Origin of the sequence: Vibrio harveyi NBRC 15634 = ATCC 14126 = KCTC 12724, assembly GCF_001591145.1 — a bacterium.
In the GTDB taxonomy this organism is placed as follows: domain Bacteria; phylum Pseudomonadota; class Gammaproteobacteria; order Enterobacterales; family Vibrionaceae; genus Vibrio; species Vibrio harveyi.
In genome coordinates this window covers 1-112921 of record NZ_BCUF01000012.1, presented here as the reverse complement: position 1 = coordinate 112921, position 112921 = coordinate 1, and the positions used below count along the sequence as shown (strand labels likewise).

Below are 112921 nucleotides of genomic sequence, written 5' to 3'. Positions count from 1 at the left end.
GGAATGACGGGGTGGTGCTCTCTCGATTATGTTTCTCGTCATTCTGAACAGCGAGGGACGAGCGTGATTCAGAATCTGCTCACCGAGAGCTGTGGCTTGATGTGAAATATTGAGTGAGAGCTCGCGGCAATTAGATTCCTGATCTCGCTTAGGCTCGTCGGAATGACGGGATGTTGCTCTCTCGGTTGTGTTTCTCGTCATTCCCGAAAGCGACGAAGGAGCGCAGTCGGGAATCTCTTGCAAGCACCAGACTATCCAATTGAAAACAAAGCCGAAAGTAGAACAGGCAATATGAAAGATCAGAAGATTTCTCCGATATCCGTGTTGGATCAAAGCCCAATGTTTGTGTGTGGTGTGATGCACCGAACATTCCGTAATCGTGCACAAGCAGAGTTATCGCGTCAGAACTTGATGACGTTGGAAATGGCGAGTGCCTTGGCAGCGTTGGAAGAGTTTCAACCGATGAGTCAGCAAGAATTGGCGGATGCGGTACTAACAGAGCGAAGTGTCGCAAAACGCATGGTGGACAACTTAGAAAAGCGTGGCTTTGTACAAGTCTCTAAGAGCGAAACCAATCAGAGATTAAAGATTCTAACACTCACAAAAGAAGGGGTAGAAGCGGTACGCAAAGTGCACCGCATCATGACTAACCTCAAACAAGATTTCTTCTCTTGCCTGACGGAAGAAGAATCCGATGAATTCTTCCGTTTGGTGCGTAAAATGACCTTAGCCAATCACGCTTAATTCAGCATTTCAAACGATGGCGAGCCAATTAGCTTTCTGTGAGAAAACGGTTCGCCACTTCAGCTTCTTGTTTCTTCATCAATTGATGCGCGGTCAGCATGTGTTGTTCCATCACTTGCTTGGCTTTTGATGCGTCACTTTTACGCAATGCTTCAACCAGTGCACGTTGGCTTTGCACACCCGTTTGCCACAGCTTGTGGTTGCCCGGTTCATACAGTTTGCGATAAATCGTTAGCTCGGTAAGCATTTGCGCAGTAAAGCGAACCACAAACTTCAGCAGCTCGTTACCAGAATAGCTCGCTAAGAGGCTGTGAAACTCAATCGATGCAATGTGGTGTTCGCGCTCTTGATACACATCTTCCGGTGGCGTCTGGTACTTATCGATCTGCTGATCGAGACGAGCAAGTTGCTCATCGGTCAATGTGCCCGCCAATGATGCTGCGATCTCTGGTTCCAGAGATAAGCGGATCTGGTACAGATCAGAAATTGAAACGTCTTTGAAGAACAGGTAGTTACTCAGTAGTGCCTGAGCTTTGTTCTCACTCATTTCGCTAACAAACACACCGCCTTTTGGCCCAGTCTTGGTCGAGAGAATACCTTGAGCCTCTAAGATACGCATGCTTTCACGTACTGTGCTTTTTGACGCATCAAAAGTTTCCATCACGTCGGTTTCGCTTGGGAGACGATCGCCGGGTTGTAAAGCTTGATCGACAATCCATGCTTTGATCGATTCGGCTAATTGTTGAGTTCTACGTCCTTTTGCGCTGCTTGCCACATTATCCTCGCTGGTTTTTCTCGCGGTATCTAGGGTCTGTTTATCTTTCGTGGTTAAATTTTGTGGGGGCGCCTAGCCCGAACCCTTTGGGCAGCGTTTGTTGGCCATTTCTACTTCGTTATCGACTTCTCATGTAGGCTAACTACACATCAAAGTCTCTGCCTTGTATAAACACCCAACAATTCGCTGCAAAAATCAGCACGAAAGGTTAACAGACCCTATTGAATTCTGAAGGAAATTCAAAGGATGTCACCTGTTTTCTACGTTTCTTTTTTTGGAAAAAGTACGGGTTGTTGATTATGAAACCATCCGATTATCGATCGAATCACTCTCACAAAAAAGTCTATTTATCATGATAAATGTCTTTCATTTGATATTTATCATGATAAATTAAAAATGAACATGGTTAGAAAAAGAGCGATTCAAGATGGAAAAATTTGTAGAAACTGCCAGCCTAGCGTGGGAGTGGTTGGAAGATATTGCTCAATGCAGCCAAACCCAAGACCCAGATAGCGAAGGTGTTACTCGCTTATGTGCCAGTGAAGAGCACGCAAAAGCGAATGAAAAACTACGTGAGTGGATGCTGTTGTCTGGTATGGAAGTGCGCATGGACAATGCTGCAAATCTTATTGGTCGCTATCACAGCCCAAATCCAAATGCCCAGACGCTGATTTTTGGCTCTCACCAAGACACGGTGCCAAATGGTGGTAAATACGATGGCATCTTGGGTGTGATTCTACCAGTTGCGTTGATTCACTATTTTCATCAACAGAAATTCGAATTCCCATTCAATATTGATGTGATTGCCTTTAGCGATGAAGAGGGAACTCGATTCCAATCGACACTACTTGGCTCAAAAGCGATATCTGGGACGTTTGAGCCAAGTGTGCTGGATGCGCGAGATGCCCACGGTGTGACCATGCGTGAAGCGTTAACGTCGTTTGGTTGTCATCCAGATCAGATCGAAAAAGACGCTTACGACAAAGAAAAGGTGTTGGGCTTTGTGGAACTGCATATTGAGCAAGGGCCACAGCTTGAACAAGCGAACTTGCCGGTCGGTGTGGTTACTGCCATCACTGGGATTGAGCGTCATACTTTGTCGATTGTTGGCAAAGCCGGACACGCAGGCACCGTGCCAATGGACATGCGTCAAGATGCGCTAGTTGGGGCAGCTCAGGTCATTCATATGTTTGACCAACTGTGCAAACGTGAAGACGACCTAGTGGGCGTCGTAGGTAAAATCGCCAACTTCCCAAATGGTGTGAATGTGATTCCTCAGCAGACGGACATCACTATCGAACTGCGCTCTCCAAATGATGCCTCTCGCATTGCCGCACGAAAAGAAATGCTGGAGAACATTCAAACCTTGATGGCGCAATACAACCTCGCGTATCACCACGAACAAACTTATGAGCAAGCTGCTGTCACCTGTTCTGATTCACTTTCTTCGGCACTTACTCAAGCGATCGCACTATCCAATATTGACACCAAACATCTATTCAGTGGCGCGGGTCATGATGGTCTGGCTGTGTGTGAGCTGACGGATATTGCGATGTTGTTTATGCGTTGTACGGGCGGGGTTAGCCATCATCCTGATGAAGCGATTTTACAACAAGACCTAGTAGCAGCAGTCGAGGTTCTGAACCATTTCTGCATGCTGATGAAACACCAATAAAGCGAAATAACACAAGAGAGGGTGGGGATTCATCCTCTTTTTTACTTTCAAAACCAAGACTTGGTTTTAGCTTGTGAACGTGAAGGCTCATACCAATGGGTTTTCATTCCTATACTAAGGAGAGATTTTGTTATGGATATGACAAAAAAGATGGAGACAACAGAGAAGAAGGCTTGGTACAAGAGTATGCCGGACCCAATGGTCCTGATCTTTATGATTTTGGTGGCAACGTATCTACTGACTTTTGTTGTGCCTGCCGGGGAGTTCTCACGTGTTGTGGTGGACGGTCGTACTACCGTTGTCCCAAACTCATTTGCTTATCTGAGTGATGTGCCTGCGGTGCATTTCTTTGACATTTTTGTCGCGATTCCGAAAGGTTTGATCAGCGCGGCACCTTACTTGTTCATCGTATTCATTGCTGGTGGTTTGTTCCACATCTTGCAACGCACTGGTGCGCTTGAGAACGCGATTGGTGTGGCGGTAAACAAAGCCGGCGTGAAGAACCGTAATCTTATCATCACAATCGGCACCTTTATCTACGGTTTCTTTGGCGTGGCGGTAGGCTTTGAGAACAACATCGCACTCGTTCCGGTTGCGGTTCTGATTTCTGCTGCGGTTGGTTACTCCAGCCTTGTCGGTACGGTAATGGCAGTGGGCGGTATCGGTGTAGGCTTTGCACTGTCACCAATCAACCCTTATACCGTAGGTGTGGCTCAAGGTATTGCTGAACTGCCTACTTTCTCGGGCGCTTGGTTGCGTGCAGCGATGGTAATTTCCTCTCTTGCATTGCTGTCTTATTACATCTGTACTCGTGTGGCGAAGATGGAGTTTAAAGAGCCAGATTCAGCAGAAGGCTTAAGCAAAGATTTATCGGAATACCACCTAGAGAAGAAAGACAAACTGACGCTAGGCGTATTCCTAGCTGGTCTTGGTGTGATGCTTTACGGCGTATTTGCTAACGGTTGGTACATCAACGAGATCGCAGGTCTGTTCTTATTAATGGCAATTGTGATCGGTGCGGTGAACGGTTTAAGTGCGAATGGCATTGTGAAGCAAATGATGGAAGGTGCATCGGGCGTAACCGCAGGTGCATTGGTGATTGGTGTTGCGGCGTCGATTCAAATCATTCTCGACCAAGCGCAAATCATCGATACCATCGTTAACGCGCTGAGCTCACTTATCCAAGATATGCCGATTGCTATCTCTGCGATTGTCGCAAGTGTGGTGCAAGGTGTGATCAACCTATTTGTGCCATCGGGTTCTGGTCAAGCGATGGTGACCATGCCGATCCTAATTCCTGTTGCAGATCTTACTGGCATGAGCCGTCAGCTTATGATCACTGCATTCCAAGTTGGTGATGGTCTTACCAACCTTATTGTACCGACTTCTGGTGGTACGCTAGCCATGTTGGCGCTGGGTCGCGTCTCTTACGAGCAGTGGTTAAAGGCAATTATGCCATTCATGGTATTTGTTTACGCCTTGTGTTGGTTGGCGCTGTTTATTGGACAAATGGTCGGCTACTAACGTCTTTTTATATCGAGAATCTATGACGATTTCACTTATTCATGTTAATCCTGAAACGGGATTATCGGCTTCCATCACAGCCACTGGCGGTGTTGCCGTTGGTGGTTATGTGAACCACAGTTGGCGTGGAGTTGGCGCCTGTGCAACTCAAGGTTTGTTTACCAATCCTTGGTATGCAGACAATGCCAAGCGATGGTTATCTCAAGGACTGTCTTGTCATGAGGTGATTGACCGTTTGAAAGAAGGTGATGCGGAATTCGCCAAGCGCCAATGTATGGTAATGGACAAACATGGCCATACCGCGTTTATAAACGGCGAAGAGAACATCGCGTACGTCGGCTCCCTAGCACTTCAAGATTTGGCGGTTGCCGGAAACATGCTTGAAAGTGATGCGGTTATTGAGGCGTTTGCAGATTCGTTCCTAGCTCAGACTGTGCTCAATGCTGAGCAAGTGAGAGCCGGGGGCAAACCGCAATATCGTGATAACTATGAGGCAACGCTAGCGGAAGTGCTTATTGCTGCACTAGAAGCCGCATTGGAAGCAGGAGGGGATAAGCGCGGTACCTATTCTGCCTCTCTTCGTATAGAAAGTTATACTCATGCGCCGATCGATATTCGTGTCGATTGGTCTGATGACAGCTTGATGGAAGACATGAGGAAGGTACTGAGTCGAGTACGAGCGCCGAACTTTCAAGAGTTTCTTAATGGCGTGCCGAATCAGTAAGAGGATTCATGTCGCGCAAAATAAAAAGCCGAACAGTGACTGCTGTTCGGCTTTTTTGTATTGGTTAAAACATAATTTTGTTTTCAACTTTAACGATGCCATTGAGTGAAACAGAAACGACATCGTTATCTTTCACCTCCACAGTGTGGGTTGGTAAGTCGATGTAAATTAAATCGCCCGGTTTGAGTGTGAAATACTGACTGAGTTCACTCACGATTTCTGCTGGAGAATAGGTAATTTCAGCAAAGGCGTCATTGTTAATGGCTTTACCGTTGATTTGCGAAGAAACATGAATCTGGGTGAAATCGAGTCCGCGAACGATCTCATTCGCAATTGGGGCAAAACCGTCTGCGCTTTTTGCTCTTAGCGAATGGGCATCATGCTGCAGCCAGTTTGTTTCCGTAAGATCGCCCCCAACGGTGAGTCCAAATATAGCGGCTGACGCTTGCTTAGTATCGATGTTCTTACTTTGCTTTCCTATCACGACCACGAGGGAGCTTGAATACTCGATGTTATCGGCATCAGATGGCACTTGGATTGGAGCGCCGGTAGAAATTAACGCTGAAGGCAGTTTAAAGAAAAACTGATAATCACTTTTCTTCGCCTTATCTGCTTGTTTTTTCGCTTGAACGATGAACACTTTTTCTGGCTTAGTCGGAAGCAGCAGACTGACATCATCAACGGAAACTTGACGAGGTGAGAGTGATGAATCGGAGAAAATATCCCCTTTAAGAGGATAGATTGAGTCTTCTACTAACTTGCCGTAACTGATTTTCCCGAGGTGTTGATAGCGAACATAAGTCGTTGAAGCTGCATTTGCCGTTAGGCTGACCACACTTAAACACACGCCCAAACATAATGCGATGAGTTTCATTATAGAAATCCTTATTTTTTAGCGCATTATATCGGTTAATTGCTGGGAAGCGTATGCCGAACTCTCCTACTTGGGGTTATGTCCCGATTAAATTAGGTTGTAACTCTTAAGAATGACGATACCCAATGTACAGGTAATTGTTGAGAGTACGGTCGTTAAAGCGATGATGTTTGCCGCTAAGACAGAATTACCTCCCATAGAGCGTGCCATGACATAACTTGCCGCCGCAACGGGAGAAGCGTTCATAAAGAACAAAATGCCAAGCTCAATCCCTCGAAAGCCAACTAAATATGCACCTGTGGTAATCACGATAGGGGCGACGACCAGTTTGTAGCTGCTGGCAAACCAAGACGGCCCTTTCTCTTTCTTCATCAAACTTAAATCGAGTGAGCCACCGGTACACAAGAGGGCGAGGGGAAGCGTCATCTTCGATAGGTAGTTACCAGCATCAATCGCTACATCTGGAACAGGAATCGACAGAAGGTAGAACACCATGCCAGAGACGATCGCGATGATCAGCGGATTGCGCGTTAAGGTTCTCACCATCATTTTGGCGGCTTGAGATCCAGACGTTGCGCCTTTTGGAGACAAACAAATTACCGCTTGTACGTTATAGATAAAGGTGGTTACCGCAACATAAAGTGCAGCCAGCGCCACACCTTGTGAACCGTAAGCATTCGCCACATACGCAATGCCGATGATGCCCGTATTGGCGCGAAAGCCACCTTGGATTAAAACGCCTTGATCGGGTGACGATTTGAAGAACAGCTTGACGGAAACATAGGTGAAAATGAAAAACGCGATGCTGGCAACAATACCGTAATTGACGAAGCCGCTAGCCGCGGAGAAATCGTGCTCGGAGACGACGATACTTAAGAACAACATCGCAGGCAGCGTGACCTGAAACACCAGTTTAGAGCCAATTTCGATAAAGTTGTCGTTGATAAGTCCTATGCGTTTGAAGACAACGCCCAAAACCAGCATTAAGCAGATGGGACCAGTGATCGATAACGAGAATTGCAACTGATGTAAAACAGCATCCATGAGTGTATCCGCAGCAAAAGAAAAGAGTTTTATAATTGTCATACAATTAAACCACAACTCAATCTTGGGAGACAGTAGGGTGGTGAAATTTTCTTCAGTTATTGTGGGGTTACTGGTGAAAGGAGAGGGAAACCAGTCTGGCTTGTATCACCAGACTGGAAGCAAACTCTAAAGCAGAATTACTTTTGGGTATTTGCAAGGAGGTAATCAGGACCAGCTGTTTCTGCCGTTACTACAGACAGCTTGCTCGTATCCGCACCAACGCCTTGGTATTGGGTAAAGCCTTTTGCTTGCTCGCTTTTTGGTAGTTCTACCGAGTAAGAAGCGATTTGCTCTGCGTTAGTCACCGTGCCAACGTACACTTCGTTGTTGTAGGTCGGATTCACCAGCGGTAACTCTTCTGTCGCACGTACACTGACGAATTGCTTTTGCTGATGGTTATCAACCACGTTGCTATCGAAGTGAACATCTACGCCAGCGAAAATGTTTTTCACTTCACTGTTGTTGAACAGGCTCACACGGTGCGTTTGGTTGCCGTAGACAATGCCCCATTCCGTATCTACAAGGGTGTTGTTACGAATGGTGATGTTCTTTGGTGTCCATTGCTTGTTGAGCTCTTTGCCTTTCACTGCTTGGTCGAGCTTCTCGCCGTTTGCCACATCAATGATGCCCGTATTGATTACGATGCCGCCACGTAGATCCGCATTGCCTTCAATTTTGCCATCACGGCCACGCGTGCCAGTGATGTAGTTGTTCTCGATCACGTGGTCTTCATCGTAAATACGCATACCGCCAGTAAGCAGTTTTTCGTTACCTAGAATCACGTTGTCTTTCACTACGTTCGCTTTACCGTGACGAAGAGAAATCAGAGACGCACTTTCAAAGATAGTATTGCCAGAGATTTCATTGCCACCTGACTTAATCGAAATCAGCTCGCGTTCACCATCCATATCAATCAGCAGGTTATTGGTGAACTTAGAGTTTGACGCCCATTGAGACGATTTTGAATCGCCGATTCGAATTGCTTCCCAGCTGTTACCGTTGTAACGAATCGCATCTTTGATATCGAATTCATTGAACTGATTTGGCTTTTGGTCCAAGAAAATGTTGTTAGCAATAAGGTGGTTATCTGGTGTGTCATCTTTTTGTACACCAATCAAAGTGCCGCGCTTTTGCTTACCTTCAAAACGGTTATTGAGCACCTTGCCATCTTTACCCCAAAGTGAAACCCACAAGTATTTCGGGTATTCCGAGCGACGTTCGTCCGGTTGGTATTCGTAAGCGTGGTTGAAGTAGTAGAACGTAGAGTTTTGTAAAGTGTTGTTGTTACCCATCATACGCACACCACCGAAACGTTCAGCAGGACCGCCTTTGGTAAACACCAAACCGTCGACAGTGATGTTGTTACCTTCAAGACGAAGCTGAGCCAAACCCGTTAGCCAAACGCTGCCAGGTTGCTCCGCCTTGATGGTAATGTCGTTGGCTTTTACCGTGACGATATCAAGATCCGCGTATTTACCCGCAGGAATCGTAATTGTTGTACCGTCTGCGGCATTCTCCATTTGTTGTTTCAATGCTTGCACGGTGTCTGCGGATTGCGCTTGAAGTGCGCTGCCATCCACTGTGTTTAAGCGATCCGTAGCAAGCAAGTAATCGCGAGTGATGTCATTCACTGCGGTTTCAACAACAGCGGGAGCCGCGGCTTCCTTGGTTTGAGAAGGTGAAGTGTTACAACCTACTAGGGTTAGGGCAGAAATGGACGTGGCAACCACGCCAGCAAGCATTGTTTTTTTCATAGTCATGATCTTTTTTAAGTAGAAAGCGGTCGGAAGACGACCGCTTAATTAGAGAAGGGAGGAATCTAGCTTTCTGTAACCGTTTCTGAAGCTTGCTCTACTTTGTCGTCAACCGCTTTTACAAGCAGTAGACCAACAGCAAGAACAATCACACCACAGAAGACGAAGATTAGGCGTCCCCACATTGGGTTAGGCAGAACAAACATGGTCATCACGCCAACACCTGCAACCGCAATCAGTGAGCCAAGCATGCGGCGTTGTTTGTTATCCAGTTTCTTCTGTTCTGTAGACTCAGATACAAGTGGTGTCGCTAGGTTTTCGAAGAATTTGTCTACGTTCTTTTGACGCTCTTCTGAAAGCGGCTTGTAGAACAATGTCGACATCATGAAGAAGCCAGCGGTGAAGACTAGGTGAGCGATCAGACCGATAGCAACTTTCAAGTCAGACCATTCGCGACCTGTTAACGGCTCTAGGTTAAACCAGTTTTGAACCATGTCTGCTGTGATGACGAAGCCAACAAAGTAAGAGACGACACCACCCATGACTAGCGTGCCCCAGCCAGCCCAGTCTGGCGTTTTCTTAATAAAGAAGCCGCAGAACGCAGGGATGGTCATTGGGAAGCCGATTAACGCGCCCACATACATCATGGTGTCGAACAGGCTCAGCCCCTTCAGTGAGTTGATGAACAGAGCAACCAAGATGATGGCGACACCAAAGAACGTCGAGGTCAGCTTAGATACCACCACAAGCTCTTTTTCTGTTGCTTGAGGGCGAAGGATTGGCTCGTAGAAGTTCTTAACGAAGATGCCTGAGTTGCGGTTTAGACCAGAGTCCATAGAAGACATGGTCGCTGCGAACATGGCGGCAATCAGTAGACCCACCATACCTGCTGGCATGTACTCTTGTACGAAGTAAAGGTACGCGAAGTCACCAGCTTTAGAACCTGCATCTGGGTATTGTGCTGCTAGGTCAATACCTTGACCTGCAATGAACCAAGAAGGCATGAACCAAATGAGTGGACCCATTGTCATTAATAAACAAGCCAATAGAGCTGCTTTTTTCGCGTTCTTAGAGTCTTTTGCTGCAAGGTAGCGGTAAGAGTTCAGCATGTTGTTGGTGATACTGAACTGCTTAAAGAAGATAAAGAATGCCCAAATACCGAAGATGCTTAGGTAATTCAGGTTGTTACCTGAAACAAATGATGTGCCTTCTTCTACAGGGAAATTATTGATGATCTCTGTAACGCCACCGCCTTGAACGATCGCCACAACCGCACAGGTTACCGTTACTGCCATAATGATGACCATCTGCATGAAGTCAGAAGCGATAACCGCCCAAGAGCCGCCCGTTACCGACATTACAAGTACAACAAGACCTGTCACTATGATTGTGGTGGTCATATCGAAGCCGAATATGCCCGATGCGATGATTGCCAGACCATTCAACCAGATACCTGCTGAGATTACGCTGTTTGGCATGCCAGACCAAGTAAACACTTGCTCGTTGAACTTACCGAAACGCATACGAATTGCCTCTATAACCGTCACGACGCGTAGCTGACGGAACTTAGGCGCAAAGTAGAGGTAGTTCATTAGGTAACCGAATGCGTTAGCTAAGAAGATGACGGCCACCGCAAAGCCATCAGCATAGGCTTTACCAGCTGCACCAGTAAACGTCCATGCACTGAACTGCGTCATAAATGCGGTTGCACCTACCATCCACCAAAGCATGCTGCCGCCGCCTCGGAAGTAGTCACTGGTGGTACTGGTAAACGTTCTGAACATCCAACCTATTGCAATTAAGAATAGAAAGTAGATGCCTACAATAAGGGTATTGAGTTCCATCTTTAGACCTTTTGATAGTTATTTAATGTCTTGAGGTAATACTAACTATCAGTCTGTTTATTTGTAGTACAATAACTCAAAAGCGTGACGAATGATCTGGAATGGGTTGTTTCAATAATCATACAAGTGATCGTGATCGAATATTGACATTGCGCTCAAAAAGGGAAAGGAAAACCACTACAACATCACATTAATCTATCAATAAATTGGATGTGTACGAGGTACGTTCAGTAGGATTTCTAGGTTTAGATATCAAAGGGTATAACGGTGTAAGAAGGTAGGAAGTATTATTAGATTTGTATGACTATTTCAGATAAAAAAACGCCCACGACATGCCTGTAATGCGTGGGCGAAAAACGGTATTGATACCGTCTGAGCCAATAGCTCTGTTGGATTGCAATAGAACAGTGAAACGCGGTTCTGGATGTAGCTGAAAGATACTCGAGGGGTATATCTCTCATCGCTGCTAAGCACGTTACGCTGTAAGATCTTCGACAATCATTGCAAAGTTCAACAAAGCTAGGCTCTGTAAAGTGTTGTTATGATATGGGAGCAACTATACCAATCGACACAAGTCATCATCCTCGTCTGATCGATCTCGGCGCTTTACTTATGCCGATTGGTATTAACGATCTCCGCTTAACTTTCTCCACTTAATTAATGACTACTGACGAATAAAGCGTTTTCATTGGCTTATTGTCCGTCAATAGCAAGCCTAAACTGGTCGCTGGTCGCTGGTCGCTGGTCGCTGGTCGTGATGGGGCGTGGCGACAAAAAGAACAATCTCTACACCCACTTAAGTCCGATGAGGACGACAACGGTAGGGAGCAACAACAAGCTGCTCAGGCCCATTAAAACTTGAGCAAAAGTGAGTAGGGATGACAAAACAGTATTCTTCGATGTTGAAATTTTCACCGGGTGAATCCATCCTGCTCGCTTTGCTTTGCCTCTATTGGCTATTTCTGCTGCTTGCTCACCTTTCTATCTACTTATGTCTCAGTCTTACATAAGTGATCTTCGCTTCTGTTGCGTCGAGCCCTCTTCATTTCATCTCTAAAAACCAAGGATGCTTAACCTGTAATTTGACTCTATGTAGGAAAGATCATGGCGAAAAGCACACGTCAACAGTAACTTTATGTTCTGTGTCTCAAAATCTCCAAATAATTATATTGTATGACAAATAAGGGTAAACTAAGTTGGTGTAAAAATATGCGGTAGAGCACACTTTTGCCCTAAATATTAAGACAATTAAAAACAGTGAAACAGCCTTAACATATTTAATATCAATAGTTTATTTAATTAAGTGGAAGTTGTAATAAAGCTTTATAAGGCGGATAAATCATACAATTAGATCTAATTCACAGATCGCTCAACATCGGCTAGGTACTATATTTGTAGTATTTTAACTCAAGATAAAAGGCCGATAATAATGAAATCCCTACGACCTCTACATCTAGCAACCTGCCTCAGCACCATTCTTTTCAGTGCTAACACTCTTGCTGCAGACTTTGTGTTTCTTGATGAAGCAACGCTTGAACAAAATCGCGCTGTTTTACAGTCAGATAAAGCGAGCGATTCAATGAAAGACGCGTACGATCGTCTGATTGAAGAAGCAGAACTGGCAATGAAAGATGGCCCGTTCACGGTTACCGCGAAAGGCATGACTCCACCAAGCGGTAGCAAAAACGATTACATGAGTATCAGCCCTTACTGGTGGCCAGATGAATCCAAAGAAGATGGTCTTCCTTGGGTCCGCCATGATGGCAAAACTAACCCTGCTTCGAAAACGGCGGAAACAGATTCTAAACGCATAGGTCATTTCACGCGCTCTGTCCGTGCACTTGCGTTGGCTTATTACTTCAGTCAAGACGAGAAATACGCAAACCAAGGTATTGAGTATGTTCGCACTTGGTTTATGAATGACGAAACCAAGATGAACCCGAACGTGAATTACGGGCAGGGTGTTCCTGGACGAGCAGAAGGACGTCGTGGCGGCATCATTGATACACGTACGCTGGCAGATCGCATGCTGGATTCCATTGCCATCCTATCGCTTTCTCCAGCTTGGACGGATAAAGACGAACAGCAAATCACACAATGGTACGGCGAGTACTTAGATTGGTTGATTGTTGATGACTTATCAGGTGGTCCGAAAGGCGAAGCGGCAGCGGCGAACAACCACGGCACTTGGTATGACTTCCAAGTCGCGAGTATTGCTTACTTCTTAGGTAATGAGCCTCTAGCAAAACAGATGGTTCAAAAGGGCAAGATGCGTGTAGACACTCAGTTTGAAAAAGACGGTTCTCAACCTCATGAAATCGAACGCACTCGTGCTTACCACTACCACTACTTCAGCTTAGATCCATTGGTCGGCATCGCTCAAATCGGTGACAAAGTGGGCATCGACCTCTGGCACTACCAAAACAAGAAAGGTGGCTCGTTAGCACAAGGTATTCAGCTAATGGCGACTTATCAAGATCCAGCGTCTGACTGGCCATACACCGCAAAAGACAATCCACGCCGAGTAGAACGCATGACACCAATTTACCTAAAAGCAGGTGTGGCGATGGAGAAACCTGAATGGGTGAAACTGGCAACAGAAACCGACTTTAGCCAATTCACAGTGAAGAAGAATTTGGCAGAAGTTTGGGCTCAGCGCGATATCGAATTGCTTTACCCAAAACAATAAAACCCTAGAAGGGCGGCGTGTAATGCGTCGCCACTTTGAAAAACTATTTATCTACAGTGGAACACTACTATGACATCTAAAAAACAAATTGCTTTAGCGATCGCGACCACCCTTTTTGCAGGCAGTATTTCAGCCGCATCACTAGACTTCCGTGAAGAATACAAACACGATTCAGAACAATGGGCAGGTCGTATTAAGATCAGTGGTAGCACTGGCAATCATTACTACGGCGTTGAAATGAAGCACACAGGCAACCTAAGTGAACTTCAGCGCGGTGACAGTGAGTTTGAATATGGTTACCACTTCAAATTGGATGACCACTGGCGTATTACTACTTCGATGCCAATTACGTTTGGTGATGAAGCCGTGACATACAAACCTCAGGTTCGCGTTCAATACAAATTCGATTCTGGTATCACAACGAAGCTTCGTTACCGTCACGAATTCCGCAACTACGCATCGGGTAAAACTTCAACGGGCTTAGATGGTCAGCAACATGATTCACTAAACGCAGGCAAGATCACAGGTAATATCGATTACAACTGGAACGCATGGCAATTTGGCTTTGAAGCGAACTACAAAGAAGATTTCTTCAGTAATGAGTGGAAGCTTGGCAACCGTGACGGTAAATACGAGTGGGATTACAACCTAAAAGTGGGTTACAAAGAGAAAGGTTGGGATTGGCGTCCATACGTTGAGTTCGGCAACGTTCAGTGTAACAGCTCTTGTGATGACAGCTCATCGCGCCAGCTACGTAGCCGTGTTGGTGTCACGTACAGCTTCTAATCCAAGCGAATACAAATTTAGAGTCTTTCCAATAGCCCGCCCCGAAGCGGGCTATTTTTGTATGGCTTTCGCACGATTACAGTACAAGAGCATATCAACATGAACCTAAAAACGTCTGCATGATCGATGTTTAATCCACTTAGATTGGTAACTTGTCGGATTAACTGGCGAATAAAGACGTATTGAAAAGTGGGAACTTCGCCATTGAGCATTTTGAGTGACACGTTCGAAAGAGACGCAACCAAGTACGCCGCCACCAAAAGGAAGCTGGCGCTAGATACGTCAGATTTTTTCATATTCGAATGTATAGTGAGCTAGAGACTCAATCGATAAAGGGTACCGATGGTAGTTTTTCCTTGAGGTGTAATTCGAGTTTTTTGTGCCAACAACAACTCTGCTGTCGCGACCGCGTCCGCTAACGCATTATGTCCGTTGTACTCAGGCAAGCCATAACGAGCGCGAGTGCCTGATAGGGTGACATCAATTTCGTCACGAGGATTGATTGCTTTCTGTAAGTGTTTTTCAATGCACATAGTGTCGAGCCAAACCAAGGGCGGCTCGCTGAGTTTAAACACGCGCTGAAGATACTGATTGATGAACTGAGTTTCGACGACACAAGCGTGAGCGACTAAAATCTTGCCTTTGGCTGCGCAGAAGAATGCACGCATTGCATCATGGATAGAAACGCCTTCAGACAGCATTTGCGGCGTAATATGGTTGATCACGGCAGTTTCTGGCTTGATTTGTGAATCGCTATTAATATACATGTGCCGACTGGTGGCAAGATCTACTTTGCCATGAACAATGTCGACCCAGCCGATTGATAAAATCAAATCTTCTTCGCTGTCTAATCCTGTCGTTTCCAAATCCAATACAATATAGCTGGCATCCTGAGCGAATTGCGTGGCGTCCAAATATGGCGTTTGAACCAACGCTTTGATGTGCTCTGGCATTGTTGTTTGCTTCGCGTATTGCTCACGCTTTCGATTCAGGCGTGAGCAAGGATGAAAGTGGTCTAAGATCCGCTTCATTAACGGCTCCCAAAGCGCACTTTCGCGGCTTCTTGCAAATCCGCAATAATACGGAAGGCGTCTTTCAGGTGTTGGCGTTCAAAGCTACCGAACGTGTTTGGGTCGATGTGGTTATTTGGCTCTTCACCGCGTTTAAGCGCCTCTAACTGATGACCAAAACGGAACGACAAGATGAACTGGTACGCGTTCAGGATGTTCTTGTACGCATCTTCACTCAATACACCCGCTTCATTGGCGGCTTTGAAACGCTCGTCGGTCGCGGTTAAATCACACTCAACTGCTAAACCGTAAATGCGCGCCAAATCAATGATTAGGTTGATGGCGTACTTTTTCACGTCTAGCGTCTTCTTATTCTCGCCGGATTTCTCCAAGACTAAACTGTTGAAGATGCCAAGCGGAGGGTTCGTGTTTACCGCATCATTCACCAGCATGGAAAGGAATTCACGGTTACTGCGAATGTTGGTGTGCAGTTCATCTCGCAAGATACTTTCGTAATCTTTATTGCCATAAAGGGTACGAATTTCCAAGAACACACTGATGTTCAGTAAGCGTTCGTACTCTGGGTTGGCAACCCATTTCTTGTAGTACTTCTTCCAGACACTCAAAGGTTGGCACCACTTTGGCGTTGCGGCCATAAATTTGCCAGGACACAAAGGATAATCACAACTCGCAAGGCCGTTACTGACGATCATAGCAAGATGCTTGAAGTAAATTCGGTCATTCTCCGTCGCGTGGTCAGCAAGGACGATCGCACTGTCTTGATCCGACAGCATGTGGACTTCGTTACGAGCGTGCGAACCTGCCACAATCCATGAGAACTTACATGGTGGAGGGCCAAGTTTATCAATCGCGATTTGAATCAAGCGGCGCGTGTAAGCGTCCATGATCATCGTCATCACTTTACCGATGACTTCCGGTGAAACGTGCCCATCAACCAGAGCTTCAAAGATAGCTTGGCGCTCTGGTGTGAAGCTCGACAGTGATTTTACGCTGCCCGCATATTTGATTTTTTCGATTAAGAAGATCGCTTGTACGCGGTGATTTTGTACAAGGTGCGTCGTAGTAAGAACACCTACGACCTTATTGCTCTCGACCAGCGGTAGATTGCGGATATTGTGTTGCATCATCATAGATGCAGCGTGTAAAACTAGGTCATCCGGTTTGATGGTCTGTGGATCATGCGTCATGACCTCTGAAATAGGACTGTCGGTACTTACCCCTTGCGCGATAACACGCTTGGTCATATCGCGGTCGGTAATTAAACCGACGATTTTGTCATTCTCATAAACCACGGCACAAGGCGAGCACTTAGTTAGCATTTCGTTGGCAACGGTTTGAATCGACTGGTCGGCTGTCACTACAGCAACGCGACCACTGGCAACTTCACCAACTCGGCGAATGAACAAACCTTTCTCTTTGTTGGACCAAACGACATCCAGTGCTGATTTCAAACGAACCTGTGCCTGTGAAGCAAAATGCTCCGCACATTCAGGGTGCGCTTCAAACAATTTTTTGAGAGCAGAATTAGGAATTACGTACACCAGCGAGTTCTCGATAGCGATGGCTCGATAGCCCTTATTGCTGTCTATTTGGCTACCAAGAAAAGTAAAACCGAAAATGTCTTCAGGACCCAGTTTCGCGCGTAGTACACCATCAGACTTTCTTTGTTCCATGGAGCCTGTGCGGATGATATAGAGTGATTTCTCTTGCCCAGTCACGCATTGGTCAATGACTTCACCTTTGCCAAGGTAAGTAATCTGCACGTGCGATGCGAGTTCACGCAAAGCCGGTTTTGGAATTTTGTCGAATGGGTCGATTTGCCCAATAAATTGCAAGATGTTTGGCAGCAGAGATTCAGTCATAACACGGCACATTAGATGATTTAATTTGTATTATTATATATCTAAGACCATGCGAAGTATCATTGATTAGGAAAATTTTTGTGAAGGTCGAAGGGATTCTGAGAGGATAAGAAGGAAAGAGTAGACAAAAAAGCACGCGCTAGGGCGTGCTTTTTAATGTCAGATCTAGAAAGTGCTTTAGTTGACTGCGGTCAGGCGGTGCTTTGAATCGAGTAGGTGGTTTGCCGAAGCTTGGCGGGCCTTATCCGGGTTACCTGCCATGATTGCATCGTAAATTTGGCGGTGTTCTTTGATACACGTGCTACCTTCTTCCGAAGAGTGGGCAATGAAGTTCACGAACATGGTCGTCAGAATATTGCCAAACGGGAGGTAGAAATCGTTACCTGTCGCATTGAAGATTAGGCTGTGGAAACGGGTATCGACTTCCATCCAACGTGCTTGGTCAAATTCTTCGGCTTCTGCCACTTCAACCATTTGTTGGAAAGTTTCCGATAATTCAATTCGTTGCTCTGCTGTCGCGTGGATAGCTGCGAGTGCACAGGCTTCCGGTTCGATAGCTCGGCGTAAACCTAGGAACTGACTACAGAATTGGTCAGTGTCAGCAAGTCCGTCCATCCATTCAATTAATTGAGGATCCAAAAAGTTCCAGTAAGCGCGGTTGATAACACGCGTACCAACTTTAGGACGAGACTCTAACAGACCCTTCGACGTCAGCAATTTTACTGCTTCACGTAATGCGGTGCGGCTAATGCCAAATTGCTCACAAAGAACCATTTCACCGGGTAGGATAGAACCTTGAGGGAGCTTACCAGACAAAATGCCACGAGCGATTTCACGTGCAACTTGCACATGAAGGCTTCGCTTCGAGCCTGAGATAGAATGAAATTCGCCAGACATAATCTTCACTTAATTGCTAAATATGTATTATTTAAGCCGTACTATAGCACTCCTACACCCCTGTACCAAGCGGATGTTAACGTAATATAAGAGGGGTCACAGAACCTTTCTTTGCAGCAGGCACAATCAATGTTTGCGTTGACTTCAGCCTATTCTCTCAATCGTTTTGAACGCTATCAACTTGTTAAATTATTCATACAAATAATAGCTCAAAAATCCAGCACACTGTGACCAGAAGCACAATTGCGGTTCAAAAATGACGAATTTTGCCAGTTCTCACTCAATTGATAGTAAATACGCTTGCAGGAGAAAGATCTTATTGTATGATTTATTCGTTTAGCACGAATAACTAACATAGGTAAACCGTAATGTTTAACGATTTGAAAGGTAAACGCGTACTTATCACTGGCTCTACAGCAGGTATGGGCTTAGCGGCTGCACGCGTGTTTGCAAAATACGGCGCAAAAATCGGCATCAACAGTCATCAAGCTGGTCCAGATGCCGATGCTGCGGTAACCGAGCTTACCGCACTTGGTGGTGATGTGAAGTTTTTCCAAGCGAATCTTATGGTGACCGCTGATTGCGAAAAACTGGTTAAGGAGTTCACTGATCATTTCGGTGGCATGGACGTGCTAATCAACAACGCTGGTGGTCTTGGCGGTCGTGAAAACCTAGAAAACATTGATGATGAGTTTTACAACCGTGTAATGGATCTGAACGCACGTTCAGCGTTAATGACAACCAAATACTCAATCCCACACCTACGTGCGTCGGCTGCAGAATCTGGTGAAACTGCTTGTGTGATTAGTACTGGTTCTATCGCTGCTCGTGAAGGTGGTGGTGTTGGTGCAGGTATATACGCAGCATCAAAAGCGTGGTTGCATGACATTCACCGTAACTGGGTGAAAGAGTTCACTAAAGATAATATCCGTTTCAACATCGTTTCACCGGGCACAATCGACACAGCATTCCACGATGGTAAGTCTGATGAGTTGAAAGCGGCGATCGCAAATGGCATTCCAATGGGACGCTTTGGTCGAATCGACGAAGTTGCACCAACATTTGCTTTCTTCGCTTCACATGCATGTGCGGGTTACATCACTGGTCAAGTTCTGGATGTAAATGGTGGTCAAATGGCGCCATAAGCGCTGACCCATTTCGTTTCAGACGAATACACTGACCTCAAAAAGCCAGCTTCGTCTGGCTTTTTTTGATCATTTATTGAGTGCCAAAGCACTGGAAACATAATTATAAGGAGCGTCAAATGGCAAAATTTTCTCTTGTGGAAGATTCACACCGCAAGATTCATGTGCAAGTTGCCAGACAAATCGCCCGCAAAATACTGTCAGGTGAGCTAAATCAAAATGAAAGGCTACCGAATGAAATGGAACTCTGTGACGCATTTGGGGTGAGTCGTACGGCATTGCGCGAATCAACCAAACTGCTTTCAGCAAAAGGGTTGATCGAGTCTAAGCCAAAAGTAGGGACAACAGTTCGTGCGCGTAATAATTGGCATTTTCTCGATCCACAACTCTTGGAATGGATTCAAGATTTAGAAGATACCGAGCCGTTTCTGGCTCAGTTTTTGGGGCTACGTAAAGCGATTGAGCCTGAGGCATGTGCCTTGGCTGCAAGTAACGCAACGGCAGAGCAAAGAAAGGAATTGTCGGTCATTTTTCAGCGTATGACCATGGCAGCCAGTCGCTATGACTATGACGATTGGACGGTCAACGACCACCTGTTTCACCAGACAATTTTCTTGTCCACGGGCAACCAATTCTATATTCCGTTTGGCAATATTCTCTCGACCATCTTTAAGCTGTTTATCGATCATTCAGCTGAAGGTGGTCGATTCTGCATTGAAGAGCATCGTGAAATTTATGACGCCATCATGGCGGGCAATGGCGATCAAGCTCGGTTAGCGTCGCACACTTTGCTGAATGACGAAAACCAAAAACTGTCCCAGGTTGTTAACGGTTGATGAATCAACATATGTTTGGCTTTGCTCCATGAATATGAAAAGGGGGGCAGAGCCAAGGTTTTAATGACAACCGCTTGTTGTGTTAGCGGTTCTCTGTGACAACTTTGAAAGGTCTAGCATGTCTTCCCAACCCTATATAAGAAAAAATCTGTCCCTCGCTTGGCCTTTGGCCTTGAACGCACTGTTAATGCAGTCGATGTTAATGATCGACACCTTCCTCGTATCACCGCTCGGTGAAGTTTCTCTTGCTGCCATGGGTATTGCTACCACCATCGTCTCCTTTGTTTTAGGTATACAAATGGCGTTGGCGAACGGTTCACAGTTGGTACTTAGCCGTGCGGTCGGATCTGGGCAACATTTGTCGCTCAACAAAGGCTTCTGGGCGGGCTTAATTATCAACGTTTTGGTCGCGGTTTTGTTTTGGACATTAATTACCGCCTTCGACAAAGCGCTGATCAGTACGTTAACCGATAATGTCGCCCTTTATGCAGAGACCGAACGCTACCTCGCTGTTGCTAAGTTCATCATTATTTTCAACGCAATTACTCAAGTGATGATCGCTTTGTTTAATGCACTTGGTCGAACCAAAGTGCCGTTTAAAGGTTACTTGATTGAGTTGCCAGTGAACATGGCAATGTCTTATGTGCTGATTCACGGATTAGCAGGCTTTGAGGGGATTGGTGTGCAAGGTGCAGCGGCAGGCAGCTTAATCGCGATCACCATTCGACTGTCGTATTTGACTCTCTGTATCAAGTTAGATGACTCCATTGTCTTGTCGACTAAAAATCTGGATGCTTCACTGAAGAGAAACACACTCAATCACTTTAAAGAGATTTTCCCTGTTGCAGCAAACGTGACCATGCTGCAAACCGGTGCGACCATTTACATGTTGTTGTACTCGCAGCTTACCTTGAACGCCTACGTAGCTATGACCATTGTGATGCCTTGGATTAAAGCAGGTACACAGTTCATCACAGCTTGGGCACACTCGTCGGCGATTACGATCAGTCAAGCTATCGGGTCACGACAAATGGATGAGTTACGTAAGAACGTTGATATCAGCATCGATATGGCAGTGATGATCTCATTTGTGTCCGCTGCCTTCTTTCTTGCGTTGAGTTTCGTTCTTCCAGATTTGTATCCAGATTTGGACCCGACTACATACGTTGCACTTGCTTCCATTGCCCCGCTGTACATTTTGTTGCCAATTGTGCGTGGCTATAACACGGTGCATGGGCATGTTTTACGTGCATTAGGTAAGACAACGGAAGTATTCAAGATTAACTTCACTGGTCAGTGGATCGTGTCTATCCCGTTATGTGCGTTGATCATTCTGCATTGGGACCTTTCTTTTTTCTGGGCGTTCGCCGTCATGCCATTTGAGGAGATAGTAAAAGCGCTACCGTTTAGGCATTTGGCGCGTAAATCCCTTAATGAGTTTGATTTAAAGAAAGCAGAAAAGCTTATGTATGATTAATAAGTAAGTTGTCATCCGATTAAAAGCCCTCAACGACGAGGGCTTTTTTATGCCAGTTGCTTGCTCACTATGGAAGGGAGACAACCGATGAGAGGAGCTTTTAACACCGATTTCTACGGATAAGGTACTCAGTGAAAGGGGCGTTTTAAGTGATAGGCCAGATTCTAGAGGAACAAGAAGCCCTCGCTTTGAAAAGCCCGAAACATTGGTCAAGTTGGTGGAGTTTTGTTCTCTAAGTTAAAGCTAAACCGCAAGTAACCTGATAGCTAATGATTAATTTCAAACATCCCTAATCAGCAGAGTCCTGTGGTTAGGTGCTTTTTGTGCCTTCAATAAAACACGTACAAACGATTTGTTTTGATAAAACTGAGAGAGACTTAGTGATTTGAATTGAAAGAAAAAAAGCCGAACATGACGTCCGGCTTTGAATTAGTTCCCGATTTTTTACATTAATTTTTAGTGGCTATCTAAAGATTAAATTTGTGCGAATGCGCCTTCCCAAGTGTAAGCCACACCGTCGAATTCAACGCGATGTGCAGCGTTTTGCTTGTCTTCATCTAAGTTGCAAATAGCGAACAGATAAGCGTTGCCTGTTGTGGTTTGCAGACGAATCACAGTACCCACTTCGTTGTTGCCAACGACGGTTACTGACTCAACTAGGCCACGAGCGCCAACCGATGCTTCGATAGACTCGTTGAAGTAACCGTGTGTTTCTAGCACTGAGGCAAACACGTGGTTCTGACCTGATTGACGTAGGATAAGTGCTGGTTCGCTCTTCAAGTTGAAGTCTGGATCATTTGCGCCTGTGCGGGTGAAGAACACTTTGCTGCCGTTAGTTGCGCTTGTGATTAGCGAGTAGTAGCTGTTGTCGTGCAACCAGCTTACCAGTGAACTGCCTTCGACTTGACCAGAACCGATGTTCCATAGGTGCTGGTAGCCGTTGTCTTCGCCCATTGGACGCAGCGTGCTTTCTACATCGTATTCAAAATCCGTACGGATGATTTGACCAGAGTAGTGCACTGGCAGGTCGTATTGGTGTTCTTGATCTGCTTCGATGCGGTAAACATCAATCACAAGCGGTTTTTCGAATTCTGGCAACTCAGCAAGAATGATGCTGCGCTGCATGTCTACGCCGTTGTAATAACCAGAGATGCGACCGCTCATGCCTTGCAGTTTTTCGTCATCAGCTTTGAAGAAGTGCTTAGAACCGAACTTGGTTTCTGCTAGCGCTGTGTCGAAGTTGTTTTGTGTCTTTTGGTCAACCGTTACTGTGTTGTGTGCGACCGTCTGCTTACAGTAAGACTTGTTCTCTGGGATGTAACGACCGCCAAATTTAGGCTCAACGTTTACCCAGCGACCAAAGCCGTAATCGTGCAGCACTTCATGACCGCGGTTAAACACGCTCAGGTGTAAACCATCGTAGTGACCGTGGTCTAGCGCTGAGTGGTACTGATGATCGGAGCCGTGTTGACCAAACCAGATAAGCGCCATTGTGTCGTCGTCTTGCTCGTCACGGTGACGAAGAATGCTTACGCCGCCTTTTTCGCCCTCTGGACCGTCTGTTACGAATAGGCTACCCCAGTTGAACGGTTTGATGTTATCTGCGGCTGCAACTGCGTCAGACAATGTTTTACCTGAGATATGAACCCAAACGTCTTGCTGGTGGTCTGCCATACCAAGTAGCGTTTCAGACTGCTCGTAACGGTGGAAACATACTGACGTAGCCATGATTACGCCTTCATCATTGATCGAAATCGTCTTCGATGAATCGTTCAACGCTGGCAAAGTACCATCTGGGAATGCCGTCTTAAATACGGCATAAGACGTGGTCTTGATGACCGAGTCGTTAAATTCGTAAATACCAAGCTCAGGCTGACGACGCTCAATCGCTTCTGCGAATAGGTAGATTGGACGTAGCGAGAAACGGTGGTAATAAGGACCTTCCATGTAGTAGCCGTCTGGCGAGAACAACTGGTCTAACTGAGCTAGGAAGCCGCCGCTGACCTTGTCTAGTTTCAAGCCGTAAAGCGCTTTGTCTACCGCATCTTGATCGTTAATTGCGTAACCACAAATACCCACAGCGGCTACTGCCCATAGACCGTGGTTGTGTACGATGTCGAAGTCGTGACCGTAAGTTACCACGAACAGCTCAATCATTTGCTTGAACAGGTCGTTCTCAATCAGTGATTTTTGCTCTTCTTCCAAGGTATGGTAAATGCAGCTGTACGCACAAGACGCGTATAGCATCCACATGTTCTCGTTAAGAGTTTGGTGGAAGATCTTACCCGGAGGGTTAGAGTCACGGCTGGTGTTGCTCTCTAGCGTCGGATAAACCTTCGCGTAAGCCGTTAGCATGTCCACGATGTAATCGCGGTATTTCTGTTCGCCAGTGATAAGGAATAGGCGGCCCGCTAGATCGATGTGGATGTAGTTTTGCTTGTGACGGTTATGCTCGTAACCGCCGCCTTCGCCGTGACCTGGAACTTCAATACCTACCTCTGCCATGTAAGCGTCAGTTTGTTTGATGTCACGTGCTAGTGCATTTCCTAATAGGCTATCCGTGCCAAGTGCTTTGCTTAGTTCTGCCGCTTCTTCAAAGTTCATTAATAGCGGTTGGTAAGACTGGGTTTGGTAGCTCATTATTATTTCTCCTGCCCGAATGCGTTCACTTCTAGAGAGTAGAAGCCATTCCAGCTGTAGGTTTTACCGTTCATTTCTACTTGGTGTGGGGTTTGGTCGTCAGCGCCTAGAACATTGCTGAACATCACAGTAACCAGTGATTTTTCAGTCGTGATTTCTACGATGCTGCCAACGGCGTTGTAACCCACGACGCGGATATCTTTCACCTGACCACGTGCATTCACCGATTGCTCAAACTCTTCATTGAAGTAGCCGTGTGTTTCTAGCACAGAAGCAAATAGCGTCGATTCGCCCTTGCTGCGCAGAATGAATGCCGGTTCGCTACGTAGGTTAAAGCTTGGGTCATTGGCGCCAGTGCGAGTGAAGATCACTTCATTATCGCCGTTCTGTTTCGCGCTGCTGCTTGTGCCTAACCAAGTGTAGTAGGTGCTGTTTTGTAGCCAGCTAACTAGCGCCATATCTTGCACTTTGCCGCTTGCTACTTTCCAAAGGTGTTGGTAACCGAAGTCATCGCCAAGCGTGTTCAGCTCACCAAAGCTTTGGTAATCGAAGTTAGTACGTACGATTTGACCATCGTATTGATGAGAGTAGTCGTACTGATGCTCGCCTTCACCTTCAATGCGGTAAAGGTCTAACAATAGCGGTGCTTCAAGCTCATCTAGGTTAAGCATGAACACACTGCGCTGCATGTCTGTGTTCGGGTAATGGTCGTTCGCAAACGCGCTCATACCGTTGATTTCAGTGCCTTCTACTTTGAAGAAGTGAGGCAAACCGTGCACTGAATCAGCGCGATCAACATCGAAACCATTCTGACATTGCTCATCAATCGTTACCGCGTTATGCGCGATAGTTTGACGTGCGTACGATTTGTTTTCGTCTAGGTAACGACCGCCGAATTTAGGCTCAACGTTTACCCAGCGACAGAAACCGTATTCACGCAGCACTTCTTGACCACGGTTGAAGAAGGTAATGCCAAGCGTATCGAAGTTACCATGTCCCATGCCGTGTTGACCGTAGTTCATTACAAGCTGTGACACATCACCGGTTTTATCCTGCATACGGATAAAGCCTTGTGCACCGTTGTTGCCAATTGGACCTTCGTTAAGTTCCACACTTGGCCAGAAAGGTATACCGATTTCACGGTCTGCGATTGCTTTATCGTAAGCTTGAGAAAGCTCTAGACCACAAGGGTGCATCCAAACTGCGTTTTGAATCTTCGCCATGCCTAGAATGTTGTCATCCAAGCCGTAGTGCTTGCTGTAAACGCTCACTGCAACTTGAACACCCATATCGGTAATGCTCATGGTACGAGATGCGTCGTTTAGGGCTGGGAACTCACCATTCGGGTAAGCTGTTGCCAGCATCGCCTGTACTGTGTTGCCAATCACTTTGTCTTTGTAGTTGTAGATGTCTACTTCAGGCATGTGACGGTGTACCACTTCTGCGAATACACAAGTTGGACGAATCGCATAACGATGGTAGTACGGACCTTCCATGTAGTAACCAGAAGGTGCGAACAGTTGTGAGATTTGCGCTAAGAAACCGCCAGTATCATCACGGTCTTGACCATACACAGACATCTCTAGATATTCAGGTTTGCCAATAGCTAGACCACAAATACCAACAGCCGCCACTGCCCAGATACCGTGGTTGTGAATACGGTCGAAATCGTGCGCGTATTTCACGGTGAACATGTCTAGCATTGGTTCGAAAATGCGCTCAACAACCGCAGTGCGCTCTTCTTCTGTCATCACTGATGCCACGCAAGAGTAGGCAAGACTAGTAAACATTAACCAACAGTGTTCATTAAGGATCTGGTGGAAAAGACGACCTGTAGGGTTAGTGTTTTTCTGTACGTGGAAATCAAAGGTGAGGTACTTCTCTGCGTAAATAGCGAGAAGATCTTTAACGAACTGCGCGTACTTTTCTTCTTGAGTGATCAAGAACAAACGACCCGCTAAGTTCATGTAGGTATAGTTTTGTTTGTGGCGGTTGTGCTCGTAGCCACCCGCTTCGCCGTGACCTGGGACGTCTAGAGGCAGACGCATGAAGGCTTCAAGTTCCTTGCGATTCGCTTCAATGGATTTGCCCATTAAGCTCGGCTTTCCGACTTCCTTTCTTAGTAGTTCGACTTCTGCTTCAGTCAACAAAATCGGTTGTGTAGTCATTTCTTTACCACCCTCAGATGAAGTGTGTTGTTTTCTTAAACTCTCCATAAAGTAATACAATATTAAGTTTGGGTGTAGTTTTTGTGGCAAAAAGGGAGAGTGAAATCACGTGATTTTAGTTAACTTATTGATTTTTAATGCGGTGGAAATCCTTTGTGTGGCTGATATTTCTACGTTATCAATCGCTAAGTGGAATGCTTTAGGTCTCCCCATTTGATGAATATCACATATTTTTAGATATATTGTATGACAATTGAGGTAGATCGGATATGCTCTTTACCAATTCGACAGCAGACCCTTTCGTTTCGTGTTTCACTTTTATCAACATGACGGTTTTTTAAGAGAACCTTCTTGTAAAAGCATGGCTAAGAATGAAGTGCAGTAGGGTTCGCTTTAATAGAGACTTTTTAGGAGTATGACGATGAATTCTTTCTTTGTATTAGATGAGAACCCGTGGGAAGAGTTAGGCGGCGGTATCAAGCGTAAAATTGTTGCTTACACAGATGATCTGATGGCTGTTCACCTATGTTTTGACAAAGGTGCGATTGGTGCTCCACATACGCATGAGATTCACGATCAAATCGGTTACGTAGTACGTGGCAGCTTTGAAGCAGAAATCGAAGGCGAAAAGAAAGTACTGAAAGAGGGTGATGCGTACTTTGCTCGTAAGCACATGATGCATGGTGCGGTTGCACTAGAGCAAGACAGCATTCTTCTGGATATCTTCAACCCAGCTCGTGAAGACTTCTTAAAGTAACGTATAGCGCAACCTCAGTTGCTAAGGTGACAGTATGAAATCATTAAATATCGCGATCATTGGCGAATGTATGGTTGAGCTACAGAAAAAGGAAGGTCAGTTGCGTCAGTCATTCGGTGGTGACACGTTGAATACCGCTCTTTACTTATCCCGTTTGACGAAAGCTCACGATATCAAAACTAGCTATGTAACTGCCCTGGGTAATGATCCTTTTAGCCAAGAAATGCTTTCAGCATGGCAAGAAGAGGGCATTGATACCAGCTTAGTGTTGACTGTTAATGGTAAACAGCCGGGTATTTACTACATCGAAACGGATGAGACAGGCGAGCGTTACTTCCACTATTGGCGTAATGAAGCAGCAGCAAAGTTTTTGTTTGAACAGAACGAATCTTCGGCACTAGTCGACACGCTTTATTCTTATGATGCGGTTTACCTGAGTGGCATTACATTAGCGATTCTTACTGAAGAAGGTAAGACGCAGTTGTTTGCATTCCTCGAACGCTTTAAAGCGCAAGGCGGCAAGGTTATTTTCGATAATAACTATCGTCCTAAATTGTGGGAAAGCCGAGAGAATGCCATGTCTTGGTACCTTAAGATTCTTAAGTTTACCGATATTGCTCTACTCACATTTGAAGATGAGCAAATGCTGTATGGTGACGAGCATCTAGAACAGTGCATTGAGAGAACCTCTGCACTGGGCGTGGATGAAATCATCATTAAACGTGGCAGCAAAGATTGTTTAGTTGTGGCGAATGGTGAAGCGCAATACGTGGCACCAAACAAAGTCGATAGCGTGATTGATACGACGGCAGCAGGTGACTCTTTCAGTGCAGGCTTTTTGGCGAAGCGTTTGACTGGTGGTAACGCGGCTGAATCGGCTTACTCTGGTCATTGTATGGCTGGTGAGGTTATTCAGCACAAAGGTGCCATCATTCCACGTGAAGTGATGCCCGATCTTCCTTTGTAATTCTTTTGCGGAGTGTTGAATAATCGGCGCTCCGCAGTGATTTATTTAACTCAAGTTAACGACGATGAGTACACTCTTATGACGACATTAAACGAACAATTAGCAAACCTAAAAGTAATTCCTGTTATTGCCATCAACAAAGCAGAAGATGCGATTCCTCTAGGTCGCACTTTGGTTGAAAACGGTATGCCTTGCGCTGAAATCACGTTCCGCACAGAGTGTGCTGCAGAAGCGATTCGTGCTATGCGCGCTGAGTTCCCAGAAATGTTGATTGGTGCGGGTACAATCTTAACTAATGAACAAGTTGACCAAGCGATTGAAGCCGGTGTGGACTTTATTGTTAGCCCAGGCTTTAACCCTCGTACGGTTCAATACTGCCTAGACAAGGGCGTAGCTATTGTACCTGGCGTAAACAATCCAAGCCTTGTTGAGCAAGCGATGGAAATGGGGCTGCGTACACTTAAGTTCTTCCCTGCTGAGCCATCTGGCGGTGTTGGTATGCTTAAAGCACTAACGGCAGTTTACCCAGTAAAATTCATGCCAACAGGTGGTGTGAGACTAGGTAACGTAGATGAGTACTTGTCTATTCCTTCAGTGCTGGCATGTGGCGGTACTTGGATGGTTCCAACAAAACTTATCGATGAAGGCAAGTGGGATGAACTAGGTACATTGGTTCGTGACGCCGTCGCTCACGTAGCATAAGTGCAGTAGCGCCCCGATAAAATTAGCGAAAAGAATGTAAAGCGAGCCTTAGTGCTCGCTTTTTTGTGTTTGAAAGAGGCGAGATAAAGGAACCAGAAAAGAGATTTCCTACTCAATCGTTCCTCCTTCTAGGAAATGACGGTAAGGAGTAGGGGTAAAGCCGAGAGGAGAAGCATGAGGTTTGAGATCTGGGAATCTCAATTTTTGTATTCATCTATAATCGCGCTTGCGATCCAGTTCATCTGAAACATCTCATTACGTTTCCTACAAATAAATGCCACGCATTTTTGATCTTCAGACAAAGCACAAGAAAGAAAAACATTCCATACTTTAATGGATTTCTAATATATTATTTGTATTACAATATAGCACAATGGCTTACGTGGTGATTATTCCTTCAAATCCCAAAGATCCAAGAAAATAAAGGCTTTTAGTGCGTTTTTTTCGTCGAATAACTTATGCTTTAGATCACAATTAAAGCTTATTGTAGTACAAATAAAAATATGAACGGAGTAATCTAGGCAGTAGAAAATGATCAAACTCGAAAGGCTGAAAAAATGACTATTGATACTTTTGTTGTTCTTGCCTACTTCTTCTTCCTAGTTGCCATTGGTTGGATGTTCCGTAAGTTCACGACGTCGACCAGTGACTACTTCCGAGGGGGCGGTAAGATGTTATGGTGGATGGTAGGTGCTACCGCCTTCATGACGCAATTTTCAGCATGGACGTTTACAGGTGCCGCAGGACGCGCGTTCAACGACGGTTTCGTTGTTGTAATCCTATTCTTAGCCAACGCATTTGGCTACTTCTTGAACTACCTCTACTTTGCTCCAAAGTTCCGCCAGCTACGTGTAGTAACGGCAATCGAAGCAATTCGTCAGCGTTTTGGTAAAACGTCAGAGCAGTTCTTCACTTGGGCTGGAATGCCAGACAGCTTGATCTCAGCTGGTATCTGGTTGAATGGTCTCGCAATCTTCGTGGCTGCGGTATTCAATATTCCGATGGAAGCGACCATTATCGTAACTGGTTTGGTTCTGATGTTGATGGCGGTAACGGGCGGCTCTTGGGCGGTTGTTGCTTCTGACTTCATGCAGATGCTGGTTATCATGGCGGTAACCATTACTTGTGCGGTGGCGGCTTACTTCCACGGCGGCGGTATTGGTAACATCGTGTCGAACTTCCACGGCGACTTCATGCTGGGTAATAACCTGAACTACATCAGTATCTTTGTCCTTTGGGTGGTGTTCATCTTTGTTAAGCAGTTCGGTGTAATGAACAACAGCATCAACGCTTACCGCTACCTATGTGCAAAAGACAGTGAGAATGCGCGTAAAGCTGCAGGTCTTGCATGTGTGTTGATGATTGTTGGTCCTATCATTTGGTTCCTACCTCCTTGGTACGTAGCGGCATTTATGCCTGACTTTGCAGAGCAGTACGGCTCAGTAGGTGGTGATGCAGCTTACTTAGCGTTCGTACAAAACGTAATGCCGGCGGGTATGGTGGGTCTTCTGATGTCAGCAATGTTTGCGGCGACCATGTCTTCAATGGACTCTGGTCTAAACCGTAACGCAGGTATCTTTGTGATGAACTTCTACAGCCCTATTGTACGCCCGCAAGCGTCACAGAAAGAGCTGGTTATCGTGAGTAAAGTGACGACCATTATGATGGGCTTCATCATCATCGGTATTGGTTTGTTTATTAACTCACTACGTCACCTGAGCTTGTTTGATATCGTACTAAACGTAGGTGCGTTGATTGGTTTCCCAATGTTGATTCCTGTGTTACTTGGTATGTGGATTCGTAAGACGCCAGACTGGGCTGGTTGGGCAACACTCGTTGTAGGTGGCTTTGTTTCTTACATCTTCGGTATCTCTCTACAAGCACAAGATGTTGAGCACCTATTCGGACTAGAACAAGCTCTAACAGCACGTGAGTGGGCTGACCTTAAAGTTGGCTTGAGCTTAGCGGCGCACGTTGTCTTCACTGGTGGTTTCTTCTTACTAACAACACGCTTCTACAAAGGCTTGACGCCTGAGCGTGAAAAAGAAGTGGACCAATTATTCGAGAACTGGAACACACCGCTTGTCGCTGATAGTGAAGAGCAACAAAACCTAGATACAAAACAGCGTGGCATGCTTGGTAAGCTTATTAGCGTAGCAGGCTTCGGTATCCTAGCGATGGCTCTGATTCCAAACGAGCCAACAGGTCGACTGCTGTTCATCTTGTGTGGTGCGATTGTTCTCTCGGTTGGTGTTCTGTTGGTGAACGCGGCGCGAGGACCTAAAAGCCCAAAGTTAGCTAACGCGAAAAGCTAACCGCAATTAACAAACTCTCTATGGAAAATCCCACGGTCAATACCGTGGGATTTTTTTGTTTATGGTGTCATTAATCGAGCTGCAAACGATCTTTATCATTCCAAGTAACTTGCAGTGAACGATTCTGAAAGTGTGCCATGACGGATGTTTGCGCTGCTTTGAAAACGCTGCAGTAGAGCGCGTTGCTAAACCATTCAGCCCAGAGAATGACAAAAAGCCATGAATAACACCCAGATAACGCTTGCAGTATGCTCCCACGCCTTGAGCTGTAGTCATCGATAATCATCACGCCGTGGGTCATGTTCTGCGGTGATAATGGTTGTTCTGGGTAGTTCACCGATGGTTTGTAACGAAGGGCAAAGCTTCCCATTAACTTGGAATTCTTCAACTAGTACTCAAAAACCAGTCTCAAGATAATCGGTCACTCTTTAACTGTAAAAAGAAAATATCCGCGGAATAATGTACAAACATAATGTCATGTCTATACCCAAGTAACCTTGTGATGCTTGATTTAGTGAGAATGACTTGGTTTGTAGACGTGGCGGTGATTTAAAGGTTTCGTAGAGTTCAATCAATAATCGCCAACAAAGTATACAAGCCAACCCCATTAACATTTACCAAGAATATCCGTTGGGAGCGTGTCATGAACTCGGGTTCTTACTAAACCAATGGCGGTGTCAAACCACTTGGACAAACCTTGTTATCGCACGACGTTATTCTCCTTGCTTATTTTTGGTAAACAGGGAATCGATGGCAACATTCTGAATCCTGCATCTTGAAGCTGCTTGAGTACATATACAGTTTGAACGTAGGGTGTGGATCTCAAAGAGGTTGAAGGAGTGAATTTAAGAGGAGAAAAGAAAGCACAAAAAAAGCCTTGCTACGGGGTTAGCAAGGCTTTGGAAGCGCAGTTTAGTAAAGTATTAACCTTCTAGCTCTGCGAAGTAATCAAAGATCACTGGTACGTCGTTTTGACCAAGACCTTGGTCCACTGCAGCTTGTAGACTCTTAGAAGTCCCTTCTGCGATAAGAGACTCAGTGCCTAGGTCTTTTACCATCTCTAAGAAGTAACCAAGGTCTTTGTTTGCGTTTGCAATAGAGAAACCAAGCTTCTCTTCGCCATCTACAGCGTAGAACTTACAGAACTGCATGAATGGTGAGTTTGATGGACCAGCAGACATGATGTCGAATAGTTGTTGACCATCAACGCCAGCACGTTTAGCAACCGCAAATGCCTGAGACATGGTCGCTACTGTTGTCATACCCATGAAGTTGTTTACTAGCTTAGTCACATGACCAGAACCTAGCGCACCAAGGTGGAATACGTTTTCACCTTGATCGTCCAGTACAGGCTTCACCTTGTTGAATGTTTCGATGTCACCTGCAGCCATGATGTTCAACAGACCATCTTTTGCGTGAGCAGGCGTACGACCTAGAGGCGCATCGATCATACCTGCGCCTTTAGCTGCAAGGTCTGCACCGATCTTACGAGTAGAAGCAGGGATAGACGTACCGAAGTCAATCAGTGTCGCACCTTCTTTAATACCCGCTAGGATACCTTCTTCACCATAAACGATTTTCTCAACAACTTCAGATGTTGTTAGACATAGCATCACGATGTCACTTGCTTCAGCCAGTGCTTTAGGTGAGCTTGCTTCTTTTGCGCCGCGAGCAACACATGCTGCTACTGCGTCTTTATTCAGATCCATTACGTTTAGTTCGTAACCACGGTTTTGAAGGTTCTCAACCATGTTTCCACCCATCAGACCAAGGCCGATGAAACCAATGACAGGTTTTGTCATATCAAACTCCAAATATCGTATTGTATGATTATATGTATTTATCTTAATTCCTCATTTTGAATTTGCAATCGGAAAATGAGACGAAAGGCGATTTGCCACTGGTTTTTGATAAAAATGAGAGGTTGGTTAGCCTATTGATACGATTTTTATTGGCTTTGAGTGATTTTTATGTCTTCGGAATGAGGTCACGAAAACGAGAAGGTATAAGCAAAAAATGGGTATTTGATTGAGATACGTTTGCCTTCTGAATATGGTTAATTGTATGACAATATCGGGCGGTTAATCTTCAGTAAAAGAATCTAAGCCAAAGAGAGGAGAGAACGAGGAAGTATGGATAGAGAAACCAGAAATAAAAGAAAGGTAAGAAAGAGAAGAGCCATAATGTTTGGCTCTTCTCTCAATGGTTAAAGCTTGATTAAGTTAGGCGATTAAAGGTCAAAGCGGTCGTTGTTCATTACTTTTACCCACGCAGCAACAAAATCGTGCACAAACTTCTCTTTGTTGTCGTCTTGTGCGTAAACCTCGGCATAAGAGCGGAGCACGGAGTTTGAACCGAACACCAAGTCAACACGTGATGCTGTCCATCTTGTTTGACCAGAAGCTCGCTCGCGGATTTCGTATTCGTTATCACTGGTTGGATGCCAGGTGTAGCTCATATCAGTGAGGTTTACGAAGAAGTCATTCGTTAACGCGCCGACATTATCAGTGAACACACCATGCGCAGCGCCGCCGTAGTTGGTACCAAGCACGCGCATGCCACCAACTAATACGGTCATTTCGACTGCGGTTAGTTGCATCAATTGGCTTCTTTCAAGCAATAGTTCTTCTGCCGTCACAACGTAATCTGATTTTAGCCAGTTACGGAATCCATCATGGATCGGCTCGAGTACATCGAAGGATTCGGCGTCAGTCATTGCATCGGTTGAGTCACCACGACCTTGGCTAAATGGCACAGAAATATTCATGCCCGCATTCGATGCTGCTTTCTCAATACCCACTCCGCCAGCAAGCACAATCAAATCCGCCATGCTGATAGGGGAGTTGTGGGTGGTGCGAATTGAATCGAGCGTGTTGAGCACTTTCTGCAATCGTTCCGGTTCATTACCTACCCAATCTTTTTGCGGTGCAAGGCGGATACGCGCACCGTTTGCTCCGCCTCGGCGGTCTGAACCACGGAATGTTCGCGCGCTGTCCCATGCGGTTGAGACTAATTCTGCGATACTTAGCTCGCTGTTAAGAATTGCCATCTTGAGTGCATCGATATTGTCTTCAGATAAGTGATAAGACACCGGTGGTACCGGATCTTGCCAAATCAAATCCTCGGCTGGCACATCAGGGCCGAGATAACGAGATTTAGGTCCTAAATCGCGGTGAGTCAGTTTAAACCAAGCTCGAGCGAAGCAATCCTCAAAGTACTTAGGGTCGTCGCGGAAACGCTCGGCGATTTTGCGGTACTCTGGGTCAAACTTCAGTGCCATATCCGCATCGGTCATCATCGGATTGCGGCGGATGCTTGGGTCTTCCACATCCACAGGCATGTCTTCTTCTTTGATGTTGATTGGTTCCCATTGCTCAGCGCCTGCTGGGCTCTTCGTTACCCACCAGTCGTAGGTGAACAACAAATGGAAGTAGCCGTTATCCCACTTGGTTGGGTTGGTTGTCCATGCGCCTTCGATGCCACTAGTGACGGTATCACGTCCTATGCCACGAGAAGTTTTATTTAGCCAACCGAAACCTTGGTCTTCAATTTCAGCGCCTTCAGGTTCAGGACCAAGTAACGAAGCGTCGCCGTTGCCGTGTGCTTTACCAACAGTGTGACCACCGGCTGTTAATGCAACGGTTTCTTCATCGTTCATTGCCATACGGGCAAATGTTACACGCATGTCGTGTGCGGTTTTGATGGGATCGGGTTTACCGTCGACCCCTTCTGGGTTTACGTAAATCAGGCCCATCATCACTGCTGCAAGCGGATTCTCGAGATCACGTTCGCCAGAGTATCGGTTGTTTTCACCGCCACTTGGTTGCAGCCACTCTTTTTCTGCGCCCCAATAAATGTCTTTTTCTGGATGCCAAATGTCTTCTCGACCGCCGGCAAAACCGAACGTCTTGAAGCCCATTGACTCATAAGCCATGTTGCCAGCAAGAATCATTAAATCCGCCCAGGATAGCTTGTTACCGTATTTTCTTTTGACCGGCCATAAAAGGCGACGGGCTTTGTCGAGGTTACCGTTATCTGGCCAACTGTTGAGGGGAGCAAAACGCTGATTACCTCGACTTGCACCACCACGACCATCGGCAATTCGATACGTACCTGCAGAGTGCCACGCCATCCGAATCATCAAACCACCGTAATGACCCCAATCCGCTGGCCACCAATCTTGGCTATCGGTCATCAGATCTTTCAGGTCTTTTTTGACTTCCTCTAAGTCAAGAGAGTTAAAGGCATCAGCGTAGTTGAAGTCTGCGCCCATTGGGTCAGTTTTGTGATCGTGTTGATGTAGGATATCGAGGTTGAGGGTTTTCGGCCACCAATTGAACTCTGTGGCTTGTTGGTTGGTATTCGCTCCATGCATGACAGGACATTTGGAGTGATTGTTGTTGTCGCTCATCTTTTGCTCCCTAACTGGGGTTAGTGTCCTGAAAGTTTAGTTATTGGTTAGCTATTTCGCCCTCATGGTTTGGTTATATTTTTCAAGGTTTTGGTCAAAAGATGATCGGTGTCATTCTTCTTTTGATAAACAGTATTTTATGCTAAATAACTCAAATTCTTATCCATTAAACATCTAAATAAAAGCATCCTAAAAGAAGTATCTAAACGTGATTTTTCAAAATACGTACCTTTGTAATCCATGTCGGATTTCATTGAACTTGTTCTAAGGTCATCACATTTCTAGGGCTAAGTAGTTTAAGTTTGTGCCAAAAGTCGTAACGCTGTGTGCAACAGAGTGAGCTGAGGGTTATTCGCAGTATTGGCTCACCGAAAAGGATTGATTACTGTCCCATTGATTACGAGTACTGAGCCGAGCGATAGCTCACGTAAATTGAGAGTCGAGAAACAAAGGATGAGAAGTAAACAGAACAAAGCGGTATTACTCGCGTTTGTGTCAGGGAGTGTATTTGGCGCGGCGCTCGTTATCGCTATGTATATTCAAATTTGATGCGTGTATGGCAAAGCCACCAAAATTGAAAAATCAAATTGTGCAAGGAGTAGGGTTGTTTTCAGCTCTGCTCCTTGTTAGTTTTAAAACATGAAAACGACATTTACTCCTTCATCAAACTTCTTCTGGTGGCGCTCTAATTAGAGCGGCGCGGAATCTTTACATTCTTACGCTGCTGGACGGTAGCTGAGAATGTCATGTCTTTTTTTATCTCCAGTAGCGATCTATTTTTCTTTGGAGATAAGTTATGAACACCCCACACGATACTCAAGAACGCGAAATCACTTTAACTGGTGATCGAGCTACAGGTCCTTTGCATCTGGGTCATTACGTTGGTTCACTACAACAACGTGTTGCTCTACAAACTCAACATGAGCAAACCATTTTGGTTGCTGACATGCAGGGCTTAACCGATAACGCGCATAATCCCTCTAAGGTCTCGTCTAACATTTTAAATGTGGTCGCGGATTACCTTGCCGTCGGGATTGACCCAACCCAAACTACCATTTGTTTGCAGTCTCAAGTCCCGGCTCTTGCCGAGTTGACAATGTACTACAGTAACTTGGTTTCTATCGCACGCTTGGAGCGTAACCCGACGGTGAAAAATGAAATTCAAAGCAAAGGGTTTGAGCGTTCCATTCCGGCTGGGTTTCTGACGTACCCAATTTCTCAAGCCGCGGACATCACAGGTTTTCGCGCGACTCTCGTGCCTGTCGGAGATGACCAATTACCGATGCTAGAACAGACCAATGAGATCGTTAGAAAGATAAATCACCTTGGCGGAAAAGCCATCTTGAAAGAGTGTCGTCCATTGCTCAGTGACGCACCACGCTTGCCAAGCACTGACGGTAAAAACAAGATGTCAAAAAGCATGGGCAATGCAATCAACCTTGGAGCAACAGAGAAAGAAATCTCTGCGGCAGTGAAATCGATGTACACCGACCCAAACCACCTACGCATTGAAGACCCAGGTCAGGTTGAAGGAAATATTGTATTCACATACCTTGATGCGTTTCATACCGACAAAGATTATGTAGAAGAACTCAAAATGCTTTATCGCCGTGGTGGATTAGGCGATGGAACAACCAAGAAAGTATTGGAAGAGTGTCTGCAAGAGATGCTTCGTCCTATTCGAGAAAAACGCGCCATGTTCCTTGATGACAAAGCACAGCTTATCGACATCCTAAAACAAGGCAGTCAGCTTTCCCGTGAGAAAACCGACCAAGTGTTGTTTGATGTGAAAGGGGTGTTTGGTTTGAATCTGTTCTGAGACGACCATCGAATACCTACCTCGTTAAACGAATTCAATTTGGGCTTCGGTGACAGATGATTTCGTTATAGGCACAACGTTTTTCATGGCGTTGTGCCTTTTTCTTCTCTCATTTTTTGTTGAATTTTATTGATAATAATTCTCATTACATTATTTTAATGGTCTCAAATACACATATTGTTGCGGAGACCAACATGGAACACACGGATATTACTCAACTGCTTATTCCAAAAAGTGATTGGGCGGCGCCTGATCTCTTTCTCTATGAAGGTGAAGATAAACTTCGTCTGAGTTTAGAAGGGGCGATTCAATTTAGTGGATTAAATAGCATTGGTGGTGTGGTACTGGGCTTTAGAATGATCCAGTATGCAGTGCAATTAGCGGCGGGTGATCAGTCTTTGCAACGTGATGGCATCAGTGTTTATACCGCTTTCCCGGGGCGTGGTGCACAAGATGCATTTGAGTACACGTGTCGTGCGTTACGTGATAAGCGTTATTGTTGCGATACGACGTTGCATCACCCAGCGGCGCAGACAGGGCAACGAGGTCAGTTCTTATTTACGATTCGTTTGAATGAACAGTCTATGGTGATGACACCAGCAAATGGTTTACCAAGGAAAAGCTATTTTGAAGCAGATCGTCACTCGCAAGACAGCCGAGGAGCAGCACTGAAATGGCGTGATGAGAAGATTAATTTTGCGAACACGCTTCTAAGTTTGCCACCAGAAGAGTGCTTGCGCGTGCTGTAACTCTTGAGTTGTGCCAACAGAATGAATAACAAAAGGTCGCTTTAAGTGAGCGACCTTCTTGTATCAAGCATTCGCGGGAACCAGATTCCTAGTCGCGCCTAGGCTTGCTGGAATGACCTAGTTTAAGTTTTGAGCGAGTAGGGAATTTCTTGGTTATCCTTACTTCTTAATAAACAAGTGAGCGATTAACCCGCGAAGAACTTACGGCGAAAATCGGCTACCGCTTGTTGATAATAACGTTGCCAATCCGAGTCCGACAAACCCGCGTGACTGGTGGCTCTTTGCGTTGCTAATTTAGATTCAAGCTGTTGCAACTCGCTCTGATAATCGCGCACTTGCCGCTTTTGCTGCGCGACCTGTAGTTCACGAGCGTGTATCTCCTCACTCTCTTGTTCAGAAAGGTAAGTTTGTTGAAGCTTCTCAACCAAAGCCTTGCGCTCCGCATGACCCATGTCTTTCGGTATCAGTTCAACAGCGCGTTCATATTTCGCTTGTTCGCTGACCAATCCCAATGCTTCTTGATTGCCTTGCCAATCTTGGACTAACTTCTCAAAGGTTTGCACATAGTCTTGAGGTGAAGTCGAATCCAGCTGCTCTGCCTGCAAACTGAAGTCATAGAGTGCAAACTCATCGGCAAAAATTACGTCTGCTAGTTCCCCCCATATCTTCCTCGCTTCTGCCTTGAGAAGTGCGATGCGAGAGGCAAGAGGCTGATGCTCATCAAACATTAAATTACCAACACTTTGTTGCCATAAGCTATTGAGCTGGTGGTAATTCGCCAGCAGAGCAAAACGTTCTTCTGCCATGTAGCTCTCTAACTCAGCAAGCTTGGATTCACAGTTATGGTCGGACATACATGAGTGCCAAAACGCTTCTATCTCATCCTTTAATACTCTGCCTTTGGCATCACTTAACCGTCCTGCAATTGCTTTGAGTGGAGAGGGGGTATCCTTCGCTTTTGGTACGATTGTTTTGTTTGCAGTTTGATTGGTTATGGAAGACGTAGATGCAGCGACTTGGGGATTCGTCGCACTCTCCAATACGGAAGAAAACGGCAGAAAGCTCTCGCTCTTTTCGCCTTTGCTTGAGAACCAAATCGTGCCCGCCACAACGGCGGACACAGTAACTAACGCAATACGCTTCATGGTTTGATCACAGCGCTAACAGGGAAGTGATCCGACAGATTGTAATGCTTCCACAAACTCTCCGCTGTTGAGCGTGGAATGTCGACACGGTTATCGTTAAACGACTTCACGCCATATTCATTACTCACCATTACATAATCTAGATATTCCACATTTTCACCCCCGGATAGGGCTTCTCCGGCAAAGTTGTTGATGCGAGGATCAAACGTCGAAGCGGTATAACCAGAGTATTGCGGTTCTATCGCGCTTAGGTTGGCGATCATTTGCTGGTAATCGCCAGGGAACTTCAATTTGTTCACATTGAAATCGCCGCTGTAAACCACCGTTTCATTACTCGGAATATTGAGAGATTGCGCCATTGTGCGCATTTGCTTGAACTGACGCTGTCGGTATTCGCGTGCAGTATCAGTATCGAAAGAGGCTGTATGCGTAGCGAATACGTGATATGCCTGACCACCTTTAATGATCTCTGCGTAATTCACTCCTTTGTCTGCGAAGCAATCTGTTCCGGAGCAATCTGGGAAGACGTATTGAGCCTGATTAACGATAGGGTAACGGCTCACAATGATCACGCCACCGTCGTAAATGTTGAAGCCATCTTTATCCAGCATCTTAGTTTGGTAAGGATATTCTTTGGCGAGTTCGCGTAAGAAAGCATCGCGACCACTAGCAAACACTTCTTGCAGTGCTAGCACGTCATAACCTTTGACATAATCGGGAATGAGTTCAAAACGATCACCAATATGTGAAGCAATCGCAGGCAGCGCCCAAATGTTATAAGTCATCAACTTGAGATTTTGTTCATCAGTATCGACGACTTCATCGATTTTGTTTGGAGTAATGGTGTAGTACAAATCGTCATAGCGCGCAGTGCTTGCGGATTTAAAAGCCAATTCAGAAGGGCGAGACCCAAAGGCACTAGTGCTAGAACGGTGAATATTACGATCATCTTTCAGCGTTAAATCCACATCTGCTGCAGATAAACCGTACTCAATGGTCGAGTTGTACCAATGACCTTCCATGATTTGGTTAAGCGTAACGCTTTCACCTTGCGGGTTAGACACCACAGTCTCGAAGCGATAATTCTGACCGGACTTAACACCTTCCCAGCGGTTAAAGCTGAGTACGGATTTGGTTTCCCAAGGACCAAGCACTTGCACATGTTGCTGCCATTCCTCCCCGTATTTCAGTAAATCGCTGCCTTCGTGTTTCACTTGAATGGTTAACGGTTGGTCCGAGTTATTAGTGAGGTATACGTCCGTATCTGCCAAGCTTGGTAATGCCACTAAACCGCTTAGCAAAAGACTCCACTGCGTAGATTTCATCTTGTTTATCCATAAGTTGTGTTAGAGCAATAATTCTTATTTATAAATATGACTAGCACGTTAAATATGGATGACAGATTATCTTTTGACCGAATTTGTTGATGAGTTGTGATCCAGATTCCAAGTGGAAATTGGAAAATATGAGGAGACCGAATCAGACATTTATTAAGCACTTGTTAAACAAAAATTATTCCTTGTATTTATTGTTCGACGGTACCTATCGGTTTTATTGATTCAACCGATTAGAACTTGACAGGTTAGGTTGTAATAATCCCGCAAACCATTCTGTTTCACATAATAAAGTATTGAACTTAACCTTCTGATTCCACTGCTTATTCAAATTCAAATATGTGATCGGGATAGCGTATAGAACATGCCTGTGATGAATTCTCATTTAGTTTGGAATTTTTGTCAGAACGACAAGGTCTGCTCTCTTTCGCACAAAATTAAAATGAGAGGTAACCAGCGAAGTTGCCTCACTTATCTCGTTTGCTATCAGGAGAACGAAATGCAGTCCCTTGCTCAGTTAAAAGTGAGAACCCGTTTGGCGCTTGGCTTCGGTACATTAGTGGCGCTTATGGCGATACTTACGGTTGTCGGAATTCAGAAAGTTAACTTTATTGATATGACCTTATCTGAGGTTACGGATGTCAACTCTGTGAAGCAGCGCTATGCCATTAACTATCGAGGTAGTGTTCATGATCGTGCGATTGCAATTCGAGATGTTGCAATGGCGCGAAATGTGGAAGAAATGCGCGCCTTTGAAGAGGAAATCAAACGTCTGGAAGCGTTTTATCGCGAGTCTGAACAACAGATGCAAAGCATGATGGCAAGTGATGTTCCTTTTACCGCTAAAGAACGTGAGATATTGCAACGTATCGATGACATCCAAGCGAAAACACTTCCTCTCGTTCAAGAAGTTATTGTTAAAAAAGAAAACGGCAAACCAGTCACTGATTTACTTTTGGAGCAAGTCCGCCCTAACTTTGCGATGTGGCTAAAGGTGATCAACGAGTTTATTGATTACCAAGAAACGTTGAACCAGAAATTGACGCCAGTAGCGCGAGAGCAAGCAAGTGGCTTCCAAAGCTTAATGCTTGCTCTAAGTGGGATCGCTTTGCTGATTTCAATCTTAGTTGGTTTTGTTATTGAGCGTAGCTTCCGACGCTCTCTAGGTGGCGAGCCATTTGAGGCGCAACGCGCGATTCAAACAATGGCAAAAGGTGAGTTAACCCAAGATCATAGCGACAGCGCACAAGGCAGCATTTTGCATTCTCTGTCTTTGATGTCAGAAAAGCTCAGCTCGATTGTCAGCAATATTCGTGGCGCTTCTGAGCAATTAGCAGAGCAAGTCGAAGAAGTCTCTCGTGGTTCTCGTTCGGTATTTGATACTGCTCAACAGCAAGCGTCTCTTACGGATCAAATGGCGATCAGATTAGAAACCATGCATGCGAGTATCGATGAGATAGCCAAGATCGTAAATTTATCGGAGCAAAACTCAGTTAACACATCAGAGAATGCTCGTGATGGTCGCGAACGCATTGCTGCTGTGGCAGAACAAATGTTATCCGTTACTGCAGCCGTAAATGGCACAGTAGGGCAGGTGAAGGCACTTGAGACAAAAACGCGTGAAATTGGTGGCATCGTGAATATGATCAGTGACATCTCTGAGCAAACTAACTTGTTGGCACTTAATGCTGCAATTGAAGCTGCGCGAGCGGGTGAATCTGGACGCGGTTTTGCAGTCGTTGCTGATGAGGTAAGAAACCTCGCTAAGCGTACGGGGGAAGCCACTACTCAGATTGAGAAGATGCTGAAAGAGGTTCAAGCCCAGACGGTCGCAAGTGTGAACGCGATGGAAAGCACGCAACCACAAGTGGAAAGTTGTCAAAGGAACACAGAAGAGGCGACGCATTTATTGGTTAGCATTGAGAAACAAGCGCAGGACTCCCTTGATCGAGTGCGTGATATTGTGACGGCCACAGAAGAGCAAGTTCAAGTTGTGAGTGAGCTTGTCGTGGCGATGGATCAGATTTCCAGCATGTCGAAAGAATCGATTGACTCGATGAAAAACAATGACGTCGCAAGCCAGAATCTGAACGCACTTTCTAATAAGCTCAAACAAGAAGTGGCTTATTTTAAAGTTTAAAATCTGATTGCGACCTGTAAAAAAGCTCAGTGAGGATTCTTGCTAAGCTTTTTTATTTGAATTCATAAGTTTATCAATATTTTGTAAAACGTTTTCGTTTAAATATTTCTGAACTAACTTCATAAAAAATTATGCTACCAATTGCACTTAGTTGTGCAAGGGGAATATAAATCACCGCTCAAATATATAACTAATTAATGAGTGTTGTTATGTCTCATACACGTCTATTCCCACGTCATCGCTTGGCGCTAGCTTGCATGCTTGCCAGTGTTTCCAGTTTCTCATTTGCCCAAGAACAATGTGATGTTGCTGATCTTCAGCATGCGGTTGATCTTGCTTCCGCAGTGTCTGCTGCCGACTATCACTGTTACAGCTCTTGGTTTTCTGCTCCTGCTGACTCGCTAAATGATATTTACACCGAAGCGAGCTTGAGTCGCATTCAAACTGTATTAAATCAAGAAATTACTCGTTATCGAGGTGACGCCGAGCAAGCGCGTAAGTTAGAAAACTTGGGTGAATTTGTGCGTGCTGCTTACTATGTGCGCTATAACGCGCAGCAACCGAATTTCTCTCAAGCTCTGAGCCAACGCTTTGCGCAGTCAATAAATGCGTTTCTTGCTAACCCACACGCGCTTGATCAAGGTCGCGAACAAGTGGGTGCGATGAAGAGTTTGACCTTAATGGTCGACAACGTAAGACAATTACCGTTGACCATGGATGCTCAGCTCACTGCTCTTCGTCACTTTAATCGTGAGACGGCAAAAGATACGCAGTGGGTGGCTGGGCTGAACAATCTATTCCGTGCCATGGCAGGGCATGCGTCGAAGGATGATTTTTATCGTTACATGGCAAGTCACACACAGCACATCGATACCTTAGCTGCCTTTGCTCGTGATAACGCTTGGGCGCTTGATACTGATGCTAGCTTCCTCGTGTACAACGCGGTACGTGAAACTGGTCGTTTGCTAGCAAGTCCGGATAAAGCGACTAAAGAAAAAGCACTACGTGTAATGCAGCAAGTGATGGTGCAAAACCCGTTGGGTAGCAAACACGACAAACTTTGGTTAGCGGCAGTTGAGATGATGAGCTATTACGCGCCGGAAGGGTTGAATGGTCTCGATTTAGACCAAGCAAAACATGATTTAGCTGCGCGTGTTTTACCGAATCGTCATGAGTGTGATGGTCCTGCAATTATTCGCTCACAAGATCTGACCCAAGCTCAGGCGATAGAAGCATGTGACGTACTTTCTGCCAAAGAAGTGGACTTTCACCAAGTTGCGAATACCGGGAATCAGCCAGTGGCAGATGACCATAACGAACGGGTAGAAGTGGCGGTGTTTGCTAATAATGGCAGCTACGTAGATTATTCATCTTTCTTATTTGGCAACACAACTGATAATGGTGGACAGTACCTAGAAGGTAACCCATCAGAAGCCGGCAATGTGGCGCGCTTTGTCGCTTATCGTTACGCCAATGGTGATGAGCTTTCTATTCTCAATCTAGAGCATGAGTACACCCATTATCTGGATGCGAGATTCAACCAATACGGTTCGTTTAGCGAAAACTTGGCACATGGCTATGTTGTTTGGTGGTTAGAAGGTTTCGCTGAATACATGCATTACAAACAAGGCTATGACGCAGCGATTGGTTTGATTGACAATGGAAAGATGAGTTTGTCGGATGTGTTTGCAACCACTTACTCTCATGATTCCAACCGTATTTATCGCTGGGGTTACCTAGCCGTACGTTTTATGTTGGAAGAGCACCCTCAGGAAGTAGACACTCTGCTGGCGCTTTCGCGTACTGGTGAGTTTAAGCAATGGGCGCAGCAAGTGCAGGTATTAGGTCAGCAATACAACGGCGAGTTTGACCGCTGGTTAGATTCTGTTGCTAACCAACCAGAGCAGCCAGACCCAAATCCAGATACCAAGCCAGACGAGCCGACAGACCCTTCTGATCAAGTCACGGCGCTAGCGACCAACCAAAGCGTGGTAATTAGTGGGGAAGCATACAGTGAGCAATTGTTCTATGTTGACGTTCCAGAGAAGAGCACACACTTTGAAGTCGCGTTGCAAGGTGAGAATCAAGGTGATGCAGACCTTTACATGAGCTTTGAGAAAGAAGCGCATTACTACGATTTTGAATTCAGCCAGTACGCAGATGGTAGTAATGAGGTCGTCACCTTGGAGACCGAACCTTCTGGTTACATTAAACCTGGTCGATACTACATCAGTATTGCTGGTCGTACTGAATTTAATGCTGTGACTCTGGTTGCGACGTTAGAGACAGAAACACAAACACCCCCAACACAAGAACAAGATGATTTGGCGCCTGTAGTGTTGGAATCTGGCCAGGCAAAGACCTTAACCGTGCATCAACAACGTTACGCTGCGGTATATGTTCCGCAAGGCGTAAAAGAAGTTCGCGTATGGTTAAGTGATAAAAACAACAATGACGAAAATGGCAATGTTGACCTCTACGCTAGCCAAGCGTACTGGCCGACAGTAGAACAGCACGAATATGCATCAAACTACTGGGGCAGCAATGAATATCTGCAAATTCCAGTTACCGACGCTGGTTACTTGCATTTCTCATTAAATGCTAAGCAGCAAGGGGATGATGTCGAGATGCTGGTATATTTTTACTGAACTATACCCAAGTAACCTTGAGATGCTAGGTTCAGTGAGAATGACTTGGTTTGTAGACGCGGCGGCGATTTAGCGATCTAGTCACTTTAAATTAAGCCAAAGCCGGACGTAGTTGTCCGGCTTTTTCGTATCAAGATTCTGAGCTTCTATATTTCTTCGGCAGAGTAGGTGAGTGGTTCTGCGATGTACGTTTACTTTGTCTGCTTCTGTTACTATCGATATCTCTTTATATCCTCTACGAGCAGCTGACATTGCTTGTCTAGCTATATCGATTGTCTAGTTATGATGATTAAAAACAATCATTTAAACCAATGTGCGGTAAATCATGTTTTGCTATTTTATGACGTGATGCTGCAATAAAGTTGTCATGTTTGGGCTATAAGTTGTGCGACTTAAATGAGCGAGCTAAATGGCTCAACACTCAACCTGAAGATTAGAGAATCATGGTAAAAGCTGTAAACCCAACGGATGAAATCATCATTAAGTTGCTTCAACACCAAGGCTGTATCAAAAGCGAAGCAGAAGTTCTTTTAAAGAAAGAGGTCTACCGTCTCCAGCCAGACGAAATTGAGAAAGTGAAAAACTATGCTCAGCATTTCGGTATCGATGCGAAAGAAAAACTCATTGATGAGATCTTGGAGCTTCGAAGAGAAACGCTGTTAAAGAAGATTGCCAGCACTGAGGTGCCAAACTAGCCCAAGGTGATGCTCAATCCTATCTCGACATTTGATCGACTTCTATTGTGTAAAAGTAAGTAAATAAGAGAGTGAAATAAGGCGAGTTGTTTGACTCCTATCGGAATGCGTTTTAGTTTTCGGCTTAATCAATCTTTGTCATGAATAGGTTTAGATAGCCAGTATGGACTCAATTACTCAAGCAGCATTAGGGGCAACGGTTGCAGGTGCAATAGCCGGCAAACGCTGCAATGCGAAAGTGTTATTAACGGGCGCAGCGCTCGGAACCTTGCCTGACCTAGATGTGATCCTTGATTATGGTGATGCAGTCCAAAATACGATTAAGCACCGTGGATTCTCTCACTCTTTACTTGTTTTACCTCCTTTCGCGTTGCTGATTTCTTGGCTGTACTGTCGATGGAGACCAGACACATTCTGGACGTTGTCTCGAGTATTTTTTCTGACTGTGAGTGTCTTGGTTACGCACACTTTATTGGATGCGATGACAACCTACGGCACCCAGTTAATATGGCCTTTTGAGGGCTATTTTGAGCTACGGAACGTCTTCATCATTGATCCGCTTTACACCTTACCTCTACTGGTCGCAATTGGTGTCGCTCTGTTTTCTAAATCGCGTGGTGGACAGTGGTGCCAAGCGGTTGTGCTGATCTCGACACTTTATCTGGGGTGGGGTTACGCTTCACAGCAGATCATTGCTTCCCGAGTGGAGCAAAACTTAATGACGCAGAGCCTACCAAATCAACAGGTGCTGATTACACCGACACCATTTAATACTCTGCTTTGGCGTGTGGTCGTGATGGGTGATGGTAAATATTGGGAAGGTTTGGCATCAGTTTTCGACAATAGCGAACGCATTGATTTTGTCTCACATCCTCTAGGCAGTTGGCCACTAGAGGACAAACCGGATACGTTAAAAGGGCTTCAGGCGTTTTCACACAACTACCTTAACTACCGTGTAGAGAATGATGCATTGATTGTGACTGATTTACGATTAGGTATGTCTAACAATCTTTCCTTTGAGTTTGTTTTCGCCGAGAAGAGCCAAAGCGGGGAATGGCAGTTGTTGGAATCGACACAACGTTACCCAAGTGAGCGAAGCTTAGATTTGTTAGGGCAGCTGTGGGAAAGGCTGAAAGGCGATCAAACCATTGATGCGAATTTACAACGTATGGAGCTGAACGCACGTTCTTAGTTGGCGAGTAAAAGAGCTCCCCAACTCGTTAGTCCCTCACTCTTGAGGATGACGACGTTAGAATTGCTAACGCAACATAATGTCATTTCCAAAAGCGACGAAAGGGCGCATTCGGGAATGTCTATGGAACACTGAGTTACAGCAAGTGCCGAACCAGATACAGAAAAGCCGGATGTGATGTCCGGCTTTTTGCTATTTACTTCAGGTTCGCAACTTAAGCTGCTAGTACAGGCACACCACTGTGAAACTTAAAATCGTCGTCTGGAGTTGAAATCAGCTCGGCTTCGATACGACCAAACTCTGCCACGCGCTCGCTAATATCTTTACCCGCGATTTGCTCTGCCAGAATCAAATAATCCTGATAATGACGCGCCTCTGAACGCAGCAAAGAAACATAAAACTTGGCAATATCTTCATCCATATGCGGAGCCAGTTTAGCGAAACGCTCACACGAACGCGCTTCGATGTAAGCACCGATGATGAGCTTATCAATCAAGGTTTCTGGTTCATGCGTTTTCATGTGTGAAATTAAGGTTTTTGCGTAGCGGCTTGCTGGAATGTTCTGGTACTCAATGCCACGGCTTTCCATGATTTCGAGCACTTGGTAGAAGTGGTGCAACTCTTCTTTGATCAGCAGAACCATCTTATCGATCAGATCCTGACTGTATGGTGAATCAGACTTAGCGATGATGGCTTTAGAAATATTGCTCTTACCTTTTAGTGTCTCTAATGACCCCGTTTTGCGGTAAGCGAAATCTTCGTAGGGTTTAAACCAGTCGAGCAGGGCGTGTGAACTTGCTTTGTCTACGGCGTATTTACGGATCAAGAACATCGCAGACTGACCCGCTTTCAGCTCACACAGTAGATGGTCTAATAAAATGGTTTGAAGGTTTTCCGGCTTCTTTGCTTCTTCAACCCACTCATCTGGGGTGCTGCACTGCAAGAATTGATTAATTGGAGCAAGAAGATCCTGATAGGCGTCGAGATTCATCATTTTAATTTTTAGCACTTTACATTCAAATTTGGGTTATCCAGCCTGTGTCATTTTCAGAGTAATAAGACACAAAAAAGGCTGCAAACGCAGCCTTTAATCGGATAGGGCGGAAAGTTTGTGGAGAGTTTACCACTTTTTCTTTTCACCGAAGAGCGCATCCATATCGCTGTCACGCTCTTTATCGGCAATTTGCTGCATTTCTGCGTCGTTCTTGTCCTGGCGTTTCTTATCAAGATCACCAAGCATTTCTTCAAGCTTTTGTTTTGCTTGAACTGAGTAAGCATCATTTTTTGTGCTCAGAGCATCAATACCTTTGCGAAGCAATTGCAGAGCGGTACCAGGCTGACCACGAGCAATCGAATCGTTTGCACGCTTAATGACGTTTTCGATGTTAATACGAATCTGCATGGTTTCCAGACGCGCGTTTTCAGTCACATAAGTTTGTGTATCGAGTCGACCTTTGTTGTGCTCGTTACGAACGGTGTCACGCAGGCGTTTTACCAGTTTCAGCATCAAGATAGCTTGCTTGTCGCTGCTTGGCATTTTAAACGTCGTGCTTTCGCCGCTTTGATTGCTCTCATTCAGTTGGGCAATCTGCTGTTTCATGTTCTCGACGCGCTGAACAAGTTGTTTGTTCTTCGGATCGAGGTCACGCATGCTTTCAAGCGCATCAAGAATGCGATTATTAAGACATAACAGTAAGTCCTTGCTGAAAGGAATATGATGAGCGTGTCCAATCAGCTCTTCTGTACCGTCAATCAGTGCCACGTAGCGAGCAGACTCTTGTCTTTTCGCTGTCTCTACTTTGACCTTGTACTGCAACATGATGTTATAGCCAAGGATCAGTACCAGTAGGATGACTACCAAAGCGATTATTAAACCAGTATTCATATCTTTGCGTCTGCTTTTTTACTTTTGTATGGCTAGCGTTCAAGAATACATGAATCTTATCTTTCTCGGCACCCTATTTGTTTGATTATTTTGCCCCAAACACGTTTTCCGACGTAATTAAGCACGGAATGCGGTGAGCTGTAAGAAAAAGCGAATTTTTAAAATTCAACTCTATGCATATTTAATCAAGGTGTTCGATTCGCTATGAGTTTGAGCTATAAGTTAGAAATTACTGTTCATTTAGTTGCTAACACGTTATAACTAATCATTATATCTACTCGGGCGAGTAGACAAGATAAGTATGACGTTATTATCTCAATCAATGAGTAAGGGATTACGATGAAGCTGCAACAACTGAAGTACATTGTTGAGGTTGTGAACCATAATCTGAATGTTTCTGCGACGGCAGAGAGCCTATATACCTCTCAGCCTGGTATCAGTAAGCAAGTTCGTTTGCTGGAAGATGAATTGGGTATTCAGATCTTTGAACGAAGTGGTAAACACTTAACGCAGGTGACACCCGCTGGTGAAGAAATCGTGCGAATTTCTCAAGAGATTCTGGCGCGAGTTGAAAGCATTAAGGCGGTTGCTGGTGAACATACTCACCCTGAAATGGGTACGTTGAACATTTCTACCACTCACACCCAAGCACGTTACGCACTTCCTGACGTGATCAAAGGCTTTACGGCACGTTACCCGAAAGTGTCGTTGCACATGCACCAAGGTACGCCTTCGCAAATGTCTGAAGCGATTGCGAAAGGTACGGCCAATTTCGCGATTGCGACAGAAGCTCTTCACCTTTACCAAGATGCCATTATGCTGCCTTGTTACCACTGGAATCGTTCGATCGTGGTACCAAAAGAACATCCATTGGCGAAGAAAGACACGGTAACCATTCACGATTTAGCAGCTTACCCATTGGTGACTTACGTGTTCGGCTTTACTGGTCGCTCTGAACTGGATACGGCATTTAACCGCGAAGGTTTGACGCCGCGCGTTGTGTTCACTGCGACAGATGCTGACGTGATTAAAACTTACGTTCGTATGGGCATCGGAGTCGGTGTGATTGCAAGTATGGCGGTTGATGAAGACCAAGACAGCGATTTGGTTGCGATTGATGCAAGCCACTTGTTTGGTGCGAGTACGACAAGCATCGGTTTCCGTCGCGGTACCTTCCTGCGTTCTTACATGTTCGACTTTATGGAGCGTTTTGCACCACACTTGACTCGTCCGGTAGTTGAACAAGCGATTTCTCTGAAATCGAACTCGGAAATTGAAGAGATGTTTAAAGACATCGAGCTTCCGGTTAGATAACACTTCATTGATGTTTCGATTCCCTCTACAATGCGCTCGTTTTAGGGGGAGCTATGAAAACGCAATTTCAATTTATTAATGACTGCTTAATCGAAAACCAATCTTTGTGGCGATTCGAGCCATTTAAAAGCAGCGTTCACGTATCGTTACCTTGGCAAGAGCAACACCCTCAGTTGTGCCAATGGTTAGCGTCTCTTAGTCCCTCTCAAATCGAAGAATATAAAGCGGAACCAGAACTTGCGCTAAAAGCACTCAGTCCGTTTTTGCCTGAACTTGAACAACTCGCAGAACTCACTTTTTTAGAGCCACTAGATTTAAAGGGTTTGGAACTTGTCCGTGGTTTAGATAACGGCATCCCTGGTCGTAAGTTAGAGCAAATTAGCTCGATGGGCGAAGCGGCGATTCAACATCATCACGGTGAAGAATGGCTTGAGTGGTGTTCAGGTAAAGGGTATTTGGGACGAATCCTGACAACGCAAACCGATCAACCTGTTACTAGTTTTGAATACCAGCAAGCGCTGTGTGATTCAGGGCAACAAGCGGCGAATGAACACCATTGGAAGATGACGTTTATTCAAGGCGATGCGTTCGATAGCAAAGCGAGAGCGGTATTTAAACCGACGCAACACGCGGTAGCACTTCATGCTTGTGGTGATCTCCATGTTCGCTTAATGCAGTATGGAAGCGAGAATGGGATTGCTGCGATGACAATCTCACCTTGTTGTTACCATCTGATTCAGTCTGAGCAGTATCAGCCGATGTCGACGCAGGGCAGGGCTTCTTCTCTCTCATTGTCTAAGCAAGAACTGCGTATTCCGTTACAACAAACAGTAACGGGCGGAGAACGTGTGCGACGTCATCGTCAGCAGGAAATGGTGTTTCGTCTTGGGTTTGATTTGATCACACGACAAGCGTTGGGCATGAAAGAGTACCAACCAGTTCCAAGTGTGCGTAAGTCGCAATTAAGTGAAGGATTTGAATCTTTGTGTCGTTGGGCAGCGGACCAGAAAGGTATCGATCTCTCTGACCAAATCGAATTCGAACATTTCGAAAAGTTAGGCGAGAAGCGCTTTTGGCAAATGGAGCGTTTGAGCTTGGTTCAGTTGATGTTTCAACGACCGTTGGAGATTTGGCTTGCTTTGGACAAAGCACTTTATCTTGAAGAACGTGGTTATCGTGTTAGATTGGCAGAGTTTTGCGCTAAATCAGTCACACCTCGAAACATTTTAATTTGCGCTTATAAGGTTTAGTTATTTTTTATAATTAAATGCTCTATGCAAAAAAGCCCACTTTAATGTGGGCTTTTGTAAACAAAACGTGACAATTTGTGCGTTATTTTGTCATTAGTTGAACATTGCGATAGCTTGCGCTGGTTCAACGTATTCTAGGTCAAAGCTCTCAGCAACTTCTTTGCAAGTCACTTTACCGTGGATAACGTTTAGACCTTCAAGGAAACCTTTGTCTTCAAGAAGCGCTTCACGGTAGCCTTTGTTTGCTAGCTTCACGATGTATGGAAGCGTTGCGTTGTTCAGCGCGAATGTTGAAGTACGAGCAACTGCACCTGGCATGTTTGCTACACAGTAGTGAACGACTTCGTCAACGATGTAAGTTGGGTCTGCGTGTGTTGTTGCGTGAGAAGTTTCGAAACAACCACCTTGGTCGATGGCTACGTCAACAACCGCCGCACCTGGCTTCATCTTAGCGATATGCTCTTTTGTTACCAGTTTCGGTGCTGCTGCACCAGGGATTAGAACCGCGCCGATCACTAGGTCTGCTTCTAGAACATGCTTCTCGATAGCGTCTTCAGTAGAATAAACCACTTTAGCGCGACCTTGGAATTCTTCGTCTAGTTTACGTAGAGTATCTACGTTACGGTCTAGGATAGTTACGTCTGCACGAAGACCAACAGCCATACGAGCTGCGTTCGCGCCAACGACACCACCGCCGACTACAACAACTTTCGCTGGCTCAACACCAGGTACGCCACCTAGTAGTAGACCGCGACCGCCGTGCGATTTTTCCAACGTTTGCGCACCTGCTTGAATAGACATCCGACCTGCCACTTCTGACATTGGTGCTAACAGTGGCAAACGACCCATATTATCTGTTACAGTCTCATACGCTATACAGACAGCTTTGCTCTTGATTAGCTCTTCAGTTTGTGGAAAATCTGGTGCTAGGTGTAAATAAGTAAATAAAATCTGCCCTTCGCGGAGCATTGCTCTCTCGACAGCTTGGGGTTCTTTTACTTTTACAATCATATCTGCTTTCGCAAACACGTCTGTAGCAGTAGGAAGAATGGATGCGCCTACAGCGATGTAATCATCGTCTGAAAAACCAATGCCGGCACCTGCATTGGTCTCAACCAAAACTTGGTGACCATGTGAGATTAGCTCTCTCACGCTAGCTGGGATCATACCCACACGGTATTCGTGGTTCTTGATTTCCTTAGGTACGCCAATGATCATCCTGTGTCCTCTTTCTAAAATGGTTGTATTAACTGTTTGTAGGGTGTTATTGTCGAATTAATATCTAGTATAGATGTTGATTTGTAATATTTGGCACCAAATATTAAAAAGTTGTAGTATATTTTTTTGCAAGGAAGTAATAAGGTGGAATAAAAAATGGCAGACAACTATAAGAAGCCGTCCAAGGAACTAGACCGTATCGACCGCAACATTCTTAATGAACTGCAGAAAGACGGTCGTATTTCGAACGTTGAACTTTCAAAACGTGTAGGACTTTCTCCAACGCCGTGTTTGGAGCGTGTGCGTCGCTTAGAGCGTCAAGGTTACATCACAGGGTACACTGCGCTATTAAACCCGCAGTTCCTCGATGCATCACTATTGGTATTCGTAGAAATTACGTTGAACCGTGGTGCACCAGATGTGTTCGAGCAGTTTAACGCAGCTGTTCAAAAACTAGACGACATCCAAGAGTGTCATCTTGTATCAGGTGATTTCGACTATCTTCTAAAGACCCGTGTATCTGATATGGGTGCTTACCGTCGACTACTAGGCGATACGTTACTACGTCTTCCTGGCGTAAATGACACTCGTACGTACGTCGTTATGGAAGAAGTGAAGCAAACTAACCAGCTTGTGATTAAAACTCGTTAAATTCTTGCAAAGAAAGCGGTAAATGCTTCCGCTTTCTCCATAGAGTAATTGGGTTTTTCTCTTTGATATGGTTAAATCAATTTACCGAGCGGCTTTGTGCCGCTCGGAATGTTTTGCTTATTCCTAATTCATTTCCATATTCAAGTTGATTTATGTTCAAAGAGAACGCAAAGAAAGTCGAAACCATTATCAAAACCAGTGAAGAGCCTCAGTCTTCACGTCTAAATGGCTTCCAACGCTTAAAAGAGTGCTGCTTTATCGTTGGCGTTCTTAGCTCGGTATTGTTGGCCGTTGCACTATTTACCTTTAGCCCAGCTGATCCGTCTTGGTCCCAAACTGCTTGGGGGGGAGAGATCAATAACGCTGGTGGCTTGTTCGGCGCTTGGTTAGCCGACACGCTATTCTTTACCTTTGGTTCCCTTGCGTACCCACTGCCATTCCTGTTGACAGCAGGAGCATGGGTGATTTGCCGTAAGCGTTCTGAAGACGATCCTATCGACCTTATGTTGTGGGGTACTCGTCTACTTGGGTTAGTTATCCTCATTCTTACCAGTTGTGGTCTTGCTGATATTAACTTTGACGACATTTGGTATTTCTCATCTGGTGGTGTCGTTGGTGACGTACTAACCAGTCTATCTTTACCTACACTCAATGTGTTGGGTACAACGCTTGTGCTTCTTTTCCTATGGGGAGCCGGCTTTACTCTGTTTACCGGTATTTCTTGGCTGAAGATTGTCGAATGGTTAGGTGACCGTGCGCTTGGCTTAGTTGCTGCTGTTACTAATAAAGCTCGTGGTACTGAGCAAGAAACGCTAGAGCCTCAATTAGACGAGTTCGCTGAGGACCGAGTCGTGAGTAAGCGCGGTCAAGATGATCTTGAAGATGAACCTCTGCCGCACCTTACGGCTTATGATGTAGAAGAGCCGAAAGAAGAGGCGCCTGCACATGAATACCCGATCTACATGCCTCAATCTGCAGCGGAACAACCGAAACAGCAGTCTGCGACACAACCTATAGCGCAGCCAACGCCTCAACCAGCGGTTGTGAATGCAGCGCCACTACAATCTCAAGTTCAGCATCAGGCTCAAGAGCAAGCTCAATCTCAATCAGTTGAGCCTGTTCGAGCAGTGAACACAGACAACGTGGATCCGGCGGTTGAGCGTACTAAGCAACTGAATGTCACCATTGAGGAGCTAGAAGCGGCAGCGCAACAAGCTGACGACTGGGCTGATGAAACGCCACAAGTTCAAGTATCACAAGCCCAAGAGCCAGTGGTTGCAACTATTGTGGCTCAGCCTGAAGCGCCACAGTCCGTTGCTCAAGAACCAGCTCCACAGCAAGTTGATCATCAACAAGCGCTACAAGAGCCGTTTGTGGCACCTGAACCAACTGTCTTTGAACAGGTCGAGAATGAGCCAAGCTACGATGAGTATGCTCAGTTTGAAGCAGATCAGGCTCAACAGCCCCAAGTTGTTCAAGAAAAAGCACTGGTTCACGCGCCAATCGAACAGCCAACTACAGAGCAACCTCTACATGAAGAGCCTGTAATTAACGCTGCAGCTTTGGATAACATTGCAGAACAAACAGAGCCAAGTCAGCACATCGAGCCAACGATTTCGAACTTTGATGTCTTGGATGAAGAAGATGATTACCAAGCGCAGCAGCCTGTTCAGCAAGTTCAGCCTACACATATTGAGCCGCAACAACCTGCTTCTCAGCCTGCACAACCGCAGGCTATACAAGAACAACCTATGCAGCACCAAGCTGCGCCTCAGTCGGCAGCACCAGCGCCTCAAGATGTCGAGGTAGAAGAGGTTCAAGAAGGTGACCAAGATGTAGCAGCGTTCCAAAACTTGGTTTCGAGCGCTCAAGCGAAAGTGGCTGCTCAGCAAAACCCATTCTTGGTACAGCAAGAGCAAAACCTGCCAGTACCAGCAGAGCCATTGCCAACGCTAGAATTGCTTTACCACCCAGAGAAACGCGACAACTTTATCGACCGTGACGCTTTGGAGGAGGTGGCTCGTTTGGTTGAAACCAAACTTGCAGATTACAAGATTAAAGCTGATGTAGTCGGTATTTACCCAGGTCCTGTTATTACTCGATTCGAGCTTGATTTGGCTCCAGGCGTAAAAGTGAGCCGTATTTCAGGTTTGTCTATGGACTTGGCTCGTGCATTGTCAGCAATGGCAGTACGTGTTGTCGAAGTTATTCCAGGCAAACCGTATGTGGGGCTAGAGTTGCCTAATATGAGCCGCCAAACCGTGTTCCTGTCTGATGTAATCAACAGTCCTCAATTTGAACAAGCAACCTCGCCGACAACAGTCGTTCTTGGTCAAGATATTGCTGGTGAAGCGGTTATTGCTGATATTGCGAAGATGCCTCACGTGTTAGTTGCGGGTACGACTGGTTCTGGTAAGTCGGTGGGTGTGAACGTCATGATCTTGAGTATGCTGTATAAAGCATCGCCTGAAGATCTACGTTTCATCATGATCGACCCGAAAATGTTGGAACTTTCAATCTACGAAGGTATCCCTCATCTTCTTTCTGAAGTTGTAACGGATATGAAAGACGCGTCTAACGCGCTACGTTGGTGTGTAGGCGAGATGGAACGTCGTTATAAACTAATGTCGGCATTGGGCGTCCGTAATGTCAAAGGCTTCAACGAGAAGTTGAAGATGGCAGCAGAAGCGGGTCATCCAATTCATGACCCATTCTGGCAAGAAGGCGACAGCATGGACACTGAGCCACCGTTGCTAGAGAAACTGCCTTACATCGTTGTGGTTGTCGACGAATTTGCCGACCTAATGATGGTGGTAGGTAAGAAGGTTGAAGAACTGATTGCTCGTTTGGCACAGAAAGCGCGTGCGGCTGGTATTCACTTGATCCTTGCGACGCAGCGCCCATCGGTTGACGTTATTACCGGTCTGATTAAAGCGAACATTCCAACGCGTGTGGCATTTACAGTATCTACTAAGACTGACTCGCGCACGATTCTTGACCAAGGCGGTGCAGAATCACTACTCGGTATGGGTGACATGCTTTACCTACCTCCGGGTTCAAGCCATACAATCCGTGTTCACGGTGCGTTTGCGTCGGATGATGATGTTCACGCTGTTGTGAACAACTGGAAAGCGCGTGGTAAGCCAAATTACATCGACGAAATCATCAGTGGTGACCAAGGTCCAGAAAGTCTGCTTCCGGGTGAACAGATGGAATCGGATGAAGAAGTGGACCCATTGTTCGATCAAGTCGTAGAGCATGTGGTTCAATCTCGTCGTGGGTCGGTTTCTGGCGTACAACGTCGATTCAAGATTGGTTACAACAGAGCGGCTCGAATTGTTGAGCAGCTTGAAGCGCAAGGCATCGTAAGTGCTCCGGGTCATAACGGTAACCGTGAAGTACTGGCTCCTGCGCCACCAAAAGATTAATGAACTTGTGTTACTCACCTCAGTCCAACTGAGGTGAGTGGTTCTAACAATAGGTATCTGAATGAAAAAACTATTTTCAGCGAAACTTTTCTCTGCGCTTGTTTTAAGCTTTTCTCTCTTCTCTACTGCACATGCCGCGTCTCCTAAAGATGAATTAAACAAACGCCTGTCTATGAATGATGGCTTCAGTGCGGATTTCTCACAGCAAGTAATCAGCCCAGAAGGTGAAACAGTCATGGAAGGGGAAGGTACGGTTGAAATTGCTCGTCCAAGCCTGTTCCGCTGGAGCACGACATTCCCTGACGAAAACTTGCTGGTCTCTGATGGTAAAACACTGTGGTACTACAGCCCATTCATTGAACAAGTCAGCATCTACTGGCAAGAGCAAGCAACAGAGCAAACGCCATTTGTTTTGCTAACGCGTAATCGCGCAAGTGATTGGGATAACTACAAGATTTCTCAAAAAGGTGACGAGTTCACCCTCATTCCTACCGCAGTAGACTCCACACAAGGTCAATTCCAGATTAATATTGATGCAAAAGGTGTGGTGAAAGGCTTTAACGTAGTTGAGCAAGATGGTCAGAAGGGGCTGTTCAGCTTTAGCAACGTGAAGCTTGGCAAACCAAAAGCAGACAGATTCACCTTCACAATCCCAGATGGCGTGGAAGTGGATGATCAAAGGAATTAATTGGTAGTGAGCAATTACACATTAGATTTCTCGGGGGACGAAGATTTTCGTCCCCTTGCTGCTCGTATGAGACCGGAAACGATCGAACAATACATCGGACAGCAGCACATTTTAGGTCCTGGTAAGCCTTTACGTCGCGCGTTAGAGGCGGGTCATATTCACTCGATGATCTTGTGGGGACCACCAGGCACTGGCAAAACGACATTAGCGGAAGTGGCTGCAAACTATGCCAACGCAGAAGTAGAGCGTGTGTCTGCGGTGACGTCTGGTGTGAAAGAAATCCGTGCTGCAATCGAGAAAGCGCGTGAGAATAAAATGGCGGGTCGCCGTACCATCTTGTTTGTGGATGAGGTGCACCGCTTCAATAAATCTCAACAGGACGCGTTTTTACCTCATATTGAAGATGGAACCGTTACTTTTATCGGCGCGACCACAGAAAATCCATCGTTTGAGCTAAACAACGCATTGCTGTCACGTGCACGTGTGTACAAGCTGACTTCTTTAGATAAAGAAGAAATTTCATTAGCGTTGAACCAAGCCATTAGCGATAAAGAGCGTGGGTTGGGGAATACACCAGCACATTTCGCCGATAACGTATTAGATCGCTTAGCAGAACTGGTAAACGGTGATGCTCGCATGTCCCTCAATTACCTTGAGCTGCTCTATGATATGGCTGAGGATAATGCGCGGGGTGAAAAAGAGATTACTCTGAAGTTACTTGCGGAAGTAGCAGGAGAAAAGGTCTCTCGCTTTGATAACAAAGGCGACATTTGGTACGACTTAATCTCTGCGGTCCACAAATCCATTCGTGGCTCAAACCCTGATGCTGCGCTCTATTGGGCTGCGCGTATGATGGCTGCGGGTTGTGACCCTTTGTACATCGCACGCCGCCTGCTGGCTATTGCCTCTGAAGACGTAGGCAACGCAGATCCTCGCGCAATGCAAGTAGCCTTATCTGCTTGGGACTGTTTTACCCGTGTTGGTCCGGCAGAAGGTGAACGTGCGATTGCACAGGCGATCGTTTACTTAGCGTGCGCACCAAAAAGTAATGCCGTCTATGTGGCGTGGAAGCAAGCGCTCACAGATGCTCATAACTTGCCTGAATATGAAGTGCCGCATCACCTTCGAAATGCGCCAACGAGTTTGATGAAAGACATGGGTTACGGTGCAGAATATCGTTATGCTCACGATGAGCCAGGAGCCTATGCCGCAGGTGAACAATATTTGCCGCCTGAGATGGGTGATCGTAAGTACTATCAGCCGACAAATCGTGGTCTAGAGACCAAAATCGGCGAAAAGTTAGATTACTTGGCTACTTTAGACGCAAATAGCCCACAAAAGCGCTATGAAAAGTAGGCGTTTTTGGATACATTTATTGCGTAAATTTTTTTAACGCGTACGCCTTGGAAAGTGCGCGTGATTTCACAACAAAAAGCATAGGATTAACAATGCTGGATTCTAAATTACTTCGTACAGAGCTGGATGAAACAGCTGCTAAACTGGCGCGTCGTGGCTTTAAGCTAGACGTAGAGACTATTCGTAAACTTGAAGAACAACGTAAGTCCATTCAAGTAGAAGTTGAAAATTTACAATCCACGCGTAACTCCATCTCCAAACAAATCGGCCAAAAAATGGCGGCTGGTGACAAAGAAGGTGCAGAAGAGATCAAGAAACAAATCGGTACACTAGGTAGCGATCTTGATGCGAAGAAAGTTGAACTTGAGCAAGTAATGGCTCAGCTAGACGAATTCACGCTTTCTGTACCAAATATCCCAGCAGATGAAGTGCCAGATGGCAAAGATGAGAACGATAACGTAGAAATCTCTCGTTGGGGTGAGCCAAAATCTTACGACTTCGAACTGAAAGATCACGTTGACCTAGGCGAAATGGGTGACGGTCTAGACTTCGCAAGTGCAGTTAAGATCACTGGCGCACGTTTCATCGTGATGAAAGGTCAATTTGCTCGTCTACACCGTGCAATCGCTCAGTTCATGCTAGATCTTCACACAGAAGAACACGGCTACACTGAAATGTACGTACCTTACCTAGTAAACTCTGACAGCCTATTCGGTACCGGTCAGCTTCCTAAGTTTGGTAAAGATCTTTTCCACACTGAGCCGCTAGTAGAAAAAGTAAACGACGAAGAGCCACGTAAACTGTCTCTAATCCCTACTGCAGAAGTGCCAGTAACGAACCTAGTTCGTGACACGATTTCTGACGAAGCGGATCTACCACTTAAGATGACGGCTCACACACCATGTTTCCGTTCTGAAGCAGGTTCTTACGGTCGTGATACTCGTGGTCTGATTCGTATGCACCAGTTCGACAAAGTTGAGCTAGTACAAATCACTAAACCAGAAGATTCAATGAACGCGCTAGAAGAGCTAACAGGTCATGCTGAGAAAGTTCTACAGCTTCTTGAACTTCCTTACCGTAAAGTGGTTCTGTGTACAGGTGACATGGGCTTCGGCGCTCGTAAAACTTACGACCTAGAAGTGTGGGTTCCTGCTCAAGAAACTTACCGTGAAATCTCTTCATGTTCTAACATGTGGGACTTCCAAGCTCGTCGTATGCAAGCGCGTTTCCGTCGTAAAGGCGAGAAGAAACCTGAGCTTGTACACACGCTAAATGGTTCTGGTCTAGCGGTTGGTCGTACCATGGTTGCTATCCTAGAAAACAACCAAGAAGCAGACGGTCGCATTGCAATTCCAACAGTACTTCAGAAGTACATGGCAGGCGCAACGCACATCGGTTAATTCATTAACCACTAGAACATCAAAACCCAGCCTGAGTGCTGGGTTTTTTGTTATCTGCGCCGAGTGAAGATACTCAGCTTTGTAACTCATACCATTAAGAATGTAGGGTCCGCCCAGAATCTAGCATTGCGAGATAAATGATATTTTTCTAAGCGATTTCCAACGTGACAAGCTAACGAGTTTTCACCCATTGATATTAAATGTTATGCCAAACCCTCACCTTTCATTGCTCGTTACTTTTGCTCTTACCTTGACTGTTAACAATGGTGTTATCGCAAGTGAACGGATACAGCCTCAATACCTAGACAGTAAGCGAGCCAATCTCTTTTTCGCGCGAGAAATAGCGCAACCTTCCAAAGAAAATATGCAACTTCGTAACTCGCTCGATTGGGGCTATGAACTTGAATTGATACGTGCGTCTGATGAAGAAAAATTGGTATCTAATTGCCAAGACTTAGCAACTGCAAACGCTATGGGTTTTACTACGGCAAAAGCTTATGAATACGGCGCGTTTAAAGCGTATTTAACGCAGTGCCAAACTTGGAGCGAGATAGCAAAGCTCATTGCCTCTGAACGTTCATTTATATCGGACTTTAAGCTAGATGATAGCTTTCCTAAATTTGCGCCAAGTGTACTTGCTTTTGTTATTTCTGACGAAAGTGCAGAGAAAGCAAAGATACTATCAACGTGGGATGAGGCAGACCATATCCAAAGAACTCAGGTCATCAGTGAAGTAAAAGCAGAGTACTTCGACGCGACCGATGGTTTTCAAGTCATTACTGTTGTGGCAAAAGGGGATTACAACGCTGACGGCATCGAAGATATGGTTGTTAAAAAAGAGAATAGTGTACTCAGTGGCTCTTATTCATCTTCACATGGATATGTATTAACCCGCATGTCTGAGCAAGCGCTATTTACTGTGTTGGCTGAATGGTAATGAAACGATTGGTGGTCCTTTGGGGGGGCGGTGTTGCTATGATGAGCACATTTGCTATCACTGACATCTTGCCTAGAAAGGTCTTTGAATGTTCAGTAAACCAAACTATGAACTTTAGTATTTTTATAGAGCAAGGCAAAGGCGAGCTTATCTTTAATAAGTCCATTGCAAATAAAAGCCCAGTTTTACAGCGGGTAAAACATCGAGATTATCGTGTCGAACATTATCATCGAGCGTTAGTAGATGAGAAGTCATTAGAATTTAGTATTGGTGAACGTGACATATTAATCAGTGAGTACTTTAGCGAGGAGTTTAATGAGGTGGAGAAAGTACTCAGTATTACTTTAAGACAGTCTGGTCAAACTCAGTATTTTGAGTGTGAGGAAGGAAGTACGAGTAACCTGACATCACTTTTCCAAAAGACGTCCGACTAATTAATTCAGTACAAGATTATTACCAAAGCGTAATAGTGTTTTTGAATTTACCCTAATTATCTTGTTATTTGTAATCGATATAATCATCCACCTTACCACGGTAAGTAGATTTTCTCATTCAAGTAACGAGGAGGGCTTATGGCCGTAGGGTGGGCAAACGACGATAGCGTCAGCCAACAAATTCAAAACACAATAGACGACGAGATTTCCCGTGTTCGTGGCAGTATCACAAAGGGTGAGAGCGCCCATTACTGCGATGAGTGTGGTGATGAGATCCCAGAAGCGCGTCGTCTTGCAATGAAAGGCGTTCGTCTTTGTATCGAATGCCAGTCAACGATCGAATTGGTGTCGCAACGCCAAGCACTGTTCAATCGACGAGCGAGTAAAGACAGTCAACTTCGATAGCTTTCCTTGAGTCAATGACAAGAAAACGGTTTGAGTAGCAATTCAAACCGTTCTTATTTGTCTCTTTGTCACAGTGTCCTGCGTTAACCGAGAACGAATTAAGCGAAGCAATCTTCGCGTTGCAAAGCAGCATCAATCGCATTAACCAACTTTTCAATTTCGTCTGGTTTGCTGATAAACGGTGGCATCATATAAATCAGTTTGCCAAATGGACGAATCCAAACACCGTGCTCAACAAAGAGAGCTTGGATGGTTTCCATATTTACTGGGCTATACGTTTCCACAACGCCAATAGCACCTAGCCAACGGGTGCTTTTCACCAAGTCGTATGTTTCAAGTTTTGGCAGCAACTCGGAAAACAGCGTTTCAATTTGTTGGGTTTGTTGCTGCCAATTACCTTGCTCAATCAATTCCAAACTTGCGGTGGCAACAGCACAGGCGAGCGGGTTACCCATAAAGGTTGGACCGTGCATAAAACACCCAGCATCACCGCCACAAACGGTATCTGCGACGTGTTTGCTAGCTAGGGTTGCTGAGAGGGTCATGTAGCCTCCAGTGAGTGCTTTACCGACACACAGAATGTCTGGTTGAATATCTGCATGTTCGCAGGCAAACAATTTGCCAGTGCGTCCAAACCCGGTTGCGATCTCATCTGCAATCAATAACAAGCCGTATTTGTCGCAAAGCTTACGCACACCTCTGAGAAATTCTGGATGGTAGATGCGCATTCCACCTGCGCCTTGAACAATAGGTTCTAGGATCACCGCAGCAAGTTCTTGATGGTGCGTCTCTATCTTTTGCTCGAAGTCAGTAAGGTCTTCTGATTTCCATTCATCCCAATAACCACAAGTTGGTGACTCCGCAAAGATATGTTCAGGCAAAAAGCCTTTGTAGAGAGAATGCATTGAGTTGTCAGGATCGGTAACCGACATTGCCGCAAAAGTATCGCCGTGATAACCGTGTCGTAAAGTGAGAAACTTTGGTCGGCGTTCGCCCCTGGCATGCCAATATTGCAATGCCATCTTCAAGCTCACTTCTACGGCAACGGAGCCAGAATCAGCAAGAAAGACATGTTCAAGGTTACTTGGTGCGAGGGACAGCAGTTTCTTACACAAATTGATTGCTGGTTGATGGGTAATCCCGCCAAACATCACATGAGAGACCTGCTCGATTTGCTGGTGAGCTGCTTGATTTAAGTGCGGATGATTATAACCGTGGATTGTCGACCACCAAGAAGACATCCCGTCTATAAGCTCAGTGCCATCTTCCAATTTAATACGCACGCCATTTGCTGATGCAACTGGGTAGCAGGTCAGAGGTGTCAACGTCGAAGTATAAGGATGCCAGATATGCTGGCGGTCGAAGGCGAGATCCATGTGCTATTCCAATAATAATTAAGTTTAAAAAATAACCAAATGTAAACTTTGTTGTTTTATGTTGTGTTGACAGTTTATCGAGACTCAGTAGACTGTCAACACAACAAAAAAAGTGATTAAAGGAATACACGTGGAAGTTCGTCATAACTGGACGCATGCTGAAGTGCGCGATCTCATGGAAAAACCATTCATGGATCTCCTATTCGAAGCGCAGCTTGTTCATCGTCAATATCAACAAACCAACCATGTTCAAGTAAGCACGCTTTTGTCGATTAAGACAGGTGCTTGTCCAGAAGATTGTAAGTACTGTCCTCAGAGTGCTCGCTACACCACAGACATTGAAAAAGAACGTTTGATGGAAGTTGAGCGTGTGCTCGACGCTGCACAAAAAGCGAAAAACGCTGGTTCGACCCGCTTCTGTATGGGGGCTGCGTGGAAAAACCCGAAAGAGCGCGACATGCCACATTTGACCGATATGATCAAAGGTGTGAAAGACATGGGGTTAGAAACCTGTATGACGTTAGGTATGTTAACGCCAGATCAAGCTAAGCAATTGGCTACTGCAGGTCTGGATTACTACAACCATAACCTCGATACCTCACCTGAGTTCTATGGCAACATCATTACCACACGTACTTACCAAGACCGCTTAGACACGCTTTCTCACGTTCGTGATGCAGGTATGAAAATTTGTTCTGGCGGTATCATTGGTATGGGTGAAAGTGCACATGACCGAGCAGGTTTGTTGGTTGAATTGGCTAACTTGCCAGTGCATCCTGAAAGTGTACCAATCAACATGCTAGTAAAGGTGAAGGGCACACCACTCGAAGAAGTTGATGACGTTGAACCGTTCGATTTTATTCGTTTGATCGCCATTGCCAGAATCATGATGCCTCAATCCGCAGTCCGTTTATCGGCTGGTCGTGAAAACATGAACGAACAAATGCAAACGCTTTGCTTTATGGCCGGCGCTAACTCTGTTTTTTATGGCTGCAAGCTTCTAACTACACCAAACCCTTCTGAAGACAAAGACATGATGTTGTTTAAGAAGCTTGGCATTAACAGCCAAGAGGTGTCTCAAAAACCTGATGAAATCGAAGAAAACGAGCTACTCGATCGCGTCGTAGAGCGCGTTGCTGCTCGCCCGACAAAAGACGATCTTTTCTACGATGCCAGCGTTTAAATCTCGTATCGAATCCGCTCTTGCTGAGCGTAAAACGCGAGGGCTGAGTCGTTCCATGAATGTGGTGTTTGCTGGTAACCAATCAATTTTGGAGCACGAAGGCAGACGTTACATCAATTTCTCAAGTAATGATTATTTGGGCTTGGCAAATGACCAAGCACTTGTCCGTGCTTGGCAGCAAGGCTTGAGCGTATATGGCAGTGGCAGCGGTGCTTCTCCAATGGTTACGGGGTTTAGTGCGGCGCATGGCAATTTAGAGGCGGCGCTAACTGAATGGCTGGGCTACGAGAGGGCAATCCTATTTGGCTCTGGTTTCAGTGCTAACCAAGCGCTGCTGTTTACTCTGCTAGAAAAATCAGACGTATTGCTCCAAGACCGTTTGAACCATGCCTCTTTGATGGAGGCTGGTGTGTTGTCACCAGCTAAAATGAAGCGCTTCAAACATAACGATATCGAGCACCTTTCATCACTCATAAGCGCTGAAGATAACAATCTTGTGGTTACCGAAGGGGTGTTCAGCATGGACGGTGACTGTGCCCCACTTGCTGATATCGCTGATGTCACCAGTAATCATGATGCATGGCTTGCTGTAGACGACGCTCATGGTATCGGTGTTCTCGGGGAATCTGGCGGTGGCTCATGTGAATTGGCGGCGGTTAAGCCCGAGATATTGATCGTGACCTTCGGCAAAGCATTTGGAATGTCTGGTGCAGCCATTTTATGTGATCGCGCAACGGGGGATTTTTTAACTCAATTTGCTCGTCACCATGTGTATTCTACGGCGATACCTCCAGCACAAGCCTATGCGCTGACGCATGCTGTCTCGATGATTCAAGAGCAGTCGTGGCGGCGTGAAAAACTGACAGAGTTGGGGAAAGTGTATAGAGACAATCTCAGTGATCTTGACGGTTTTGTTGAGACTCAAACATCGATTAAGCCGTTTTTGATTGGTGAATCTGATTTGGCTTTGCAAGTTGCAGGTGCTTGTCGTCAGAACGGTATTTGGGTGACGGCTATTCGTCCTCCGACGGTACCGAAAGGGACGTCTCGTCTTCGAATTACGCTTACTGCTAATCACACTAATGAACAAGTTAAAACGCTTTCAATGGCATTGAAGCAAGCATTAGGAGCGCTGTAATGGATAATGCAACTTCCGCTTTAGCACAAATGGTCGCATTAGAGAGCTTTCACCAAGATAAGGATGCGATTGCCTCTTCATTTGGTAAAGCTGCAGAAACATACGATAAACATGCAGCGTTTCAACGCGACGTTGGGCATCGGTTACTTAATAAGCTCCCTACAAATTTAACCGGCAAGCGTGTGTTAGATTTAGGATGTGGCACTGGCTACTTTTCTCAGCTTCTTCAGCAGCGGGGCGCAGAAGTAGTGTGCGGTGACATTTCTCAAGCCATGTTAGATAAAGCAAAGCAACGTTGTGGTTCTGAATACATGCATTATCAGTTGGCTGATGCTGAAAACTTGCCTTTTGATGATGAAAGCTTCGACTACGTGTTTTCTAGTTTGGCTTTACAATGGTGTACAGATTTGAGTTACCCATTAAGAGAAATACGTCGTGTCTTAAAAGTAGGGGGAAGCGGGTGTTTCTCTACGCTAGTCGATGGCTCGCTTTATGAGTTGCGTGAGGCTTGGTCAAAAATTGATACATATCAACACGTGAATAACTTTATTACCCACAATCAGGTAAAAATTGCGTTAGCGCAATCTTGGTGCCACAACCATCATCTAGACTTGACCCCCATCACAGTTTGGTACGATTCAGCGTTTTCTGTCATGCGTGATCTCAAAGGCATTGGTGCAAATCACGTAAGCGGGCGCTCACATGGTCTGACGAGCCGTCGCACTTTGTTGCAGGTTGAGCGCGCGTACCAAGCATTTAGAAACGATCAAGGTCTTCTACCTGCAAGTTATCAGGTTTGTTTTGGAGTCATAGTTAAATGATTGATGCATTTTTTATTGCTGGTACGGATACTGATGTAGGAAAAACGGTAGCGTCTAAAGCTATTTTGCAAGCACTTGGTGCAAAAGGGCTTAACACCATTGGTTACAAGCCAGTGGCAGCAGGAAGCGACAAGACGGCGGAAGGTTGGCGTAACTCGGATGCATTGCATCTGCAGAAAGCGGCGACACTCGATATCGCATACGACGATGTAAACCCATACGCTTTGGAATTACCTGCTTCTCCTCACATCGCCGCTAAACATGAACATGTAGAAATTAAATACGAAGTACTGAGCGAGAAATTGGCTCAACACAAAGAGCAATCTGACATTGTTCTAGTGGAAGGTGCTGGTGGCTGGCGTGTGCCTGTGTCTGATACAGACAGCTTGTCGACTTGGGTACAGCAAGAGCAGTTACCTGTCGTATTGGTTGTAGGTATTAAGCTGGGTTGTTTGAGCCATGCATTGCTCACCGCTGAAATCATCAAAGCTGATGGTTTAAATCTAGTCGGCTGGGTGGCAAATCGCGTGAATCCGGGCACAGAGCATTATGCAGAAATCATCGATATGTTGGAAGAACGTCTAGACGCGCCAAAACTCGGTGAGATCCCGTACATTCCAAGTGCTAAACGTAAAGAGTTAGGCAAATACATCAACGTTGAGCCGTTGCTGAACGTATAAGTAATAAGGTTTTAGTTAAAACCAAAAGGGCTGCGAAATGCAGCCCTTTTTTCGTGTAAACCTTTGTGTCTAATCGTAAGATTCGACGTTCAGTTTATTTCTCTTGGCTAAGCCCCATCAACGCCTGTTGTGTTTCTGCAACGCGCTTTGACATTTGAGCATCGGTTGAAATACCTAGTTGTTGCTTTGCCTCATCCTCTGAGATACCCAGGTGACAACAAAGTAGATCGATAGCCATTTGATAGTCGTTAGTTTCTACCATGATTTTTCCCTCAAGACATGGAAGTTTGGAGCTGCTTAATTGTCCTAAAAGCTAACCCCGTTTCGTTCATCTAACCCGAATCTAGCACGTACAGATAGTCGCACAATAAGACCAAAGTCTATACTCGGTCTAAAGTGCTGATTTAAGAGTGTAAAAAGGTGTGTATTATTTCAGTCTCGAAAACAAATGTTGCAATTTATTGCTTAACCTTGTTTTTATCGCGGATAGACTATATCTATAACGCAACGGAGCACGAAACTAAGCGGAATCAGCTTTTCAAGCGTTCTGTTACTTATAAAAACCTGTTCCATATAATAATCCGTTTAAAAAACATCTGTTTTAAAAAACGATAAGCTTCCTCGGAGAAAAGTAATGAAGCGAATTATGTTATTCCTAGCAACTAACCTAGCTGTTGTGCTAGTGCTTAGTGTTGTTCTGAATATTGTTTACGCTGTAACTGGAATGCAACCAGGCAGTCTATCTGGTCTACTTGTGATGGCTGCTGTATTTGGTTTTGGTGGCGCATTTATTTCGTTAATGATGTCTAAGGGCATGGCACTGCGTTCTGTGGGTGGCATGGTCATCGAAAGTCCTCGTAACGAAACAGAGCATTGGCTTCTTGAAACGGTTGGACGTCAAGCTCAGCAAGCTGGCATTGGTATGCCAACTGTTGCAATTTATGATTCTGCGGACATCAACGCATTCGCAACGGGTGCAAAACGCGACGATTCATTGGTTGCAGTTTCTACCGGTCTGCTACACAACATGACCCGTGATGAAGCAGAAGCGGTATTGGCGCACGAAGTTAGCCACATCGCTAATGGTGACATGGTAACGATGACGCTAATGCAAGGTGTGGTGAATACGTTTGTTATCTTCCTATCTCGCTTTATCGCAAATATTGTTGCTTCTAACGATGATGAGGAAGGTCAAGGTACCAACATGATGGTTTACTTTGGTGTATCTATGGTACTTGAACTGGTATTCGGGTTCCTAGCAAGTTTCTTAACCATGTGGTACAGCCGCCATCGTGAATTCCACGCAGACGCAGGGGCTGCTCAATTAGTCGGTAAAGAGAAGATGATCGCAGCACTAGAGCGCTTGAAGATGAGCCACGAATCTCAACTAGATGGCACTATGATGGCATTTGGTATTAACGGTAAGCGCTCGATGACAGAACTTCTAATGAGCCACCCACCGTTAGATAAACGTATTGCAGCGCTACGTAGCCAACAATACTAATCACGTTGTAAGCTAACAGTTCAACTTACTGCTAGTTAAAATTTTGAAAAGGCTTGGTTTTTTAACCAAGCCTTTTTTTGTGTCTGTTGATCTCTGCTGTACTTCATCACGTATCACTGTTCAGAAACAAAGTTATACAAAAATATTTTTGTACAACTTTTCATGATTAGTCTATCTTGTACATATGATATTTTTGTACAACTTTTGATGTGGTATAGGAGCAAAGGAATGGACATTCAGTCAGTTGGCAACATATATCAGAAGTTGAGTAAAGCAAACTTGCATTTGCTTGAAGGGGTTTACCACCGAGATGTGGTGTTTGAAGATGCAGCCCATCGATTAGAAGGGTGGCCTGCACTTTCCGATTACTTTCAGTCCTTATACACCAATGTCATTCGCTGTGACTTCGTTATCCATGACCATCAACAAGTCGGAGAAACTGGGTTTCTCACTTGGACGATGGATTTACAACATCCTAAGCTTCAAAAGGGTGCGCCGATATCTGTAAATGGTGTATCCCACCTTAAGTTTTGTGAAGGGCAAGTCATTTACCATCGTGATTATTTTGATTTGGGCGAAATGCTCTACGAGAACCTACCGCTCCTAGGTTCTGTCGTCAAAACCATTAAACAGAGGTTAGGACAATGAGTGGCTCAGTACTTATCACCGGGGCAACTTCAGGCATTGGCAAACAGCTCGCGTTGGATTATGCCAATGAAGGTTGGAAAGTGATTGCATGTGGTCGTAACGAAGCTGTATTGGCTGAGCTAGAAAAAGGTTCAACCAACATGTCGACTTTACGCTTCGATGTGACTCAGTACGACGAAACAATTCAAGCTCTCTCTCAACTGCCGTTTATCCCTGAAACTTGGGTTTTCAATGCCGGTGACTGTGAATACATGGATGATGGCATTGTTGATGCGCAACTCATGGCGCGTGTTATGAACGTTAACGTCGTTGGTGTGGCCAATTGTGTCGAAGCGTGTCAGGGGCAATTTGAACGTGGGCATCGCGTCGTAATTGTCGGGTCAATCGCGTCAGAGGTCGCATTGCCTCGTGCTGAAGCCTACGGCGCTTCAAAAGCAGCCGTCAGTTACTTTGCGCGTACGCTAGCCGTCGATTTGAAGAAGAAAGGTATCAAAGTGGTGACGGTATTCCCTGGCTTTGTCGAAACGCCACTTACTGACAAAAACACGTTTGACATGCCGATGATTGTTTCTGTCAATCAGGCTTCAGCTGCGATTCGAAAACAGTTGGATGCCAACAAAAGCCATATTTATTTCCCGGCGAGATTCACTGGTGTTCTGCGTTTTATCTCGTTGCTTCCGTATAGCTGGCAAGCTCGGCTTACCTCAAAACTCGCATCATAAGAAGGAAGAATCATGAATACGGCAGGAAGAAAAAAAATCGCCATCGTAGGTACAGGGATATCTGGTCTCACATGTGGCTATTACTTACATAAAGAACATGACGTGACGTTGTTTGAAGCGAATGATTACGTTGGTGGTCATACGGCGACTGTTGATGTCAGTCTTGATGGTAAAGAGTATGCAATCGACACTGGGTTTATCGTATACAACGATCGTACATACCCAAACTTCATAGAAATGATGGATGAGATTGGCGTTGAAGGCAGTCCTACTCAGATGAGCTTCAGCGTCAGAAACGATGGTAATGGATTGGAATACAACGGACACACTGTATCGACATTGTTTGCTCAAAAACGAAATTGGGCAAATCCAAAGTTCTATCGTTTTATTTTTGAAATCCTTCGCTTCAACAAACTGGCTAAAAGCTTTGCCAATGAACAGTTAACTAATAACCAGACGTTGGGAGCGTTTCTGGATGAGCACAAATTCAGTGCTTTCTTTACCGACAATTACATCTTGCCGATGGGCGCTGCAATTTGGTCGTCGACACTAGCGGATATGCGTGCATTCCCGCTTATGTTTTTCTTACGCTTCTTCCTCAACCACGGTTTGTTGGATATTACAAATCGCCCACAATGGTACGTGGTTAAAGGTGGCTCTCGCTCTTACATTACGCCTCTAACGAAAGGCTATGCCAATGATATTCGTCTAAACAGCCCTGTAGAGAAAGTTATCCGAACTGAAAATGGCGTAGGTGTTCAGGTTCATGGAGAAACACATTGGTTTGATGACGTTATCTTCGCTTGTCACAGTGATCAAGCAATGAGAATGCTAGGAGATATCAGCCAAACCGAGCAGGAAATTCTAGGGGATATGACCTATCAAGCAAACGAGGTTGTACTGCATACAGACACCCGTTTACTCCCAAAACGTAAGGCAGCGTGGGCGTCATGGAATTATCTGCTAGAAGGCAGTGAAGATGAGCAGCAACGACTTCCTTCGCTTACTTACAACATGAATATCCTTCAGCATGTCCAGTCTGAGCATACTTTCTGTGTCACTTTGAACAGTACGGAACAAATCGACCCAAGCAAAATCCTACGCTCATTCACTTATCATCACCCTGTATTTACGACGGAGTCTATCGCTGCGCAGCAACGTAAAGACGAAGTTCAAGGTATACAAGGCACATGGTTCTGCGGTGCTTATTGGTACAACGGTTTCCATGAAGATGGTGTCCGTAGCGCACTCGATGTTGTTCAAGGGCTAGAAGAAAAGTACCGCGAGCAAAATGTGGTTCCTTTTGAAAAAGGCGCGGCATGATATGGATAGTCAGATGAACAGCAGATTATTTATAGGCAACGTCCGTCACCGTCGCTTTACGCCTATAAAGCATGAGTTGAATTACTCGCTATTTATGCCAGCCATCGACGTGGACGAGCTCGAAGCGTTAGAGAAAAAAGTATGGGGCTTTGGTTCGCGATGGTGGCATTGGGCACGTTTTAAGCGCAGTGATTATATCGGTGGTAAAGGGTGCGTAAAATCTGCGGTTCAAGACAAACTGGAAGCGCTAGCTGGTGTTCGTTTGACCGGTAAAGTGATAGCGGTTTGTCACTTACGTTATCTAGGGCTCTATTTCAGTCCGGTCAATTTCTACTACGTTTATAACAAAGAAGGGGAATGGAAGTACCTTCTAGCAGAGGTGAGCAACACACCTTGGAATGAACGTCATTATTATGCGGTAGCAGCGGACGAGCAAAATGAAGAGTTTGGGTGGGAGCAGAACAAAGCATTTCATGTTTCTCCTTTCAACCCAATCGACCAACTGTACCGATGGAAAATCAAACCTTTAACAGACAAGCTGAATATTCATTTGGAATGCCATAAAGGCGAAAAACATTTTGATGCGACTATGGCTATGAAAGCCAAGCCCTTTTCAAGTAATGCCTTGTTGAAATGCTTGATCGTTACGCCGATTCAAACGGTAAAAGTAATGGTTGGTATTTATTGGCACGCACTGAAATTGTGGATTAAAGGCGCACCTTTTTACTCACATCCAAAATACGCTCAATCCAGTAAGGGCGAAGCAAACCATGTGGGTGAAGACAAGAAAAATAATAAGCATAAGGAGAACTCTGCATGTTAAATACAACTTCTATCGCAATGCCGCGTGAATTAACAACAACGCAAAAAGCGGCCCGTGGAGTTCTTTTCCAGTGTCTGCAAAAGATGGAGATTGGATGCTTAACGGTCATTGAGAGCTTCAAGACAGAAACGACTGAGCGTAGCGAACGTTTTTCGACGCCCAATGGTGAGCATAACGGAGAACCCGTTGCTGCAACTATTGAAGTTAAGCATCCGGGGTTCTACTCCCGAATTCTACAGGGCGGCAGTATCGCTGCGGGTGAAGCCTATATGGATGGGTGGTGGGATAGTCCAGATCTGACAGCATTGATGAAGCTAATGGCGCTTAACATGCGAGCGCTGGATAAGCTTGAAGAGCAGGGCAGCTGGATAACGAGGCTGTTATATAAGGTGAGCCATTGGACAAATCGCAACTCGCAAGAAAATTCGCGCAAAAACATTCACGCTCATTACGATTTAGGCAACAATTTGTATGAAGCATTTCTTGATACGAATATGCTGTACTCGTCGGCCCTGTACAACCAAGTGGATGACTCATTAGAGCAGGCGCAAATCAATAAGATGGAACGCCTGTGTCAACAACTTGAGCTCAAACCTAGCGACCATGTCATTGAAATTGGTACCGGTTGGGGCGCAATGGCGATTTATATGGCTGAGCAGTATGGCTGTCGAGTGACCACGACAACCATTTCTGAAGAACAGTATGCCTACGCTGAACAGAAGATAAATGAGCGTGGTTTGACCGACAAAATCACCTTGCTTAAAGAAGATTACCGAAACTTAACGGGGTCTTATGACAAGCTTGTTTCTATTGAGATGATAGAAGCCGTGGGTAAGCAATTTTTACCTTCTTATATCAAGAAGTGTGAGTCCCTGCTAAAGCCGGGTGGTTTGATGGCTATCCAAGCGATTACTATTGCCGATCAGCGTTACGATTACTACAGCAACAATGTCGACTTCATTCAGAAGTACATTTTCCCCGGCGGCTTTTTACCTTCGGTAACGTCACTCACCCAAGCAACAACTAAACACAGTGACTTGGTGACGCGAGACTTGTTTGATATTGGGTTGGATTACGCCAAGACGCTTAACGAATGGCACCACCGCTTTAATCAATCAGAGCATGACGTGCGTGCGTTTGGTTACGATGATCGCTTTGTACGTATGTGGCGATACTATCTAAGTTACTGTGAAGGTGGGTTTCTAGCTCGCACGATCAGTGCGGTTCATATGACGTTTCAGCGCCCGTAGTTCGTCATGAAAGTGTTTTTAGCGTCAACTTGGTTCCAACTATGCTGGTTTTTAGCTGTGCTTGGAACCTATCAGTGGCAGTCGCTGACCTTAATACTTACATTGCTGACCATAGTACATTGTTGGAGAGTGGAGCCCTCCGCTCTCAAACGTATCGCAATGGTTGTCTTTGTGGGTTTGGTGCTAGACACACTCAATAAGCAATTTTCTGTCTTTATATTTCCGACCACGTGGTTACCCTTATGGCTTACATGTTTGTGGGTTCTGTTCTCTTGGTACGCTTATCAACTTAAGTCAATTTTGTACCGTTTCCCCAAAATTTACGTATCAATAGTAGGTGGTCTCGGAGGCACAGCCAGCTACTTTGCCGGTTGTAAGCTTGAGGCTGTCGAGTTTGGTTTCAGCGTTGGCGCGACACTAGCGATTTTGTTCGTTGAATGGTGTTTGATGATGCTATTGATACTCAAGGTGTACGGAAATGAAAAGTTGGAAGATAAATTGGAAACGGAAACTGACTAGCAGTGTAATAGTCGCCTCCCTATTCTGTGCGGTGCCTTTGCAAGCGCAAAGTGTGACGAGTACAAACGGAGTAACAAATAGCGATTGGCAGCAATGGCAAACTGTCGGCGAAGCGCAGCTCACTTGGTTCGTGTTTGATATCTATAAATCTCGCTTAAAAGCGCCTGAGGGCATATATATGGTGTCCGGTGATATTTCTCCCCATCCATTTGCTCTCGAGATTAACTATCAGCGCGATATCAGTAGAGACCAGCTACTTGATGTGACCGACGAACAATGGCAAAAGCTGGGTTTTACTCAGGCTTATCGCCAGCAGTGGATTTCTGAATTGAACACTATGTTTCCTGACATCAAGAAAGGCGATGAGCTTACCTACCTTACCGATGGTAAAAATGGTCAACTGATTTATCGTCAAGCAGGCAGTAAACCTTACCAGACGGTTGGTTATGTGAATGATGAGCGCCTCAATGATGCCTTTCTTTCAATTTGGTTATCACCACAGACGGAATTCCCAAAACTTCGTAAACAACTGATCGGGCAGGTGAGGCAGTGAAAATAATAAAACGAATGATCAAAACATCGGTTGTCGCTGCTGCAACGTTACTCGGCGCATGTTCAGCTGACATAGATAATTACCAGGCGTCCTCACCGGCTTTTGATTTATTTGGCTACTTTGAAGGCGATGTCAAAGCGTGGGGGATGGTTCAAGATTACACCGAGAAGCAAACTCGCCGCTTTGAAGTCGATATTGTTGGAACGGTTGAAGGCAATGAGTTGACGCTGGTGGAAGACTTTGTCTTTGACGATGGTGAACTTGACCAGCGAATCTGGGTCATTACCAAACTAGCAGACGGTACTTATCAGGGGAAAGCGGATGATATTATTGGTGTCGCTACGGGCAAAGAGGTAGGAAACGCTCTGCAATGGCAGTACGATTTTGAGCTAAAAATGGATGATTCAACTATCACGGTTTCATTTGATGACTGGCTCTACCGCCAAGACGAAATGCACGTGTTTAATCTCACTAAGATCAAGAAGTTTGGGATCGAAGTAGGGACGATTACTCTGTTTTTTCAGAGGCAATAAAATTGCTGGTAATGCTGGTCTTCGAGATTCGAGATTCGAGATTCGAGAACGCTTCGCTTCATTAATAGAGCCTTATCCATTATTCCGAATCACTGCGCTGCATAGGTTGCAGTTCGTTCCCCCTAAAATAAAGAAAGGGTTGACGCTTTCACGTCAACCCTCTTTATTATTCGATTCTCTTACAGCTTGTCTGTCAACTCAATTGCTTGACCGATGTAGTTCGCTGGTGTCATCTCTTTAAGTCGCGCTTTCTCGTGCTCAGGAAGCTCAAGACCGTCGATGAAGTTACGCATTGCTTCACCATCTACACGCTTACCACGAGTCAGTTCTTTTAGTTTCTCGTAAGGCTTCTCGATGCCGTAACGACGCATTACTGTTTGTACTGGTTCTGCCAGTACTTCCCAGTTCTTGTCTAGTTCAGCAAGAAGTGCTTCGCGGTTTACTTCTAGCTTGCTGATGCCTTTAAGCGTAGAAGTGTAAGCGATAATTGCGTAGCCAACACCAACACCAAGGTTACGTAGAACTGTTGAGTCAGTTAGGTCACGTTGCCAACGAGAGATAGGTAGTTTCTGTGCTAGGTGACCGAATACAGCGTTCGCAAGACCTAGGTTACCTTCTGAGTTTTCAAAGTCGATTGGGTTAACTTTGTGAGGCATTGTTGAAGAACCAATCTCACCAGCAATGGTTTTTTGCTTGAAGTGACCTAGTGCGATGTAACCCCAAACGTCACGGTCGAAGTCAATCAGGATAGTGTTGAAACGAGCGATAGCGTCGAACAGTTCAGCGATGTAATCGTGCGGTTCGATCTGAGTTGTGTAAGGGTTCCAAGTTACGCCTAGAGACTCTGTGATGAACTCTTCAGAGAACTTGTGCCAATCTAGCTCTGGGTAAGCAGAAAGGTGTGCGTTGTAGTTACCTACTGCACCGTTGATTTTCGCTAGGATCTCAACGTTTTCGATTTGCTTGAATTGACGCTCCATACGGTACGCCACGTTTGCCATTTCTTTACCCATTGTTGATGGAGAAGCTGGCTGACCGTGTGTACGCGATAGAAGAGGAATGTCGCGGTATTCCACTGCTAGCGCTTTGATAGCGTCGATTAGGTTACGGATTTCTGGAAGAATCACGTTCTCACGCGCTTCTTTAAGCATAAGAGCGTGTGAAGTGTTGTTGATGTCTTCAGAAGTACATGCAAAGTGGAAGAACTCGTTTACTGCGTGCAGTTCAGGAACGTCTGCTACTTTCTCTTTTAGGAAGTACTCAACCGCTTTAACGTCGTGGTTAGTTGTACGCTCGATCTCTTTGATTCGGCGTGCATCTTCTTCAGAGAAGTTTGCAGCAAGGTCGTCTAGGAATTGGTTTGCTTCTGCGCTAAACGCTGGCACTTCTGCAATTTCAGCAGTAGCAGCAAGCTTTTGTAGCCAGCGGATTTCAACGATAGTACGGTACTTTAGTAGACCGTATTCACTGAAAATTTCGCGTAACGCAATTGTCTTGCTTCCGTAACGGCCGTCTACTGGTGAAACAGCAGTCAATGCTGACAGTTCCATGATGTTCTCCTGAATTGGGTTTCTAAATTTCGTGAGCTTTATACCAATAACTGTGGCAATTGTCACGAATATTGCGCAAACGTTTGCGCGAGATTTGTTTTGATCGAAAAAAATGAGCTCGCGATAAACGCGAGCTGCTTACTTGATACCTTATTACATTCGAGCAAGAAGGATTTGTGCTTGCTCTACCATCTTCTTGCGTCCGAAGATCAGGTGGCGACGTTTACCGCCAACTTGACGCCAGAGTACTGCGCTACGAATACCCGATAACAACAACGCACGAACTTTGTGCTGGTTAGCGGTTTGTTGCAGTACAGATGGAGTACCAGTTACTTGAATACGAGGACCAATAGGGCTGACTACATCCAAGTAAATGCTCGCTAGGTTGCTGATCATTTGATCATCTAGCAATTCAAAATGTTCCGTTTGACGCTGAGCCATTTGAATGCGGTCACCAAGTTGTGACATTGCATCGTTACGACCCGATAGCTTGCGCTCTAATGCCATTAGGCTGATGATGTAGCGAGTGACTTCACTTCCAGATGGGGTGCTATCAATCCCTTTCACCAAGCATTCAAGACCCAGCTTAAGGTCGGCTTCGTGACCGAAAACACCGATGGTGTTGGCTGGGCTAGTATTCAAAATGGCGTTAATTGACGTTTCAAAGGCATCTTGATCACAATGTCCGTCTCTCGCTACCTGTTGAACCAAAGCAACAGCTTGGCAGATACCTGCAAAAGCGATAGTACGGTCATAAAGTGTATTCGCCACGTAACGACTCCTAAGCTTGAGAATATTTAATGCGTTGCTCGATGATGCCGCCACCAAGGCACACGTCATCTTTATAGAACACGGCTGATTGACCTGGCGTTACAGCAATTTGTGGCTCGTCAAAGATCACTTTAATGTTTTCATCATCGATAGGGATGATTGTACAAGGAATATCTTCCTGACGGTAACGAGTTTTCACTGTGCACTTCATAACATCGCGAATTGGCTCACGATCTACCCAGTGAAGTTGTGATGCAAGTAGACCTTCTGATTTCAGCATTGGGTGGTCTTTACCTTGAACCGCAATCAAAACGTTACGTTCTAGATCTTTCTCACCAACAAACCATGGGTCTTCGTTACCGCCACCGCCTTTACGACCACCGATATGAAGACCTTTGCGTTGACCTAATGTGTGGTACATCAAACCTTGATGCTGACCGATCACTTCGCCTTCTGGCGTTTCGATATTACCCGGTTGAGCAGGAAGGTAACGACCTAGGAATTCCGTAAACTTACGTTCACCGATGAAACAGATACCGGTAGAATCTTTCTTCTTCGCTGTGATCAGGTCTTGCTCTTCTGCGATACGGCGCACTTCTGGCTTCTCTAAATCACCAACAGGGAATAGGCTACGTGCAATCTGCTCGTGGCTTAATGTGTATAGGAAGTAGCTCTGGTCTTTGTTGCCATCTAGACCACGTAGCATTTGTGGTTTTTCCTGTTCTTCCCCAGGTAAAGCGTCTTCTGGGAAAGAGCGGCGTACGTAGTGACCCATTGCGATGTAATCTGCATCAAGCACTTCATCCGCAAATTCTAGAAATGCTTTGAATTTGATTTCTTTGTTACAAAGAATGTCTGGGTTTGGTGTACGACCTGCTTTGTATTCCGCAAGGAAGTATTCAAATACATTATCCCAGTATTCAGCAGCAAAGTTGATAGTGTGTAGGTGGATGCCTAGCTTGTCACATACTGCCTGCGCATCAGCAAGATCTTCTGCTGCTGTACAATATTCTTCGTTGTCATCTTCTTCCCAGTTCTTCATGAACAGGCCTTCTACTTGGTAGCCTTGTTGCTTTAGAAGATACGCAGAAACAGATGAATCAACGCCGCCGGACATACCGACGATGACTTTCTTTTGGCTGTTATCAGACATTACTAAACACCACTAAAATTAACGGGACGCAGATTCTACCAGAATCCACTGACCGGTGACAGATCCGAGATCGAAATCACACTTCGATTTTGGCTTAAATTTATCCAAATGCGAACGTGAGTATTAAATTCGATAAGTATAGAAGGGTTATATATGGCATAGTTGGCAAAAATCCAAGAGGAAAAATCAAATGACTGAAGAAAACCAATTTATGCAAGAAGCTGAGTTGATTGAAATTGTTGAAAATCAACTTGAAGATGGTAATCCACTTAAGGTGAAAGAAACGCTGATGCGTCTAATGATGACAGGCACACCACGTGAAGATGCGGTGGCGATGATGGCGTGTGCTATGTCTATTGAGATTTTTGACGTAATGAAGAACGGTGGGGAGTTCGACCTTAAGCGTTACAGTGAACACCTCGAACAACTGCCAGATCTTGGTTTCATGGAAGGCGAATAGGGCGATTGAAAGAAAAAAGCGGACTGCAAACGTTTGCTATAATTGCCTTTATTGCTGCTTTAATGACGGCGGTATAGAATCCGTTCTCCTTTTCATCCCCTTACTCAGACTAACAATATGAAATTTCCTGGACAACGCAAATCGAAGCACTATTTTCCTGTTCATGCTCGTGACCCATTGGTGAGCCAAGCACAAGAAAGCAAAAAGATGACGCGCACTCACATCATCGGCATTGACCAAACGCTGGTTGATATTGAAGCGAAAGTTACAACGGATGTGATTGAAAAGTACGGTTTGAGTAAAGGACACTCGTTGGTAATTGATGACGCGACTGCAGAAGCGCTATACCAACAGCTAAAAGAAGAATGCTTAATTACCAATGAGTATGCTGGTGGCACAATTGGTAACACGCTACACAACTATTCTGTGTTAGCGGATGACCGTTCAACGCTTTTGGGTGTAATGAGTCAGGACATCAAAATTGGTAGCTACGGTTACCGCTACCTATGTAACACTTCTAGCCGTATGGACCTGAACTACCTACAAGGTGTTGAAGGTGCCATCGGTCGCTGTTTCGCTCTGATTACAGAAGATGGTGAACGTACTTTCGCAATCAGTGAAGGTCAAATGAACCAACTTCACCCAGACAACATCCCTGAGAAAATCTTCAAGAGCGCGTCTGCGTTAGTACTGACTGCTTACCTAGTTCGTTGTAAAGAAGGCGACCCAATGCCGGAAGCAACGATGCGTGCAATTGAATACGCGAAGAAACATGATGTTCCTGTGGTACTAACACTAGGAACTAAATTTGTTATTCAAGATGACCCAACATTCTGGCAAGAATTTATTCGTGACAATGTATCCGTTGTTGCAATGAATGAAGACGAAGCGGAAGCGCTAACGGGCGAATCTGATCCGCTAGCGGCGTCGGATAAGACGCTTGAGTGGGCTGACCTTGTGTTATGTACAGCAGGTCCTGTTGGTCTATTTATGGCGGGTTATACAGAAGAAAGCGCGAAGCGTGAAACGTCGTTGCCGCTGCTTCCTGGTTCTATTGCCGAATTCAACCGTTTTGAATTTAGCCGACCTGCAAAGAAAGACTCATGTGAAAATGCAATCAAAGTATATTCACATATCTCCCCATACATGGGTGGCCCAGAAAAAATTAAAAATACTAATGGCGCAGGTGATGCAGCATTGTCAGCAGTACTTCACGATATGGCTGCAAATAAATACCACAAAGAAAATGTGCCTAACTCTAGCAAGCACAGCAATGAGTATTTAACTTACTCTTCGTTCTCTCAAGTTTGTAAATACGCAAACCGCGCGAGTTACGAAGTGTTAGTGCAGCATTCACCACGTCTTTCTCGTGGTCTTCCTGAGCGCGAAGATAGTTTAGAAGAAGCATACTGGGAACGTTAATAGATTCTGTTGAATTAACCAACTTCTCACATACGCAAAAAATGGCGCATTCAAAATGCGCCATTTTTGTATCTATTTACAGAAAAATAAAAAAGGCTCCCATAGGGAACCTTTTTAAAATTTCATAAATCTATTCTTAGATTAGGAAATCATCTAGAGATTTACCTGCATCTAGTTGCTCTTGGATTGCAGAAGGTGTACGACCTTGACCTGTCCAAGTTTTCTCTTCACCGCTTACGTCAGTGTATTTGTATTTAGCAGGGCGAGGAGCACGTTTAGTTTTTGCTTTAGTTTTTGTTTCACCAGCAAGTGCACTAATTAGCGCTTCAACATCGATACCGTCTTGAGCGATTTGCTCAGCGATAGCAGCCAGTTTAGCTTCTTGCTCAGCTTGTGCTGCGCGGTCTGCTTCTTCTGCTTCTTGACGCTCTTGAACAACGATAGTTAGTTTATCTAGAGCTTCTTCCAATTGTTCTAGAGTCAGCTCACGAGAAAATGCACGAAGGCTACGGATATTTAGAAGTGTTTTAGTCAGCTCTGACATGACGATTCCTATTAATAGGTTAAAAGATTCTACATCGCTTATCGATAAGATAAATTAAATGTGAATCTAGAAATAAACATAGAGTCCTTATATTTAACTTTATCTTTCTGATATGTGCAAATGCTAATTCATGATTTAGATTAAATTTCTTTAGTTTTTTCGGGTTCTAACAATATTAATTAATCAATTTGAAATTTAATTAGCCACTTCAGACAATTTTTACTTAATAGATACGGTCTTTTTCTCGATCGCTATCATGTTTATTTATAGCTTGAATTAAATTTCCCTTTTTCTGACAGAAAAGGATTAGATGGCAAATGCTATCACTGTCATATTTCATTCATTTATTGTTGCACGTAAAACTATGGCGTATTTAATAGTAGTAATAAAGTTTCATAATGGACAAGGTTGAAGTGATTGCAGTTGCGCAATGTATGATTTGGTCACATTTCATTTATAAATCGAAATCGCGATTATTTATTCATTTAATTTAGTTTGATGTGTTGCAATGGGAGGCTTCATAGGTACAATGACAACCACCTGATGCAATATTGCAGATAAATTGTTGTTAATTTGTACGATTAACGGTTAGTTGTTTGTTATTGCCGTAGAGGTGCAGTCTCGAAGAGTAGCTATTATTGGGGTGATGCCAATGAATAATAGTGGAAGGCGAAGATTGCCGAAGTAAGTGGGGCTATCGAAACCACTTGCTGGGGTTGTCTCTGAAAGGAACAACACTGCCATAGTATATTTACATTAAACTATGGAGCGCTACTGTAGGGTTGGGTGAAGTGTTCGCTTCCCTGTCGCTAAGTTCAACATGAGCACGTACCGTATGCTACGTGACTTGTCTGCAGTAGATCTCTAGCCAAACTTTGGTTTTTGAAGATCATGAATTTAATAGATTTTGCACATTCTCCTGTTTCGTTATTACCGCCTATTGTCGCGCTGACGCTGGCGATTCTAACTCGACGTGTTTTAGTTTCTCTTGGTGTTGGTATCGTGCTGGGTGCGGTACTTCTTAACGATTGGTCTATCGGTAATACGGTAGGTTATGTTAGTTCTCAAGTTTCTTCTGTCTTTATTGAAGACGGTGGTATCAATACTTGGAACATGAGTATTGTTGGCTTCCTTATTCTTTTAGGTATGACAACAGCGTTGTTAACACTTTCTGGTGGTACTCGTGCTTTCGCTGAATGGGCGCAAACACGCGTAAAAAGTAAACGTGGCTCTAAACTTCTTGCAGCTTTCCTTGGCGTATTCATTTTTGTCGACGATTACTTTAACAGTCTTGCTGTTGGTGCGATCTCTCGTCCAGTAACTGACCGCTTTTACGTCTCTCGCGCTAAGCTAGCGTACATCTTAGACTCCACAGCAGCACCTATGTGTGTGATCATGCCAGCATCAAGCTGGGGTGCATACATCATTACTATTATCGGTGGTATCTTGGTGTCACATGGCATCACAGAATATTCTGCACTAGGCGCTTATGTTCGCCTTATCCCAATGAACTTCTACGCTGTATTTGCTCTGCTAATGGTATTCGCAGTGGCGTGGTTTGGTTTGGATATTGGTAAGATGCGTGATCACGAAATCGCGGCGTCTCAAGGCCGTGGTTTCGATAAAGATAAAGAAAATGATACTCAAGAAGCGCATGAGCTAAATGAAGAGCTAGATATCCGTGAAAGTGAGAAGGGTAAGGTTTCTGACCTAGTTCTTCCAATCGTTACGCTTATTGTGGCAACGATTGCTTCAATGCTTTACACCGGTGGTCAAGCACTAGCAGCAGATGGCAAAGAATTTGCTTTGTTAGGTGCGTTTGAGAATACTGATGTTGGTACTTCTCTAATTTACGGTAGCTTACTTGGTCTTGCTGTCGCGCTATTTACGGTGCTGAAGCAAGGTTTACCAATGGTTGAGATTGCACGTACGCTTTGGATTGGTGCTAAATCAATGTTTGGTGCAATCCTAATCCTAGTGTTTGCTTGGACTATCGGTTCTGTTATCGGTGACATGAAGACAGGTTCTTACCTATCTACAATGGCACAAGGCAACATCAACCCACACTGGCTGCCAGTTATCCTATTCTTGCTGTCTGGTCTAATGGCGTTCTCGACAGGTACTTCATGGGGTACGTTCGGTATCATGCTACCAATCGCGGGCGATATGGCGGGCGCAACAGATGTAGCGCTTATGCTACCAATGCTAAGTGCGGTTCTTGCTGGTGCGGTATTCGGTGACCACTGTTCTCCAATCTCAGATACGACTATCTTGTCATCGACTGGTGCACGTTGTAACCATATCGATCACGTATCAACTCAGTTACCTTATGCATTATCAGTCGCGCTTGTTTCATGCGTGGGCTTTATTGCTCTTGGTATGACGGCTTCAATTGCGTTCTCTTTCATCGCAGCATCGATTACATTCGTTATCGTTTGTGCGATTTTGTCATGGCTTTCAAAGTCAAAAATGGCATCTTGTCAGAGTGCATAAGTTGTTGAATTAAATGTTAAAATAACAGGGGGCTTCGGCCTCCTTTTTTATTTGTATTATACAATTCGTATTTTTTTAAAATTAAAGGTTGAAAAAAGTTAGCAGCTTAGTTAGTGTGGTTGTTAACGAAGCAACACAATCGAGCCTTAAATAAGTATGCGTAATTTTGTAATGAACATTCATCATCACCATCACCCAGTCTAGTCTTTCGGGAGATGCACGCATACCCGGGAGATAAGAAACTCCCGGAGGTGAAAATCAAAGTGAAAACAGATTTCAAACCCTCGGGAGACCAACATCTCTCGAGGGTTTTTTAGTTTTACTGGTTTATAAAATATTTTAATTACCGAATCTGGCACAGGGATAAAGCAATGCAAACACAACGCTTAAGAATTGCAATTCAGAAAAAAGGTCGTCTAAGCAAAGAGAGCCAAGCTCTACTTAAAAAATGTGGCGTGAAGTTCAATGTAATGGGTGAGCGCTTAGTTGTTCATTCTGAAAATATGCCAATTGATTTGCTTTTGGTTCGTGACGACGATATTCCAGGTCTAATTATGGATGGCGTGGTTGACTTGGGCTTTATTGGTGAAAACGAATTAGAAGAAGTTCGTCTTGATCGCAAAGCACTGGGTGAACCGTCTGAATTTGTTCAACTTCGTCGACTTGATTTTGGTGGTTGCCGTTTATCTATCGCGATTGATAAAGACGAAGAGTACAACGGTCCTCAAGACTTAGCTGGAAAACGTATCGCTACAACTTACCCGCAACTGTTAAAAGCTTATATGGATGAAGCGGGTGTTCCATTCTCAACATGTATGTTGACAGGCTCAGTAGAAGTTGCTCCTCGCGCTGGTCTTGCTGATGCCATCGCTGACTTGGTCTCTACAGGTGCAACACTGGAAGCGAACGGTCTTAAAGAAGCTGAAATTATCTTCAAATCAAAAGCGACACTGATTCAACGTACTGGCGAATTCGATGCAGACAAAGTGGCGCTAATCGAAAAACTTCTTACCCGAATGCAAGGCGTACAGCAAGCGAAAGAGTCTAAGTACATCATGTTACACGCACCTGCAGAGAAGCTAGACCAAATCAAAGCTCTACTTCCTGGTGCTGAAGACCCAACGGTATTACCTCTATCTGCAGACAAGCAAAAAGTTGCGGTTCACTTGGTAAGTACTGAAAACCTGTTCTGGGAAACCATGGAACAGCTAAAAGAACTGGGTGCCAGCTCAATTCTAGTACTACCAATTGAAAAAATGATGGAGTAATCGCAATGAGAACAGTCGTATGGCAATCGCTAAGTGAAACGCAGCAAGACTCAATCCTAGAACGTCCTGCAATTACAGAAGGTGCGAATATCACTGCCGCGGTTTCTGAAGTAATCACAAAAGTTCGCAAAGAAGGTGATGCTGCATTATTGGAGCTGACTGAGAAGTTTGACCGCGTGCAGCCGGAATCTATCCGTGTATCAGCTCAAGAAATCGATGAGGCATCAGCGCGTCTTTCTGAAAAAATGAAGAACGCACTGGAACAAGCGTATGAAAACATTGCTAAGTTTCACAAAGCGCAGAAGCCGCAGCCAATCAAAGTAGAAACTCAACCGGGTGTAGTCTGTGAACAGGTAACGCGCCCAATTCAAAAAGTGGGTTTGTACATTCCCGGTGGCAGTGCGCCATTGCCATCGACTGTTTTGATGCTTGGGGTTCCTGCAAAAATTGCAGGCTGTCGTAAAGTGGTGCTTTGTTCTCCACCCCCAATTGCTGACGAGATCCTTTATGTAGCAAAACTGTGTGGCATTGATGAAGTGTACAATGTCGGCGGTGGTCAAGCCGTCGCAGCAATGGCTTACGGAACAGAAACCGTATCTAAAGTTGATAAGATCTTTGGTCCAGGTAACGCTTACGTGACAGAAGCAAAACGTCAGGTAAGTAATGATTTCCGTGGTGCAGCGATTGATATGCCAGCAGGTCCATCAGAAGTGCTAGTGATTGCTGATGAAACGGCAGACCCAGATTTCATTGCAGCGGATTTGTTAAGCCAAGCAGAGCACGGTCCTGACTCTCAAGTGGTTCTTGTGACTCCTTCTCCTGTGCTTGCAGATCAAGTGACGGATGCTGTTCAACGTCAGCTTAAAGAGTTGTCTCGTGCGGACATTGCCGAGCAAGCATTAGCTTCAAGTTTGATTATTATTGCTGAGTCTCTGACTCAATCGGTTTCAATCTCAAATTACTACGGTCCTGAGCACTTAATTGTTCAGACTAAGAACCCACGCGAGCTTCTGCCTCTATTAGACAACGCAGGTTCTATTTTCCTTGGTGATTGGTCGCCTGAATCAGCAGGTGACTACGCATCGGGTACTAACCACGTTCTTCCTACTTACGGTTACACACGTACTTATTCAAGCTTAGGCTTGGCGGACTTCTCTAAGCGTATGACGATTCAAGAGCTATCTGCTGATGGCCTAAAGAACCTTGCCCCTACAGTAGTCACTATGGCTGAAGCAGAAGGCTTAGATGCACACAAACGTGCGGTGACTATCCGTGTAGAAAAATTGGCAGCGAAGTAAGAGGATATTGAGATGGAAAAGCTAGCGCGTAAACAAGTCCAAAAACTTACCCCTTATTTATCGGCTCGCCGAATTGGCGGTACTGGTGATGTATGGCTAAATGCCAACGAATCACCATTTAACAATGAATACAAAACAGACTTTGCTCGTCTTAATCGTTACAGCGAATGCCAACCGAAAGAACTGATTTCCGCTTACGCGGCGTATGTGGGTGTGAAACCAGAACAAACGCTGACTTCTCGCGGTGCAGATGAAGGCATTGAGCTACTGATTCGTGCTTTCTGTGAGCCGGGTGAAGATGCGATTCTTTACTGTCCACCGACTTACGGTATGTACGCTATCAGTGCCGAAACCATCGGTGTTGAGCGCAAAACCGTACCACTGACGTCAGATTGGCAACTAGACCTTGCAGGCATCGAAGCCAATCTGGATAACGTGAAACTGGTTTTCGTATGTTCGCCAAACAACCCAACAGGTAACTTGGTTAAGCGTGAAGACATTGTGTCTCTGCTTGAGATGACAAAAGACCGAGCAATCGTTGTAATGGATGAAGCGTACATTGATTTTTGTCCAGAAGCGTCAACGGTAGATTTGCTGGCGCAATATCCGAACCTAGCAATTCTGCGTACTCTGTCGAAAGCTTTCGCGCTTGCTGGTCTGCGTTGTGGATTTACGCTTGCGAACGAAGAGTTGATTAATGTACTTCTTAAAGTTATCGCACCATATCCAGTACCGGTTCCAGTGGCAGAAATTGCTACTCAAGCGCTGTCTGAAGCAGGTCTAGCGCGAGCGAAGTTTCAAGTTCTCGACCTGAATGCAAACCGAGCTTACTTACAAGTTGGTTTGTCAATGATTCCGGGATTGGAAGTCTTTGAAGGATGGGGGAATTACCTATTGGTGAAGTTCCCAGATGGCGATGATCTTTTCAAAGCCGCTTGGGATACGGGCATTATTTTACGTAACTCACCAATCGAGAACTGTGTACGTATCAGCGTGGGTAACCGCGACGAGTGCGAAAAAACACTCGGATTTATCAGAAACTACTACTCATAAGTAGAAAAAGTATTTATCGCTCTCGCTCAATAGCGGGAGCGCCAAAAAGATATAGCAATAAGGAAGTTCGAGTGAGCAAACAACAAAAAATCCTTTTTATCGACCGTGATGGCACCTTAATTGTTGAGCCGCCGGTTGATTTTCAAGTAGACCGTTTAGATAAGCTTAAACTAGAGCCATTTGTTATCCCAAGCCTGTTGTCGTTGCAGGATGCCGGATACCGCCTAGTGATGGTAACGAACCAAGATGGTCTAGGTACCGACAGCTACCCACAAGAAGATTTCGACGCACCACACAACATGATGATGGAGATCTTTGAGTCTCAAGGTGTGAAGTTTGATGACGTGCTGATTTGTCCTCACTTTGATGAAGATAACTGCTCTTGCCGTAAGCCTAAATTGGGCTTGGTAAAAGAGTATCTACAAGGTGGCAAAGTTGATTTTCAAAACTCTGTTGTGATTGGTGATCGTCAAACCGATCTTCAACTTGCAGAAAACATGGCAATTCGTGGTATTCAATACAACCCAGAAACTATGGATTGGAAACAGATCCTGAAAGACCTCACGGTGAAAGCTCGTATTGCTGAAGTGATTCGTACCACGAAAGAAACGGACATCAAAGTTGCGGTTAATCTTGATGAACAAGGCGGTAATGACATCTCAACGGGTCTTGGTTTCTTCGACCACATGTTGGATCAAATTGCGACGCACGGTGGATTCCAAATGGTGTGCAAAGTGGAAGGAGACCTTCACATTGATGATCACCACACAGTAGAAGATACCGCTCTTGCCTTGGGTCAGGCGTTGAAAGAAGCGCTGGGTGACAAGCGTGGTATTGGTCGTTTTGGTTTCAGCCTGCCAATGGATGAGTGTTTAGCACAATGTGCGCTAGACCTATCAGGTCGTCCCTACCTTAAGTTCGACGCGCAGTTTAGCCGTGAGCAAGTGGGTGATCTTTCAACAGAGATGGTGGTTCACTTCTTCCGTTCTCTGACTGACACCCTAGCGTGTACGCTGCACCTGTCTTCTGCGGGCAATAATGACCACCACATCATTGAAAGCTTGTTTAAAGCGTTTGGTCGTACTTTACGTCAAGCAATCAAAGTAGAAGGCACTGAGCTACCAAGTAGTAAAGGCGTGCTTTAAGGCTCACGTTAGCAAGGAGAAAAACAGTGACAGAACAGAAAGTTGTCATTATCGATACTGGCTGTGCCAACGTTTCTTCGGTGAAGTTTGCCATCGAACGCCTAGGTTATGACGTAACTATTTCAAAAGATCCACAAGTTGTATTGGCAGCTGACAAGCTATTTCTACCGGGAGTGGGGACTGCCAGTGAAGCGATGAAGAACCTAGAAGAGCGCGATCTTATCAGTTTGGTAAAACAGGTAGAAAAGCCTTTGCTAGGTATCTGTTTAGGCATGCAACTATTGGGCAAAGTGTCTCAAGAGAAAGGGCAGAAAGCAGATGAGTTGGTTGAGTGTCTTGGACTTTGTGATGGCGAAGTGAAGATGCTACAAACCGGCGATTTACCGCTGCCGCATATGGGGTGGAACACAGTGTCTGCAAAAGCAGGTAACCCACTGTTCAAAGGCATTGAAGAAGGTGAGTACTTCTACTTTGTACACAGCTTTGCAATGCCTGTCGGGGATTACACGATTGCCGAGTGTGAATACGGCAACCCGTTCACAGCAGCAGTACAAAGTGGCAACTACTACGGTGTGCAGTTCCACCCTGAGCGTTCTTCAAAAGCGGGCGCGAAGCTTATTCAAAACTTCTTAGAATTATAAAAGGGATTTAGTGTGATTATTCCAGCTCTTGATTTAATTGAAGGACAGGTGGTTCGCCTTTATCAAGGTGATTACGGTCAAGTTACCGAGTACAAAGTCGACCCAGCAGAGCAGTTTAATTTGTACCACCAAGCAGGTGCTAACTGGCTACACTTAGTGGATTTAACTGGCGCGAAAGACACGACAGCACGTCAACTTGATTTGATTGCAAAGCTATTAGCAAGTACGCCAGCGAACATCCAAATTGGTGGTGGAGTGCGTACAGAGCAGGACGTGATTGATCTGTTAGAAGCCGGTGCGCAGCGCGTTGTAGTTGGCTCTACAGCGGTAAAACAGCCAGAGCTTGTGAAAGGTTGGATGGAAAAATACGGTGCAGAGAAAATCGTTCTCGCGCTAGACATCAACATCGATCAAGACGGCACGCGTAAGGTAGCGATCTCTGGTTGGCAAGAAGACTCAGGCGTGACTATCGAAGCATTGATCAACGATTATCTGACGGTAGGTCTACAGCATGTGCTTTGCACGGACATTTCTCGTGACGGTACGCTAGAAGGTTCAAACGTTGAGCTTTACGTCGACTTATGTAAACAGTACCCGCAAGTGCAGTTCCAATCTTCAGGTGGCATCGGTTCATTAGCGGATATCGAAGCACTAAAAGGCAGCGGTGTTGCTGGCGTGATTGTTGGTCGTGCATTGTTAGATGGTAAGTTCACAGCAGAGGAGGCGTTTGCATGTTGGCAAAGCGAATAATTCCATGTCTTGATGTTCGTGATGGACAAGTGGTGAAGGGCGTCCAGTTTCGCAACCACGAAATTATTGGTGACATCGTTCCTCTGGCGCAGCGTTATGCTGAAGAAGGCGCTGACGAGCTTGTGTTCTACGATATTACCGCTTCAAGTGATGGTCGTGTCGTCGATAAAAGTTGGGTCGCTCGCGTCGCAGAAGTGATTGATATCCCGTTCTGTGTGGCTGGTGGTATTAAATCAGCAGAAGACGCGGCGCGCATTCTTGAGTTTGGTGCAGATAAGGTATCGATTAACTCTCCTGCTTTGGCAAACCCTCAGTTGATTACTGACCTTGCTGATAAGTTTGGTGTGCAATGTATCGTCGTTGGTATCGATTCATACTACGACAAAGAGACGGGCAAGTATCAGGTTTACCAGTTTACTGGTGATGAAGAACGCACCAAAGCGACCCAATGGGAAACGTGTGATTGGGTGCAAGAAGTACAAAAGCGCGGCGCTGGTGAAATCGTGCTGAACATGATGAACCAAGACGGTGTACGTAACGGCTACGACATCGAACAACTGAATATGGTGCGTGAAGTGTGTAACGTGCCATTGATTGCATCGGGTGGTGCAGGTGCCATGGAGCATTTCGCAGAAGCCTACCAAAAAGCAAATGTGGATGGCGCGCTTGCCGCATCGGTATTCCACAAGCAAGTCATCAATATTGGTGAACTAAAGCAGTATTTGAAACAACAAGGCATTGAGGTACGACTATGAGTGTGAAAGCCGCCGAAGTAAGTTCGCTAGCTGAGCGAATCAACTGGGAAAAGGTGGATGGTCTGGTACCTGCCATCGTACAAGATTTCCAATCAAGCCAAGTGCTGATGATGGGTTACATGAACCAAGATGCGTTGGCAAAAACGGGCGAAACAGGTCAAGTGACGTTTTTCTCTCGTACCAAGCAACGTCTTTGGACGAAAGGTGAAACCTCTGGCAACGTATTGCAATTGGTGAACATTCAGCTCGATTGCGACAACGATACGCTACTGGTGAAAGTGAATCCCATTGGTCCTACGTGTCACTTGGGTAACACAACTTGCTGGGATGTGGACCCTCAAGAGGAGTCACAAATGGTGTGGCTTCATCAACTTGAGCAGCTATTGGCTGCCCGCAAGAGTGCCGACCCAGATTCCTCTTATACTGCCAGTCTTTATGCCCGTGGCACCAAGCGTATTTCGCAAAAAGTGGGCGAAGAAGGCGTTGAAGTCGCGCTTGCGGCGACGTCGGGCGATAAGGCGGAGTTAGTGTGTGAATCAGCAGACTTGATTTACCACTTGCTGGTATTGCTTCAAGACCAAGGCTTATCGATGAATGATGTGGTGAATAAACTGAAAGAGCGTCATAAATAAGCCTGCTATAGATAAATGAAAGCCCCTATGACTCGGGAGTCTAGGGGCTTTTTTAATTTAGTGTTCTTGGTTCGGGGTAAACCTCGGCGACAGTGCGAGTGGCGATTGGATTCTGAATCACGCTCGTCCCTCGTTGTTCAGAATGACGGTATATTTTCTAATGGTGCTTGCAGTAGAGTTATCTACTTCAAACAGGTACATATATTCACGTCATTTCGACAAGCCTAAGCGATGTCAAGAATCCAATTAAATCGAGTTTAATAAGCTAGGTATGGATGCTTTACCCACAACACTTCTTAAATTTCTTACCACTTCCACAGATACACGGGTCATTGCGACCTACTTTTAGGCTAATTACTGGCTGGCTTAAACGTGGATCTTGTTCTGGTTCTTCTTCTGGCTCTTCTTCAGGAAATGTGCCGTCAATGTAGTACCAAAGCCCGTCTTCTTTTACAAAGCGAGAACGCTCAGTCATGCAGTAGCGTTTGCCGTCTTCATTAAAGTACGCATTGAACTCAACAAAACCTTCATTCTTGTTGCTACCCGCTTCAGTTTTGACTACTTCAAGCTTGCACCAATCGCTATCGATGGACTGGGCAATGCCTTCACGTTGTTCTTCTGCGTTACAGCTTGGGTGATATGTTTTTACCACGTAATCCACTAGACCCAACACATGTGCACTATAGCGAGAACGCATCAACTGCTCTGGAGTGATGACGTCAGCATGGTTATTGTGGGCGATTTCACAACACTGTGAGTAGGTGCGGTTAGACCCGCAAGGACAAGAAGAAGCCATAAAATGAAATCTCGATTAATTAAGCGGTAAAACAAACAACCTTTTACACCCAACTTATTCTCGCTGAACGTAGCATCGCGAGGTTACTTGGGCATATCAGTGAGGCTGGAGGTATTCTTTTGGGGCATTATAGCGATTTAGGGCGTTTGAGACAGCAGTTCTTGGGCCCACGCAGTGGATTGACTGAACGCCTTCGCTAATTGTGGTTCATTCAGTTTGAGCGCGTTACAGTACTTTTCCGTCGTTTCCCAATCGGCTTTCTCGTAAGCAATGATCATTGAAAGTAGGTAGCCTAATACACCTTTTCGACTGGTGAGTGCTTGTTTGATTTCCTCATCGACTGGAATGTCGCTGATTACATCGGATAGTGGCTGATCGAGTAGTGAGTCCAGCAGTGAAAACATACCTGTCAGGAATGCTTGGCCCGGATCATACTTGGTTTTCATCTGGCTCAACAAAATCTCACACATACGTGCGCGTTGAATCGCTAACGAATAGAGAGAGTCCGGTTTATCCTCGTGCACAGAGGCAATCGCCACAAGAGAAATAAAGCGTCTTAAGCGCTCTTCACCAAGGTAAACCAGAGCTTGACGGAAAGACTTAATCTTAGTTGTGAGCGTGTAACCTGAGTTTACGTAAGTCAACAGCTTATAAGACAAAGTCACATCAATAGAAAACAGACGTTCTACCTCATTGAAATCGATAGGTTTATCTGCAATTTCTTTGCACAGTTGTATAACCGTCAAAAACGCTGGGTTGAGGCGTTTCTTCTGAATCATCTCTGGCTTACTGAAAAAGTATCCTTGGAAGTAGTTAAAACCAGCATCCATCGCTTGCTCAAACTCTTCATAGGTTTCGACTTTTTCTGCTAAGAAGTCGATACCAAAATGTCCGAGAGAACGAATATAGATTGCAGCTTTGTCTATAGGCACCAAACGGATATCAAACTTAATGATAGCGACGTATGGTAAGAAGCGCTTCCAAGCCTTGGTCGGAACGAAGTCATCTAATGCGACACGATAACCAGATGCGTGCAGATGTTTAATCGCATGAAGTAGCTCATCTGTCGGTTCGCAATCTTCCAGCACCTCTACAACTAACGACTCATTAGGAAATAGAGTAGGAACTAGGTTGACTAAGCTTTGGTATGGAAAATTAACAAAGCCAAGTTTATCACCTAGTGTGCTGTAGTGAGTCGTCAAGAAGTGATCAGATAAAAGTCGGCTAGTCGCCATCTCTGGTTCTACTTCTGGAAAGGTGTTTTTCGGACCGTCACGAAAGAGAAGCTCGTACCCAATGGTACGCTTTTCTCTGTCTAGTATCGGTTGACGAGCTACGTATGAATACTTCAATGCGGTACTTTGTTCTGTTTAACTTAGTATTACGATGATAGCGATTTTTTGTAAAATTTCTATGCTTTACGCGTCAATCTTCTACACGCTCGACAAGCTTTACTTCAATTCTGTGTCAAACGGTCGTGTTTGTAAGTCAAAACCGTCAGAATTTACTTGTAAAACTGAGCCTTGGGTATACCAATCACCTAAAACGATGCGGGTGTTTTTAGCACCATTAAGTTCAAAAAAATGTGTATTTGGACGATGTGTATGACCGTGAATCATCAAGTTGACGCAGTTTTGAGACATAACACGTTCAACTTCGCCTTGGTTTACATCCATGATATCGAGAGACTTGGTTTTTTTATCATCTCGAATGTCTGATTGAACCTTGGTGACAATTCTTTTCTTAACGAACCAAGGAATTCGATTAAACAACCATTGAAGCCATGGTTTATGAACGGTTTTACGAAACTCTTGGTATTTCACATCATCAATGCAAAGTGTATCGCCATGTAAGATAACGGCTTTTTGACCATAGAGGTCAATCGTACAAACGTCGTCGAGCAACGTCATACCGGTTTCTTTGCAAAAGCGTTTACCTAGGAGGAAGTCTCGGTTGCCTTGGATGAAGAAAACAGGGACACCAGAATCCGTCAGCGCTTTAAATTCAGCGCGGATCTGGTCTGCGAAAGGGGTGTCATCATCGTCACCAATCCAAAACTCGAACAAATCACCGAGCACATACAAAGTATCTGCATGGATCGCCTCTGTACGCATGAACGTGACAAAGCACTCCGTGATGTCCGGACGTGATGGGGTAAGATGAAGATCAGATATAAATAATGTCGTCATAGAAATAAGGGGAGGCGAAGCCTCCCCACAAACTTATCTCTTGGTGGCAATTCTAAAGAATTACTCTTCGATTGTAGTACCAGTGATCATTACATCTTCTAGAGGTACGTCTTGGTGCATGCCGTAAGAACCAGTGCTAACGCCTTTGATCTTGTTTACGATGTCCATGCCTTCGATTACTTCACCGAATACACAGTAACCCCAACCATCTAGGCTTTCGCTACGGAAATCTAGGAACGTGTTGTTGTTTACGTTGATGAAGAACTGAGAGCTTGCTGAATGCGGCTCCATAGTACGAGCCATAGCAAGTGTACCCACTTTGTTGCTAAGACCGTTGTTTGCTTCGTTTTTGATAGGTGCACGTGTAGCTTTTTCACGTAGACCAGACTCCATACCACCACCTTGGATCATGAAGCCGTCAATAACACGGTGGAAAAGAGTGTTGTCATAGAAACCGTCGCGGCAGTACTGAAGGAAGTTTGCGCTTGTTTCTGGCGCTTTCTCTTCGTTTAGTTGAATCTTGATGTCACCAAAATTAGTGTGAAGGGTGATCATGCTACTTTCCTTTACTGTGTTGTATTGAAACTGCGATTCTAGCCTAAGTTATTACGCTTTAAAAACTCAGGAAGAACAAATTCATAGTTTTGTGCTTGAAGTTTAGCCGATTATCGTTTTATCGGTTAATTGCTATTACCTAATAAGGTCTGAGTTGTTATACTCGGCGTTCTTGTTATTCATTCACAATCATAGATAGAGATCATGTTAAAGATATATAACACACTCACAAGACAGAAAGAGGAATTCAAACCAATTACAGCCGGCAAAGTTGGCATGTATGTCTGTGGAGTTACCATCTACGATCTCTGTCATATTGGTCACGGTCGTACTTTCGTTTCTTTTGATGTTGTTTCTCGTTACCTACGTTACCTTGGTTACGATCTAACGTTTGTACGCAACATCACTGATATCGACGACAAAATCATCAAACGCGCGGCAGAAAACGGCGAGTCTTGTGATTCACTTACTGAACGTTTGATCGGTGAAATGCACGCTGACTTTGATGCACTAAACATGAAACGTCCTGACGTTGAGCCTCGTGCGACTCAGTTCATTGCTGAAATCATCGAATTGGTTGAAAAGCTAATCGAGCGTGGTTTTGCTTACGTTGCAGACAACGGCGACGTAATGTTCGAAGTGGGCAAGTTCAACGAATACGGAAAACTGTCTAAGCAAGATCTTGACCAGCTTCAAGCTGGTGCTCGTGTCGATATCGAAACAGCAAAACGTAGCCCGCTAGACTTCGTACTTTGGAAGATGTCTAAACCGGGAGAGCCAACATGGGAATCACCATGGGGTCCAGGTCGTCCAGGTTGGCACATTGAGTGTTCTGCTATGAACTCGTCAATCCTAGGCAACCACTTCGACATTCACGGCGGCGGTTCTGATCTTCAGTTCCCACACCACGAGAACGAAATCGCGCAATCATGCTGTGCACATGACACTCAGTACGTGAACACATGGATGCACAGCGGCATGGTAATGGTAGACCGTGAGAAGATGTCAAAGTCTCTAGGTAACTTCTTTACTATCCGCGATGTTCTAGGTCACTACGATGCTGAGACCGTTCGTTACTTCCTAATGTCTGGTCACTACCGTAGCCAGCTAAACTACAGCGAAGATAACCTAAACCAAGCACGCGCGTCTCTTGAGCGTCTATACACATCTCTACGTGGTCTGGATCTAAATGCTGCGCCAGCGGGTGGTGAAGAATACGTAACTCGCTTTACAGCAGCGATGAACGATGACTTCAACACACCAGAAGCTTACTCAGTACTGTTTGACATGGCGCGTGAAGTAAACCGTCTGAAGACAGAAAACCTAGAGAAAGCGAGCGAGCTAGGTGCGCTAATGCGTGAACTGGCTGACGTGATCGGTATTCTTCACCAAGATCCAGAAGCATTCTTAAAAGGTGATGCAGGCGACGACGATGAAGTTGCTGAAATCGAAGCACTAATTAAGCTACGTAACGATTCTCGTGCAGCAAAAGATTGGGCTAACGCAGATATGGCTCGTGACAAGCTGACGGAAATGGGCATTGTTCTGGAAGATGGTCCAGAAGGCACAACGTGGCGACGTAAGTAATTGAATCTTTTAAAAGGGCTGATGATTCAGCCCTTTTCTTTACAAGCTTTTATAAATTCTAAACTTTAACGAAGGTAGTGCTCTGTGGCTCAGATGTATTTCTATTACTCGGCAATGAACGCGGGTAAATCGACAACTCTTCTTCAATCTTCATTTAACTACCAAGAACGTGGCATGACGCCTGTGATTTTCACAGCAGCGTTAGATGATCGCTACGGCGTAGGTAAAGTGAGCTCTCGTATTGGTTTGCAATCAGACGCGCATTTGTTCCGTCCAGATACCAACCTTTACCAAGAGATCGCGGCACTGCATGAAGTTGAAAAACGTCACTGTATCCTAATTGATGAGTGTCAGTTTTTGTCGAAAGAACAGGTTTACCAACTAACAGAAGTGGTTGATAAGCTGCATATTCCTGTACTCTGCTATGGTCTTCGTACCGATTTTCTAGGCGAACTTTTTGAAGGCAGCAAGTACTTGCTATCTTGGGCAGACAAGTTGGTGGAACTCAAAACGATTTGTCACTGTGGTCGCAAGGCAAACATGGTTATCCGTACTGATGAGCACGGTGTTGCAATCAAAGAAGGTGATCAAGTCGCAATCGGTGGTAACGATCGTTACGTATCCGTTTGTCGCCAGCATTATAAAGAAGCACTTGGTAAGTAAGCCAGTCTAGATAAGAGTTAGATAAGAAAAAGCCACCGAATTCGGTGGCTTTTTACTGTCTAACTGTTGGTCCGTAAGTGAAGGATTACGCGAGACCAAACTCAAACTTTTCTAAAAGTGCTTGATAAGAAGACTCAACGTGGGCAGGAATCTCTTGTTTTGTTTGAAAGCCTTTCTCTGGGTAGGTTTTCACACGAGAAAAATCTTCCATGAGCGCTTCAAGCACCATCATTAGTGGCATTTCTTCGTTGATATATTCAAAGAAAGGGTGCGCTGTGGACGTGACTTGAAGCTGTGAATAAGGCGATTGCCACTGTTTTTCAAAGGTTGCAATGGCGCGTCTTTCCATAAATGGCTTTTGAACCAAAATCAGAGAGTCACAGCTAATCCCTTTTTCTTTCAATAACAGCTCAGTGAAGCGAACGTTCTCACCACTGTTACTCGACTTTGTTTCGAGCAATATTGCTTCGCTCGGTACACCTGCAAGCTTGGCGATATCTGCAAAAGTCTCAGCTTCACTTCTCTCAAATAAACCATCCGTAAAACGCCCTTCGCCACCAGAAAATACAATGAGTGGCGCAAATTTTTGATGGTAAAGCTCAGCGGCGTGTTCGGCTACGCGTAAGTCATTACTGCACATTACAAATAGGCAGTCAGCAGGCTTTAGCTTATGCTTGAGTTGCATATACTCCCACAAGGTTTCAATGTGTTGATAGAGTTTCATAGTGCGTCCAGCGTTGAGGTGAATTGGAACTGGTAACCAAGCGAGATAAGTTTGTCTGCAAGGATTCGCTTATCGGCGGTTTCGGTGACTGGCGGAAGGGCAATGTCTAAATCACTTTGCGTAATGGCAGCTTGATAAAACTCAGCTTTGCTGACGGTATTTGGCGTGGTCGCATTAACTACCTCATTTTCAATTTGATTGAGCGCGAAAGCCGTTGCCGCAACAGCATCGTTTTGATGCACCATATTCGCTGGCGCTTTGCGACTGACCTGTTTTAATCGCAACGCAAAGCGAGACGGGTGTCGGTCGGCACCAATCAAACCACTACAGCGAACGATAGCGTAGTCAATACCGGAGTCCATCACGTATTGCTCGGCTTGCAGCATAATACGTGCATTATCAGAGAAATGCGGATTGTCTTGCGCTAAAGCGAATGTGGCGTCTTCCTCTCTCATATCGACGGGCAAATTTGGATAGACCGTCGTTGAACTGACCATCAAAAGCTTTTCCACACCACTTACTTTTGCGGCTTCAACTAAACGTTGCCATTGCTGTGCGTATTCTTGTCCGTTTCCTTTGCGAAAACCTGGAGGAAACGATCCGACAATGCGTTCTATTTGTTCTTGTTTGATCAGTTCGACAATTTTCTGTTGAGCTCTTGGCTCGCTAAGGTCAAGTTGAGCCGTTCGTACGGAAGTGATTGGAAGTTCATTTAGCCTAGATTGGCTACGACGGGTAACCGTAACATGGTGTCCTTGGTCAGCTAAAGTTTGTGCAAGTGGCGCTCCTAGCCAGCCTGCGCCCACGATCAATATATTTGCCATCTGTATGTTCCTACGGTATGCCCTGATGACTACTCAAACAGGGTTTGTAACTCTAATCTGGCTTGTTGATGCAGGGGATCGGAATGCCATTTCTGATGTTGTATCAAATCAATGTTGACTTGCCATGCCAGTTTTGTGAATTCTTCGCCAAGTTTCACTAAGGTATTTGGTGCGTAAGACACCAAATGTTCAGGAAGAAAGCACCAGCCAAATCCCTTGTTCGCCAGTTCTAATAATATGTAGTAATCATCAGCGTACCAGATATCTGGGCTAAACGCCTGATTAAGACCGCTCACGTCTTCATTCTTTGAACGGATTACCAGTTGACGATGTTGCTTTAGCTCGTCGATGTTTCGGATTGGCTGTATTGCTAAAGGGTGTTGTGATGAGACAAACACATCAAAACCAATATGCCCTAGGTTAGATAAATCAACATTCTTAGGCATTTGTAAGTCACTTAAGATGATGCCCGTTGTCGCACGTTCTGATTTAATTAGTTCAATAATGTCAGGGCTGGATGCGGTCAAGCATTCCACCTGTAGACTTGGGAACTTTTTTTCTAAATTTTTCAATGCAATCGGGAGGCGGGTGAGCGGAATCCCTTCGTCAACAGCAAGGACAAGCTTGGTTGCAGGGCTGGAAAAAAGTTGAGACGCTTTATTATTCAGTCGGTCAAGTTGGCTAAGCGTTGCAAGTGCGTAAGGCATTAACTCATGACCTTTCTCCGTCAGTTTTGGATAACGACCAGTTCGATCAAAAAGGTCCACGCCGCAATCAAGTTCCATGTTCATGATGTGCTGACTGATCACCGATTGTGCTCGTCCAAGCTTACGGGCTGCTGCGGAGAAAGAACCAGCTTCTGATGTAGTGACGAAAGCTTGTAGTTGTTCAATAGTAAACATATCGTTTTAACCGATGGTACCTAACTTTTACTTATCTTAATGATAGATAAAATGCCAGTCATTGAGTAGAACTATTTAGGTAAAACATCATGACTCGTAACGAACGTATCTTTCACGCTGTACTATTTGAAATGATTGCATTGGCGATCATTATTCCTGCTGCTTCTTTAATAACAGGGAAGGGATCCAGTGACTTAGCAGTGGTGGGTATTGGTCTGAGTCTTTACACCGTAGTTTGGAACTACATTTATAACCTGTACTTTGACAAGTGGTTTGGTCCAAACCGCGAAGAGCGCAGTCTAGCGATGCGAATTGGTCACACTTTGGGGTTTGAAGGTGGATTAATCTTCTTGTCTATTCCGGTGATCGCGTGGTTTTTGGAAATCACTCTGCTACAGGCATTAGCGTTAGAAGCGGGCTTCTTAATTTTCTTCTTATTTTATGCAACGGGCTTTAACTGGGCGTATGATAAAATTCAACCATTTGGAAAAATGAGAAAGCTCATTGCTTAATATAGTGAGTCTAGATAAATTTAATTATCAAAAAAGCCACCGTTGCGGTGGCTTTTTTAATTCCGATACTGGTTTATTTAAATATCGTTATTCAGCAGAAAGGACTCGAAGAATTTTATCTGCGTGTTCTGCAACTTCGATACCTTCGTCAGTTAGATAACCGCCATCAGGTTGTGTACATAGTTGTTTTTCGTACAGACGAGCAACGGCTGCCTGCATTTCTTCAGAAGCTTCTTTGTGGACTTTGATGCCTGTTGCTGCGCTGCTTAAATCGAATTGAAGAAGTAGGTTCAGTTCGGCGATATGGTCAGCTGAATATTTCATAGGTAATTCCTTCGTACTTTTTTATCCAAGCTAGTCTGAAAACTAAGGTTGAGCAATAGAAAACCCTTAGAAATGTTAAGTGTAGCGCTATAGCTCTGATATAACGCGGAAATTTTATTCTACGGTAAACATTTGACCCAAATATTAATAATGGTTAGGACAATAACTCATAGTTGAATTTTATCGATTACTCTCTCAACAACAACAAATTTGGTAAACATGAAAAATAGCCCTTGAAAAAGTCTGGAAATGGAGCGATTATCCGCGCCTCGTTAATTGTTTCTAAATGTTACACTTCCATGAACTTCAATCAGTTTGACTCATTATTACCACCTCAGGCTGCTGAACGTGCCGCCGAAGTAGGTGTTGGCAAAGCAACTAAAGCTCCAATGAAATCTTTCCTGTTGGCAATTTCAGCAGGTCTTCACATTGGTATCGCTTTTATTTTTTATACAACCGTAACCACAGGTGCTGGTGATCTTCCATGGGGCATTACACGTCTTATTGGTGGTTTGGCATTCAGTCTTGGTCTGATCTTAGTGGTAGTAACCGGCGGCGAGCTTTTTACTAGCTCAGTTCTTACGCTGGTGGCACGTGCAAGCGGCAAGATTTCATGGAAAGCCTTAATGAAAAACTGGCTGGTTGTGTACTTCGGTAACATGGTTGGTGCGGTTTTGCTTGTTGTGTGTATGCTGATCACCAAACAGTACATGTTCGACGGTGGTCAAGTGGGCTTGAATGCGATGGCCATTTCGCAGCACAAACTGCATCATGGCTTTTTCCAAGCTGTCGCGCTGGGCATCATGTGTAACGTTTTGGTATGTATCGCAGTTTGGATGACGTTCAGTGGTCGCACATTGACTGATAAAATCGCCGTAATGATCTTGCCGGTAGCTATGTTCGTTTCTGCTGGCTTTGAGCACTGTATCGCTAACATGTTCCAAGTACCAATGGCGATCGGTATTAAATACTTCGCACCTGAATCGTTTTGGCAAATGACAGGTGCAAACATTGCAGATTATGCGGATCTAAACATGATGGGATTCTTAGTGAACAACCTAATCCCTGTGACAATCGGTAATATCATCGGTGGTGGTGTCTTCGTTGGCATGTGGTATTGGATGATTTATCTACGTGATGAAGACAAGCATCTGAAATAACTTTCAAAAAAGGCAAGCTAAATGGCTTGCCTTTCTTTTATCTAAACTTCGCTCAACCGATGTTTAAACCAGTTCTTCGTTGATGCCATATTCGTTTGGAATCCAATGAGACGTCATTTCTACCGGTTCCTGAGTCAGCCAATCAACGGGCGAATCTGACTGCAACTCATCGAAGTTTTCTCGTACGGCTAACCTATCCATGGTGCTCTCCCTATGTCGTTTAACTGCACTTTAGAAGAGTAAGATGACGGTTCAATGACCAATCAGTGACCATTAAATTTCGCAGTGTACAGTGGTCTCAAAGTTGCGCTTATGTTTCTGGTTGCTTATGGGTTTTCGGGGTTTATCCACATTTTCTGTGGATAACCTGTCTCAAAGATCGTGAGTATCTTTTTTGATCGAGAAAAATTCATAAAATGAGACGCTTATGTGATGACGAAGTGACCGGTTTTATGTCTTTTCCTTGTTGATAAACTTCACTTTAATACGTCCTTCTTTGGTTTGTACACAACTTAGTGTCATCTCTAAAGTGATCGCTACAGACACACTGAGCATGACAAAAATCGCCAGCATAATAACCAATTGATACTTGATGGCGACCATCGGGCTAGCACCACCTAAGATCTGACCTGTCATCATACCAGGGAGCGTCACCAAGCCTGTTGTCGCCATAGAAGCAAGAATTGGCGCAAGGGATTTGCGAAGGGCTTCTTGAAGAAAAGGGAAGGAGGCATACCTAGAAGCGGCTCCCAATGAGATGGCTGCCTCGTACTCTGACTTGCGTTGTTCGAAAGCGGTGAATAAGTTCTGCAACGCGATAATATTGCTGCTTAAGCTATTGCCTAACAGCATGCCTGCTAATGGAATCATGTATTGGGCATTGTAGAATGGTTCTGGCTTTACGAGACCTAAAGTGATAGCGGCAAGAAGAGGGACTAGACTGCAAGACAAGCCAGTAATCAGTGGGAGCATGAGTGGTTTCTTCGGAAGATTAGCTTTGCCCACAATTGAGCTTGCTCCGACGACAACCATAATGGATAACCACAGTAAATTTACGAGTAAGCTATTTAGCTTAAAAAGGTATTCCAGATATACACCAACCAAAATGAGTTGCACTGTCATTCGCGCAACACTCATCGCTGTATCTTTCGCAATTCCTAATTTATAGCGAGCATTGATGGTGAGTGGAACAATAAGAATCAAACTAAAAAGTGCAAGCTCAAACCAATTTATATCGACAACTTGATTCATAAACCTTCTCCCAAAATCAATGCTTTGATTCTAACGAAGTGGCATAGGTTTATGAATTGCTAAGCTCTGTTTTTTCGCAATCTCATCGACAAAATGATCGCTAGGACTTCGTGAAGTTTTCTTAACATAAAGATCACAAAGTATTGTCTTTAGTCGAAAAAATAGCGATTTAGTAGCACGAAAAAATCCATAAAAATGTAAACAAAGTTAAACTCATGTTGTATCCTTAACATGTTTGCAAAAGACTTATTTTTTCACATCTATTAATATTCTTTCACAAAGAATATCAATCAAACACATCTCTGGATGAGCTCAAAAAAGTGTTGGATAACAAGGGCTGGAGCGTCAGATTTGATTGAACCTTACTATTAGTATGGTCTAACATTTTCCAATAGAGATTGTAAAAAACTTAAGCTTGGTAACGCAGGCTTTTCAATAACACTAGATACAAAATAGGCAAATGTATGAGTGATGTTAACAAAATTGAGAGTGGTGAAAAACGCTCCCTGGAGTGGAAGTCTTTCCTCTTCATTGCAGTTGTTCTCTTCCCAATTCTGAGTGTGGCTTTCGTAGGTGGCTACGGATTTATCGTTTGGGCACTACAAGTGTTCTTCTTTGGTCCTCCAGGCGCACACGGCATGTAAGCCAGTGAGCTCACAACCACACTTTTGAAAAGATTTTAAGAGAGCAAATAATGAAATCATTAATCATTAAACTGTGGCGTACGATGACGCGCCCGGCAGTTCATATCAGCCTTGGCGTGCTGACTATGGGCGGTTTCATCGCTGGTGTTATTTTCTGGGGTGGTTTTAACACCGCACTAGAAGCAACCAACACAGAAGAATTCTGTATTAGCTGTCACACTATGCGTGACAACGTATACGTTGAACTGCAAGACACGGTTCACTGGAAAAACCACTCTGGTGTTCGTGCTACATGTCCTGACTGTCACGTTCCACACAACTGGACAGATAAAATCGCTCGTAAAATGCAAGCATCTAAAGAAGTATTTGCACAAGTATTTGGCAACTACGACGAACCGGGTGTTTTCGAAGAGCGCCGTATCGAACTTGCTAAACACGAATGGGATCGTTTCTCTGCAAACAAATCTCTAGAGTGTAAAAACTGTCACAACTACGATTCTATGGACTTCGAGCAAATGTCTCCAACGGCTCGTATCCAAATGAAACAAGCAGCTGAGAAAGACCAAAGCTGTGTTGACTGTCACAAAGGTATCGCACACAACCTGCCAGCAGGTATGGATAGCATTGGTGGTATCGTTGGTGACCTTGAAGGTATGACTTCAAACACTGACTACGGTGTAGGTCAACAACTTGTGAGTGTTCGTCACCTACCAATCTACTTCGACGATAAAGGTGCTAAAGAAGCAGGTCTTCTAAACCCAGCATCGACTGTTAAAGTTCTTGAAGAGAAAGGCGATTACGTTGAAGTTGAAATCGATGGCTGGCGTAAAGCGAAAGGTTTCGGTCGTGTAATTCAAGAAGACTTCGGTAAGAACATCGCAGTAGCATCACTACTAAAAGAAGCATCAACAGACGCTAACGTTGTGACTGCTGGTGAGAAGAAAGTTGATGAGCTAACAGGTCTTCCTTGGGAGAAAGTAGCTGCGAAAGTATGGATCAAGAAAGAATCTATGCTGAACGACATCAACCCTGTATGGGAAAAATCAAAAGAAGCTTACAAAACTAACTGTTCTGTATGTCACACACAACCTGCTGAAGCGCACTTCGATGCGAACACATGGCCAGGTATGTTCGATGGTATGCTAGCGTTCGTTAACCTAGATACAGACAGTGAAGCACTGATCTTGAAGTACCTACAGAAGCACTCTTCAGATTATGCTGAAGGTCACCACTAATAAGCGTCGGATTGGAGTAAATTAAATGGCTATTACACGAAGAAGTTTTCTTAAAGGTGTAGCAACCACAAGTGCAGCGTCAGTTATCGGTCCAAGCTTATTGGCTTCAGCATCTGCAAACGCAGCTGAGACTACTGGTACTTGGAAAGTAACAGGTTCACACTGGGGCGCGTTCCGCGCCCACATCTACGCGGGTAAAGTTCAAGAGATCAAACCGCTAGAACTAGACCAGAACCCAACAGAAATGTTGAACGGCATCAAGGGCATCATCTACAGCCCATCACGTGTTCGTTACCCAATGGTTCGTCTAGATTGGCTGAAGAAGCACAAATACAGCGCTGAGACGCGCGGTAACAACCGTTTCATCCGTGTAACTTGGGATGAAGCTCTAGACCTGTTCTACCGTGAGCTAGAACGTGTTCAGAAAGAATACGGACCATGGGCTTTACACGCAGGTCAAACTGGTTGGAACCAAACTGGTGCGTTCAACAACTGTACGGCACACATGCAACGTGCTGTAGGTATGCACGGTAACTTCATCACTAAAGTAGGTGACTACTCGACTGGTGCAGGTCAAACCATCATGCCTTACGTACTTGGTTCAACAGAAGTTTATGCACAAGGTACGTCTTGGTCTGAAATTCTAGAGAACTCAGACAACATCATTCTTTGGGCAAATGACCCAGTGAAAAACCTGCAAGTAGGTTGGAACTGTGAAACGCACGAATCTTTCAACTACCTAGCGCAGTTGAAGGAAAAAGTAGCGAAAGGCGAGATCAATGTTCTTTCTGTAGACCCAGTTAAGAACAAGACTCAACGTTACCTAGAGAACGATCACCTATACATTAACCCGCTAACAGACGTAGCATTCATGCTTGCTGTTGCGCACGTACTGTACAACGAAGACCTATACGACAAGAAGTTTATTGAAACTTACTGTCTAGGTTTCGAAGACTTCATCAAGTACGTTCAAGGTGAAACGAAAGATAAAGTTGTTAAGACACCTGAGTGGGCTGCTCCTATCTGTGGCGTGAAAGCGGACAAGATTCGTGAATTCGCACGCATGCTAGTGAACGGTCGTACACAAATCCTTATGGGTTGGTGTATCCAACGTCAAGAGCACGGTGAGCAACCATACTGGGCAGCAGCAGTAGTTGCAGCAATGGTTGGTCAAATTGGTCTGCCTGGCGGTGGTATCTCTTACGGTCACCACTACTCAAGTATCGGTGTACCTTCAACTGGTTTCGCGGGTCCTGGTGGTTTCCCTCGTAACCTAGATACTGGTATGAAGCCGAAGTGGGACAACAACGACTTTAACGGTTACAGCCGTACTATCCCTGTTGCTCGTTGGATCGACTGTCTGCTAGAACCAGGCAAAGAGATCAACTACAACGGTGGTAAAGTTAAACTTCCAGACTTCAAGATGATGGTGATCTCGGGTTGTAACCCATGGCACCACCACCAAGACCGTAACCGCATGAAGCAAGCGTTCCAGAAGCTACAAACAGTAGTAACGGTTGAGTTCGCTTGGACTGCAACGTGTCGTTTCTCTGATATCGTGCTTCCAGCATGTACTCAGTGGGAACGTAACGACATCGACGTGTACGGTTCTTACTCGAACAAAGGTCTGATTGCTATGCATCGTCTAGTGGACCCATTGTTCCAATCTAAGCCAGACTTCCAAATCATGAGTGAACTGACTCAACGCTTTGGTCGTCGCGACGAGTACACTCGTGGCATGAGCGAGATGGAATGGATCCGCAGCCTGTACAATGATTGTAAGAAAGCGAACGACGGTAAGTTCGAAATGCCAGAATTTGATGAGTTCTGGGAGAAGAGCGTACTAGACTTCGGTCAAGGTAAACCTTGGGTTCGTCACGCTGACTTCCGTCAAGATCCAGAAATCAACCCACTGGGTACACCTTCTGGTTTCATCGAGATCACTTCTCGTAAGATCGGTCGTTACGGTTACGAACACTGTCAAGAACACCCTATGTGGTTCGAGAAATCAGAACGTTCACACGGTGGTCCTGGCTCTGACAAACACCCGTACTGGCTACAATCTTGCCACCCAGACAAGCGTCTGCACTCTCAGATGTGTGAATCTGAAGACTTCCGTGCAACTTACGCTGTTCAAGGTCGTGAGCCTGTATACATCAACCCGGCTGATGCAAAAGCGAAAGGCATCAAAGACGGTGACTTGGTACGCGTATTTAACGATCGTGGTCAGCTTCTTGCTGGTGCTGTACTTACTGACAGCTACCCACGTGGTGTTATCCGTATCGAAGAAGGTGCGTGGTACGGTCCTCTAAACGAGAAAGTAGGTGCAATCTGTACTTACGGTGACCCTAACACTCTAACTCAAGATATCGGTTCTTCTGAGCTAGCACAGGCGACTTCTGCGAACACATGTATCGTAAACTTCGAGAAGTTCACTGGTAAAGTTCCACCAGTTACTTCATTCGGTGGTCCAATCGAAGTTGCTTAATCAGAGCACTAAGCTTTAAATAAAATACCAGCCTTCGGGCTGGTATTTTTTTGACCAAATTTCAGTGAGCATTCTCTCAATACCGAGTTTGGGCTTGCTCAAGAGCAACAGATTCGTGACGTCGATAACGAATTGAGCAGCAGAAGCGGAGGATAATGAGCCAAACTAAACAATAATAATCAAGTGAGTAGATTTTCTATGGCTCAGACCATTCAATTGGCCAATCACACTGAGATCTCAGTAAGTGATAACGATCTTCAATTCGAAATCGTCGGCAACCAAATTCACTTTTCTTTTGCCGGGATACACAATAAAACCTTTACTGACCGTGAAGTCTTGTTTCAAATGTCTTTTCTCTATGAGCAAGGCGCAACCGTTATCGGTGATGGCTTCCAAATGTTGGCACAGACCAGCGGTACCATTTCTCAACCTATCGACATTGGTCGTTGCCCCGATAACAACAATTCCTACCGTATTTACCCTGAGAGCGCACCAAAGCGTTACTACAACTATTTAGTCGTAGAAGACTCTGCAGGTTACACCTTATTTGGTTTCACTACTTGCCGTCGCTTTGCTGGTTACTTTGAGGTGAAGCAACATGGTGAACATTGGGTACTTTCAGCAGCAATCGATGGTGAAAGAACGCAAGTTGCAGACTGGGAACATAACTATCTTGAATCGGTTGTTGTGTTACGTGGGAGTTCGTTATCTGAGCTGTATCAAGAATACAGTGAGATGATTGCAGAACATCACCCTGCACGTAACGGAGTAATGCAAGACGCTCCGGTTGGTTGGTGCTCTTGGTATGCCTACTACGCGGACGTGACCGAAGGCAACGTTTTGGAAAACGTGGAATGTATGCAAGACAACCTAGCTGAGGTCGAATGGGTACTGTTAGATGATGGCTACCAAGCATTTATGGGAGATTGGCTAACGCCTTCGGATAAGTTCTCTGGTGGTGTAAAAGAGCTGATTCATAACATTCGCGCAAAAGGCAAAAAACCAGCCATTTGGATGGCACCATTCATTGCCCAGCCAGAATCAGAAATCTTCAAAAAGCATCCCGATTGGTTTGTGCGTCACGAAGACGGAGAGCTTCTGAAAGCTGAAGATGTCACCTATGGTGGTTGGCGTTGTACACCTTGGTACATTCTCGATACTTCAAACCCTGAAGTTCAAGATCACTTAACTCACGTCGTATCTGTCATGCGCGAAGAGTGGGGTGTTGAGCTATTCAAATTAGATGCAAACTATTGGGGCACTTTAAAAGGTAAGCGCAGTCAATCGGGCGTAACCGGTGTAGAAGCCTACCGTATGGGTATGGAAGCGATCGCTAAAGGGGCAGGAGATGCATGGCTATTGGGTTGTAACGCACCAATGTGGCCTTCTTTGGGCTTAGTCGATGCCATGCGTGTGTCTGACGATGTAGAGCGCCATAGTCATCGCTTTGAGCAAATTGCCAAAGAGACCTTCTTCCGCAGTTGGCAGCATCGCAAGTTATGGCAAATCGACCCAGATTGCGCAACGTTCACTTCATTACCTAACCAAGCAGCCTCGCGTGAAGATTATCAATTCCATCGTAACGTGCTGCTAGCGTGTGGCGGTCTACTACTTTCCGGTGACCCTCTACCAGAAATCACCCCATTTGCGAGTAAGACGCTAGCGAAACTGATGCTGCGTCAACGTCGTAATCAAGAATCGGCTAAGTTTACCGCATTAGGTTTGAACCATGCTTTTCTGCCACTAACATCTAAGAATGATCTGCACTGTTTGTTCAACTACGCGAACGATGATGCGACAGAATTTACGCTTACCGCAGACCAACCAACAGATTGGTATGATTACTGGACCGGGGAGAAGCTCAATCAAGAGCCATGTCAGTTATTGCTAGTCAGCTTAGATAAAGGGTTAAATGCTAAGGCTGTCGTGACAGCAATGTAATTGGAAAAGTGAGCCAATCTCGTCCTTTTCAGAAATAAAGGCTAAAATTACTGTAAATGATAACTATTATCATTTACAGTAATGCTAATGAAAGGTAGAATCCTTCTATCTTTTCAAAGTAACTATTTGCCTTCTGGAGAAAACAGGGATGAGATTAAAAATTGGCTCTTTTGCCAAACCTGCGGTTGTACTTTTGTCTATGATGTCACTTGGATTAAGCACGGCAGCAATGGCAGCCGAGAAATTTAAAGTAGTGACAACTTTCACCATTATCGCGGATATGGCTCAAAACGTAGCTGGTGATGCGGCTGTTGTTGAGTCGATTACTAAGCCTGACGCTGAGATTCACAACTATCAAGCGACCCCTGGTGATATTCGACGCGCTCAAGGCGCGGATCTTATTCTGTACAATGGTTTGAACCTAGAACTGTGGTTCAAAAAGTTCTTCAAAAATCTTCATGATGTGCCAAGTGTGATTGTGACCGAGGGTGTGCAGCCGATGAGCATCGCTCAAGGTCCTTACAGTGGCAAACCTAATCCCCATGCTTGGATGTCTCCAAGTGATGCTCTGATATACGTCGATAATATTCGTGATGCACTAGTGAAATACGACAGTGTTAATGCAAAGACTTACCAAAAGAATGCTGAAGCATACAAAAAGCAGATCATGGATATGGTTCAGCCTATTCGCGAAAAAGTGGCTCAAATCCCAGAAGACAAACGGTGGTTGGTAACAAGTGAAGGGGCATTCAGCTATTTGGCTCGAGACTTCGGTCTTAAAGAACTCTACCTATGGCCAATCAATGCAGACTCGCAAGGTACGCCACAACAAGTTAAACGCGTTATTGATGAAGTTCGTGCCAATCAGATCTCTGCGGTATTCAGTGAAAGCACGGTATCGGCAAAGCCAGCACAGCAGGTTGCGCGTGAAACAGGGGCTAAATATGCAGGTGTCTTGTACGTGGATTCATTGAGCAGTAAAAACGGTCCAGTGCCAACCTTCTTAGACTTACTGAAAGTGACTTCAAACACAATCGCAGAGGGTCTAGAACAGTAATGGCAGGAATTAAAGTATCAGACATTAGTGTCACTTATCGCAACGGTCATACCGCGCTATATGATGCAAGTTTTTCTCTTCCAAAAGGATCAATTACGGCTCTTGTTGGTGTGAATGGCAGCGGTAAGTCGACGTTATTCAAATCCATTATGGGGTTTGTACCGGTTAGCCAAGGATCGGTTGAGATCCTTGGTATGCCGGCAAAAAAAGCTCTAAAACAGAATGTTGTCGCGTACGTACCGCAAAGCGAAGAAATCGATTGGAACTTTCCTGTTCTGGTTGAAGATGTTGTCATGATGGGGCGCTATGGTCATATGGGATTACTCCGCATTCCAAAGCAAACCGATCATGACATGGTGACGGCTGCACTTGATCGCGTGAACATGACCGCGTTTAGAAAACGCCAAATAGGTGAACTTTCTGGCGGACAAAAGAAACGTGTTTTTCTTGCGCGCGCATTGGCGCAAGAGAGTGACGTTATTTTGCTGGATGAACCTTTTACTGGTGTCGACGTTCAAACGGAAGAACAAATCATGGCGTTGCTGCGTGACTTACGTGATGAGGGCAAAGTCATGCTGGTATCCACGCACAATTTAGGTAGTGTGCCAGATTTTTGTGACCGCACCGTATTGATCAATCGAACTGTGCTTGCTTCCGGGATGACTAGCGAAATCTTCACTCCTGAAAACCTCGAACTTGCATTTGGTGGCGTCCTTCGACACTTCATCCTTGGCGGTAAAGATCTTCATGAAGATGATGATGAGCGTAAGTTGACAGTATTGTCTGACCACGAACGTCCAGTTGTTATGTATGGTGAGCAGCAAGCTGTTCCGGTTTCGCGTCCAGACAAGTAAGGAGTTCATTTTTATGGATTATTTACTCGAACCTTTTCACTATGGCTACATGGTGAATGCCATGTGGGTGAGTGCATTGATTGGCGGTGTCTGCGGCTTTCTGTCGACTTACCTAATGTTGAAAGGCTGGTCACTCATTGGTGATGCACTTTCTCACTCGATCGTTCCTGGGGTTGCTGGTGCATATATGCTCGGCTTACCTTTTGCCTTTGGCGCGTTTTTATCTGGTGGTCTTGCTGCCGCTGGAATGTTGTTCTTGAGCCAAAGAAGCAAATTAAAAGAAGACGCCATCATTGGTTTGATATTTACGTCTTTTTTTGGTCTGGGGTTATTTTTAGTTTCTCTTTTCCCTGCCGCGGTGAATATTCAAACTATTGTATTAGGTAATGTGCTCGCCATCACGCCGACCGATACATTCCAGTTAGTTATTATCGGTGGTATCTCGCTTGCCGTTATGCTCGTCAAATGGAAAGACCTAATGGTGGTTTTTTTCGATGAGAACCATGCCAAGAGTGTCGGACTGAACCCGACCCGATTGAAAGTGTTGTTTTTTACGCTTCTAAGTGCATGTACTGTCGCAGCGTTGCAGACCGTTGGTGCTTTTTTGGTTATTGCGATGGTTGTTATTCCAGGGGCTACAGCGTATTTAATGACTGACCGATTTTCACGCGTGATTGTTTACGCTGTTGCAATTGGGTCTCTAAGTTCATTCGTTGGTGCCTACGTCAGTTACTACATTGATGGCGCGACTGGCGGGATCATCGTTTTACTGCAAACAGCTTGTTTCTTGATGGCATTTGTTTTCGCACCTAAGCATGGTCAAATTGCGATTAGACGCAAAAGCAAACAACAAATCGCAAAAAAGAATCGTGAATTAGCGTCTTCAATGCCTATGATGAATAAGGAGCACAAAAATGCTTGATACACTCCTTATGCCTTTTACCTTCACATTCATGCAGCAAGCATTCTTGATTGTTTTGCTTGTTTCAATTCCAACGGCTTTATTGTCTTGCTTCCTTGTATTGAAAGGTTGGTCGTTGATGGGGGACGCCATCGCGCACTCGATTCTTCCTGGTGTGGTGATTGCCTATATCCTTGCTATCCCTTACACCGTTGGCGCGTTTGCTGCGGGTATATTTTGTGCGCTTTCAACAGGCTACTTAAAAGAAAATAGCCGTATCAAAGAAGACACCATTATGGGCGTAGTCTTTTCTGCCATGTTCGCGCTTGGTCTCGTATTGATGACCAAAATCGAAGTAGGCGTCCACCTAGATCATATCTTGTTTGGTGATGCACTAGGTGTGAGTTGGGCGGACATCATTGAAGCCGCAATCGTCGCTTTACTTGTTGTGCTGTTTGCGGTGTTCAAAGGAAAAGATTTGTTAGTTTTCGTATTTGATTACCAACACGCGCAAGCAATTGGTCTGCCTGTTAAGTTTCTCCATTATGGTTTGCTTTCGTTACTATCGTTAGCCATTGTCGCTGCACTTAAGGCTGTTGGGATGATCTTAGTTATCGCGATGCTGATTGCTCCCGGGGCAACTGCATTCTTACTAACGCGCCGTTTCCACAGCATGGTGTTGCTTGCCTTATGTATGTCACTGCTGAGTGCTTTTCTTGGTGTGTACTTGAGCTTTTTCATTGACAGTGCACCAGCGCCTACCATCATTCTCATCATGACGCTGAAGTTTATTATTGTCTTCTGCTACACCAGTTATAAAAATAGGAAAGTGGAGTTTAAATCTGGCGACACGATAGAACAGTTTTAAACCAGACTTTTCATCAAAGCCCAAGTATTGAATTGCTTGGGCTTTTTTCGTTGTCACTACTATACCC

The 112921-nt window shown here is 45.0% G+C and carries 99 protein-coding genes, 2 pseudogenes, 1 riboswitch and 1 other annotated feature; of the genes and pseudogenes, 66 read left to right on the top strand and 35 right to left on the bottom strand.

Annotated elements, in window-relative coordinates; translation table 11 throughout:
• Window positions 1-291 precede the first annotated feature (291 nt).
• A complete protein-coding gene (locus VHA02S_RS08845) occupies window positions 292-744 on the top strand; it encodes a MarR family winged helix-turn-helix transcriptional regulator (protein WP_005446725.1) in 453 nt (150 codons plus the stop codon).
• Between the two features lie 28 nt (window positions 745-772).
• Here VHA02S_RS08845 and VHA02S_RS08840 read toward each other — a convergent pair whose 3' ends face one another.
• Window positions 773-1519, bottom strand: a complete 747-nt coding sequence (locus VHA02S_RS08840; RefSeq protein ID WP_009700450.1) for a FadR/GntR family transcriptional regulator — start codon at window positions 1517-1519, stop codon at window positions 773-775.
• A 427-nt stretch (window positions 1520-1946) separates the two neighbouring features.
• On the opposite strand from VHA02S_RS08840, the gene VHA02S_RS08835 reads away from it, so the two are divergent.
• The 3 genes from VHA02S_RS08835 to VHA02S_RS08825 all read left to right on the top strand — a co-directional run bounded on the left by VHA02S_RS08835 (window position 1947) and on the right by VHA02S_RS08825 (window position 5442).
• A complete protein-coding gene (locus VHA02S_RS08835) occupies window positions 1947-3194 on the top strand; it encodes an allantoate amidohydrolase (protein WP_038897412.1) in 1248 nt (415 codons plus the stop codon).
• 132 nt (window positions 3195-3326) lie between these two features.
• Window positions 3327-4718, top strand: coding sequence for a YfcC family protein (locus VHA02S_RS08830; RefSeq protein ID WP_009698222.1), 1392 nt, complete (start codon window positions 3327-3329; stop codon window positions 4716-4718).
• A 22-nt stretch (window positions 4719-4740) separates the two neighbouring features.
• Window positions 4741-5442 carry a DUF1028 domain-containing protein gene (locus VHA02S_RS08825; RefSeq protein ID WP_038897413.1) on the top strand — a complete coding sequence of 234 codons (702 nt, stop codon included), beginning with the start codon at window positions 4741-4743 and terminating at the stop codon, window positions 5440-5442.
• 64 nt (window positions 5443-5506) lie between these two features.
• On the opposite strand, the gene VHA02S_RS08820 is transcribed toward VHA02S_RS08825, so the two are convergent.
• The 4 genes from VHA02S_RS08820 to VHA02S_RS08805 all read right to left on the bottom strand — a co-directional run bounded on the left by VHA02S_RS08820 (window position 5507) and on the right by VHA02S_RS08805 (window position 11000).
• Window positions 5507-6316, bottom strand: a complete 810-nt coding sequence (locus VHA02S_RS08820) for a fumarylacetoacetate hydrolase family protein (protein WP_038897414.1) — start codon at window positions 6314-6316, stop codon at window positions 5507-5509.
• An 87-nt stretch (window positions 6317-6403) separates the two neighbouring features.
• Entirely contained in the window at window positions 6404-7360 is a 957-nt protein-coding gene (locus VHA02S_RS08815) for an AEC family transporter (RefSeq protein ID WP_009698219.1), read from the bottom strand.
• Between the two features lie 179 nt (window positions 7361-7539).
• Complete coding sequence (locus tag VHA02S_RS08810) at window positions 7540-9156, bottom strand: polysaccharide lyase 6 family protein (RefSeq protein ID WP_038897416.1); 1617 nt, start codon at window positions 9154-9156, stop codon at window positions 7540-7542.
• 65 nt (window positions 9157-9221) lie between these two features.
• Window positions 9222-11000: a sodium:solute symporter family protein gene (locus tag VHA02S_RS08805; protein WP_038897417.1), complete on the bottom strand. Its 1779-nt coding sequence runs from the start codon at window positions 10998-11000 to the stop codon at window positions 9222-9224.
• A 696-nt stretch (window positions 11001-11696) separates the two neighbouring features.
• Between VHA02S_RS08805 and VHA02S_RS25780 the strand changes: the two genes are divergently transcribed.
• The 3 genes from VHA02S_RS25780 (at window position 11697) to VHA02S_RS08795 (ending at window position 14475) form a co-directional block, all read left to right on the top strand.
• On the top strand, window positions 11697-11855 hold the full coding sequence (locus tag VHA02S_RS25780) for a hypothetical protein (protein WP_155484944.1): 159 nt from the start codon (window positions 11697-11699) through the stop codon (window positions 11853-11855).
• Window positions 11856-12429: 574 nt separating this feature from the next.
• The gene (locus tag VHA02S_RS08800; protein ID WP_005450861.1) at window positions 12430-13689 is read left to right on the top strand and encodes an alginate lyase family protein; all 1260 of its coding nucleotides are present in this window, start codon (window positions 12430-12432) and stop codon (window positions 13687-13689) included.
• 69 nt (window positions 13690-13758) lie between these two features.
• Entirely contained in the window at window positions 13759-14475 is a 717-nt protein-coding gene (locus VHA02S_RS08795; protein ID WP_005450860.1) for an oligogalacturonate-specific porin KdgM family protein, read from the top strand.
• 149 nt (window positions 14476-14624) lie between these two features.
• Here VHA02S_RS08795 and VHA02S_RS26335 read toward each other — a convergent pair.
• From VHA02S_RS26335 to VHA02S_RS08780, 4 genes and pseudogenes are all read right to left on the bottom strand, one after another.
• Window positions 14625-14771, bottom strand: a pseudogene (locus VHA02S_RS26335) (DMT family transporter); the annotation flags it as partial.
• A gap of 18 nt (window positions 14772-14789) precedes the next feature.
• Window positions 14790-15506 (bottom strand): 3'-5' exonuclease, encoded by a 717-nt coding sequence (locus VHA02S_RS08790; protein WP_017188225.1) that lies wholly within the window; start codon window positions 15504-15506, stop codon window positions 14790-14792.
• Window positions 15506-17368, bottom strand: coding sequence for a putative nucleotidyltransferase substrate binding domain-containing protein (locus VHA02S_RS08785; protein ID WP_029789097.1), 1863 nt, complete (start codon window positions 17366-17368; stop codon window positions 15506-15508). Before VHA02S_RS08785 ends, VHA02S_RS08790 begins: the two co-directional genes overlap by 1 nt.
• 177 nt (window positions 17369-17545) lie before the next feature.
• A complete protein-coding gene (locus VHA02S_RS08780) occupies window positions 17546-18265 on the bottom strand; it encodes a FadR/GntR family transcriptional regulator (RefSeq protein WP_005450857.1) in 720 nt (239 codons plus the stop codon).
• 368 nt (window positions 18266-18633) lie between these two features.
• Between VHA02S_RS08780 and VHA02S_RS08775 the strand changes: the two genes are divergently transcribed.
• The 3 genes from VHA02S_RS08775 to VHA02S_RS08765 all read left to right on the top strand — a co-directional run bounded on the left by VHA02S_RS08775 (window position 18634) and on the right by VHA02S_RS08765 (window position 21723).
• Window positions 18634-19410: an SDR family NAD(P)-dependent oxidoreductase gene (locus VHA02S_RS08775; RefSeq protein ID WP_017188223.1), complete on the top strand. Its 777-nt coding sequence runs from the start codon at window positions 18634-18636 to the stop codon at window positions 19408-19410.
• 119 nt (window positions 19411-19529) lie between these two features.
• Window positions 19530-20246, top strand: a complete 717-nt coding sequence (locus VHA02S_RS08770; RefSeq protein ID WP_005450855.1) for a FadR/GntR family transcriptional regulator — start codon at window positions 19530-19532, stop codon at window positions 20244-20246.
• 187 nt (window positions 20247-20433) lie between these two features.
• Entirely contained in the window at window positions 20434-21723 is a 1290-nt protein-coding gene (locus tag VHA02S_RS08765; RefSeq protein WP_038897418.1) for an MATE family efflux transporter, read from the top strand.
• A gap of 474 nt (window positions 21724-22197) precedes the next feature.
• Here the strand turns inward: VHA02S_RS08765 and VHA02S_RS08760 are convergent, their stop codons facing one another.
• Both VHA02S_RS08760 and VHA02S_RS08755 read right to left on the bottom strand, forming a co-directional pair.
• Window positions 22198-24363, bottom strand: a complete 2166-nt coding sequence (locus VHA02S_RS08760) for a heparinase II/III domain-containing protein (protein ID WP_009703185.1) — start codon at window positions 24361-24363, stop codon at window positions 22198-22200.
• Window positions 24364-24365: 2 nt separating this feature from the next.
• A complete protein-coding gene (locus VHA02S_RS08755; protein WP_038897454.1) occupies window positions 24366-26531 on the bottom strand; it encodes a heparinase II/III domain-containing protein in 2166 nt (721 codons plus the stop codon).
• Between the two features lie 421 nt (window positions 26532-26952).
• On the opposite strand from VHA02S_RS08755, the gene VHA02S_RS08750 reads away from it, so the two are divergent.
• From VHA02S_RS08750 to VHA02S_RS08735, 4 genes are all read left to right on the top strand, one after another.
• Complete coding sequence (locus VHA02S_RS08750; protein WP_005450851.1) at window positions 26953-27288, top strand: cupin domain-containing protein; 336 nt, start codon at window positions 26953-26955, stop codon at window positions 27286-27288.
• Between the two features lie 34 nt (window positions 27289-27322).
• Window positions 27323-28255: a 2-dehydro-3-deoxygluconokinase gene (gene kdgK / locus VHA02S_RS08745; RefSeq protein ID WP_029789102.1), complete on the top strand. Its 933-nt coding sequence runs from the start codon at window positions 27323-27325 to the stop codon at window positions 28253-28255.
• A gap of 78 nt (window positions 28256-28333) precedes the next feature.
• Complete coding sequence (locus tag VHA02S_RS08740; RefSeq protein WP_038897419.1) at window positions 28334-28957, top strand: bifunctional 4-hydroxy-2-oxoglutarate aldolase/2-dehydro-3-deoxy-phosphogluconate aldolase; 624 nt, start codon at window positions 28334-28336, stop codon at window positions 28955-28957.
• A 557-nt stretch (window positions 28958-29514) separates the two neighbouring features.
• Window positions 29515-31272 (top strand): sodium:solute symporter family transporter, encoded by a 1758-nt coding sequence (locus tag VHA02S_RS08735; RefSeq protein ID WP_005450846.1) that lies wholly within the window; start codon window positions 29515-29517, stop codon window positions 31270-31272.
• 177 nt (window positions 31273-31449) lie between these two features.
• On the opposite strand, the pseudogene VHA02S_RS26555 reads toward VHA02S_RS08735, so the two are convergent.
• The 3 genes and pseudogenes from VHA02S_RS26555 to katG form a co-directional block, all read right to left on the bottom strand.
• Window positions 31450-31604, bottom strand: a pseudogene (locus VHA02S_RS26555) (alpha/beta hydrolase); the annotation flags it as partial.
• Window positions 31605-32195: 591 nt separating this feature from the next.
• Window positions 32196-33074, bottom strand: a complete 879-nt coding sequence (locus VHA02S_RS08725; protein ID WP_017819133.1) for an NAD(P)-dependent oxidoreductase — start codon at window positions 33072-33074, stop codon at window positions 32196-32198.
• Between the two features lie 428 nt (window positions 33075-33502).
• Window positions 33503-35683, bottom strand: a complete 2181-nt coding sequence (gene katG / locus VHA02S_RS08720; protein ID WP_005450841.1) for a catalase/peroxidase HPI — start codon at window positions 35681-35683, stop codon at window positions 33503-33505.
• A gap of 796 nt (window positions 35684-36479) precedes the next feature.
• Between katG and trpS the strand changes: the two genes are divergently transcribed.
• Complete coding sequence (gene trpS / locus VHA02S_RS08715; protein WP_038897421.1) at window positions 36480-37502, top strand: tryptophan--tRNA ligase; 1023 nt, start codon at window positions 36480-36482, stop codon at window positions 37500-37502.
• Between the two features lie 194 nt (window positions 37503-37696).
• Window positions 37697-38251 carry a hypothetical protein gene (locus tag VHA02S_RS08710; protein ID WP_038897422.1) on the top strand — a complete coding sequence of 185 codons (555 nt, stop codon included), beginning with the start codon at window positions 37697-37699 and terminating at the stop codon, window positions 38249-38251.
• A 185-nt stretch (window positions 38252-38436) separates the two neighbouring features.
• On the opposite strand, the gene VHA02S_RS08705 is transcribed toward VHA02S_RS08710, so the two are convergent.
• On the bottom strand, window positions 38437-39396 hold the full coding sequence (locus VHA02S_RS08705) for a hypothetical protein (protein WP_038897423.1): 960 nt from the start codon (window positions 39394-39396) through the stop codon (window positions 38437-38439).
• A complete protein-coding gene (locus tag VHA02S_RS08700; protein WP_038897424.1) occupies window positions 39393-40721 on the bottom strand; it encodes a sphingomyelin phosphodiesterase in 1329 nt (442 codons plus the stop codon). The genes VHA02S_RS08705 and VHA02S_RS08700 overlap by 4 nt, the downstream gene beginning before the upstream one ends.
• A 508-nt stretch (window positions 40722-41229) precedes the next feature.
• Between VHA02S_RS08700 and VHA02S_RS08695 the strand changes: the two genes are divergently transcribed.
• The 4 genes from VHA02S_RS08695 (at window position 41230) to VHA02S_RS08680 (ending at window position 47405) form a co-directional block, all read left to right on the top strand.
• Window positions 41230-42870, top strand: coding sequence for a methyl-accepting chemotaxis protein (locus VHA02S_RS08695; protein WP_038897425.1), 1641 nt, complete (start codon window positions 41230-41232; stop codon window positions 42868-42870).
• A 209-nt stretch (window positions 42871-43079) separates the two neighbouring features.
• Window positions 43080-45518, top strand: coding sequence for a M9 family metallopeptidase (locus VHA02S_RS08690; RefSeq protein WP_038897426.1), 2439 nt, complete (start codon window positions 43080-43082; stop codon window positions 45516-45518).
• Window positions 45519-45961: 443 nt separating this feature from the next.
• Window positions 45962-46213 (top strand): hypothetical protein, encoded by a 252-nt coding sequence (locus VHA02S_RS08685; RefSeq protein WP_005450822.1) that lies wholly within the window; start codon window positions 45962-45964, stop codon window positions 46211-46213.
• A gap of 163 nt (window positions 46214-46376) precedes the next feature.
• Complete coding sequence (locus VHA02S_RS08680; protein WP_038897427.1) at window positions 46377-47405, top strand: metal-dependent hydrolase; 1029 nt, start codon at window positions 46377-46379, stop codon at window positions 47403-47405.
• 214 nt (window positions 47406-47619) lie between these two features.
• Here VHA02S_RS08680 and miaE read toward each other — a convergent pair whose 3' ends face one another.
• Both miaE and VHA02S_RS08670 read right to left on the bottom strand, forming a co-directional pair.
• Window positions 47620-48399 (bottom strand): tRNA isopentenyl-2-thiomethyl-A-37 hydroxylase MiaE, encoded by a 780-nt coding sequence (miaE, locus tag VHA02S_RS08675; RefSeq protein WP_009698199.1) that lies wholly within the window; start codon window positions 48397-48399, stop codon window positions 47620-47622.
• A 126-nt stretch (window positions 48400-48525) separates the two neighbouring features.
• On the bottom strand, window positions 48526-49290 hold the full coding sequence (locus VHA02S_RS08670; RefSeq protein ID WP_005450816.1) for a hypothetical protein: 765 nt from the start codon (window positions 49288-49290) through the stop codon (window positions 48526-48528).
• Between the two features lie 339 nt (window positions 49291-49629).
• Here VHA02S_RS08670 and cysB point away from each other — a divergent pair, with 339 nt between their 5' ends.
• Complete coding sequence (gene cysB / locus VHA02S_RS08665; protein ID WP_005450814.1) at window positions 49630-50604, top strand: HTH-type transcriptional regulator CysB; 975 nt, start codon at window positions 49630-49632, stop codon at window positions 50602-50604.
• Window positions 50605-50657: 53 nt separating this feature from the next.
• Complete coding sequence (locus tag VHA02S_RS08660; protein WP_038897428.1) at window positions 50658-51854, top strand: methyltransferase; 1197 nt, start codon at window positions 50658-50660, stop codon at window positions 51852-51854.
• 93 nt (window positions 51855-51947) lie between these two features.
• Here the strand turns inward: VHA02S_RS08660 and ald are convergent, their stop codons facing one another.
• Complete coding sequence (gene ald, locus VHA02S_RS08655) at window positions 51948-53072, bottom strand: alanine dehydrogenase (RefSeq protein WP_005450810.1); 1125 nt, start codon at window positions 53070-53072, stop codon at window positions 51948-51950.
• A gap of 156 nt (window positions 53073-53228) precedes the next feature.
• Between ald and lrp the strand changes: the two genes are divergently transcribed.
• The 8 genes from lrp to VHA02S_RS08615 all read left to right on the top strand — a co-directional run bounded on the left by lrp (window position 53229) and on the right by VHA02S_RS08615 (window position 62371).
• Window positions 53229-53723 carry a leucine-responsive transcriptional regulator Lrp gene (lrp, locus tag VHA02S_RS08650; RefSeq protein WP_005437169.1) on the top strand — a complete coding sequence of 165 codons (495 nt, stop codon included), beginning with the start codon at window positions 53229-53231 and terminating at the stop codon, window positions 53721-53723.
• 152 nt (window positions 53724-53875) lie between these two features.
• Complete coding sequence (locus VHA02S_RS08645) at window positions 53876-57151, top strand: DNA translocase FtsK 4TM domain-containing protein (RefSeq protein WP_038897429.1); 3276 nt, start codon at window positions 53876-53878, stop codon at window positions 57149-57151.
• Between the two features lie 61 nt (window positions 57152-57212).
• Window positions 57213-57839, top strand: a complete 627-nt coding sequence (lolA, locus tag VHA02S_RS08640; RefSeq protein ID WP_009699192.1) for an outer membrane lipoprotein periplasmic chaperone LolA — start codon at window positions 57213-57215, stop codon at window positions 57837-57839.
• Window positions 57840-59195, top strand: coding sequence for a replication-associated recombination protein A (locus VHA02S_RS08635; RefSeq protein WP_038897430.1), 1356 nt, complete (start codon window positions 57840-57842; stop codon window positions 59193-59195).
• A 92-nt stretch (window positions 59196-59287) separates the two neighbouring features.
• A complete protein-coding gene (gene serS, locus VHA02S_RS08630; protein ID WP_005450806.1) occupies window positions 59288-60595 on the top strand; it encodes a serine--tRNA ligase in 1308 nt (435 codons plus the stop codon).
• 364 nt (window positions 60596-60959) lie between these two features.
• Entirely contained in the window at window positions 60960-61532 is a 573-nt protein-coding gene (locus tag VHA02S_RS08625) for an ATPase (RefSeq protein ID WP_227740385.1), read from the top strand.
• Window positions 61526-61966, top strand: a complete 441-nt coding sequence (locus VHA02S_RS08620) for a hypothetical protein (protein ID WP_038897432.1) — start codon at window positions 61526-61528, stop codon at window positions 61964-61966. The genes VHA02S_RS08625 and VHA02S_RS08620 overlap by 7 nt, the downstream gene beginning before the upstream one ends.
• Before the next feature lie 138 nt (window positions 61967-62104).
• Window positions 62105-62371 carry a DksA/TraR family C4-type zinc finger protein gene (locus VHA02S_RS08615; protein WP_005437185.1) on the top strand — a complete coding sequence of 89 codons (267 nt, stop codon included), beginning with the start codon at window positions 62105-62107 and terminating at the stop codon, window positions 62369-62371.
• Between the two features lie 98 nt (window positions 62372-62469).
• Here the strand turns inward: VHA02S_RS08615 and bioA are convergent, their stop codons facing one another.
• The gene (gene bioA, locus VHA02S_RS08610; protein WP_009698192.1) at window positions 62470-63747 is read right to left on the bottom strand and encodes an adenosylmethionine--8-amino-7-oxononanoate transaminase; all 1278 of its coding nucleotides are present in this window, start codon (window positions 63745-63747) and stop codon (window positions 62470-62472) included.
• 130 nt (window positions 63748-63877) lie between these two features.
• Between bioA and bioB the strand changes: the two genes are divergently transcribed.
• Genes bioB through bioD form a run of 4 tightly spaced genes read left to right on the top strand, consistent with a single transcriptional unit; the run spans window position 63878 to window position 67569 of the window.
• Entirely contained in the window at window positions 63878-64930 is a 1053-nt protein-coding gene (gene bioB / locus VHA02S_RS08605) for a biotin synthase BioB (protein ID WP_005450797.1), read from the top strand.
• Entirely contained in the window at window positions 64917-66068 is a 1152-nt protein-coding gene (gene bioF, locus VHA02S_RS08600; protein WP_017188205.1) for an 8-amino-7-oxononanoate synthase, read from the top strand. Before bioB ends, bioF begins: the two co-directional genes overlap by 14 nt.
• Window positions 66068-66889: a malonyl-ACP O-methyltransferase BioC gene (gene bioC / locus VHA02S_RS08595; RefSeq protein ID WP_005450793.1), complete on the top strand. Its 822-nt coding sequence runs from the start codon at window positions 66068-66070 to the stop codon at window positions 66887-66889. Before bioF ends, bioC begins: the two co-directional genes overlap by 1 nt.
• The gene (gene bioD, locus VHA02S_RS08590; RefSeq protein ID WP_009698190.1) at window positions 66886-67569 is read left to right on the top strand and encodes a dethiobiotin synthase; all 684 of its coding nucleotides are present in this window, start codon (window positions 66886-66888) and stop codon (window positions 67567-67569) included. The genes bioC and bioD overlap by 4 nt, the downstream gene beginning before the upstream one ends.
• Before the next feature lie 94 nt (window positions 67570-67663).
• On the opposite strand, the gene VHA02S_RS26140 is transcribed toward bioD, so the two are convergent.
• Entirely contained in the window at window positions 67664-67831 is a 168-nt protein-coding gene (locus VHA02S_RS26140; protein WP_005450789.1) for a hypothetical protein, read from the bottom strand.
• 372 nt (window positions 67832-68203) lie between these two features.
• On the opposite strand from VHA02S_RS26140, the gene htpX reads away from it, so the two are divergent.
• From htpX to VHA02S_RS08545, 9 genes are all read left to right on the top strand, one after another.
• Window positions 68204-69073, top strand: a complete 870-nt coding sequence (htpX, locus tag VHA02S_RS08585; RefSeq protein WP_005450788.1) for a protease HtpX — start codon at window positions 68204-68206, stop codon at window positions 69071-69073.
• A 228-nt stretch (window positions 69074-69301) separates the two neighbouring features.
• On the top strand, window positions 69302-69721 hold the full coding sequence (locus tag VHA02S_RS08580) for a nuclear transport factor 2 family protein (RefSeq protein WP_005450787.1): 420 nt from the start codon (window positions 69302-69304) through the stop codon (window positions 69719-69721).
• Window positions 69718-70443 (top strand): SDR family oxidoreductase, encoded by a 726-nt coding sequence (locus tag VHA02S_RS08575; RefSeq protein WP_009698189.1) that lies wholly within the window; start codon window positions 69718-69720, stop codon window positions 70441-70443. The genes VHA02S_RS08580 and VHA02S_RS08575 overlap by 4 nt, the downstream gene beginning before the upstream one ends.
• A 12-nt stretch (window positions 70444-70455) precedes the next feature.
• A complete protein-coding gene (locus VHA02S_RS08570; protein WP_038897433.1) occupies window positions 70456-71766 on the top strand; it encodes an NAD(P)/FAD-dependent oxidoreductase in 1311 nt (436 codons plus the stop codon).
• 1 nt (window position 71767) lies between these two features.
• Window positions 71768-72589, top strand: coding sequence for a DUF1365 domain-containing protein (locus VHA02S_RS08565; protein WP_038897434.1), 822 nt, complete (start codon window positions 71768-71770; stop codon window positions 72587-72589).
• Window positions 72583-73839 carry an SAM-dependent methyltransferase gene (locus VHA02S_RS08560; RefSeq protein ID WP_038897435.1) on the top strand — a complete coding sequence of 419 codons (1257 nt, stop codon included), beginning with the start codon at window positions 72583-72585 and terminating at the stop codon, window positions 73837-73839. The genes VHA02S_RS08565 and VHA02S_RS08560 overlap by 7 nt, the downstream gene beginning before the upstream one ends.
• Before the next feature lie 6 nt (window positions 73840-73845).
• Window positions 73846-74358: a DUF2878 domain-containing protein gene (locus VHA02S_RS08555; protein ID WP_038897436.1), complete on the top strand. Its 513-nt coding sequence runs from the start codon at window positions 73846-73848 to the stop codon at window positions 74356-74358.
• On the top strand, window positions 74318-74911 hold the full coding sequence (locus tag VHA02S_RS08550; RefSeq protein WP_017188200.1) for a chalcone isomerase family protein: 594 nt from the start codon (window positions 74318-74320) through the stop codon (window positions 74909-74911). Before VHA02S_RS08555 ends, VHA02S_RS08550 begins: the two co-directional genes overlap by 41 nt.
• Before the next feature lie 14 nt (window positions 74912-74925).
• Window positions 74926-75444: a DUF3833 domain-containing protein gene (locus tag VHA02S_RS08545; RefSeq protein WP_005450780.1), complete on the top strand. Its 519-nt coding sequence runs from the start codon at window positions 74926-74928 to the stop codon at window positions 75442-75444.
• A gap of 179 nt (window positions 75445-75623) precedes the next feature.
• On the opposite strand, the gene purB is transcribed toward VHA02S_RS08545, so the two are convergent.
• From purB to mnmA, 3 genes are all read right to left on the bottom strand, one after another.
• Window positions 75624-76994: an adenylosuccinate lyase gene (purB, locus tag VHA02S_RS08540; protein ID WP_005378198.1), complete on the bottom strand. Its 1371-nt coding sequence runs from the start codon at window positions 76992-76994 to the stop codon at window positions 75624-75626.
• A gap of 153 nt (window positions 76995-77147) precedes the next feature.
• Entirely contained in the window at window positions 77148-77765 is a 618-nt protein-coding gene (gene hflD, locus VHA02S_RS08535; RefSeq protein WP_017188199.1) for a high frequency lysogenization protein HflD, read from the bottom strand.
• Between the two features lie 10 nt (window positions 77766-77775).
• Entirely contained in the window at window positions 77776-78918 is a 1143-nt protein-coding gene (gene mnmA, locus VHA02S_RS08530; protein WP_005450776.1) for a tRNA 2-thiouridine(34) synthase MnmA, read from the bottom strand.
• 190 nt (window positions 78919-79108) lie between these two features.
• Between mnmA and VHA02S_RS08525 the strand changes: the two genes are divergently transcribed.
• Together VHA02S_RS08525 and VHA02S_RS08520 are read left to right on the top strand one after the other, a co-directional pair.
• On the top strand, window positions 79109-79378 hold the full coding sequence (locus tag VHA02S_RS08525; RefSeq protein ID WP_005450775.1) for a hypothetical protein: 270 nt from the start codon (window positions 79109-79111) through the stop codon (window positions 79376-79378).
• 117 nt (window positions 79379-79495) lie between these two features.
• Window positions 79496-80800: an inosine/guanosine kinase gene (locus VHA02S_RS08520; protein ID WP_005450773.1), complete on the top strand. Its 1305-nt coding sequence runs from the start codon at window positions 79496-79498 to the stop codon at window positions 80798-80800.
• A gap of 136 nt (window positions 80801-80936) precedes the next feature.
• Here VHA02S_RS08520 and VHA02S_RS08515 read toward each other — a convergent pair whose 3' ends face one another.
• Entirely contained in the window at window positions 80937-81344 is a 408-nt protein-coding gene (locus tag VHA02S_RS08515; protein WP_005450770.1) for an H-NS family histone-like protein, read from the bottom strand.
• Between the two features lie 600 nt (window positions 81345-81944).
• A riboswitch (Lysine riboswitch) is annotated at window positions 81945-82126 on the top strand.
• Window positions 82127-82235: 109 nt separating this feature from the next.
• Here VHA02S_RS08515 and tet(35) point away from each other — a divergent pair.
• The 9 genes from tet(35) (at window position 82236) to hisIE (ending at window position 91379) form a co-directional block, all read left to right on the top strand.
• Window positions 82236-83837 (top strand): tetracycline efflux Na+/H+ antiporter family transporter Tet(35), encoded by a 1602-nt coding sequence (tet(35), locus tag VHA02S_RS08510; RefSeq protein WP_038897437.1) that lies wholly within the window; start codon window positions 82236-82238, stop codon window positions 83835-83837.
• 179 nt (window positions 83838-84016) lie between these two features.
• Window positions 84017-84155, top strand: a sequence feature (His leader region).
• A 53-nt stretch (window positions 84156-84208) separates the two neighbouring features.
• Window positions 84209-85105: an ATP phosphoribosyltransferase gene (gene hisG, locus VHA02S_RS08505; protein WP_005450765.1), complete on the top strand. Its 897-nt coding sequence runs from the start codon at window positions 84209-84211 to the stop codon at window positions 85103-85105.
• Between the two features lie 5 nt (window positions 85106-85110).
• Entirely contained in the window at window positions 85111-86403 is a 1293-nt protein-coding gene (gene hisD, locus VHA02S_RS08500; RefSeq protein WP_017819524.1) for a histidinol dehydrogenase, read from the top strand.
• Between the two features lie 12 nt (window positions 86404-86415).
• Window positions 86416-87456: a histidinol-phosphate transaminase gene (gene hisC / locus VHA02S_RS08495; RefSeq protein WP_038897438.1), complete on the top strand. Its 1041-nt coding sequence runs from the start codon at window positions 86416-86418 to the stop codon at window positions 87454-87456.
• 71 nt (window positions 87457-87527) lie between these two features.
• The gene (gene hisB / locus VHA02S_RS08490; protein WP_017188197.1) at window positions 87528-88601 is read left to right on the top strand and encodes a bifunctional histidinol-phosphatase/imidazoleglycerol-phosphate dehydratase HisB; all 1074 of its coding nucleotides are present in this window, start codon (window positions 87528-87530) and stop codon (window positions 88599-88601) included.
• A gap of 26 nt (window positions 88602-88627) precedes the next feature.
• Window positions 88628-89242 carry an imidazole glycerol phosphate synthase subunit HisH gene (hisH, locus tag VHA02S_RS08485; protein WP_038897439.1) on the top strand — a complete coding sequence of 205 codons (615 nt, stop codon included), beginning with the start codon at window positions 88628-88630 and terminating at the stop codon, window positions 89240-89242.
• A gap of 12 nt (window positions 89243-89254) precedes the next feature.
• Complete coding sequence (hisA, locus tag VHA02S_RS08480) at window positions 89255-89992, top strand: 1-(5-phosphoribosyl)-5-[(5-phosphoribosylamino)methylideneamino]imidazole-4-carboxamide isomerase (protein ID WP_005390889.1); 738 nt, start codon at window positions 89255-89257, stop codon at window positions 89990-89992.
• A complete protein-coding gene (gene hisF, locus VHA02S_RS08475; protein WP_038897440.1) occupies window positions 89974-90747 on the top strand; it encodes an imidazole glycerol phosphate synthase subunit HisF in 774 nt (257 codons plus the stop codon). Before hisA ends, hisF begins: the two co-directional genes overlap by 19 nt.
• The gene (hisIE, locus tag VHA02S_RS08470) at window positions 90744-91379 is read left to right on the top strand and encodes a bifunctional phosphoribosyl-AMP cyclohydrolase/phosphoribosyl-ATP diphosphatase HisIE (RefSeq protein WP_005450749.1); all 636 of its coding nucleotides are present in this window, start codon (window positions 90744-90746) and stop codon (window positions 91377-91379) included. The genes hisF and hisIE overlap by 4 nt, the downstream gene beginning before the upstream one ends.
• Window positions 91380-91659: 280 nt before the next feature.
• Here the strand turns inward: hisIE and VHA02S_RS08465 are convergent, their stop codons facing one another.
• From VHA02S_RS08465 to VHA02S_RS08450, 4 genes are all read right to left on the bottom strand, one after another.
• Entirely contained in the window at window positions 91660-92175 is a 516-nt protein-coding gene (locus VHA02S_RS08465) for a YchJ family protein (protein ID WP_038897442.1), read from the bottom strand.
• A gap of 137 nt (window positions 92176-92312) precedes the next feature.
• Window positions 92313-93527 carry an EAL and HDOD domain-containing protein gene (locus VHA02S_RS08460; protein ID WP_009698175.1) on the bottom strand — a complete coding sequence of 405 codons (1215 nt, stop codon included), beginning with the start codon at window positions 93525-93527 and terminating at the stop codon, window positions 92313-92315.
• Window positions 93528-93626: 99 nt separating this feature from the next.
• Entirely contained in the window at window positions 93627-94364 is a 738-nt protein-coding gene (gene lpxH, locus VHA02S_RS08455; protein WP_026138395.1) for a UDP-2,3-diacylglucosamine diphosphatase, read from the bottom strand.
• A gap of 60 nt (window positions 94365-94424) precedes the next feature.
• Window positions 94425-94919: a peptidylprolyl isomerase gene (locus VHA02S_RS08450; RefSeq protein WP_005437228.1), complete on the bottom strand. Its 495-nt coding sequence runs from the start codon at window positions 94917-94919 to the stop codon at window positions 94425-94427.
• Window positions 94920-95123: 204 nt separating this feature from the next.
• Between VHA02S_RS08450 and cysS the strand changes: the two genes are divergently transcribed.
• Together cysS and VHA02S_RS08440 are read left to right on the top strand one after the other, a co-directional pair.
• Entirely contained in the window at window positions 95124-96506 is a 1383-nt protein-coding gene (gene cysS / locus VHA02S_RS08445) for a cysteine--tRNA ligase (RefSeq protein ID WP_005437232.1), read from the top strand.
• Between the two features lie 84 nt (window positions 96507-96590).
• Window positions 96591-97169, top strand: coding sequence for a thymidine kinase (locus VHA02S_RS08440; RefSeq protein ID WP_005450744.1), 579 nt, complete (start codon window positions 96591-96593; stop codon window positions 97167-97169).
• Between the two features lie 85 nt (window positions 97170-97254).
• On the opposite strand, the gene VHA02S_RS08435 is transcribed toward VHA02S_RS08440, so the two are convergent.
• Genes VHA02S_RS08435 through VHA02S_RS08425 form a run of 3 tightly spaced genes read right to left on the bottom strand, consistent with a single transcriptional unit; the run spans window position 97255 to window position 99619 of the window.
• Window positions 97255-97893 carry a YdcF family protein gene (locus tag VHA02S_RS08435; RefSeq protein WP_038897443.1) on the bottom strand — a complete coding sequence of 213 codons (639 nt, stop codon included), beginning with the start codon at window positions 97891-97893 and terminating at the stop codon, window positions 97255-97257.
• Entirely contained in the window at window positions 97890-98717 is an 828-nt protein-coding gene (locus tag VHA02S_RS08430; RefSeq protein WP_038897444.1) for an NAD(P)H-binding protein, read from the bottom strand. Before VHA02S_RS08430 ends, VHA02S_RS08435 begins: the two co-directional genes overlap by 4 nt.
• 29 nt (window positions 98718-98746) lie before the next feature.
• The gene (locus tag VHA02S_RS08425; protein WP_029789471.1) at window positions 98747-99619 is read right to left on the bottom strand and encodes a LysR family transcriptional regulator; all 873 of its coding nucleotides are present in this window, start codon (window positions 99617-99619) and stop codon (window positions 98747-98749) included.
• Between the two features lie 89 nt (window positions 99620-99708).
• On the opposite strand from VHA02S_RS08425, the gene VHA02S_RS08420 reads away from it, so the two are divergent.
• Complete coding sequence (locus VHA02S_RS08420; RefSeq protein ID WP_005450737.1) at window positions 99709-100131, top strand: PACE efflux transporter; 423 nt, start codon at window positions 99709-99711, stop codon at window positions 100129-100131.
• 87 nt (window positions 100132-100218) lie between these two features.
• Here VHA02S_RS08420 and VHA02S_RS08415 read toward each other — a convergent pair whose 3' ends face one another.
• Complete coding sequence (locus VHA02S_RS08415) at window positions 100219-100455, bottom strand: TIGR02647 family protein (RefSeq protein WP_005430269.1); 237 nt, start codon at window positions 100453-100455, stop codon at window positions 100219-100221.
• A gap of 299 nt (window positions 100456-100754) precedes the next feature.
• Here VHA02S_RS08415 and focA point away from each other — a divergent pair, with 299 nt between their 5' ends.
• Window positions 100755-101615 carry a formate transporter FocA gene (focA, locus tag VHA02S_RS08410; protein WP_005450735.1) on the top strand — a complete coding sequence of 287 codons (861 nt, stop codon included), beginning with the start codon at window positions 100755-100757 and terminating at the stop codon, window positions 101613-101615.
• 63 nt (window positions 101616-101678) lie between these two features.
• Here focA and VHA02S_RS26135 read toward each other — a convergent pair whose 3' ends face one another.
• Together VHA02S_RS26135 and VHA02S_RS08405 are read right to left on the bottom strand one after the other, a co-directional pair.
• Window positions 101679-101816 carry a hypothetical protein gene (locus tag VHA02S_RS26135; protein WP_005450732.1) on the bottom strand — a complete coding sequence of 46 codons (138 nt, stop codon included), beginning with the start codon at window positions 101814-101816 and terminating at the stop codon, window positions 101679-101681.
• A 249-nt stretch (window positions 101817-102065) separates the two neighbouring features.
• Complete coding sequence (locus tag VHA02S_RS08405) at window positions 102066-102866, bottom strand: ABC transporter permease (RefSeq protein WP_038897445.1); 801 nt, start codon at window positions 102864-102866, stop codon at window positions 102066-102068.
• Between the two features lie 464 nt (window positions 102867-103330).
• Between VHA02S_RS08405 and torE the strand changes: the two genes are divergently transcribed.
• The 8 genes from torE (at window position 103331) to VHA02S_RS08365 (ending at window position 112854) form a co-directional block, all read left to right on the top strand.
• Window positions 103331-103510 carry a trimethylamine N-oxide reductase system protein TorE gene (gene torE / locus VHA02S_RS08400; protein WP_005450728.1) on the top strand — a complete coding sequence of 60 codons (180 nt, stop codon included), beginning with the start codon at window positions 103331-103333 and terminating at the stop codon, window positions 103508-103510.
• Window positions 103511-103560: 50 nt separating this feature from the next.
• Window positions 103561-104745, top strand: a complete 1185-nt coding sequence (gene torC / locus VHA02S_RS08395; protein ID WP_005450726.1) for a pentaheme c-type cytochrome TorC — start codon at window positions 103561-103563, stop codon at window positions 104743-104745.
• A gap of 25 nt (window positions 104746-104770) precedes the next feature.
• Window positions 104771-107233 carry a trimethylamine-N-oxide reductase TorA gene (gene torA / locus VHA02S_RS08390; protein WP_005450724.1) on the top strand — a complete coding sequence of 821 codons (2463 nt, stop codon included), beginning with the start codon at window positions 104771-104773 and terminating at the stop codon, window positions 107231-107233.
• 198 nt (window positions 107234-107431) lie between these two features.
• Window positions 107432-109174: a glycoside hydrolase family 36 protein gene (locus VHA02S_RS08385; RefSeq protein ID WP_038897446.1), complete on the top strand. Its 1743-nt coding sequence runs from the start codon at window positions 107432-107434 to the stop codon at window positions 109172-109174.
• Between the two features lie 148 nt (window positions 109175-109322).
• Window positions 109323-110231 carry a metal ABC transporter substrate-binding protein gene (locus VHA02S_RS08380; protein ID WP_005450720.1) on the top strand — a complete coding sequence of 303 codons (909 nt, stop codon included), beginning with the start codon at window positions 109323-109325 and terminating at the stop codon, window positions 110229-110231.
• On the top strand, window positions 110231-111085 hold the full coding sequence (locus tag VHA02S_RS08375; protein ID WP_005450718.1) for a manganese/iron ABC transporter ATP-binding protein: 855 nt from the start codon (window positions 110231-110233) through the stop codon (window positions 111083-111085). The genes VHA02S_RS08380 and VHA02S_RS08375 overlap by 1 nt, the downstream gene beginning before the upstream one ends.
• A 13-nt stretch (window positions 111086-111098) precedes the next feature.
• A complete protein-coding gene (locus tag VHA02S_RS08370) occupies window positions 111099-112007 on the top strand; it encodes a metal ABC transporter permease (protein ID WP_038897447.1) in 909 nt (302 codons plus the stop codon).
• Window positions 112000-112854, top strand: a complete 855-nt coding sequence (locus VHA02S_RS08365; RefSeq protein ID WP_005450714.1) for a metal ABC transporter permease — start codon at window positions 112000-112002, stop codon at window positions 112852-112854. The genes VHA02S_RS08370 and VHA02S_RS08365 overlap by 8 nt, the downstream gene beginning before the upstream one ends.
• Window positions 112855-112921: the final 67 nt, after the last annotated feature.

Excerpts from the sequence above, each read along its gene's own strand:
- VHA02S_RS08845 (WP_005446725.1), top strand. The coding sequence starts at position 292 with ATGAAAGATCAGAAGATTTCTCCGATATCCGTGTTGGATCAAAGCCCA.
- VHA02S_RS08835 (WP_038897412.1), top strand. The coding sequence starts at position 1,947 with ATGGAAAAATTTGTAGAAACTGCCAGCCTAGCGTGGGAGTGGTTGGAA.
- VHA02S_RS08830 (WP_009698222.1), top strand. The coding sequence starts at position 3,327 with ATGGATATGACAAAAAAGATGGAGACAACAGAGAAGAAGGCTTGGTAC.
- VHA02S_RS08825 (WP_038897413.1), top strand. The coding sequence starts at position 4,741 with ATGACGATTTCACTTATTCATGTTAATCCTGAAACGGGATTATCGGCT.
- VHA02S_RS08820 (WP_038897414.1), bottom strand. The coding sequence starts at position 6,316 with ATGAAACTCATCGCATTATGTTTGGGCGTGTGTTTAAGTGTGGTCAGC.
- VHA02S_RS08815 (WP_009698219.1), bottom strand. The coding sequence starts at position 7,360 with ATGGATGCTGTTTTACATCAGTTGCAATTCTCGTTATCGATCACTGGT.
- VHA02S_RS08810 (WP_038897416.1), bottom strand. The coding sequence starts at position 9,156 with ATGAAAAAAACAATGCTTGCTGGCGTGGTTGCCACGTCCATTTCTGCC.
- VHA02S_RS08805 (WP_038897417.1), bottom strand. The coding sequence starts at position 11,000 with ATGGAACTCAATACCCTTATTGTAGGCATCTACTTTCTATTCTTAATT.
- VHA02S_RS08800 (WP_005450861.1), top strand. The coding sequence starts at position 12,430 with ATGAAATCCCTACGACCTCTACATCTAGCAACCTGCCTCAGCACCATT.
- VHA02S_RS08795 (WP_005450860.1), top strand. The coding sequence starts at position 13,759 with ATGACATCTAAAAAACAAATTGCTTTAGCGATCGCGACCACCCTTTTT.
- VHA02S_RS08790 (WP_017188225.1), bottom strand. The coding sequence starts at position 15,506 with ATGAAGCGGATCTTAGACCACTTTCATCCTTGCTCACGCCTGAATCGA.
- VHA02S_RS08785 (WP_029789097.1), bottom strand. The coding sequence starts at position 17,368 with ATGACTGAATCTCTGCTGCCAAACATCTTGCAATTTATTGGGCAAATC.
- VHA02S_RS08780 (WP_005450857.1), bottom strand. The coding sequence starts at position 18,265 with ATGTCTGGCGAATTTCATTCTATCTCAGGCTCGAAGCGAAGCCTTCAT.
- VHA02S_RS08775 (WP_017188223.1), top strand. The coding sequence starts at position 18,634 with ATGTTTAACGATTTGAAAGGTAAACGCGTACTTATCACTGGCTCTACA.
- VHA02S_RS08770 (WP_005450855.1), top strand. The coding sequence starts at position 19,530 with ATGGCAAAATTTTCTCTTGTGGAAGATTCACACCGCAAGATTCATGTG.
- VHA02S_RS08765 (WP_038897418.1), top strand. The coding sequence starts at position 20,434 with ATGCAGTCGATGTTAATGATCGACACCTTCCTCGTATCACCGCTCGGT.
- VHA02S_RS08760 (WP_009703185.1), bottom strand. The coding sequence starts at position 24,363 with ATGAGCTACCAAACCCAGTCTTACCAACCGCTATTAATGAACTTTGAA.
- VHA02S_RS08755 (WP_038897454.1), bottom strand. The coding sequence starts at position 26,531 with ATGACTACACAACCGATTTTGTTGACTGAAGCAGAAGTCGAACTACTA.
- VHA02S_RS08750 (WP_005450851.1), top strand. The coding sequence starts at position 26,953 with ATGAATTCTTTCTTTGTATTAGATGAGAACCCGTGGGAAGAGTTAGGC.
- kdgK (WP_029789102.1), top strand. The coding sequence starts at position 27,323 with ATGAAATCATTAAATATCGCGATCATTGGCGAATGTATGGTTGAGCTA.
- VHA02S_RS08740 (WP_038897419.1), top strand. The coding sequence starts at position 28,334 with ATGACGACATTAAACGAACAATTAGCAAACCTAAAAGTAATTCCTGTT.
- VHA02S_RS08735 (WP_005450846.1), top strand. The coding sequence starts at position 29,515 with ATGACTATTGATACTTTTGTTGTTCTTGCCTACTTCTTCTTCCTAGTT.
- VHA02S_RS08725 (WP_017819133.1), bottom strand. The coding sequence starts at position 33,074 with ATGACAAAACCTGTCATTGGTTTCATCGGCCTTGGTCTGATGGGTGGA.
- katG (WP_005450841.1), bottom strand. The coding sequence starts at position 35,683 with ATGAGCGACAACAACAATCACTCCAAATGTCCTGTCATGCATGGAGCG.
- trpS (WP_038897421.1), top strand. The coding sequence starts at position 36,480 with ATGAACACCCCACACGATACTCAAGAACGCGAAATCACTTTAACTGGT.
- VHA02S_RS08710 (WP_038897422.1), top strand. The coding sequence starts at position 37,697 with ATGGAACACACGGATATTACTCAACTGCTTATTCCAAAAAGTGATTGG.
- VHA02S_RS08705 (WP_038897423.1), bottom strand. The coding sequence starts at position 39,396 with ATGAAGCGTATTGCGTTAGTTACTGTGTCCGCCGTTGTGGCGGGCACG.
- VHA02S_RS08700 (WP_038897424.1), bottom strand. The coding sequence starts at position 40,721 with ATGAAATCTACGCAGTGGAGTCTTTTGCTAAGCGGTTTAGTGGCATTA.
- VHA02S_RS08695 (WP_038897425.1), top strand. The coding sequence starts at position 41,230 with ATGCAGTCCCTTGCTCAGTTAAAAGTGAGAACCCGTTTGGCGCTTGGC.
- VHA02S_RS08690 (WP_038897426.1), top strand. The coding sequence starts at position 43,080 with ATGTCTCATACACGTCTATTCCCACGTCATCGCTTGGCGCTAGCTTGC.
- VHA02S_RS08685 (WP_005450822.1), top strand. The coding sequence starts at position 45,962 with ATGGTAAAAGCTGTAAACCCAACGGATGAAATCATCATTAAGTTGCTT.
- VHA02S_RS08680 (WP_038897427.1), top strand. The coding sequence starts at position 46,377 with ATGGACTCAATTACTCAAGCAGCATTAGGGGCAACGGTTGCAGGTGCA.
- miaE (WP_009698199.1), bottom strand. The coding sequence starts at position 48,399 with ATGATGAATCTCGACGCCTATCAGGATCTTCTTGCTCCAATTAATCAA.
- VHA02S_RS08670 (WP_005450816.1), bottom strand. The coding sequence starts at position 49,290 with ATGAATACTGGTTTAATAATCGCTTTGGTAGTCATCCTACTGGTACTG.
- cysB (WP_005450814.1), top strand. The coding sequence starts at position 49,630 with ATGAAGCTGCAACAACTGAAGTACATTGTTGAGGTTGTGAACCATAAT.
- VHA02S_RS08660 (WP_038897428.1), top strand. The coding sequence starts at position 50,658 with ATGAAAACGCAATTTCAATTTATTAATGACTGCTTAATCGAAAACCAA.
- ald (WP_005450810.1), bottom strand. The coding sequence starts at position 53,072 with ATGATCATTGGCGTACCTAAGGAAATCAAGAACCACGAATACCGTGTG.
- lrp (WP_005437169.1), top strand. The coding sequence starts at position 53,229 with ATGGCAGACAACTATAAGAAGCCGTCCAAGGAACTAGACCGTATCGAC.
- VHA02S_RS08645 (WP_038897429.1), top strand. The coding sequence starts at position 53,876 with ATGTTCAAAGAGAACGCAAAGAAAGTCGAAACCATTATCAAAACCAGT.
- lolA (WP_009699192.1), top strand. The coding sequence starts at position 57,213 with ATGAAAAAACTATTTTCAGCGAAACTTTTCTCTGCGCTTGTTTTAAGC.
- serS (WP_005450806.1), top strand. The coding sequence starts at position 59,288 with ATGCTGGATTCTAAATTACTTCGTACAGAGCTGGATGAAACAGCTGCT.
- VHA02S_RS08625 (WP_227740385.1), top strand. The coding sequence starts at position 60,960 with ATGCAACTTCGTAACTCGCTCGATTGGGGCTATGAACTTGAATTGATA.
- VHA02S_RS08620 (WP_038897432.1), top strand. The coding sequence starts at position 61,526 with ATGGTAATGAAACGATTGGTGGTCCTTTGGGGGGGCGGTGTTGCTATG.
- VHA02S_RS08615 (WP_005437185.1), top strand. The coding sequence starts at position 62,105 with ATGGCCGTAGGGTGGGCAAACGACGATAGCGTCAGCCAACAAATTCAA.
- bioA (WP_009698192.1), bottom strand. The coding sequence starts at position 63,747 with ATGGATCTCGCCTTCGACCGCCAGCATATCTGGCATCCTTATACTTCG.
- bioF (WP_017188205.1), top strand. The coding sequence starts at position 64,917 with ATGCCAGCGTTTAAATCTCGTATCGAATCCGCTCTTGCTGAGCGTAAA.
- bioC (WP_005450793.1), top strand. The coding sequence starts at position 66,068 with ATGGATAATGCAACTTCCGCTTTAGCACAAATGGTCGCATTAGAGAGC.
- bioD (WP_009698190.1), top strand. The coding sequence starts at position 66,886 with ATGATTGATGCATTTTTTATTGCTGGTACGGATACTGATGTAGGAAAA.
- VHA02S_RS26140 (WP_005450789.1), bottom strand. The coding sequence starts at position 67,831 with ATGGTAGAAACTAACGACTATCAAATGGCTATCGATCTACTTTGTTGT.
- htpX (WP_005450788.1), top strand. The coding sequence starts at position 68,204 with ATGAAGCGAATTATGTTATTCCTAGCAACTAACCTAGCTGTTGTGCTA.
- VHA02S_RS08580 (WP_005450787.1), top strand. The coding sequence starts at position 69,302 with ATGGACATTCAGTCAGTTGGCAACATATATCAGAAGTTGAGTAAAGCA.
- VHA02S_RS08575 (WP_009698189.1), top strand. The coding sequence starts at position 69,718 with ATGAGTGGCTCAGTACTTATCACCGGGGCAACTTCAGGCATTGGCAAA.
- VHA02S_RS08570 (WP_038897433.1), top strand. The coding sequence starts at position 70,456 with ATGAATACGGCAGGAAGAAAAAAAATCGCCATCGTAGGTACAGGGATA.
- VHA02S_RS08565 (WP_038897434.1), top strand. The coding sequence starts at position 71,768 with ATGGATAGTCAGATGAACAGCAGATTATTTATAGGCAACGTCCGTCAC.
- VHA02S_RS08560 (WP_038897435.1), top strand. The coding sequence starts at position 72,583 with ATGTTAAATACAACTTCTATCGCAATGCCGCGTGAATTAACAACAACG.
- VHA02S_RS08555 (WP_038897436.1), top strand. The coding sequence starts at position 73,846 with ATGAAAGTGTTTTTAGCGTCAACTTGGTTCCAACTATGCTGGTTTTTA.
- VHA02S_RS08550 (WP_017188200.1), top strand. The coding sequence starts at position 74,318 with ATGAAAAGTTGGAAGATAAATTGGAAACGGAAACTGACTAGCAGTGTA.
- VHA02S_RS08545 (WP_005450780.1), top strand. The coding sequence starts at position 74,926 with ATGATCAAAACATCGGTTGTCGCTGCTGCAACGTTACTCGGCGCATGT.
- purB (WP_005378198.1), bottom strand. The coding sequence starts at position 76,994 with ATGGAACTGTCAGCATTGACTGCTGTTTCACCAGTAGACGGCCGTTAC.
- mnmA (WP_005450776.1), bottom strand. The coding sequence starts at position 78,918 with ATGTCTGATAACAGCCAAAAGAAAGTCATCGTCGGTATGTCCGGCGGC.
- VHA02S_RS08525 (WP_005450775.1), top strand. The coding sequence starts at position 79,109 with ATGACTGAAGAAAACCAATTTATGCAAGAAGCTGAGTTGATTGAAATT.
- VHA02S_RS08520 (WP_005450773.1), top strand. The coding sequence starts at position 79,496 with ATGAAATTTCCTGGACAACGCAAATCGAAGCACTATTTTCCTGTTCAT.
- VHA02S_RS08515 (WP_005450770.1), bottom strand. The coding sequence starts at position 81,344 with ATGTCAGAGCTGACTAAAACACTTCTAAATATCCGTAGCCTTCGTGCA.
- hisG (WP_005450765.1), top strand. The coding sequence starts at position 84,209 with ATGCAAACACAACGCTTAAGAATTGCAATTCAGAAAAAAGGTCGTCTA.
- hisD (WP_017819524.1), top strand. The coding sequence starts at position 85,111 with ATGAGAACAGTCGTATGGCAATCGCTAAGTGAAACGCAGCAAGACTCA.
- hisC (WP_038897438.1), top strand. The coding sequence starts at position 86,416 with ATGGAAAAGCTAGCGCGTAAACAAGTCCAAAAACTTACCCCTTATTTA.
- hisF (WP_038897440.1), top strand. The coding sequence starts at position 89,974 with ATGTTGGCAAAGCGAATAATTCCATGTCTTGATGTTCGTGATGGACAA.
- hisIE (WP_005450749.1), top strand. The coding sequence starts at position 90,744 with ATGAGTGTGAAAGCCGCCGAAGTAAGTTCGCTAGCTGAGCGAATCAAC.
- VHA02S_RS08465 (WP_038897442.1), bottom strand. The coding sequence starts at position 92,175 with ATGGCTTCTTCTTGTCCTTGCGGGTCTAACCGCACCTACTCACAGTGT.
- lpxH (WP_026138395.1), bottom strand. The coding sequence starts at position 94,364 with ATGACGACATTATTTATATCTGATCTTCATCTTACCCCATCACGTCCG.
- VHA02S_RS08450 (WP_005437228.1), bottom strand. The coding sequence starts at position 94,919 with ATGATCACCCTTCACACTAATTTTGGTGACATCAAGATTCAACTAAAC.
- cysS (WP_005437232.1), top strand. The coding sequence starts at position 95,124 with ATGTTAAAGATATATAACACACTCACAAGACAGAAAGAGGAATTCAAA.
- VHA02S_RS08435 (WP_038897443.1), bottom strand. The coding sequence starts at position 97,893 with ATGAAACTCTATCAACACATTGAAACCTTGTGGGAGTATATGCAACTC.
- VHA02S_RS08430 (WP_038897444.1), bottom strand. The coding sequence starts at position 98,717 with ATGGCAAATATATTGATCGTGGGCGCAGGCTGGCTAGGAGCGCCACTT.
- VHA02S_RS08425 (WP_029789471.1), bottom strand. The coding sequence starts at position 99,619 with ATGTTTACTATTGAACAACTACAAGCTTTCGTCACTACATCAGAAGCT.
- VHA02S_RS08420 (WP_005450737.1), top strand. The coding sequence starts at position 99,709 with ATGACTCGTAACGAACGTATCTTTCACGCTGTACTATTTGAAATGATT.
- VHA02S_RS08415 (WP_005430269.1), bottom strand. The coding sequence starts at position 100,455 with ATGAAATATTCAGCTGACCATATCGCCGAACTGAACCTACTTCTTCAA.
- focA (WP_005450735.1), top strand. The coding sequence starts at position 100,755 with ATGAACTTCAATCAGTTTGACTCATTATTACCACCTCAGGCTGCTGAA.
- VHA02S_RS26135 (WP_005450732.1), bottom strand. The coding sequence starts at position 101,816 with ATGGATAGGTTAGCCGTACGAGAAAACTTCGATGAGTTGCAGTCAGAT.
- VHA02S_RS08405 (WP_038897445.1), bottom strand. The coding sequence starts at position 102,866 with ATGAATCAAGTTGTCGATATAAATTGGTTTGAGCTTGCACTTTTTAGT.
- torE (WP_005450728.1), top strand. The coding sequence starts at position 103,331 with ATGAGTGATGTTAACAAAATTGAGAGTGGTGAAAAACGCTCCCTGGAG.
- torC (WP_005450726.1), top strand. The coding sequence starts at position 103,561 with ATGAAATCATTAATCATTAAACTGTGGCGTACGATGACGCGCCCGGCA.
- torA (WP_005450724.1), top strand. The coding sequence starts at position 104,771 with ATGGCTATTACACGAAGAAGTTTTCTTAAAGGTGTAGCAACCACAAGT.
- VHA02S_RS08385 (WP_038897446.1), top strand. The coding sequence starts at position 107,432 with ATGGCTCAGACCATTCAATTGGCCAATCACACTGAGATCTCAGTAAGT.
- VHA02S_RS08380 (WP_005450720.1), top strand. The coding sequence starts at position 109,323 with ATGAGATTAAAAATTGGCTCTTTTGCCAAACCTGCGGTTGTACTTTTG.
- VHA02S_RS08375 (WP_005450718.1), top strand. The coding sequence starts at position 110,231 with ATGGCAGGAATTAAAGTATCAGACATTAGTGTCACTTATCGCAACGGT.
- VHA02S_RS08370 (WP_038897447.1), top strand. The coding sequence starts at position 111,099 with ATGGATTATTTACTCGAACCTTTTCACTATGGCTACATGGTGAATGCC.
- VHA02S_RS08365 (WP_005450714.1), top strand. The coding sequence starts at position 112,000 with ATGCTTGATACACTCCTTATGCCTTTTACCTTCACATTCATGCAGCAA.